Source organism: Streptomyces sp. NPDC006691 (assembly GCF_042869955.1).
Taxonomy (GTDB): Bacteria; Actinomycetota; Actinomycetes; order Streptomycetales; family Streptomycetaceae; genus Streptomyces.
The window spans coordinates 1-97,838 of the sequence record NZ_JBIAGW010000026.1; the positions used below are offsets into that span (position 1 = coordinate 1).

Annotated in this window: 88 protein-coding genes; 62 read left to right on the top strand and 26 right to left on the bottom strand. The window is 70.2% G+C overall.

Translation table 11 applies throughout. The features are described 5' to 3' along the window. The first annotated feature begins 304 nt into the window (after positions 1–304). Entirely contained in the window at positions 305–796 is a 492-nt protein-coding gene (locus ACFYNP_RS34465) for a MarR family winged helix-turn-helix transcriptional regulator (RefSeq protein ID WP_388791147.1), read from the top strand. A gap of 99 nt (positions 797–895) precedes the next feature. On the opposite strand, the gene ACFYNP_RS34470 is transcribed toward ACFYNP_RS34465, so the two are convergent. Both ACFYNP_RS34470 and ACFYNP_RS34475 read right to left on the bottom strand, forming a co-directional pair. Continuing rightward, positions 896–1,687, bottom strand: a complete 792-nt coding sequence (locus ACFYNP_RS34470) for a Mut7-C RNAse domain-containing protein (protein ID WP_388791149.1) — start codon at positions 1,685–1,687, stop codon at positions 896–898. A gap of 354 nt (positions 1,688–2,041) precedes the next feature. Next, positions 2,042–2,881 (bottom strand): NAD(P)H-binding protein, encoded by an 840-nt coding sequence (locus tag ACFYNP_RS34475; protein ID WP_388791151.1) that lies wholly within the window; start codon positions 2,879–2,881, stop codon positions 2,042–2,044. 312 nt (positions 2,882–3,193) lie between these two features. On the opposite strand from ACFYNP_RS34475, the gene ACFYNP_RS34480 reads away from it, so the two are divergent. Beyond that, positions 3,194–3,625 carry a GNAT family N-acetyltransferase gene (locus ACFYNP_RS34480; protein WP_388405263.1) on the top strand — a complete coding sequence of 144 codons (432 nt, stop codon included), beginning with the start codon at positions 3,194–3,196 and terminating at the stop codon, positions 3,623–3,625. Between the two features lie 65 nt (positions 3,626–3,690). Here the strand turns inward: ACFYNP_RS34480 and ACFYNP_RS34485 are convergent, their stop codons facing one another. The 7 genes from ACFYNP_RS34485 to ACFYNP_RS34515 form a co-directional block, all read right to left on the bottom strand. Beyond that, positions 3,691–4,224: a GNAT family N-acetyltransferase gene (locus ACFYNP_RS34485; protein ID WP_388405266.1), complete on the bottom strand. Its 534-nt coding sequence runs from the start codon at positions 4,222–4,224 to the stop codon at positions 3,691–3,693. Positions 4,225–4,325: 101 nt separating this feature from the next. Continuing rightward, complete coding sequence (gene mgtA, locus ACFYNP_RS34490; protein ID WP_388791153.1) at positions 4,326–6,914, bottom strand: magnesium-translocating P-type ATPase; 2,589 nt, start codon at positions 6,912–6,914, stop codon at positions 4,326–4,328. Next, positions 6,898–7,248, bottom strand: a complete 351-nt coding sequence (locus ACFYNP_RS34495; protein ID WP_388405271.1) for an ArsR/SmtB family transcription factor — start codon at positions 7,246–7,248, stop codon at positions 6,898–6,900. Before ACFYNP_RS34495 ends, mgtA begins: the two co-directional genes overlap by 17 nt. A 69-nt stretch (positions 7,249–7,317) precedes the next feature. Beyond that, positions 7,318–9,342, bottom strand: a complete 2,025-nt coding sequence (locus tag ACFYNP_RS34500; RefSeq protein ID WP_388791155.1) for an ABC transporter permease — start codon at positions 9,340–9,342, stop codon at positions 7,318–7,320. A 116-nt stretch (positions 9,343–9,458) separates the two neighbouring features. Further along, positions 9,459–10,277 (bottom strand): molybdate ABC transporter substrate-binding protein, encoded by an 819-nt coding sequence (gene modA / locus ACFYNP_RS34505; RefSeq protein WP_388406918.1) that lies wholly within the window; start codon positions 10,275–10,277, stop codon positions 9,459–9,461. Between the two features lie 157 nt (positions 10,278–10,434). After that, complete coding sequence (locus tag ACFYNP_RS34510; RefSeq protein ID WP_100578725.1) at positions 10,435–10,830, bottom strand: molybdopterin-binding protein; 396 nt, start codon at positions 10,828–10,830, stop codon at positions 10,435–10,437. Positions 10,831–11,083: 253 nt separating this feature from the next. Further along, the gene (locus ACFYNP_RS34515; protein ID WP_199846634.1) at positions 11,084–11,668 is read right to left on the bottom strand and encodes a hypothetical protein; all 585 of its coding nucleotides are present in this window, start codon (positions 11,666–11,668) and stop codon (positions 11,084–11,086) included. A 174-nt stretch (positions 11,669–11,842) separates the two neighbouring features. Here ACFYNP_RS34515 and hemL point away from each other — a divergent pair, with 174 nt between their 5' ends. The 7 genes from hemL (at position 11,843) to ccsB (ending at position 19,823) form a co-directional block, all read left to right on the top strand. Continuing rightward, complete coding sequence (gene hemL, locus ACFYNP_RS34520) at positions 11,843–13,165, top strand: glutamate-1-semialdehyde 2,1-aminomutase (RefSeq protein ID WP_388405277.1); 1,323 nt, start codon at positions 11,843–11,845, stop codon at positions 13,163–13,165. Next, positions 13,162–13,854, top strand: a complete 693-nt coding sequence (locus tag ACFYNP_RS34525; protein ID WP_388791157.1) for a histidine phosphatase family protein — start codon at positions 13,162–13,164, stop codon at positions 13,852–13,854. The genes hemL and ACFYNP_RS34525 overlap by 4 nt, the downstream gene beginning before the upstream one ends. 453 nt (positions 13,855–14,307) lie before the next feature. Beyond that, positions 14,308–15,573, top strand: a complete 1,266-nt coding sequence (locus ACFYNP_RS34530; RefSeq protein ID WP_388405281.1) for a hypothetical protein — start codon at positions 14,308–14,310, stop codon at positions 15,571–15,573. Between the two features lie 77 nt (positions 15,574–15,650). Further along, positions 15,651–16,259 (top strand): TlpA family protein disulfide reductase, encoded by a 609-nt coding sequence (locus ACFYNP_RS34535; protein ID WP_388405282.1) that lies wholly within the window; start codon positions 15,651–15,653, stop codon positions 16,257–16,259. A 7-nt stretch (positions 16,260–16,266) separates the two neighbouring features. Beyond that, complete coding sequence (locus ACFYNP_RS34540; RefSeq protein ID WP_100578729.1) at positions 16,267–17,028, top strand: cytochrome c biogenesis CcdA family protein; 762 nt, start codon at positions 16,267–16,269, stop codon at positions 17,026–17,028. A 3-nt stretch (positions 17,029–17,031) separates the two neighbouring features. Continuing rightward, the gene (locus ACFYNP_RS34545) at positions 17,032–18,735 is read left to right on the top strand and encodes a cytochrome c biogenesis protein ResB (protein WP_388405285.1); all 1,704 of its coding nucleotides are present in this window, start codon (positions 17,032–17,034) and stop codon (positions 18,733–18,735) included. Further along, positions 18,732–19,823, top strand: a complete 1,092-nt coding sequence (ccsB, locus tag ACFYNP_RS34550; RefSeq protein WP_388405287.1) for a c-type cytochrome biogenesis protein CcsB — start codon at positions 18,732–18,734, stop codon at positions 19,821–19,823. The genes ACFYNP_RS34545 and ccsB overlap by 4 nt, the downstream gene beginning before the upstream one ends. Before the next feature lie 209 nt (positions 19,824–20,032). On the opposite strand, the gene ACFYNP_RS34555 is transcribed toward ccsB, so the two are convergent. Next, a complete protein-coding gene (locus tag ACFYNP_RS34555) occupies positions 20,033–20,311 on the bottom strand; it encodes a PLD nuclease N-terminal domain-containing protein (protein ID WP_388405290.1) in 279 nt (92 codons plus the stop codon). Positions 20,312–20,399: 88 nt separating this feature from the next. Here ACFYNP_RS34555 and ACFYNP_RS34560 point away from each other — a divergent pair, with 88 nt between their 5' ends. From ACFYNP_RS34560 to ACFYNP_RS34570, 3 genes are all read left to right on the top strand, one after another. Continuing rightward, on the top strand, positions 20,400–21,857 hold the full coding sequence (locus ACFYNP_RS34560) for a menaquinone biosynthesis decarboxylase (protein WP_388405293.1): 1,458 nt from the start codon (positions 20,400–20,402) through the stop codon (positions 21,855–21,857). Then, complete coding sequence (gene mqnP, locus ACFYNP_RS34565; RefSeq protein WP_388405295.1) at positions 21,857–22,759, top strand: menaquinone biosynthesis prenyltransferase MqnP; 903 nt, start codon at positions 21,857–21,859, stop codon at positions 22,757–22,759. Before ACFYNP_RS34560 ends, mqnP begins: the two co-directional genes overlap by 1 nt. Positions 22,760–22,835: 76 nt before the next feature. Next, positions 22,836–23,552 carry a UbiX family flavin prenyltransferase gene (locus ACFYNP_RS34570; RefSeq protein ID WP_388791207.1) on the top strand — a complete coding sequence of 239 codons (717 nt, stop codon included), beginning with the start codon at positions 22,836–22,838 and terminating at the stop codon, positions 23,550–23,552. Here ACFYNP_RS34570 and ACFYNP_RS34575 read toward each other — a convergent pair. Continuing rightward, complete coding sequence (locus ACFYNP_RS34575) at positions 23,549–23,674, bottom strand: hypothetical protein (RefSeq protein WP_262985355.1); 126 nt, start codon at positions 23,672–23,674, stop codon at positions 23,549–23,551. The two genes, ACFYNP_RS34570 and ACFYNP_RS34575, sit on opposite strands and share 4 nt — an antisense overlap. 142 nt (positions 23,675–23,816) lie before the next feature. Between ACFYNP_RS34575 and ACFYNP_RS34580 the strand changes: the two genes are divergently transcribed. The 6 genes from ACFYNP_RS34580 (at position 23,817) to ACFYNP_RS34605 (ending at position 29,422) form a co-directional block, all read left to right on the top strand. Continuing rightward, positions 23,817–24,266, top strand: a complete 450-nt coding sequence (locus ACFYNP_RS34580; RefSeq protein ID WP_100578735.1) for an Lrp/AsnC family transcriptional regulator — start codon at positions 23,817–23,819, stop codon at positions 24,264–24,266. A gap of 55 nt (positions 24,267–24,321) precedes the next feature. After that, positions 24,322–25,485, top strand: coding sequence for an aminofutalosine synthase MqnE (gene mqnE / locus ACFYNP_RS34585; RefSeq protein ID WP_100578736.1), 1,164 nt, complete (start codon positions 24,322–24,324; stop codon positions 25,483–25,485). Between the two features lie 10 nt (positions 25,486–25,495). Beyond that, positions 25,496–26,020, top strand: a complete 525-nt coding sequence (locus ACFYNP_RS34590; RefSeq protein WP_388405300.1) for a GNAT family N-acetyltransferase — start codon at positions 25,496–25,498, stop codon at positions 26,018–26,020. A 114-nt stretch (positions 26,021–26,134) separates the two neighbouring features. Continuing rightward, positions 26,135–26,431: a DUF4229 domain-containing protein gene (locus ACFYNP_RS34595; RefSeq protein WP_388405303.1), complete on the top strand. Its 297-nt coding sequence runs from the start codon at positions 26,135–26,137 to the stop codon at positions 26,429–26,431. A gap of 464 nt (positions 26,432–26,895) precedes the next feature. Then, a complete protein-coding gene (locus tag ACFYNP_RS34600) occupies positions 26,896–28,257 on the top strand; it encodes a dicarboxylate/amino acid:cation symporter (protein ID WP_388405306.1) in 1,362 nt (453 codons plus the stop codon). A gap of 316 nt (positions 28,258–28,573) precedes the next feature. Further along, positions 28,574–29,422 (top strand): hypothetical protein, encoded by an 849-nt coding sequence (locus tag ACFYNP_RS34605; RefSeq protein ID WP_388791159.1) that lies wholly within the window; start codon positions 28,574–28,576, stop codon positions 29,420–29,422. Positions 29,423–29,593: 171 nt separating this feature from the next. Here ACFYNP_RS34605 and ACFYNP_RS34610 read toward each other — a convergent pair whose 3' ends face one another. Beyond that, positions 29,594–30,745 carry a lipase family protein gene (locus tag ACFYNP_RS34610; RefSeq protein WP_388791161.1) on the bottom strand — a complete coding sequence of 384 codons (1,152 nt, stop codon included), beginning with the start codon at positions 30,743–30,745 and terminating at the stop codon, positions 29,594–29,596. 185 nt (positions 30,746–30,930) lie between these two features. Continuing rightward, the gene (locus ACFYNP_RS34615) at positions 30,931–31,938 is read right to left on the bottom strand and encodes an AraC family transcriptional regulator (protein WP_388791163.1); all 1,008 of its coding nucleotides are present in this window, start codon (positions 31,936–31,938) and stop codon (positions 30,931–30,933) included. Positions 31,939–32,033: 95 nt separating this feature from the next. Here ACFYNP_RS34615 and ACFYNP_RS34620 point away from each other — a divergent pair, with 95 nt between their 5' ends. Then, on the top strand, positions 32,034–33,818 hold the full coding sequence (locus ACFYNP_RS34620) for an AMP-dependent synthetase/ligase (RefSeq protein ID WP_388791165.1): 1,785 nt from the start codon (positions 32,034–32,036) through the stop codon (positions 33,816–33,818). Positions 33,819–34,000: 182 nt separating this feature from the next. Here ACFYNP_RS34620 and ACFYNP_RS34625 read toward each other — a convergent pair whose 3' ends face one another. After that, a complete protein-coding gene (locus tag ACFYNP_RS34625) occupies positions 34,001–34,204 on the bottom strand; it encodes a cold-shock protein (RefSeq protein WP_003967102.1) in 204 nt (67 codons plus the stop codon). Between the two features lie 307 nt (positions 34,205–34,511). On the opposite strand from ACFYNP_RS34625, the gene ACFYNP_RS34630 reads away from it, so the two are divergent. Further along, entirely contained in the window at positions 34,512–35,378 is an 867-nt protein-coding gene (locus ACFYNP_RS34630; RefSeq protein ID WP_388791167.1) for a menaquinone biosynthetic enzyme MqnA/MqnD family protein, read from the top strand. A gap of 102 nt (positions 35,379–35,480) precedes the next feature. Here ACFYNP_RS34630 and ACFYNP_RS34635 read toward each other — a convergent pair whose 3' ends face one another. After that, a complete protein-coding gene (locus tag ACFYNP_RS34635; protein WP_388405320.1) occupies positions 35,481–36,545 on the bottom strand; it encodes an alpha/beta hydrolase in 1,065 nt (354 codons plus the stop codon). A gap of 368 nt (positions 36,546–36,913) precedes the next feature. On the opposite strand from ACFYNP_RS34635, the gene ACFYNP_RS34640 reads away from it, so the two are divergent. Both ACFYNP_RS34640 and ACFYNP_RS34645 read left to right on the top strand, forming a co-directional pair. Continuing rightward, entirely contained in the window at positions 36,914–38,626 is a 1,713-nt protein-coding gene (locus ACFYNP_RS34640; protein ID WP_388791209.1) for a serine/threonine-protein kinase, read from the top strand. A 121-nt stretch (positions 38,627–38,747) separates the two neighbouring features. Continuing rightward, complete coding sequence (locus ACFYNP_RS34645; RefSeq protein ID WP_388791169.1) at positions 38,748–43,208, top strand: FtsK/SpoIIIE domain-containing protein; 4,461 nt, start codon at positions 38,748–38,750, stop codon at positions 43,206–43,208. 142 nt (positions 43,209–43,350) lie between these two features. Here the strand turns inward: ACFYNP_RS34645 and ACFYNP_RS34650 are convergent, their stop codons facing one another. After that, the gene (locus ACFYNP_RS34650; protein WP_388405326.1) at positions 43,351–43,611 is read right to left on the bottom strand and encodes a WXG100 family type VII secretion target; all 261 of its coding nucleotides are present in this window, start codon (positions 43,609–43,611) and stop codon (positions 43,351–43,353) included. A 457-nt stretch (positions 43,612–44,068) separates the two neighbouring features. Between ACFYNP_RS34650 and ACFYNP_RS34655 the strand changes: the two genes are divergently transcribed. From ACFYNP_RS34655 to ACFYNP_RS34680, 6 genes are all read left to right on the top strand, one after another. Continuing rightward, positions 44,069–45,127, top strand: coding sequence for a hypothetical protein (locus ACFYNP_RS34655; protein ID WP_388405329.1), 1,059 nt, complete (start codon positions 44,069–44,071; stop codon positions 45,125–45,127). Between the two features lie 53 nt (positions 45,128–45,180). Then, entirely contained in the window at positions 45,181–46,020 is an 840-nt protein-coding gene (locus tag ACFYNP_RS34660; RefSeq protein ID WP_388405332.1) for a hypothetical protein, read from the top strand. A 24-nt stretch (positions 46,021–46,044) separates the two neighbouring features. Further along, on the top strand, positions 46,045–46,311 hold the full coding sequence (locus ACFYNP_RS34665; RefSeq protein WP_345253942.1) for a hypothetical protein: 267 nt from the start codon (positions 46,045–46,047) through the stop codon (positions 46,309–46,311). Between the two features lie 50 nt (positions 46,312–46,361). Continuing rightward, complete coding sequence (locus tag ACFYNP_RS34670) at positions 46,362–46,817, top strand: hypothetical protein (protein ID WP_388405335.1); 456 nt, start codon at positions 46,362–46,364, stop codon at positions 46,815–46,817. 211 nt (positions 46,818–47,028) lie between these two features. Further along, positions 47,029–47,184, top strand: coding sequence for a hypothetical protein (locus tag ACFYNP_RS34675; RefSeq protein ID WP_388791171.1), 156 nt, complete (start codon positions 47,029–47,031; stop codon positions 47,182–47,184). After that, the gene (locus ACFYNP_RS34680) at positions 47,184–47,831 is read left to right on the top strand and encodes a hypothetical protein (RefSeq protein ID WP_388791173.1); all 648 of its coding nucleotides are present in this window, start codon (positions 47,184–47,186) and stop codon (positions 47,829–47,831) included. The genes ACFYNP_RS34675 and ACFYNP_RS34680 overlap by 1 nt, the downstream gene beginning before the upstream one ends. Before the next feature lie 41 nt (positions 47,832–47,872). On the opposite strand, the gene ACFYNP_RS34685 is transcribed toward ACFYNP_RS34680, so the two are convergent. From ACFYNP_RS34685 to ACFYNP_RS34705, 5 genes are all read right to left on the bottom strand, one after another. Then, positions 47,873–48,913: a hypothetical protein gene (locus ACFYNP_RS34685; protein ID WP_388405342.1), complete on the bottom strand. Its 1,041-nt coding sequence runs from the start codon at positions 48,911–48,913 to the stop codon at positions 47,873–47,875. After that, a complete protein-coding gene (locus tag ACFYNP_RS34690; RefSeq protein ID WP_388405345.1) occupies positions 48,901–49,557 on the bottom strand; it encodes a hypothetical protein in 657 nt (218 codons plus the stop codon). The genes ACFYNP_RS34685 and ACFYNP_RS34690 overlap by 13 nt, the downstream gene beginning before the upstream one ends. A 188-nt stretch (positions 49,558–49,745) precedes the next feature. Continuing rightward, positions 49,746–50,030, bottom strand: coding sequence for a hypothetical protein (locus ACFYNP_RS34695; RefSeq protein WP_388405347.1), 285 nt, complete (start codon positions 50,028–50,030; stop codon positions 49,746–49,748). Between the two features lie 97 nt (positions 50,031–50,127). Beyond that, on the bottom strand, positions 50,128–51,003 hold the full coding sequence (locus tag ACFYNP_RS34700; RefSeq protein WP_388791175.1) for a hypothetical protein: 876 nt from the start codon (positions 51,001–51,003) through the stop codon (positions 50,128–50,130). A 145-nt stretch (positions 51,004–51,148) separates the two neighbouring features. Then, on the bottom strand, positions 51,149–53,206 hold the full coding sequence (locus tag ACFYNP_RS34705) for a hypothetical protein (protein ID WP_388791177.1): 2,058 nt from the start codon (positions 53,204–53,206) through the stop codon (positions 51,149–51,151). A gap of 1,261 nt (positions 53,207–54,467) precedes the next feature. On the opposite strand from ACFYNP_RS34705, the gene ACFYNP_RS34710 reads away from it, so the two are divergent. From ACFYNP_RS34710 to ACFYNP_RS34780, 15 genes are all read left to right on the top strand, one after another. Beyond that, positions 54,468–55,211 carry a hypothetical protein gene (locus ACFYNP_RS34710; RefSeq protein WP_388405356.1) on the top strand — a complete coding sequence of 248 codons (744 nt, stop codon included), beginning with the start codon at positions 54,468–54,470 and terminating at the stop codon, positions 55,209–55,211. A gap of 49 nt (positions 55,212–55,260) precedes the next feature. After that, complete coding sequence (locus ACFYNP_RS34715; RefSeq protein WP_388405357.1) at positions 55,261–56,079, top strand: hypothetical protein; 819 nt, start codon at positions 55,261–55,263, stop codon at positions 56,077–56,079. Then, positions 56,076–57,383, top strand: a complete 1,308-nt coding sequence (locus ACFYNP_RS34720; protein ID WP_388405360.1) for a CpaF family protein — start codon at positions 56,076–56,078, stop codon at positions 57,381–57,383. The genes ACFYNP_RS34715 and ACFYNP_RS34720 overlap by 4 nt, the downstream gene beginning before the upstream one ends. Before the next feature lie 10 nt (positions 57,384–57,393). After that, positions 57,394–58,377 (top strand): type II secretion system F family protein, encoded by a 984-nt coding sequence (locus ACFYNP_RS34725; protein WP_388791179.1) that lies wholly within the window; start codon positions 57,394–57,396, stop codon positions 58,375–58,377. Continuing rightward, the gene (locus tag ACFYNP_RS34730; RefSeq protein WP_388405364.1) at positions 58,374–59,300 is read left to right on the top strand and encodes a type II secretion system F family protein; all 927 of its coding nucleotides are present in this window, start codon (positions 58,374–58,376) and stop codon (positions 59,298–59,300) included. The genes ACFYNP_RS34725 and ACFYNP_RS34730 overlap by 4 nt, the downstream gene beginning before the upstream one ends. Positions 59,301–59,340: 40 nt before the next feature. Beyond that, complete coding sequence (locus tag ACFYNP_RS34735; RefSeq protein ID WP_345253914.1) at positions 59,341–59,595, top strand: hypothetical protein; 255 nt, start codon at positions 59,341–59,343, stop codon at positions 59,593–59,595. Positions 59,596–59,675: 80 nt separating this feature from the next. Further along, on the top strand, positions 59,676–60,056 hold the full coding sequence (locus ACFYNP_RS34740) for a TadE family protein (RefSeq protein WP_388406927.1): 381 nt from the start codon (positions 59,676–59,678) through the stop codon (positions 60,054–60,056). A 62-nt stretch (positions 60,057–60,118) separates the two neighbouring features. Further along, positions 60,119–60,559, top strand: a complete 441-nt coding sequence (locus ACFYNP_RS34745) for a TadE/TadG family type IV pilus assembly protein (RefSeq protein WP_388405367.1) — start codon at positions 60,119–60,121, stop codon at positions 60,557–60,559. After that, the gene (locus ACFYNP_RS34750; protein WP_388405370.1) at positions 60,556–61,041 is read left to right on the top strand and encodes a TadE/TadG family type IV pilus assembly protein; all 486 of its coding nucleotides are present in this window, start codon (positions 60,556–60,558) and stop codon (positions 61,039–61,041) included. The genes ACFYNP_RS34745 and ACFYNP_RS34750 overlap by 4 nt, the downstream gene beginning before the upstream one ends. 38 nt (positions 61,042–61,079) lie before the next feature. After that, positions 61,080–61,736, top strand: coding sequence for a hypothetical protein (locus ACFYNP_RS34755; RefSeq protein ID WP_388405373.1), 657 nt, complete (start codon positions 61,080–61,082; stop codon positions 61,734–61,736). A gap of 290 nt (positions 61,737–62,026) precedes the next feature. Beyond that, on the top strand, positions 62,027–62,767 hold the full coding sequence (locus ACFYNP_RS34760) for a hypothetical protein (protein ID WP_388791181.1): 741 nt from the start codon (positions 62,027–62,029) through the stop codon (positions 62,765–62,767). Between the two features lie 89 nt (positions 62,768–62,856). After that, positions 62,857–65,820: a BTAD domain-containing putative transcriptional regulator gene (locus tag ACFYNP_RS34765; protein WP_388791183.1), complete on the top strand. Its 2,964-nt coding sequence runs from the start codon at positions 62,857–62,859 to the stop codon at positions 65,818–65,820. 16 nt (positions 65,821–65,836) lie between these two features. After that, a complete protein-coding gene (locus ACFYNP_RS34770; protein WP_388405381.1) occupies positions 65,837–66,577 on the top strand; it encodes a prepilin peptidase in 741 nt (246 codons plus the stop codon). A 92-nt stretch (positions 66,578–66,669) separates the two neighbouring features. Beyond that, positions 66,670–67,869 (top strand): cyclic dehypoxanthinyl futalosine synthase, encoded by a 1,200-nt coding sequence (gene mqnC, locus ACFYNP_RS34775; RefSeq protein WP_100578778.1) that lies wholly within the window; start codon positions 66,670–66,672, stop codon positions 67,867–67,869. A 7-nt stretch (positions 67,870–67,876) separates the two neighbouring features. After that, complete coding sequence (locus ACFYNP_RS34780) at positions 67,877–68,512, top strand: hypothetical protein (RefSeq protein ID WP_388791185.1); 636 nt, start codon at positions 67,877–67,879, stop codon at positions 68,510–68,512. Between the two features lie 179 nt (positions 68,513–68,691). Here ACFYNP_RS34780 and ACFYNP_RS34785 read toward each other — a convergent pair whose 3' ends face one another. Beyond that, positions 68,692–69,714 (bottom strand): chitinase, encoded by a 1,023-nt coding sequence (locus ACFYNP_RS34785; protein ID WP_388791187.1) that lies wholly within the window; start codon positions 69,712–69,714, stop codon positions 68,692–68,694. A gap of 125 nt (positions 69,715–69,839) precedes the next feature. Here ACFYNP_RS34785 and ACFYNP_RS34790 point away from each other — a divergent pair, with 125 nt between their 5' ends. Continuing rightward, on the top strand, positions 69,840–70,535 hold the full coding sequence (locus ACFYNP_RS34790; protein WP_388791189.1) for a demethylmenaquinone methyltransferase: 696 nt from the start codon (positions 69,840–69,842) through the stop codon (positions 70,533–70,535). A gap of 50 nt (positions 70,536–70,585) precedes the next feature. Here ACFYNP_RS34790 and ACFYNP_RS34795 read toward each other — a convergent pair whose 3' ends face one another. Then, the gene (locus ACFYNP_RS34795; protein ID WP_388405393.1) at positions 70,586–71,131 is read right to left on the bottom strand and encodes a GNAT family N-acetyltransferase; all 546 of its coding nucleotides are present in this window, start codon (positions 71,129–71,131) and stop codon (positions 70,586–70,588) included. Between the two features lie 101 nt (positions 71,132–71,232). Here ACFYNP_RS34795 and ACFYNP_RS34800 point away from each other — a divergent pair, with 101 nt between their 5' ends. Further along, positions 71,233–72,516, top strand: a complete 1,284-nt coding sequence (locus ACFYNP_RS34800; protein ID WP_388405396.1) for a geranylgeranyl reductase family protein — start codon at positions 71,233–71,235, stop codon at positions 72,514–72,516. Between the two features lie 147 nt (positions 72,517–72,663). On the opposite strand, the gene ACFYNP_RS34805 is transcribed toward ACFYNP_RS34800, so the two are convergent. Both ACFYNP_RS34805 and ACFYNP_RS34810 read right to left on the bottom strand, forming a co-directional pair. After that, positions 72,664–73,206 carry a hypothetical protein gene (locus ACFYNP_RS34805; protein ID WP_388791191.1) on the bottom strand — a complete coding sequence of 181 codons (543 nt, stop codon included), beginning with the start codon at positions 73,204–73,206 and terminating at the stop codon, positions 72,664–72,666. A gap of 146 nt (positions 73,207–73,352) precedes the next feature. Further along, positions 73,353–74,189 (bottom strand): C40 family peptidase, encoded by an 837-nt coding sequence (locus tag ACFYNP_RS34810; protein WP_388405402.1) that lies wholly within the window; start codon positions 74,187–74,189, stop codon positions 73,353–73,355. 722 nt (positions 74,190–74,911) lie between these two features. On the opposite strand from ACFYNP_RS34810, the gene ACFYNP_RS34815 reads away from it, so the two are divergent. From ACFYNP_RS34815 to recQ, 15 genes are all read left to right on the top strand, one after another. Next, positions 74,912–75,271: an NADH-quinone oxidoreductase subunit A gene (locus tag ACFYNP_RS34815; RefSeq protein ID WP_030494815.1), complete on the top strand. Its 360-nt coding sequence runs from the start codon at positions 74,912–74,914 to the stop codon at positions 75,269–75,271. 17 nt (positions 75,272–75,288) lie between these two features. Next, on the top strand, positions 75,289–75,843 hold the full coding sequence (locus ACFYNP_RS34820; RefSeq protein ID WP_100578785.1) for an NADH-quinone oxidoreductase subunit B family protein: 555 nt from the start codon (positions 75,289–75,291) through the stop codon (positions 75,841–75,843). After that, complete coding sequence (locus ACFYNP_RS34825) at positions 75,840–76,565, top strand: NADH-quinone oxidoreductase subunit C (RefSeq protein ID WP_388405407.1); 726 nt, start codon at positions 75,840–75,842, stop codon at positions 76,563–76,565. The genes ACFYNP_RS34820 and ACFYNP_RS34825 overlap by 4 nt, the downstream gene beginning before the upstream one ends. After that, complete coding sequence (locus tag ACFYNP_RS34830; RefSeq protein ID WP_388405410.1) at positions 76,565–77,887, top strand: NADH-quinone oxidoreductase subunit D; 1,323 nt, start codon at positions 76,565–76,567, stop codon at positions 77,885–77,887. The genes ACFYNP_RS34825 and ACFYNP_RS34830 overlap by 1 nt, the downstream gene beginning before the upstream one ends. Positions 77,888–77,904: 17 nt before the next feature. Beyond that, entirely contained in the window at positions 77,905–78,732 is an 828-nt protein-coding gene (nuoE, locus tag ACFYNP_RS34835; protein WP_388791211.1) for an NADH-quinone oxidoreductase subunit NuoE, read from the top strand. Then, the gene (nuoF, locus tag ACFYNP_RS34840) at positions 78,732–80,093 is read left to right on the top strand and encodes an NADH-quinone oxidoreductase subunit NuoF (RefSeq protein ID WP_364132007.1); all 1,362 of its coding nucleotides are present in this window, start codon (positions 78,732–78,734) and stop codon (positions 80,091–80,093) included. The genes nuoE and nuoF overlap by 1 nt, the downstream gene beginning before the upstream one ends. Continuing rightward, entirely contained in the window at positions 80,090–82,591 is a 2,502-nt protein-coding gene (locus ACFYNP_RS34845) for an NADH-quinone oxidoreductase subunit G (protein WP_388791193.1), read from the top strand. The genes nuoF and ACFYNP_RS34845 overlap by 4 nt, the downstream gene beginning before the upstream one ends. Beyond that, entirely contained in the window at positions 82,588–83,937 is a 1,350-nt protein-coding gene (gene nuoH / locus ACFYNP_RS34850; protein ID WP_388791195.1) for an NADH-quinone oxidoreductase subunit NuoH, read from the top strand. Before ACFYNP_RS34845 ends, nuoH begins: the two co-directional genes overlap by 4 nt. Next, the gene (gene nuoI, locus ACFYNP_RS34855) at positions 83,930–84,613 is read left to right on the top strand and encodes an NADH-quinone oxidoreductase subunit NuoI (protein WP_388405418.1); all 684 of its coding nucleotides are present in this window, start codon (positions 83,930–83,932) and stop codon (positions 84,611–84,613) included. The genes nuoH and nuoI overlap by 8 nt, the downstream gene beginning before the upstream one ends. Then, positions 84,610–85,434 (top strand): NADH-quinone oxidoreductase subunit J, encoded by an 825-nt coding sequence (locus tag ACFYNP_RS34860; RefSeq protein ID WP_388791197.1) that lies wholly within the window; start codon positions 84,610–84,612, stop codon positions 85,432–85,434. The genes nuoI and ACFYNP_RS34860 overlap by 4 nt, the downstream gene beginning before the upstream one ends. Next, on the top strand, positions 85,431–85,730 hold the full coding sequence (nuoK, locus tag ACFYNP_RS34865; RefSeq protein ID WP_100578793.1) for an NADH-quinone oxidoreductase subunit NuoK: 300 nt from the start codon (positions 85,431–85,433) through the stop codon (positions 85,728–85,730). Before ACFYNP_RS34860 ends, nuoK begins: the two co-directional genes overlap by 4 nt. Before the next feature lie 14 nt (positions 85,731–85,744). Then, positions 85,745–87,691 (top strand): NADH-quinone oxidoreductase subunit L, encoded by a 1,947-nt coding sequence (gene nuoL, locus ACFYNP_RS34870; RefSeq protein WP_388791199.1) that lies wholly within the window; start codon positions 85,745–85,747, stop codon positions 87,689–87,691. Positions 87,692–87,695: 4 nt separating this feature from the next. Further along, complete coding sequence (locus ACFYNP_RS34875) at positions 87,696–89,267, top strand: NADH-quinone oxidoreductase subunit M (protein WP_388405427.1); 1,572 nt, start codon at positions 87,696–87,698, stop codon at positions 89,265–89,267. Continuing rightward, the gene (gene nuoN, locus ACFYNP_RS34880; RefSeq protein WP_189762086.1) at positions 89,264–90,916 is read left to right on the top strand and encodes an NADH-quinone oxidoreductase subunit NuoN; all 1,653 of its coding nucleotides are present in this window, start codon (positions 89,264–89,266) and stop codon (positions 90,914–90,916) included. Before ACFYNP_RS34875 ends, nuoN begins: the two co-directional genes overlap by 4 nt. A 287-nt stretch (positions 90,917–91,203) precedes the next feature. Then, complete coding sequence (gene recQ, locus ACFYNP_RS34885) at positions 91,204–93,057, top strand: DNA helicase RecQ (protein ID WP_388791201.1); 1,854 nt, start codon at positions 91,204–91,206, stop codon at positions 93,055–93,057. Positions 93,058–93,525: 468 nt separating this feature from the next. Here recQ and fahA read toward each other — a convergent pair whose 3' ends face one another. Next, a complete protein-coding gene (fahA, locus tag ACFYNP_RS34890; protein ID WP_388791203.1) occupies positions 93,526–94,755 on the bottom strand; it encodes a fumarylacetoacetase in 1,230 nt (409 codons plus the stop codon). Positions 94,756–94,975: 220 nt separating this feature from the next. On the opposite strand from fahA, the gene ACFYNP_RS34895 reads away from it, so the two are divergent. Both ACFYNP_RS34895 and ACFYNP_RS34900 read left to right on the top strand, forming a co-directional pair. Beyond that, positions 94,976–96,211 carry an ATP-grasp domain-containing protein gene (locus tag ACFYNP_RS34895; protein WP_388791213.1) on the top strand — a complete coding sequence of 412 codons (1,236 nt, stop codon included), beginning with the start codon at positions 94,976–94,978 and terminating at the stop codon, positions 96,209–96,211. A 44-nt stretch (positions 96,212–96,255) separates the two neighbouring features. After that, the gene (locus tag ACFYNP_RS34900) at positions 96,256–97,461 is read left to right on the top strand and encodes an NAD(P)-binding domain-containing protein (protein WP_388791205.1); all 1,206 of its coding nucleotides are present in this window, start codon (positions 96,256–96,258) and stop codon (positions 97,459–97,461) included. Positions 97,462–97,838 lie beyond the last annotated feature (377 nt).

The following is a 97,838-nucleotide window of genomic DNA, read 5'->3' on the forward strand; positions in this document are numbered from 1 at the left end:
TTCAGCCCGTCCGGCGATTGAGGACGAGCGCCCTTAAGGCGCGATACGGGGTCCGGGGCGGAGCCCCGAACCGGGGGTGCAGGGGGCGCAGCCCCTGCGGGGGTCTGGGGGCGGAGCCCCCAGGGCCCGGAACCTTCAGCCCGGCCGCACGGGCGGGTGGGTGGGCAAACCCCCCGGGGTCCGGGGCGGAGCCCCGGGGGCCGGAACCCACCAACCCCGAGCAACGGGCGGGAGGGCGGGCAACCCCGCCAAGGGGAGTTTGAGGGGGCCGAGCCCCTCAAACTCTGCTTCGTACACTTTCTGCATGGCACAGAAGACCCGCCCAACCCCGAACGGCCGAGCCGACCTGCTGCGCGACCTGGGCGCAGTATCCCGCCGCTACATGGCCTCGTACGCCCTGTTCAACCAGGCGCTCGCCGACCACCTGGGGCTGCACCCCACCGACGTCCAGTGCCTCAACCTCCTCGGCCTGGAGCCGGGCCCCGTCACCACGGGACGGATCGCCGAACTGACCGGCCTCACGACCGGCTCCGCGACCCGGCTCGTCGACCGCCTGGAGAAGGCCGGCTATGTCACCCGGCACCGCGACACCGAGGACCGCAGGAAGGTCCTGGTCGAGGTGGTGCCCGGACGGATGGCCGAGTTCGGCAAGGTGTGGGGCCGGCTCAACGGAGCCTGGTGGGAGATGTTCGACGGGTACGAGGACGACGAGATCGCGTTCATCGCCACACACATGCGCCGCACCGTGGACCTCAGCATCGCCCAGGTCGAACGCCTCCGTAGCGGCCAGATATAAGCCGCACGTCGGACAGCGACTCTGTCCCGCCCGCTTTGACCCCGCCGACCCCGCCCCGCCCGCGCCGACCCCACCCTGCCCACGCCGACCTCGTCCCTTCTACGCCGGTCCGGCACGCTCAGCCGAACGGCCCCCCGCCGGGCGGCCCTCCGCCGGGCGGCCCCCCGCCGAGCCGAACTCCCGTACCGCCGAGTCGACGATCGCCTCAAGCGCGGCGTGGTGCGCGCCACGCCAGTACACCCGCTCGCAGGAGCCGCACTCGGCGAAGACCTCGTACGTGCTGCGAGTGCCGTGTTCCAGCCGGTCGCCCACCGACTCCTTGTCGGCCTCCCGCAGCGGTGCGTTGCACGCCGTGCACCGCGTCCAGGGCGCGAGCGTGGGCGTGAACCGGCCGAGTACGTCCCGCAGTTGCTCCTCGGTACGGTGGCTGTAGATGTACGCCCCCGCCCACAGCTCCCTGCGGTGCAGCAGGCCTCGGTCCCGCGAGAGCATGACGCGCCGCTCCCGCGCGGAGAGCGCCGCGAGCGCCGGGTCCCCGATGTCCTCGCTCTCGTACGCCGCGTCGACGCCGAGCAGTCTCAACCGCCGTGCAAGCGTGCCGAGATGGACGTCGAGCAAGAAGCGCAGCGGGGCACCCGGCACCGCCTGGGGGCGGTCGACGGCTCGCACCTCGACGGTCTCGCCCGCCACCGGAACGTGGGAGACCGGCACCGCGCGGCCGTCCGCGAGCAGCCGTCCGACCTCGGTGAGCGGGACGCCCAGGGACTCGACGACATGGCCCAGCGTGGACACGCCGTCGGTCACGACGCTGCTCGCGCCCTCGCGCCGCTTCACCGGAACGAAGAGCCGCAGCTCGGGGGCGAAGTCGATGTGGATCTCCGGTCCGTTCACGCCGTCAGGATGGCACTGCGCCGGCACTGCGGGCCAGGGCTTTCGGGGGCGCGCCGGGGACACCCCGGGGGCGGACAGCCGGACCCCCGGGGCGGCGGCCAAGGATGACCGGGGTTGGCGGAGGCGGTGCGGACGGGACCGGGCAGACGCGGACGAAGAGGTGAACGCCAACGCCAACGCGGAGGCAGAAACGAACCCGGAACGGACCCGGAACAGACGCGTACCCGGAACGGACGCGTACCCGGAACGGACCCGGAACAGACGCGTACCCGGAACGGACACGGACCCGGACCCGGACGCGGACCCGGAACGGACGCAGACCCGGACGCGTACCCGGAACGGACGCGGCCGCACCTAGGGCCGGAAGGCGTCCGCGTTTTCGCGTGCCCAGGATTCGAAGGTGCGGGCCGGGTGGCCGGTCAACTCCTCCACGGTGTTGGTGACGGCGTCGGGCAGCCCGTTGTGCGAGGCGAAGTAGCCGAGCAGCGCCTCCGCGACCGCGGGTGGCATGAATTCCGCCGTCGACGCCTTCCACGCCTCGGCACTCACGGCGTTGACGGTGAGCGGGCGGCCGGCCGCCTCGGCGAGGATCGCCACCTGCTCGGTGACGCTGAGGGAGGCCGGCCCGGTGAGGTGGTAGGCGCGGCCACGCAGTTCGGGCCGGGTGAGGACGGCGACCGCGGCGTCCGCGATGTCCGCCTCGTGGATGACGGCGGACTGGGCTCCGGGGAACGGGTGGTCCACGGCGCCGGTCGCCTTGACCGCCCAGGCCCAGCCGAGGGCGTTGCCGGCGAAGCCGCCGGGCTGGAGGACGGTCGAGGGGATGCCGGAGTGCTCCAGGCCGCGCTCGACCGCGCTGTGCATCGCGGCGATGGCATTGGTGTCGGCGTCGGGCTCGATGACGGAACTGGACGAGAGCAGCACGATGTGTCGCACCCCCGCGGCCTCCGCCTCGGCGAGGAACGCCTCGATGTGCTTCGGGCTGGCGTACAGGAAGACCGACTCGACGCCGGCCAGCGCGGCCGGGAACGTCGCCGGGTCGTCGAGGTCGCAGACGACGCGCTGCACACCGTCCGGAAGCGACAGCTTGTCGGGACTCGCGGAAGCCGCACGCACGTCGAGCCCGCGCTCGCGCAGCAGCGGGATGAGGGACGTGGCTACCTTGCCGCGGCTGCCGGTGATCAGAATCGTCATGGTGGAAATACCCCTTGGACAAAGGAAGTTGGAACCATTGAGGCGGTGTCGGCGGGAGGTGATGCCGGTGACCGTCGCACCAGTCTCAAACTGCGCGGTCTCCGCCTGCACCCGGTCAATCTGCATCAAACATAATCTGCGCGACGCAGATAAATAAGAATCCTCGACGAGGTCACGGCCGTCAAGCGCATATCGGCAGGGCGTCCGGTGCGGGGCGCCTGGGACGCGCGCGGAGTCCGGCGCGCGTGAGGAGCCCGGGGTGCAGGCGGGGGCGTACGGGGCTCCGAGAGGCAGGCCCTCTACCCTTCCGGCATGAAGATCATCGACCTTGAGCCGGGCGACCCGCGTCTGACGGACGACCTGCTGCCGGTACTCAGTGAACTCCGACCGCACCTCACGGAGGAGCTCTTCGCCGAGATCTACGGGGAAGGGCACGCCCAGGGGCTGCGCTTCAGCGCCGCCTACGGCGACGACGGGGCCTGTGTCGGCGCCGCGGGGTGGCGGATCATCGCCAACACGGGTTTCGTCCGCAAGCTGTACGTCGACGACCTGGTCACCACCTCCACCGCCCGCTCCACCGGCGTGGGCCACGCCCTCCTCGCGCACTTGGAGGCCCACGCGAGGGCGGCGGGCTGCACCTCCCTCAACCTCGACTCCGCTACCCACCGGACCGACGCGCACCGCTTCTACTTCCGCGAGCGCATGGCGGTGACGGCGTTCAACTTCGACAAGCCACTGGACTGAGCCCACTGGACTGAGCCCGCGGGACTGAGCCCGCTGGGCCGAGCCCATTGGGCTCGGGGCCGGCCCTAAGCCTCCAGGCCGGTCCACCAGTCGTTGGAGCGGATCGTCGTGCCCGGCGGGTACTCGAACTCGACCTCGCCGGCGCACACGAAGCCGGCCTTGCGGCAGGTGGCGTTGGAGGCGGTGTGGTCCACGGACGGATAGGCGTGCAGGGTGCGCCGGCCGCCCGCGGCGCGGGCCTGCGCCACGACAGCCCGGAGCGCCGCGACGGCCAGACCGCGGCCCCGGAACTCGGGGAGGACGCCGTACCCGGTCTCGTACACCGGCTCGCCCTGCCATATTCGCGGCCAGTAACCGACCGATCCGACGGCCTCACCCGTCTCGTCGAGGACGACCTTGAACATGCGCCCCTCGGCCGCGGGGAGGGCGCTCATCGCCGTGTACTTGGCGTGCCGGGACAGCACCTTCTCCTCGGACTCCGGGCCGCCGAGGTGCTCGGTCATCTCCGGCTCGTTCTTCCTGCGGAGCAGGCCGAGATCGCCGTCCGACCAGGGCAGGAGCCGGATGCGCGGAGGAACCTCACGGGCTGTGTCGCTCATGTCCAGAACTGTAGGCGCCGGGTCTGACAACGGCCCCCGATCAGGGGCGGAGGATCAGGGCAGGGCCGGAAGGTCGGGGGCGGAAGGCCGGGGGCGGAAGGTCAGGACCGCACGGCTCGGGCCGGCCGGGTGAGCCAGTACAGGGCGGCCGCGTACAGGGTGAGGACCAGGGCGAGCAGCGGATAGTACGCCAGGGGCAGTGCGGCCATGCCGATCAGCGGACCCAGCGGCGAGAGCGGGAGCAGCAGGCCGGTCAGCGCGAGTACGCCCGCGGTGATCGGGATGCCGCCGCCGCGGCCGGTGCGCAGCAGCACCATCACCAGGGCCTGGGTCAGCAGGTTCTCGGTGAACCAGCCCGCGTGGAAGGCGGTTTCGCCCCGGGTGTCGCTGACCGCCCAGACCAGTACGGCGAAGGTCGCGAGGTCGGCGGCGGCGTTGATCACGCCGAACCCGGTGACGGAGGCCAGGACTTCGCGGGGGCGCAGCTTGAGCGGGCGGCGCAGCATCGCGGCCCGCGGCCGGTCGTAGGCGAAGGCCAGTTGGGCCGCGTCGAAGCACAGGTTCTGCACCAGGACCTGCGCGGGCAGCATCGGCAGGAACGGCAGCAGCAGACCGGCGGTCAGCATCGCGATGACGTTGCCGAGGTTCGAGGACAGCGTGATCCGCAGATAGCCGGCGATGGTGGCGCCGCCCCCGCGCCCGGCCACGATGGCGTGGTCGAGCGAGGTGAGGTCCTTCGCCGCGAGCACGACGTCCGCCGTCTCGCGGGCCACGTCCACCGCCTCGGGCGGGCAGATGCCGACGTCGGAGGCGCGCAGTGCGGGCAGGTCGTTGACGCCGTCGCCGAGGAATCCGGTGACGTGTCCGCGCTCGCGCAGTGCCCGCACGATCCGGGCCTTCTGCTCGGGGGAGCAGCGGGCGAAGACAGTACTACTGTCGGCGAGTTCGCCCACCTCGGTGTCGCTGAGGGCGTCGAGCGACGCGGCGGTGACGACCTCGCCCGGGTCCAGGCCGAGCTCGCGGCAGGCGCGGGCGGCCGTTCCGGGATGGTCGCCGGTCAGCACCTTCACGGCGACGCCCCGGTGGGCCAGCGCGGCAAGGGCGTCCGCCGCCGACTCGGCGGTCGCGTCGCGCAGTCCGACCAAGCCCTTGAGGGTGAGCCCGCGCTCGTCCGCGGTGGTGTACGGGCGTCCGGTGGCGGGCCGTTCGGCGAGCGCCACCGCGAGGACGCGCAGCCCGTCGGCGGCGAGGCGGCCGGCGAACGCGGCCGCCCGGCGCCGTTCCTCGTCGGAGAGCAGGCACCGTTCCAGTACGTCCTCCACGGCGCCCTTGACGACCAAGGTGTGCCGGCCCAGTCGGCGCGGGGTGGCGACCACGGCCGTGGAGAGCCGGCGCACCGGGTCGAAGGGGAGGGCTGCGACCGCGTCGTACTCCAGGGCGTCCTCGGGCAGCCGCTCATCGGCCGCGTCGAGCAGGGCTTCGTCCAAGGCGTCGGCGCCGGGCAGTTCGGCGAGTTGCAGGGTCCACAGACTGTTGACGGCGGCCCAGTGCAGAACCGAGTCGTCGGGGCGCCCGGCCGGGTCGAGCGCACAGTCCAGGACCGGCCGGTCCTGGGTCAGCGTGCCGGTCTTGTCCAGGCATACGACGTCGACGGCGCCGAGGTCGTGCAGCGCGGGCAGCCTTTTGACGATCACCTGGTGGGTGCGGGCGAGCGTGGAGGCGCCGCGCGCGAGCGTGGTCGTCACGATGACCGGCAGCATCTCGGGGGTGAGCCCGACCGCGACGGCCACCGCGAACGGCAACGTCTCCAGGCCCCGGCCGCGCAGCGCCGCGTTGGCCATCAGGACCAGTGGCGGGGTGAGCAGCATGAACCGGATCAGGATCCAGGAGATGCCGTACACCGAGCGGTCGAAGGCCGTCGTGCGCCGGTCGTCGTGGTGCGGCTTGTCGGCCCGTGCGAACCGCGTGTCCGCCCCGGTCGCGACGACCACGCCGGTGCCGCTGCCGGAGGCCACGCTGCTGCCCTGGAAGCAGACTTCGGGCCGGTCGAAGTCCTGATCGTCGAGCTCGTGCGCCCGGGCGGCTCCGGGCGGCGCCTGCGCCGCGGGCTCGTCCACCGGGTACTTGGGGACCGGCGCGGACTCCCCGGTCAGCGCCGCCTGATGCATCGTCAGGCCGGTCGCCCGCAGCAGTCGCAGATCCGCCGGTACGAGGTCGCCGGGCGCGAGCCGCACCACATCGCCCGGCACCACCTGGTCCACCGGAACCTCGCGCGGCACCGGAGCCGCGTCGTCGTCCGTCCGGCGCAGCACGGTCGCGGTGCTGGCCACCAGCTCCCGCAACCCGGCCGCCGACCGGTCGGCACGGTGCTCACCGGCCGCCCGCAGAGCGCAGCTCACCACCACGAGCACCGCGATGACCGAGGCCGTCGCCCAGGCCGCGACCAGCGCGGAGACCAGGGCCAGACAGGCGAGTACGGCGGTGAACGGGTCGCGCAGACTGCGCAGGAAAATAATCGGCAGGGACGGAACTCGGCGGGCGGGGAGGACGTTTTCCCCATATCGCACAAGTCGCGCCTCGGCTTCGGACTCCACGAGTCCCCGCGGACCGGAACCGAGCGAACGAAGCAGCTGAAGCGGAGTGCTCCTTGACAACTGCAGAGAAGAGCTCCGCTCAGGCGCCCAGGTCACGGACGAGTCCCGACGGTCCCGGAAGCTTCACGCCCCCGCCGAGACGGGCGACCAGCCAGCGCACCATCTGAGCCACATCGGGATCGTCGACGAGATAGACGACCCGCCGTCCCTCCCGGCGGGACCGGACGAGCCCCGCGAGCTTCAGCTTCGCCAAATGCTGACTGACGGCCGGCAGCGCACCGCCGACCCTCTCGGCCAGACCCGACACATCGGACTCGCCATGGCTCAGCGTCCACATGATGTGCAGCCGCGCGGGCGAGGCAAGGAGTCCGAAGACCCCCGCTGCCTCGCCGAGCACCTGGGCCGACGGATCGGTGCTGCTCGTCGTCACCGTTGCCTCCGTCTCCTCGGTGTGATGGCCCTGTCTGTCTTCTCCGGGGGCCAGTCTAGAGGCGTCGGCTCACAGGGCGACCAGAGTCACCTCGGTCGCCTTCACGCTGGACCACACGGTGGCTCCTTCGGCGAGGCGCAGTTCGGCGGCCGCGTGCGGGGTGATCTCGGCGATGAGGTCGGGGGTTCGGTCGGAGGCGATGAGGACGCGCAGGCGGCTGCCGCTGGAGGTGATCTCGCGGACGGTGCCGGGCCAGATGTTGCGGGGGCTGCCGTCGGGGCGGGTGCGGTGGAGGGACACCGATTCGGGGGCGATGATCGCCAAGGCGCGGGCGCCCGGGGCGAGTTGTTCGGCCGTGACGATCCGGGTGCCGTCCGCGAGGGCGAGGCCGGCGGTGGTGGCTTGTCCGGGCCAGGCGTTGCGGCCGAGCATGCGGGCGACCCAGGGGGAGCGGGGGTGGCGGGTGACCTCGGTGGGCGGGGCGTCTTGAAGGGTGCGTCCGTTGTGGAGTACGAGGACGCGGTCGGCGAGGGAGACGGCCTCGACGGGGTCGTGGGTGACGATGAGGCAGACGCCGGAGAAGTCGGTGAGGTGCGTGCGCAGGGTGTGACGGACGTGGGCGCGGGTGGTCTGGTCGAGGGCGGCGAGGGGTTCGTCGAGGAGGAGGAGTCGGGGCTGGGCTGCCAGGGCTCGGGCGAGGGCGACGCGTTGGGCTTGGCCGCCGGAGAGTTGGGCGGGTTTGCGGTGGGCGAGGTGGCCGACGCCGAGGCGGTCGAGCCAGGTTTGGGCGGTGGTGCGGGCTTCTGCGCGGGGGGTGCCCTGGGCGCGGAGTCCGTAGGCGGTGTTGGTGAGGGCGGTGAGGTGGGGGAAGAGTGCGCCGTCCTGGGGCACCCAGGCGACACCGCGTTTGTGCGGGGGGAGTGCGGTGACGTCGGTGTTGCCGAGGTGGAGGGTGGCGTGGGCGCGGTCGGTGAGGCCGAGCAGGGCCCGCAGCAGGGTGGTTTTGCCGGCGCCGTTCTCGCCGACGACGGCGATGGTGGTGCCGGGCTCGGCGTGCAGGGTCAGCTCGTTGAACCCGGTCACATCCGCGTCGAGCGACCAACTGGGCGTCTCGGCAGTCGACTTGAGGTCGTCGCCCTTCGGCGGGGCGGCGCCCTCCGGCCCGCCCGGCCCGCCCGGCCCGCCCGGCCCGCCCGGCCCGCCCGGCCCGCCCGGCCCGCCCGGCCCGCCCGGCTCGACGGGTGCGGGGTCGGTGTCCGCGACGCCGGGGGAGGGAGCGGCCCCGCGTACCGTGGCGCCGCCCGTCCAGCGGCCGCGCAGGGCGATGAGTACGGCCATGGCGATGGCGAGGAGCAGGAGGGAGACGGAGGTCGCGGCCTCGGGGGAGTCCTGGAGCAGGAGGTAGACCTGGAGGGGGAGGGTCTGGGTGGTGCCGGGGAGGTTGCCCGCGAAGGTGATCGTCGCGCCGAACTCGCCGAGCGCCCGGGCCCAGGTGAGCGCCGCGCCCGCGGCCAGGCCCGGAGCCACCATGGGCAGGGTCACGGTGAGGAAGACCCGGAACGGCGAGGCGCCGAGCGAGGCGGCGGTCTCCTCGTAACGGGGCCGTAGCCCCCCGAGCGCGCCCTCCAGGCTGATCACCAGGAAGGGCATGGCCACGAAGGTGGCGGCGACCACGGCGCCGGAGGTGTGGAAGGGCAGCGTGATGCCGAAGGTGTTCTCCAGCCACGGGCCGAGCAGTCCGCGCCGCCCGAACCCGAGCAGCAGGGCCACACCGCCGACCGTGGGCGGCAGCACCATCGGCAGCAGGACGAGCGAGCGCACCAGGGACTTGCCCGGGAAGTCGACCCGGGAGAGCAGCCAGGCCAGGGGCACACCGAGAAGAAGGGAGAGACCCAGTGCCCAGAACGAGACGACGAGCGAGAGCCGCAGGGCCTCGGTGACGTCGGGGCCGGTCAGGTGTGTGCCGAGTTCGCCCCAGGAGGTGCGGGCCAGGATGCCGAGGAGCGGCATCAGCAGGAACGCGATGGCGAGCAGCGCGGGCAGCGCCAGAGCCACGGGTGGACGCCGGCGGGAACGGAAGCGGCTGCGGATCATGAGGTTTCCCCCGGTGTCCTGATGGCGCGGGGCCCGCCCGGCGCGCACGGGCGACGCGAACGGGCAGGCCTCGCAAGGGAGTTGGAGCGGTGACGGTCCCCCGGGGGCCGGGTCGGTTACGGCTGCTGGAAGCCCGCGTCCGCCAGGATCTTCTGCGCCTCGGGAGTGGAGAGCCACTTCACGAACGCGGTGGCGGCGTCGGCGTTCTTCGACGCCTTGAGGGTGGCGGCCGGGTAGGAGGCGACGGCGTTCTGCGCGTCCGGGATGTCGACCGTGTCGACCTTGCCCTTGGCGGAGGCGGCGTCGGTCTTGTAGACGATGCCGGCGTCGGCCTCGCCGAGTTCGACCTTGGACAGCACGGCGCGGACGTTGGGCTCCTGCGAGACCGGCTTCACCGTGAGGTGCTGCTTGTCCAGGACCTGCTTGCTGTAGCGGCCGACCGGCACCTCGGGGGCCGCGAGCACGACCTTCAGGCTGGTGTTGGTCAGGCCCTTGAGGTCTTCGACCTTCTTCGGGTTGCCCTTGGCCGTCGTGATCACCAGGCGGTTCTTGGCGATGATCGACGAGTCGTTCACATCGGCCTTGAGGCCGTCCATCGTCTTGGTGTCGGCCGTGACCAGCGCGTCGGCGGGGGCGCCCTGCTTGACCTGGGCGGCCAGCTCCTGTGAGCCGGCGAAGGAGAACTTGATGTGGGTGCCCGGGTTCTCCTTCTCGTAGGCGGCCCCGGCCGCCTTGAAGACATCGGTCAGCGAGGAGGCGGCGAGCACGGTCAGCTGCGCGGCCTTGGGCGCGGAGTTGGAGCTGCCGGACGGGGAAGCGCTCTTGTCGCTGCTGCCGCTGTCCTTGCTGCTGCTGCATGCCGCGGCCAGCGGGATCAGCAGGGCGGCGGAGACGACGGCCGCGGCGGCGCGGCGGCGCTGGGTACTGAGAGCCATGACAGACATGGGTGGAGCTCCTTCGGATGCTTGACGAGCCGCGCCGGGAGGTGAGGGCTTCCCCCGCTGGGTTTCCTCGGGGCATCCGGGCCGGATGCCCGTCGGTCACCGGGGAAGGGCGACGCCGCGGGGACGTACGTGAATGGCCGGTGTCGACCTAGGTGCGGTCGATGTGCACGCTGGTGGACTTCACTCGCGCGGTGGCCTGCATGCCCACCTCAAGGCCCAGCTCTTCGACGGCCTCCCGGGTCAGGAGGGAGACCAGGCGGTGCGGACCGGCCTGGATCTCGACCTGGGCGGCGACGTCACCGAGCTTGACGGCGGTGACGATGCCGGGGAAGGCGTTGCGGACAGAGGTGTAGGGCACCTCTTCCTCGCTGTTGGAGGACTGGCCGACTTCGATGGAGAAGGCGGCCAGATCCCGCCCGTCGATGAGTCGGCGACCGCCTTCGTCACGATGGGTCGTGACGCGGCCGCCGTCGGCCCAGCGGCGCACGGTGTCGGGACTGACGCCGAGCAGACGCGCTGCCTGGCCGATGGTGTAGGACTGCATGTGCGACAAGATAGGCGGCTTCGCACCGCATATACAAAGGGTCCGTCGGAACCTACACCGCAGCTGCGGAGCCAAATGGACGAAGGTCCAAGGCCCCCGGCACCGTCCTCGGCCGCCCTCCACAGGCTCAGCGGCCACCCCCGCGGCCACCCTCCGCACAGCCCAGCGGGCGCCGCGCCGGCCACCCTCCGTGCTCACCGGCTCGGGGCGCTCATGAGGTTTCGGTCCAGTGCGGCCAGTACGGCGTGAGCACTCAGGGCCAGACCAGGCAGTACGGCTGGTGACCCGCCTCGTGCAGCCGGTGCGAGAAGTCCTGCCATTCGTGCAGGAGTTGATAGACGTTAAACGCGTCACGCGGGCCGCCGCGGTCCGGGACCGTGGACCATATGAAGGCCGCGGCGCCGACCGACTCCTCGCCGACGCCGCGCAGCGGGTCGACGACGGTCATGGGGAGCTTGACCACCGCGTAGTCGGGGTGCAGGACGACGAGTTCCAGCGGAGGGACCTTGTGCAGCGGTATGCCCTGAATGCCGGTGAGGACCATCGCGGCCATCGTCTCCGGCTTGATCTTGGTGAACATGCCGCCCATGCCCAGCTCGTCGCCGCCGAGCTCCTCCGGGCGCATGGTGACGGGCACCCGGGCCGCGGTCGCGCCGTCCGGGGCACCGAAGTACTTGTAGGTCACCCCCACCCGGCCACTTCCGTTCCCCGCCAGAGCGCCGTCCCCGACCCGCTCGATCCGGTCCTGGGCGTCGCGCCGCCGGTGCCGTCCCCGCCGGTGGGCGCGCTCGGGGCCCCGGTCATCGGTCCCCTCGCCCAGTCCGCCACCGCGATGCATATCCTTCACCCGACTGCTTGTAGCCCGACTGCTTTGTAGATGCCGCGGCCCCCACCGCGCAACCCGATCATCCGCCGATGCCACTCCATCATCTGCGGATCATCGTGTCATTGACCTCCCCAGCGCGGGTGCGGTGAAACACCGGTCCGCGAGAACGTCCGGGCCTCTGCCACCATGGCGGGTGTGAGCTATCCGTACGAATACGACGCCCCAGTTTCGCAGAACCTCTTCGACCGTGCGTCCGCCGTGACGCCCGGCGGTGTGAACTCCCCCGTCCGTGCCTTCCGGGCCGTGGGCGGTACGCCCCGGTTCATGGTGTCCGGTACGGGGCCCTACCTGACCGACGCCGACGGCCGCGAGTACGTCGACCTGGTGTGTTCGTGGGGCCCGATGATCCTCGGGCACGCACACCCCGAGGTCGTCGCCGCCGTGCAGGAGGCCGTCGCCCGTGGCACCTCCTTCGGTACGCCCGGCGAGGGTGAGGTCGCACTCGCCGAGGAGATCGTGGCCCGGATCCAGCCGGTCGAGCAGGTTCGCCTGGTGTCCTCGGGCACCGAGGCGACCATGTCGGCGATCCGCCTGGCGCGCGGCTTCACCGGCCGCGCCAAGGTGATCAAGTTCGCAGGCTGCTACCACGGACATGTGGACGCGCTGCTCGCCGCCGCCGGTTCCGGGGTCGCCACGTTCGGCCTGCCCGACACCCCCGGCGTCACCGGTGCGCAGGCCGGTGACACGATCGTGCTGCCGTACAACGATCTGGACGCGGTGCACGCGGCGTTCCACGCCAACCCGGGCGAGATCGCTTGTGTGATCACCGAGGCCTCGCCCGGCAACATGGGCGTCGTGCCGCCGGCGGACGGCTTCAACGCGGGCCTGAAGGCGGCCTGTGCGAAGAACGGCGCGCTGTACATCTCGGACGAGGTGATGACCGGGTTCCGTACCTCGAAGGCGGGCTGGTTCGGCGTCGACGGCGTCGTGCCCGACCTGATGACGTTCGGCAAGGTCATGGGCGGCGGCTTCCCGGCCGCGGCGTTCGGCGGCCGTGCCGACGTCATGGGCCACCTCGCCCCGGCGGGCCCGGTCTACCAGGCGGGCACCCTGTCCGGTAACCCGATCGCGACCGCCGCCGGCCTCGCCCAGCTGCGGCTGCTCGACGACGCCGCCTACGCCAAGGTCGACGCCGTCTCGCGGGAGATCCAGGCGCTGGTCACCGCCGCGCTCAGCAAGGAGGGCGTGGCCCACCGGGTGCAGACGGCGAGCAACATGTTCTCCGTCTTCTTCACGGCCGACGAGGTCCGCGACTACGACGACGCGAAGAAGCAGGAAGCTTTCCGCTTCAACGGGTTCTTCCACTCGATGCTGTCGCAGGGCGTCTACCTGCCGCCCTCGGCGTTCGAGTCCTGGTTCGTGTCGACCGCCCACGACGAGCGCGCGATCGAGCGCATCGCGGCCGCGCTGCCCGCCGCCGCCCGTGCCGCAGCGGAGGCCACCGCATGAGCGAGAACAACGCCGGAAACGAACTGACCGTCGTGCACCTGATGCGCCACGGCGAGGTGCACAACCCGGACGGCGTGCTCTACGGGCGGCGTCCCGGCTTCCACCTCTCCGAGCTCGGCCGGCAGATGGCCGACCGGGTCGCCGAGCACCTGGCGGGCCGTGACATCACGCATGTCGTGGCCTCCCCGCTGGAGCGCGCCCAGGAGACGGCGGACCCGATCGCCAAGGTGCACGGCCTGGATCTGGCGAGCGACCCGCGGCTCATCGAGGCGGGCAACGTCTTCGAGGGCAAGACCTTCGGCGTCGGCGACGGCGCGCTGCGCAAGCCCGCCAACTGGAAGCACCTCACGAACCCGTTCCGCCCGTCGTGGGGCGAGCCGTACGTCGAGCAGGTCGTGCGGATGATGGGCGCCCTGGACGCGGCGCGCGACGCGGCCCGCGGTCACGAGGCGGTGTGCGTCAGCCACCAGCTGCCGATCTGGATCGTGCGCAGCTTCGTGGAGAAGCGGCGCCTGTGGCACGACCCGCGCAAGCGGCAGTGCACGCTGGCCTCGCTGACCAGCTTCACCTATCAGGGCGACCGGATCGTGTCCGTGGGCTACAGCGAGCCCGCCCGCGATCTCGTGCCGGCACACCTGCTGGCCGGCGCCAAGCCGGTCAAGGGCAAGTCGAAGGCCTTCGGCGCCTGACGCCGACGGTCTTGCGAGCGTCCAGGACGCGTGTGCCTGACGCCGACGGTCTGACGCCGGCGCCTGACGTCGACGACCTGACGCCGGGCGCGTGACATCGACGACCTGACGTCTCCGGCCGGCCGGATCATCCCGGCCGGCCCGTAGGCCCGGCCGGCCGGATCACCCCCGCCGGCCCGTAGGCCCGGCCCGCAGGCCCGCGCCCAACCCGGCCTCCCCCCACTGACCAACCAGCCCCCCAAGCCAGCCCGCCGGCCGCACCGTTCGCACGACCTTCACCCCCCGCCCTCCGGACCCGCACCCGCATCTCGTACGGTTTACGAAGATTTGTGCGAGCTGTGTGGAACCGGCCAGGTTTCACCCGACATCTCACAGATTGCCCAACTGCGGTGACGCACGCGGGCTTCGAGGACGACGAGACGACGGTGCGAAGCGATGGGAACGGACGGGCTTATGCGGGAGATCGGCCGGAACGTCAGCCGACGGGGCATGCTGGGGCTTGGTCTGGGGGCCGCGGCGGCGGCCGGCCTGGCCGGCTGCGGCACTTCGGGCGGTAACGGTGGCGGTAGCGGATCCAGTGGCAAGGGCGGTGGCGAAAGCGGTGACGCGGCCGCCAAGAAGGCCGACGCGAAACTGATAGGCGACGGTTCCACGGCCGACACCGGCAAGCAGCCGCACCAGCCCGAGAAGCCCGTTCCGCTCCAGCCCGGCGAGACCCCGCCCCAGTTCGTCATCTTCTCCTGGGACGGCGCCGGCGAGGTCGGCAACGGCCTCTTCCCGCGCTTCCTCCAGCTCGCCAAGGACCACGGCGCGGGCATGACGTTCTTCCTGTCCGGCCTGTACCTGCTGCCCGAGGACAAGAAGCGCCTCTACCGGCCGCCGAACAACGCCGTCGGCGCCTCCGACATCGGGTACCTCTCCGACCCGCACATCAAGGAGACGCTGAAGTACGTCCGCCAGGCCTGGACCGACGGCCATGAGATAGGCACCCACTTCAACGGTCACTTCTGCACCGGACGCGGCACGGTCGAGCACTGGACGCCCGCCCAGTGGCAGAGCGAGATAGACCAGGCGATGGACTTCGTCACCAAGTGGAAGACCAACACCGGCTGGACGGACGAGGACCCGCTCCCGTTCGACTACAAGCGCGAGCTCGCCGGCGGCCGCACCCCCTGCCTGCTCGGCCAGGACAACCTGCTGCCCACCGCGCAGAAGCTGGGCTGGCGCTACGACGCCTCCTCGCCCGGCGGCACCCAGGTGTGGCCGGTAAAGCGGCACGGCCTGTGGGACCTGCCGCTCCAGCAAATACCTTTCCCCGGGCATTCCTTCCAGGTCCTCTCGATGGACTACAACATCCTGGCCAACCAGTCGAAGAATTCGACCAAGGCACCGCCGGCCAACTACCCGGGCTGGCGCAAGCAGGCCACCGAGGCCTATCTCGCCGGATTCAAGCGGGCCTACGAAACAAATCGCGCGCCCTTCTACATCGGAAACCACTTCGAGCAGTGGAACGGCGGCATCTACATGGACGCCGTCGAAGAGGCCTTCAAGGGCATCGTCGCGAAGCGGGACGAGAAGAAGGATGTGAGGCTCGTCTCCTTCAAGCAGTACTGCGACTGGCTCGACGTCCAGGACCCGAAGGTGCTCGCCAAGCTGCGCACGCTCGGTGTGGGACAGGCTCCCGCCGGTGGCTGGAACACGTTCCTCAAGGCCGTTTAGGCCTTCCTGACAAGGGGCTTTACGGGCAGTCAGGGGGGCGCGGAAGATCCCCGAAACAGACATGCGAAACTTTTCACATGTCCGTGAGTCCTGCCTTCCGACGCCGTCGCACCCTGACGCTGGCCGCGGCTGCCGCGGCCGCCGGTGCGCTGACCCTGACGGCCTGCGGTTCCGGTGGTACGTCCGGTGGTTCCGGTGACACCAAGTTCGTCACCGGTACCGGCGGCATCGCCACCGTCGCCCAGGGCAACCGCCAGAACGCCCCGGAACTGTCCGGCGAGACCGTCGACGGCAAGCAGCTCGACGTCGCCTCGCTCAAGGGCAAGGTCGTCGTGCTGAACGTGTGGGGCTCGTGGTGCGCGCCCTGCCGGGCCGAGGCGCCGTATCTGGCCAAGGTCTCCAAGGAGATGAAGGCCAAGGGCGTCGAGTTCGTCGGGATCAATACCCGCGACACCGACAAGGGTCCGGCCCAGAAGTTCGAGCAGGAATTCGGCGTCGACTATGCGAGTCTGTACGACCCCATCGGCAAGCTCATTCTGCGATTCCCCAAGGGCAGTCTGAATCCGCAGGCCATTCCGTCGACGATCGTTCTCGACCGGAACGGCAAAATCGCCGCACGCGCCCTGATGGCGCTCGACGACACCAAGCTGCACCAGATGATCGACCCGCTGATCGCGGAGAAGTGATCGCGTGATGGCACTGGCCGCCGTCGGCTCGATGAACGAAACGGTCTTCAGCGGGGCCCTGCTCGTGGCCCTGCCGGTCGCCGTACTCGGCGGCCTCGTCTCGTTCTTCTCGCCCTGCGTACTGCCCCTGGTCCCCGGTTATCTCTCGTACGTCACCGGAGTCACCGGCACCGACCTGGCCGAGGCCCGGCGCGGCCGGATGGTCGCGGGCGCCGGTCTGTTCGTCCTCGGCTTCACCGCCGTCTTCGTCTCCGGCGGCGCGCTGTTCGGCTACTTCGGCCAGAACCTCCAGGACCACAGCACCACGCTCTCCAAGATCCTCGGCGTGCTGATGATCCTCATGGGCGTCTTCTTCATGGGGCTCATGCCCTGGATGACCCAGCGCGAATTCCGCTTCCACAGACGGCCGGTGACCGGGCTCGCCGGGGCGCCGCTGCTCGGCGCGCTCTTCGGCATCGGCTGGACGCCGTGCCTGGGCCCCACGCTCACCTCGGTGAACGCGCTCGCGATGGACCAGGCGAGCGCCGGCCGCGGGGCCATACTGACGGTCGCGTACTGTCTCGGCCTCGGGCTGCCGTTCGTGCTCGCGGCGGTCGCCTTCCGCAAGGCGCTCGGCGCCTTCGGCTGGGTCAAGAAGCACTACGTATGGGTGATGCGGATCGGCGGCGGCATGATGATCGTGACCGGCGTGCTGCTGCTCACCGGCGCTTGGGCGGAGCTCGTCCAGCAGGTACAGGGCTGGTCCCAAGGCTTTCAGGTGGGTGTCTGACGCATGAGCAAGACCGAATCGACTCCGGAGCCCGACCTCGGCGAGGCCGGGGCACAGCTCTCCACCGCCCCCACCGAGGAACGGTCCAACGGCCCCGTCGGCATCGGCGTACTCGGCTGGCTGCGCTGGTTCTGGCGGCAGCTGACCTCGATGCGGGTCGCCCTGATCCTGCTCTTCCTGCTGTCGCTCGGCGCCATCCCCGGCTCGCTGATCCCGCAGACCAGCGTCGACGAGATGAAGGTCGCCGACTTCCAGAAGCGGCACGACACCCTCACGCCGATCTACGAGAAGCTCGGCCTGTTCCACGTCTACAGCTCGGTGTGGTTCTCCGCGATCTACATCCTGCTGTTCGTCTCGCTCATCGGCTGCATCGTGCCGCGCACCTGGCAGTTCGTCGGCCAGCTGCGCGGCCGGCCGCCGGCCGCGCCCGGCCGCCTCACCCGGCTGCCCGCGTACACGACCTGGCGCACCGAGGCGGACCCCGAGCAGGTCCGCGAGGCCGCGCTCGCCCTGCTCAGGAAGCGCCGCTTCCGCGCCCGGATCAGCTCGGACGCGGTCGCCGCCGAGAAGGGCTATCTGCGCGAGGCCGGCAACCTGATCTTCCACGTCTCGCTCATCGTGATCCTGGTGGCGTTCGCCACCGGCCAGCTCTTCAAGTCCGAGGGCGGGAAGCTGATCGTCCAGGGCGACGGGTTCTCCAACACCCTCACCCAGTACGACGACTTCCGCTCGGGCTCGCTCTTCAACACCGAGGACCTGGCACCGTTCAGCTTCACCCTGGACCGCTTCGACGCGTCGTACGAGCGCAGCGGTCCCGAACTGGGCACGGCCCGCGAGTTCAAGGCGCACCTGACGTACTCCGAGGGCGCCGAGGGCAAGTCGCAGCAGAAGGTCGTCGAGGTCAACAAGCCGCTCGTGGTCGACGGCTCGAAGGTCTACCTGCTCTCGCACGGCTACGCGCCGTCGGTCACCGTCAAGGACGGCAAGGGCAACGTCGTCTTCCATGGCGCGACGCCGCTGCTGCCGATGGACAACAACCTGACCTCCAGCGGCGCCATCAAGGTGCTCGACGGCTACCGCGACGCCAAGGGCAACAAGGACCAGCTCGGCTTCGCCGCGTTCTTCGTGCCGACGTTCGGCGGCAAGGGCACCGGCGCGACCCAGATGTTCTCGAAGTTCCCGGCGCCCGACTTCCCGGTCCTCAACATCGGTGCCTACCACGGCGACCTCGGCCTCAACTCGGGTCTGCCGCAGAACGTGTACCAGCTGGACACCAGCAGCCGCTCGATCAAGCCCTTCAAGGACGACCAGGGCAAGATCCTCAAGAAGCTGCTGCTGCCGGGCGAGACCCTTCAACTCCCCGACGGCGCCGGGTCGATCACCTTCGACAAGGGCCCCATCAAGCAGTGGGCGAGCTTCCAGATCTCCCACCAGCCCGGCAACGGTCTCGCCCTCACCGGCGCGATCGGTGCCATCGCGGGACTCGCCGGATCGCTGTTCATCCAGCGCCGCCGGATCTGGGTCCGGGCCGTCCGGGGCGACGACGGTGTGACCGTCGTCGAGATGGCCGGGCTCGGCCGCAGTGAGTCCGCGAAGCTTCCCGAGGAGCTGGCCGATCTCGCGGTCACGCTCATCCCGCAGGCGCCGACCGCGCCGGATCCAGAACCCGAACCCTCAGTTGTTCCTGCCGAAGGGGCTGAGAAGTGAATCTCGCCGCCACCACCAATGAGAGCCTGGCCCACACCAGCAACTACCTGATCTACTCGTCGATGGCCGTGTATCTGCTGGCCTTCTTCGCCAACATGGCCGAGTGGCTCTTCGGCAGCCGCAGCAAGGTCGCCCGTACGGCCGCCGCGCTGACGGGCGCCGGGCAGCAGGCCAAGGACGCGGGCACCGTGAAGGTCGAGGTGGCCACGAAGAACGGTGGCACCGCGGTCCTGGAGCGCCCCAAGGTCGTGACCCGCTCGGCCGCCGGAACGCGTGACGTGCCGGACGGGCCGGGTGCCTCGGGCGGTGACGCGAAGGGCGACCTCTACGGCCGCATCGCCGTCTCCCTGACGGTGCTCGCCTTCCTCATCGAGTTCTGCGGTGTGCTCACCCGCGCGCTGTCCGTGCAGCGGGCCCCGTGGGGCAACATGTACGAGTTCAACCTGACCTTCTCCACGGTCGCGGTCGGCGTGTACCTGGCGCTGCTCGCCCTGAAGAAGAACGTCGGCTGGCTCGGCCTCCCGCTGGTCACCACGGTCCTGCTCGACCTCGGTCTCGCCGTCACCGTGCTCTACACCGCGAGCGACCAGCTGGTGCCGGCGCTGCACTCGTACTGGCTGTGGATCCACGTCTCCACCGCGATCTTCTGCGGCGCGGTGTTCTACGTGGGCGCGGTCGCCACGATCCTCTACCTCTTCCGCGACCGGTACGAGTCGAAGCTCGCCGAGGGCGGTAAGCCGGGCACCTTCGCGACGTCGGTCATGGAGCGGCTTCCGGCCGCGTCCTCGCTCGACAAGTTCGCCTACCGCGTGAACGCGGCGGTCTTCCCGCTGTGGACGTTCACGATCATCGCGGGCGCGATCTGGGCGGGCGACGCGTGGGGCCGGTACTGGGGCTGGGACCCGAAGGAGACCTGGTCCTTCATCACCTGGGTCGCGTACGCCTGCTACCTGCACGCCCGTGCCACGGCCGGCTGGAAGGGCCGCAAGGCGGCGACGCTGGCGCTGATCGCGTTCGGGTGCTGGCTGTTCAACTACTACGGCGTGAACATCTTCGTCAACGGCAAGCACTCGTACGCGGGCGTCTGACCGGTTGCGGGCGTTCGGCACGGCTGGGGCGGGCCTCTTGGGGCTCCGCCCCAGTCCCCGTTGCCGGGCCACCTACAGGGGCGCGGGGAACCGCGCGACCGGCCGCGCACGATGTGCACCCGACGGACTCTCCCCCGGAGGGTTCGGGGAAGGGGCGGGGAGGGGCCATGAACCGGGGTCCGGGGCGGAGCCCCAGGAAGGACCCCGGGCTAAGCCTCTTCGCCGCGCTCGCGCCGCTTCCTGTCCTCCAGGGACGCCAGGAACTCCGGGTTGTCGTCCGGCGCGGTCCACCGCGTCGGCGCCCGGCGGACCTTGCCCGCGATGAGCCAGGCGACCGGCCCGACCAGGACCTCGCCGAAGAGCAGCACGATGATGATCCACACCACCTTGGGGAGGCCCTTGACCTCCGACTCGGGCGTGTTCAGGCAGTCGATGAACGCGTAGATCCACAGCGCCAGGACCAGCAGGAACGGCAGATACCTGAGCATGGTTGGGCGGTCCCCCCGGGAACGGTTGCGGGCCGTGCCTCGGCCCCGGTGACCGGCCCAGGGTATCCGGTGCCCGATACTTGACCCCATGGCTTACGACGATCTCCGATCCCTGCTCAGGGCACTGGAGCGCGAGGGCGACCTCAAGCGCATCAAGGCCGAGGTCGACCCGTACCTGGAAGTCGGCGAGATCGTCGACCGGGTCAACAAGGCCGGCGGCCCCGCCCTCCTCTTCGAGAACGTCAAGGGCGCCGCCATGCCCCTGGCCATGAATGTGTACGGCACCGACCGCCGGCTGCTCAAGGCGCTCGGCCTCACGTCGTACGACGAGATCAGCGAGAAGATCGGCGGGCTGCTCAAGCCGGAGCTGCCGCAGGGCTTCGTCGGCATCCGCGAGGCCTTCGGCAAGCTCGGCTCGATGGTGCACGTGCCGCCGAAGAAGGTGAAGCAGGAGGCCGCTCCCGTCCAGGAGGTCGTGCTCACCGGCGACGACGTGGACCTGGACCGGCTGCCCGCGCTGTTCACCTGGCCCGAGGACGGCGGCTCGTTCTTCAACCTCGGCCTCACGCACACCAAGCACCCCGAGACGGGCGTGCGCAACCTCGGTCTGTACCGCCTCCAGCGCCACGACAAGCGCACCATCGGCATGCACTGGCAGATCCACAAGGACAGCCGCAACCACTACGCGGTCGCCGCCAAGCGCGGCGAGCGGCTGCCGGTCGCGATCGCCTTCGGCTGCCCGCCGGCCGTCACGTACGCCTCGACCGCGCCGCTGCCGGGTGACATCGACGAGTACCTCTTCGCCGGGTTCGTCCAGGGCAAGCGGATCGAGATGGTCGACTGCAAGACCGTGCCGCTCCAGGTCCCGGCCAACGCCGAGGTCGTCATCGAGGGCTGGCTTGAGCCGGGCGAGATGCTGCCCGAGGGCCCGTTCGGCGACCACACCGGGTTCTACACCCCGCAGGAACCGTTCCCCGCGCTGACGATCGACTGCGTCACGATGCGCAGGCGCCCGCTGCTCCAGTCCATCGTGGTCGGCCGCCCGCCGACCGAGGACGGGCCGCTCGGCCGCGCCACCGAGCGGTTCTTCCTGCCGCTCCTCAAGATCATCGTGCCGGACATCGTGGACTACCACCTGCCGGAGTCGGGCGGCTTCCACAACTGCGCGATCGTCTCGATCGACAAGAAGTACCCCAAGCACGCGCAGAAGGTGATGCACGCCATCTGGGGCGCGCACATGATGTCGCTCACCAAGCTGATCGTGATCGTGGACGCCGACTGCGACGTCCACAATCTGCACGAGGTGTCCTGGCGGGCCTTCGGGAACACCGACTACGCCCGCGACCTCACCGTCGTCGAAGGCCCGGTCGACCACCTCGACCACGCCTCCTACCAGCAGTTCTGGGGCGGCAAGGCGGGCATCGACGCGACCGCGAAGTGGCCCGAGGAGGGCTACACGCGCGACGGCGGCTGGCCCGCCATGGTCGAGTCGGACGCGGAGACGGCGGCGAAGGTCGACCGCCGCTGGAAGGAGTACGGGCTCTAGTGAGTGCCTCAGCCGCAGCAGTGCCCCAGCCGGGGCGGACCAAGGCGTTCCTGCGCCTGGTCATGATCGAGCACTCGGTCTTCGCGCTGCCCTTCGCCTACATCGCCGCGCTGACCGCGATGTTCCAGCTCGACAGGAACATCCACTGGGGGCGGCTGCTCCTGGTGACCGTCGCGATGGTGGGCCTGCGCACCTTCGCGATGGCCTGCAACCGGATCATCGACCGCGAGATCGACGCCCGCAATCCGCGCACCGCGGGCCGCGAGCTGGTCACCGGCGCGGTGTCGGTGCGCTCGGCCTGGACGGGCGCGGCGATCGCGCTCGTGGTCTTCCTCGGCGCGGCCGCCGCCCTCAACCCGCTGTGCCTGGCGCTCGCGCCGGTCGCGGTGATCCCGATGGTGGTCTATCCGTACGGGAAGCGGTTCACCAACTTCCCGCAGGCCATCCTCGGCATCGCGCAGGCGATGGGCCCGGTCGGCGCCTGGATCGCGATCACCGGCTCGTGGTCGTGGGACGCGGTGATCCTGGGTCTCGCCATCGGCATCTGGATCGGCGGCTTCGACCTGATCTACGCCTGCCAGGACGTCGAGGCCGACCGCGGCCACGGCGTGAAGTCGGTGCCGGCCCGCTTCGGCATCCCGGCGGCGATCTACGGGGCGCGCGGCTGCCACTCCGTCACGATGGCCCTGCTCGTCTGGTACGCGCTCGCGACCGGCGCCGGGTTCTTCTTCTGGCTGGGTCTGCTCATCGTGCTCGCGGCCTTCCTCTACGAGCACACCCTGGTCAAGCCGCACGACCTCTCCCGCCTCAACCGGGCGTTCTTCCAGGTCAACGGGTTCATCGGAATCGCCCTGTTCGTGTGCGCGCTGCTGGACCTGCTGGTGCGCGGCCTGACGGCGTAGTGCCTGACCGGCCAGGTCCGCCACCTGACCCGGCCGGGGCCGGTGGCCGCCGGATAGGCTCGGACACGTGGAGCACGTGAACGTACACAGTCAGCAGCGCACCCCCTGGATCGTCGGGGTTTCGGGCGCGTCGGGGACGCCGTACGCGGCGGCGGTGCTGCGCGCGCTGCTCGCCGCGGGCGAGAGCGTCGACCTGGTGGTCTCGCGCGCCTCGCGCCTGACGCTGCTCGACGAGACGGGCATCGCGTTCCGCGACGCGCACTGGCAGGACGACCTGCGGACCTGGCTGGCGCGGGGCGCCGACGGCAAGCCGGACACCTTCGGCGCGCTCGACGTCTCGGACGTACGGCACTGGGCGGCGGGGGACCTGGCGGCGGGGCCCTCGTCGGGCTCGTATCCGGTGCAGGGGATGCTGATCGTGCCGGCGTCGACGGCCTGTGTGGCCGGGGTCGCGCTCGGGCTTTCGAAGGACCTGTTGCAGCGGGCCGCGAGCGTGACGCTCAAGGAGCGGCGGAAGCTGGTGGTCGCGGTGCGCGAGACGCCGTTGAACGGTCAGACGCTCGGGCACCTGGTGAAGCTGGACGAGGCGGGCGCCGTGGTGCTGCCCGCCTCTCCGGCGTTCTACGCGGGGGCGACGCACATCCAGGATCTGGTGGACTTCGTCGCGGGGCGCGTACTGGATGCGGCAGGGGTGCCGCACGGTCTGTACCGCCGTTGGGAGGGAGAGCTCGGAGGGGGACGTCCCGGAGCCGAGCGGAGCCGAGACCTCGGAGGAGGTCCCCGCGAGGACTAGCGCTTCTTGGCGGCGCGCTTGGGGGCGCGGGGCTTCGTCGCGGACGGCTGGTGGGCACGGGACCGGTTGGCCAGGTCCTGAAGCTCGCGCATCCGGGCGTAGGCCATCTCGATCGTGTACACGGTGACAACTCCTGAAAGATCGTCTTTGATCTGCTGGAAAATTATGCAAGCAGCTGAATGATTCGCAGGGTGTTGGCCCTGCATGCCTTAGATTCTACACTTAAACTCGCGGTATCGCTGAACAATGGAAGGCTTCAGGCATATGGACGCCGTCGATAGGCAGCTCATCCAGGCACTGCGCGAGAACGGCAGGGCCTCGTACGCGGAACTGGGCCGGCTCGTCGGGCTCTCCGGCCCCAGCGTCACCGACCGCATCAACCGTCTGGAGGCCGCCGGTGTCATCACCGGATACCGCGCCACGGTGGACTCCGCCTCGCTCGGTCTCGGCGTCACCGCGCTGATCGGCATCTCCCTCTCGGACGCCGCCGACCACGAGGACGTCGCGCGCCGCCTTCGCGACCTGGCCGAGATCGAGGACTGCTGGTTCATCGCGGGCGACGACTCGTACATGCTCAAGATCCGGGCCGGTGACGTGGACGGCCTGGAGAAGACGATCCGCCGGCTCGGCTCGACCAAGGGCGTCTCACGCACCCGCACCACGATCGTGCTCTCCACCAAGTGGGAGAACCGGGTCGGGGAACTTCCCGAGTAGGGCGGGGCGTACCTTTGGTGGAGCCTGGAAGACACACGTATGGGAGGCGGCCTAGATGGACGCGGGACTCAAGCGCGAGCTGGAGCAGAAGGTCCGCGCCGGTGAGCGGCTCAGCCGCGAGGACGGCGTCGCGCTCTACGCGTCGGACGATCTGGCCTGGCTCGGCGGGCTCGCCCACGAGGTGCGCACGCGGAAGAACGGCGACGTCGTCCACTTCAACGTGAACCGTCACCTCAACATGACCAACGTGTGCACGGCGTCGTGCGCGTACTGCTCGTTCCAGCGCAAGCCGGGCGAGAAGGACGCGTACACGATGCGCATCGAGGAGGCCGTCCGCCTCGCCAAGGCGATGGAGAACGACAACCTCACCGAGCTGCACATCGTCAACGGGCTCCACCCGACGCTCCCTTGGCGCTACTACCCGCGCTCGCTCAAGGCCCTCAAGGAGGCGCTGCCGAACGTCGGGCTCAAGGCGTTCACGGCGACCGAGATCCACCACTTCGAGACGATCTCCGGCCTGACCGCCTCCGAGATCCTCGACGAGCTGATCGACGCCGGCCTCGAATCGCTGACCGGCGGCGGCGCGGAGATCTTCGACTGGGAGGTCCGCCAGCACATCGTGGACCACCGCACGCACTGGGAAGACTGGTCGCGCATTCACCGCCTCGCCCACGAGAAGGGTCTCAAGACCCCGGCGACCATGCTGTACGGGCACATCGAGGAGCCGCGCCACCGCGTGGACCACGTGCTGCGCCTGCGCGAGCTCCAGGACGAGACCGGCGGCTTCCAGGTCTTCATCCCGCTGCGCTACCAGCACGACTTCGTGGACATGCAGGACGGCAAGGTACGCAACAAGCTCCAGGCGCGCACCACGATGGCGACCGGCGCCGAGTCCCTGAAGACCTTCGCCGTCTCGCGCCTGCTCTTCGACAACGTCCCGCACGTGAAGTGCTTCTGGGTCATGCACGGCCTCCAGACCACCCAGCTGGCGCTCCAGCACGGCGCCGACGACATGGACGGCTCGGTCGTCGAGTACAAGATCACGCACGACGCCGACAACTACGGCACTCCGAACAAGCTCACCCGCGACGACCTGCTCGACCTCATCCGCGAGGCCGGCTTCCGCCCCGTGGAGCGCAACACGCGGTACGAGATCATCCGCGAGTACCCGGGTCCGGAAGCGGGGCTGCGCGAAGCGCCCCAGGCCATGCGCTTCTGAGCGGGATCCCGTGGCACTGACGTTCCGGCTCGACCCGCCGGTCACCCCCGCCCTGCGTGACGGACTCCTCGCCCTGTGGGCCGAGGTGTCCAACGCGGGCGGGGCCGTGGGCTTCGTGCCGCCGGTCTCCGCCGAGGACGTACGTCCCGAACTGGTCAAGCACTTCGCGGCGATGGCCGAGGGCCGGATGCGGCTGCTCGTCGGGTTCGACGAGGACGGGCGGGTGGCCGCCACCGCGTTCATCGCGCTCAACACCCACCGCCTGATGACGCACTGGGTGTGGCTCTACACGGTCATGGTGCACCCCGGGCACCAGGGCAAGGGCTACGGCCGCGACCTCATGGCGGCGACCGCCGACGCGGTACGCGGCCTCGACGGCATCGAGGCGATCCGGCTCACCTGCCGGGGCGGCACCGGCGTCGACCGGTTCTACGGCTCGTGCGGCTACAAGGAGGTCGGGCGGGTGCCCGGCGCGATCCGGGTCGCCGAGGGCGACGACCGGGACGACATCATCATGCTGCTGCCCCTGACCTGAGGCCGGGCGGCTCCCGGCCGATCCGAGCCGGGCAGCTCACCGCCCGCCTAACTGATCCAATTGTGGGCGTGCTTCACTAGTCGGGCAGGGGCCACCGTAGAGAGAAGGTCTGTCGTGAACGCCGCAAAGCCGAGCGCCACCATCTGGTACACCATGCTGCGCGTGGGGATCTTCATCGGCAGTCTGGTGTTCGTCGGCCTGCTGGTCCAGTTCGGCATCGTGCCCAAGGGCAACGGCAACTCGAACATCGTCTGGATCATCCTGCTCGCGCTCGTCATCTCCGCGCCGCTGAGCTTCGTGCTGCTGCGCAAGCAGCGCGACGCGATGTCCGCGCAGATCGTCACCAAGGTGGAGAGCGCCAAGGCGAAGCTGGAAGCGAACCGCACCCAGGAGGACGGCCTCGCCCAGTAGGCCCGACCGCACCACGCCCACCAGGTGAGACGCCCCGCGTTAGTCACCTCACACATCCCGGCCGGCCCGGGTCCTGAGCACACCGCTCCGGACCCGGGCCGTCGCCATTCCCGGGCCCTGGTGCGGGCGTTGGCGGGGCTTGGGGGTGTCGTCCCCGGAGCGACCGGTCATCCCCGGGTAAAAGAACTGCTTTGAGGTCCCCAAAGTTCAAGTGTTAACGTGTTCGACATGAAGACAGCAGCTGTGCACCAGCACCCCACCGGCGGAGCCGTTCCGCTCGTGGCGCGTCTGCATGTCGACCTCTGCCGCTGCATGTCCGCGGTCTGTTGCCGCGACGTCTGACCTCCGGCCTTCATGCGGCGGCGCTTCCAGCCTTGCGCGACCGGTCCTTCGCGGACCGGTCCCCTGTGAACGGGCGCCACGCTCAGTCCCCTTGAACGTCTCCGTCCTCGCGCACCGGGAGTGTGTCCGTGTCCTCCGCGACCACCGAGGAGAAGCCCAAGTCCGGCTTCTCCATATCCTCGAAGTTCCCCTTCTGGGCCCAGATCATCGCCGGTCTCGTCCTCGGCGGCCTGCTCGGCTGGCTCGCCCGCAGCCAGGACATCGGCTGGCTGAAGGACACCCTGGGGCAGATCGGCGACATCTTCGTCCAGCTCCTGAAGCTGGCCGTCGCCCCGCTCGTCTTCTTCGCGATCCTGGTGTCGATCACCAACCTGCGCAAGGTCAACAACGCCGCCCGGCTCGCCACCCGCACGCTGCTCTGGTTCATGATCACGTCGCTGATCGCGGTGGCCATCGGCCTCGCCATCGGACTGCTCACCAACCCCGGCTCGGGCACCGGCCTGACCCCGAAGGACGGCAAGCTGCCCAAGCACACGGGCTCCTGGCTGGACTTCCTGACGGGCATCATCCCGACGGACGTGGTGACGCCGTTCACCGAACTCAACGTCCTCCAGATCGTGTTCATGGCCGCCGTCGCCGGCATCGCGCTGCTCCAGCTCGGTGAGAAGGCCAAGCCGATCCTCACGCTCAGCGAGGCCGTGCTCGAACTGCTCCAGAAGGCGCTGTGGTGGGTCATCCGGCTCGCCCCGCTCGGCACCCTCGGCCTCATCGGCTTCGCCATCGCCGACTACGGCTGGGACCTCATCGGCAAGTACGCCACCTTCACCGCGGACGTCTACATCGGCTGCGCCCTGGTGATGTTCGGCGTCTACCCGCTGCTGCTCGCCACCGTCGCCAAGGTCAACCCGCTCCAGTTCTTCAAGGGTGCCTGGCCCGCGATCCAGCTGGCCTTCGTCTCCCGCTCCTCGGTGGGCACGATGCCGCTGACCCAGAAGGTCACCGAGCGTCTCGGCGTCCCCAAGGAGTACGCCTCCTTCGCCGTGCCGTTCGGCTCCACCACCAAGATGGACGGCTGCGCCGCGATCTACCCGGCGCTCGCGGCGATCTTCATCGCCCAGATCTTCGACGTGCACCTCGGCATCGGCGACTACGTCCTGATCGCCTTCGTGTCGGTCATCGGCTCCGCCGCGACGGCCGGCCTCACCGGTGCCACCGTCATGCTGACCCTGACCCTCTCCACCCTGGGCCTGCCCCTGGAAGGCGTCGGCCTGCTCATGGCCATCGACCCGGTCCTGGACATGATGCGCACGGCCACCAACGTGGCGGGCCAGGCGCTGGTCCCGGTCATCGTCTCGGCCCGGGAGAACATCCTGAACCGCGACGCGTTCGACTCGGTGCACCTGTCGCCGGTGGACGACGCGTACGAGTCCCGTACGGCGCAGGAGCAGGCGGAGGACAAGACCCCGGTCCCGGCCGCCGTCTGACCACCCCGCACCGCCCGACGCCCGCGCCCCGCCTGCCGGGGGCGCGGGCGTCGGCGTGTGTCCGGTTCGCGCCGGGAGCGACTGCGCGGACGCGCGGAGCTTCTGGTCGGGCGACCGGTGCCATGGTGCGAGACCTCGGTGCCCTTCTCTCTCCCCCCCCCCCGACATCGACCTCAACAGCCCGGTTCCGTAAGGGGAGTACGGGCTCGGCAGCCCCTTCCGCTCTTGTTCTGGCACCCGGAATCGGTTCGCCGCGCCCGAACCCCGCCGGGTAGCCTCACCAAGGCTTTACAAAACGAACAAAGGTTTCACTGTGGTGGGGAATGCAGGAAAGTACGCCGTCCCGGTTCTCGGAGCGGTACTCGTACTGAGTCTGACGGCCTGTGGGGGCGGGGACGACAAGAAGAGCGCGGGGAGCGCGAAGGGGACCGGGAGCGCGAGCGGGGCGCCCCAGAGCGTGGACCGCAAGGACGCGAAGGCGGTGCTCGCCTCGTCCGCCAAGAAGACCTCCGAGGTGACGGCCTTCAAGATCGTCCTGACCACCAAGGACAACGAGGGCGACACGCGCGCCGAGCAGTCCTGGCGCAAGAAGCCGACGCCGCTCACCGCCGTCAAGTCCATCAGCAACGCCCCCGGCAAGCCGGGCAAGGAGACGTACAGCATCGTCACCGGCGGGTTCGTCTACACCAAGACCGACCAGGTCCCGGCGTCCGGCAAGAGCTGGATCAAGATCGAGACCAAGGCCGGTACCGATCCGAACCGGATCGAGGGCTTCGTCTCCGACCGTCTGGCCGCGCTCAACGCCACGCCCTCCACGCAGTGGGTCGGCGCCGAGACGGTCAACGGCCGCCCCGCCGACCACTACCGGGCGACGGTCGTGATGGCGGACCTCGCCAAGTACGAGGGGCCGGCCATGAGCAAGACGGTTCGCGACGATTACGTCGGCGACGCCAAGGAGGCGGGCCGCAAGCAGGTCGTCCTCGACATGTGGGTCGGCAAGGACGACCTCCCCCTCAAGTCCCAGGAGGCGGGCAAGGGCAAGAAGGGCGACGAGGTCGTGACCGAGGAGTACTCGGACTACGGAGTCGCGCCCAAGGACGAGGCCCCGCCGGCGTCGGCGGCGCTCACCTGGGACGAGTACCTGAAGGCCCTGGACAAGGGCTGATGGACCGCCATCCCCCCGTTCGGCTCGGCCGGCCGACGGGTGGGCAGGTGGGAGACCTGACTGTGCGTCAGCGCCCGACCTCGGTAGCCCGAGTAGCCCGAGTAGGGGGCCGCCCGTCGGTGTGGACTGTACGTCCAGGGTGACGGGCGGCCTGTAACTGCTGTTCCGGCACTAGCAGTTGGGGTGTGTGGACCTTCCCGCGAAGCGGTCCGCCAGCCAGTTCGCGGCCGGGATTCCGCCCACCGTCACTCCGCCGATGTGGCCGAGCAGCGGCAGCGCGTGCCATTCCACGTTCGTACCCTTGGCGCACCAGTCGGAGCGGAGCTGCTGGCCCACCGCGTACGGGATCAGCTCGTCGATCGTGCCGTGGTAGAGGTACACCGGCGCGTCCGGGCGGTGCGTGCCGAGCTTGGACTCGGCCAACCTGGCCTGCCAGTCGGGTTGTTGGAGCGGGTTCTTCACGGTCATGTCGGTGATGTGCTTGAACGAGCCCACCGTGGTGTCGACGGCCACGCAGTTGTTCTTGAAGTAGTCGACCAGCGCCTTGCCCGCCGGGTTCAGGTACGAGTTCAGGTTCAGCTCGGGGAAGGCCGCGTCCTGGCCGGCCGCCGCCATGAAGATGAGGCCGGAGCCGAGGCCGCCGTCGTTGGAGGATGCGACCTTCATCAGGTCGGCCGGAACGCCGCCGGTCGCGGTGCCCTTCACCTTCAGGTCCGGCGCGTAGGAGTCGTGCAGTTCGGCCGCCCAGCTGCTGGCCTGGCCACCTTGCGAGTAACCCATGATTCCCACGGGGGAGTTGGCGTCCACGCCGGGGATGCCGAGGCGCTCGGCGGCGCGGGCCGCGTCCAGGACGGCGGTGCCTTCGGCCCGGCCGACCGTGTAGGTGTGGTCGCCGGGTGTGCCGAGGCCCTCGTAGTCGGTGACCGCGACCGCCCAGCCGCGCTGGACGACCTGGTTGATCAGGGTGGCCTCGACGGCGGTGCCGTACGGGAAGTTGGCGCTCGGCGCGCACGAGTCACCGAGTCCGACCGTGCCGACGGCGTACGTCACGACCGGGCGCGGGCCGGTGCGGCCGTCGTTCGGCACGATGACCGTGCCGGAGACGGTGTTCGGGGCGCCCTTGGTGGTGGTGGAACGGTAAGTCACGTGCCAGGCGCGGGTGTTGGTCCACTGGCCGGGGAGCGGGTGGAACTCGGTGGGGGACTGGGTGACTATGTCGCCGGGCGACGCGGTCGCCGTGTCGTCGGCGAACGCGGTGGGGGTGGCTGCCGAGAGGAGGAGTGCGGCGGTGATGGCACCGGCCACTCTGGTACGGATGTGCATGCGGCTCTCCCAACGGTCCTGTGGGGGTGGGGCGCGGGCAGTTGAGGAGAAGGTAGTGACTGACCGGTAGGTACGGAGCTGACCGTACCGCTCACCTTCACTGGCCCCGCCGACGACACCGTTCGCCTTCGCCGGCCCCGCCGACGACACCGCTCGCCTTCGCCGGCCGCGCCGACCCGATGACGTCAGTGGTCGAGGCGGTACGCGCCCGGGGTCGTGCCCGTCCAGCGGCGGAAGGCGCGGTGGAAACTGGTGTCCTCCGAGAAGCCGAGCCGGGCCGCGATCTCCGCGATCGGCTCGCGGCCCTCCGCCAGGCCCGCGATCGCCGCGTCCCGCCGCACCGCGTCCTTGAGCTGCTGGAACGAGGTGCCCTCGCGGGCGAGGCGGCGGCGCAGGGTGGCCGGGGACATGGCGAGGCGGGCGGCCGTCTCCTCCAGGGTGGGCAGCCGGGGAGTGGCGCGCAGGGCGGCCGCGAGGGCCCGGCCCACCTGCTCGCCGACCGTCGTCCCGTACACCCGTCGGCTGAGCAGTTCGAAGGGGGAGCGGCGCAGCATCTGACCGAGCGCGGCCTCGTCGCGCACGAGCGGGGCGGTCAGCCAGTGCGCGTCGAACGTGACCTGGGTGCGGGCGCCCCCGAACCGGACCGGGCAGCCGAACAGCGACTCGTACTCCTCCTGGTGCGGGGGCGGCGGATAGCCGAAGGCGGCCCGGGTCAGCGGGATGCGGCGGCCCACCAACCAGCTGCACAGGCGGTGCCAGATGATGACGAGGCACTCGGTCAGGAACCGGTCCTCGTCCCGGCCCCCGAGGTCCCCGCGCACCGCGAACACCGCGTCCGCGCCGGTCACTTCGAGCGCGAGGTCGGGGCCGTTCGCGAACAGACCGTAGAAGGTGGTGCCGCGCCGCATCGCGCCGCCGAGGTCGGGGCAGCCGAGCACGGCATAACACATCATCGCGAAGGTGCCGGGGCGGCTGGGGGCCCCGCCGAGCCCGAGGAACTCGTCCCCGGTCGCCCGGTACAGGGCCCGGAAGAGCTGGGCGAACTGGGCCGGGGTGACCCGCGCCCGGTCGTCGCCGAGCAGCAGCGGGGGGATGCCGGACGCCTGGAGCAGCGGCACGGTGTCGATGCCGTGCCGCTCGGCGCCGCGCAGCACGGCCCGCACGTGGTGCACCGTGATCGTCGGCTTCGCCATGGTCAACGACGGTAGCCGGGTTGAGCGTTGAGGTCAGCCGGGGTGACGTTTCCCGTCATCCCCGAGGGCCACGGGCCGAACCTACCGTCGGGTACATGACCCTCCAGAGCCCGCACCAGGAGCCGTCCCCGCGTCCTTCGACGCTCGCCGTGTTCACCGAGTGGGCGGCCGGACGCCACCCGGACCAGCCGGCCCTGCGGTTCCGCGACGCGGACGGGGGGTGGGCGTCGGTCAGTTACGCCGAGCTGCGCGACACCGTGCGCCGCACCGCGCGCGGACTGCTCGCACTCGGCATCCGGGCCGGGGACCGGGTGGCGATCCTCGCCGAGACCCGCCCCGAGTGGACGTACGCGCACTTCGCCTGTCTCGCGGCGGGCGCGGTCGTGGTGCCGGTGTATCCGACGGCGGGCGACGAGGAGGCCGCCTGGGTGCTCGCGGACTCCGGCGCGAAGGCCGTCATCTGCCAGGGCCCGGCCGAGGCGGCCCGCGTGGAGGGGCTGCGCGGAAAGCTGCCCGCGCTCGACCACGTCCTCCTGATGACGGGGGCCGGGGCGGAGGCGCGGGCGGGTGCGGCTGCGGAGGCGCCGCAGGGACCGGCCGTGCCGCTCGCCGGCCTCGCGGCCCGGGCCGAGGCGGTGCCGCTCCCCGATCTCCTGGCCCGCGCCGAGGCCGTGGGGCCGGACGACGACGCCGAGCTCGTCTACACCTCCGGCACCACCGGGCTGCCCAAGGGCTGCCGGCTCACGCACGGGAACATGGGCGCCGTCCAGGACGCCACGCTGGACCTCATCGAGGGCGCCCCCGGCGACCGCACGTACCTCTACCTGCCCCTCGCCCACCTGCTCGCGCAGCTCATCCAGTTCTCCACGCTCCTGTACGGGGGCGAGCTGTGCTACTTCGGCGGCCGGATCGAGGACGTCGTCGGCGAGCTCGCCGAGGCACAGCCCACTCACCTGCCGTCGGTACCAAGGCTGTTCGAGAAGGTCTACTCGGTGGTGCGCTCGCTCGCCGAGGCCAAGGAGGGCGGCGGCGAACGGTTCGACGCGGCGGTCGCCGTGGGTGTCCTCGCGGCGGAAGGGCGGCTTCCGGCCGAGCGTCAGGCGGAGTACGAGGCCGCCGACGCCTCGCTGTTCGGACTGGTCCGGGCGGCCTTCGGGGGACGTCTTCGCTGGGCGCTCACCGGCGGTGCCCCGATCGACCCGACGGTCCTGGACTTCCTGCGGGCCTGCGGGATCCGGGTCTTCGAGGGCTACGGCATGACCGAGTCCGCCGGCGTGATCTCGCTGAACCACCCGGGGGCGGTGCGCTACGGCACGGTCGGGCGGCCGGTCCAGGGGTGCGAGGTGAGGATCGCGGACGACGAGGAGGTGCTCGCCCGGGGCCCGATGATCTTCCCCGGCTATCACGCGAACGCGCACGGCACGGCCGAGGCGCTCGACGCGGAGGGGTGGCTGCACACGGGCGACCTGGGGGCGCTCGACGCGGACGGTTACCTGACGATCACCGGCCGCAAGAAGGACCTGATCATCACGTCCGCCGGGAAGAACCTGACCCCCTCGCACGTGGAGCTGGCCATCGAGCGGTCCCGTTTCGTCTCGCACGCGGTGATGGTCGGCGACCGGCGCCCGTATCCCGTCGCGCTGATCACGGTGGACGGACAGGAGACGGCGGGGCGGGGGCCCGAGGAGGTCCGCGAGCTGGTCCGGGAGGCCGTCGACGCGGCCAACGCGCAGGTGTCCCGGCCGGCCAGGATCCGGGATTTCGCGGTCCTGCCGCAGGACTTCACCGTCGAGAGCGGAGAGCTGACCCCGACGCTCAAGGTGCGGCGCAGGGTCGTGATCGAGCGGTACGCGGCCGAGATCGACGGCCTGTACGGCTGAGGGGGCCGCGCTCCGGGAGGCCGGGGCGGGCTCCGGAAGGTCGGGGGCGCGCGCTCCGGGAGGCCGGGGGGGCTCCGGGAAGGCGGGGGCGGGCTCCCGTGGGGCAAAAAGGCAGGAGCCCCTGTCCTCGCGGACGGGGCTCCTTGGGTACTGCTAAGTCAGCGATCGCCAACCCGGAGAAGTTAGGCCGGGGTGACGTTCTCCGCCTGCGGGCCCTTCGGGCCCTGGGTGACGTCGAAGTTCACGACCTGGTTCTCCTCCAGGGAGCGGAAACCAGACGCGTTGATCGCGGAGTAGTGGACGAAGACATCCGGGCCGCCGCCGTCCTGGGCGATGAAGCCGAAGCCCTTTTCAGCGTTGAACCACTTCACGGTTCCGGTAGCCATAAGCCCTCCTTGGGCCAAAGGGTTGCCCTGCTCCAGAACCTGCAAACAAGTCTGAAAACTACAAAAGCCTGCGGGTTACATGCTCCGCAGGCTCTGTACTGCAAGGGAAACCAAACTGCAACTTGCGCTGAGCGTAGCACGCAGCTCAGGTGCGGCGGTAGAGGGAAAGATCACTCCGCTCGCACGTTTGACCGGCGGCTGAGCAGGTGATCAACCACCCTCCCCGGAGGCATCGCCCGGCGCTCCCGGGAGGGGCCGGGCGGGGCCCGGCGCGGTCCACGGAGTGGGACGGGTCTAGCCTCGCCATGTGGACAATTCAACCAGCCCCCAGCGCCAAGGCGGCCGGCCGCGCGTCGGTCACATTCAGTTCCTCAACTGCCTGCCCCTGTACTGGGGCCTGGCACGGACGGGCACGCTGCTCGACCTGGAGCTGACCAAGGACAGTCCGGAGAAGCTCAGCGAGCAGCTGGTGAACGGCGATCTCGACATCGCGCCGATCACCCTCGTGGAGTTCCTGCGCAACGCGGACGACCTCGTCGCCTTCCCCGACATCGCGGTGGGCTGCGACGGGCCCGTCATGTCCTGCGTGATCGTCTCGCAGCGGCCCCTGGAGGACCTGGACGGGGCGCGGGTGGCGCTCGGCTCCACCTCGCGGACCTCCGTACGCCTGGCGCAGCTCCTGCTCGCCGAGCGGTACGAGGTGACCCCCGACTACTACACGTGCCCGCCCGACCTCGGCCTGATGATGCGCGAGGCGGACGCGGCGGTGCTGATCGGGGACGCCGCGCTGCGGGCCTCGCTGCACGACGCCCCGCGGCTCGGGCTCCAGGTGCACGACCTGGGTGCGATGTGGAAGGAGTGGACGGGCCTGCCGTTCGTCTTCGCGGTGTGGGCGGCCCGCAAGGACTACCTGGCCCGCGAGCCCGAGCTGGTCCAGCAGGTGCACGAGGCGTTCCTGGCCTCGCGCGACCTCTCCCTCGAAGAGGTCACCAAGGTCGCCGAGCAGGCCGCCCGCTGGGAGGTCTTCGACGCGGAGCTCCTGGAGCGCTACTTCACGACCCTGGACTTCCGCTTCGGGGCCCAACAGCTCGAAGGCGTGCGGGAGTTCGCCCGGCGTACCGGGCCGACGACCGGATTCGCCGCGGACGTCGACGTGGAGCTGCTCGCCCCGTAACGGCATGCGGGCGGGCCTGGCCGCATGCCGTTCCGGGAGCCGCCGGCCTCAGGAGGACGGGACCGGAGCGGGCCTCAGGAGGAAACCGGAGCGGGGCGGGCCTCAGGAGGACGGGACCGGGGCGAGCATCTGCTTGCTGATCCACTCCATGGTCCCCTCGCCCATGCCCTTCACGTACGTGTGCGCGTTGTGGGTGCCGTCCGGGATCACCTGGAGACGGGTCTTCACCGGGCCCTTGCCGTACGTGGCGATGAACTGCTTCACCTTCGGCACGACGGTGCCCTCCTTGGTGCCCACCTGGAAGGCGAGCGCGACCTCGGGGCCCTTCTTGTCGATGAGGTCCTGGGCCAGCTTCTCCGGGTTGTTCGCCTGCTTCTCCGCCTCGTGCCCCGCCCACAGCGGCGAGTCCGGCACGATGTCCGGGCCCGAGGCGATCGCGGCCTTGAACAGGTCGGGCCGCTTGAGCACGGACTTCAGGCCGACGAAGCCGCCCGAGGACGAGCCCATAAAGGCCCAGCCGTCGCGGGACTTGAAGGTGCGGAAGTTGGCCCGCACCAGGTTCGGCACGTCCTCGGTCATCCAGGTGCCCATCTTCGGCCGGCCCGGGATGTCACTGCCGTCGTAGTAGTGCTTGGCGTCCGGGTTGAGGACCGGCATGACGACGATGAACGGCAGGCTCTTGCCGGTCTTGGACCACTCCGAGATGCTGCTCTGGAGCTTGAGGTCGGTGCCCATCCAGTAGTTCTTGGGGTAACCGTTTCCGCCGGGCAGCGCGATCAGCACCGGGAAGCCGCTGTTCCGGTACTTCTCGTCGAAGTACTGCTGGGGCGCCCACACCCACACCTTGCCGGTGAAGCCGGACTTCGCGCCCTTCAGCGTGGTCACACCGATCTTGGTGCCGTCGCCGAGGCTGCTCTGCGTGGTGAACTCGGCCTTCGGCCCGGTCGGCAGCATCGTCTGCGCCGCGGCTCCGTTCTTGCCGGAGGGGTCCTCGTTCGCGGCGGCGCCGCCGTTCTTCTGGCCGCCCTGCGCGGAGGCGCCGGCCGACGGGCTGCTCGGGCCCGAGTCGAAGCTGACCGGCTTGCCCTCGTCGGAGCAGCCGGTGACCAGCACGACCGCGCCGATGGCGGCGGCTGCTATCAGGGCGGCGGGACGACGACGGTTCATTCGGAGGCTCCGGGGATCTGAGTTCTGGGCACGGGTGTTCTTGCGGACGTTCTGCTGGACGGCGTTCTGCTGGTCGGCGTTGCTGGTCGGCGTCGTGCCGGCCGGCGTTCTGCCGGAGCCGGACGCTCCGAGCGGGGTGCGGGCGGTGTATCGGACGATTGCGACCGAACTACGCCATTCAAGAGGATGGAACAAGCCACCAGGTTCGCTCATCCGCGCACCGGATCCGTCCCGTCCGAGGGTGATCCCGCGCACGTACGCCCCTGCGCTGTCGTCCGATGCCCTCTCCGCCGCCGTCCGATGCCCTCTACGCTGCTGTCCGACCTGCTTGACCAGGGGGACCGTTGGGGGAGCACCGGATGCTGTCGTTGCAGCCGCTGGAAGCGGGCGAACCCCGCACGATCGGTGCCTACCGGCTGCTCGGCCGGCTCGGGGCGGGCGGCATGGGCCGGGTCTACCTGGGGCGCAGCGCGGGCGGGCGCACGGTCGCGGTCAAGGTGGTGCATCCGCACTTCGCGCTGGACGAGCAGTTCCGGGCGCGCTTCCGGCACGAGGTCCGGGCGGCCCGCCGGGTGGGCGGCCTGTGGACCGCCCCGGTCCTCGACGCGGACCCGGACGCGCCGGTTCCGTGGGTGGCCACGGGGTATGTCGCGGGCCCCTCGCTGACCCAGGCCGTCCAGGGCAGAGGCCCGCTTCCCGCCGAGTCCGTACGGGTCCTCGGCGCGGGCCTCGCCGAGGCGCTGGCCGCGGTGCACGCGCTCGGCCTGGTGCACCGGGACGTGAAGCCGTCCAACGTGCTGCTCACCCTCGACGGGCCCCGCCTGATCGACTTCGGCATCGCCCGCGCCACCGACGGCACCGCCTCGCTCACCGCGTCCGGCGTCTCGATCGGCTCGCCCGGCTACATGTCGCCGGAGCAGATCCTGGGCCGCGGGGTGACCGGCGCCGCCGATGTCTTCTCGCTCGGCGCGGTCCTCGCGTACGCGGCGACCGGTGAGCCGCCGTTCCCCGGCGACTCCTCGGCGGCCCTGCTCTACAAGGTGGTGCACGGGTCGCCCGAGCTGGGTGCGGGCCTCACCGGCGAGCTGCGCGAGGCGGTCGCCGCCTGCCTCGCCAAGGACCCGGCCGCCCGTCCCGCCCCCGCCGCACTCGCGGCCCGGCTCGCCCCGGCGGGCGCGGCCGCGCTGGTCCGGGACGGCTGGCTGCCGGGCCCGCTGGTCGAGGAGGTCAGCCGGTCCGCGGTGCGGCTGCTCGACCTGGAGCCCGAGGAGCCGACACGCGGCTCGGGCCCGATTCCCTTCACCAGCGCGGCAGTTGGGGGAGCGGCGGAGCCGGACACGGGCCCGCCGTCCGCCTCCGCCTCCGCGGGCGTCTTCGGCCCGCCGGATGCCTGCTACGCCTCCGGCGCCTCCGGCGCCTCCGACGACCGGGCGGCGGGCTCTGCGGCGAGCCCCCCGTCCGGCCTTCCGCCCGGCCCCCGCACACCCCCGCCGACGGCTCCGCCGCGCGTGGCCCTGACCGTGGGGGCCGCCGCCGAACCGGGCGAGCACGGGCGGGGCCGCCGGGTCAGCTGCACGGTCGCCCTCGCGGTCGCGGGCGCCCTCGCCGCGGTCACGGTCGGCTCGGCCTTCCTCTTCGACCTGCTGCCGGGCCGCGGCGGCGACGCTCCCAGCACGGGCGCGAGGCCGCCCGCCCCGACCGCGCCGCCCGGCTCCCAACAGGCAGGCGTACCAAGTGAGTTCATCGGTACGTGGCAGGGCGTACTCACCCAGGACAACGGCACCTCGGGGTACGAGTACACGGCGGTGATCACCAAGGGCGCGACCGGTGCGGACGTCGTGCACACGACGACCACGCTCGGCCCGCTCGAATGTCACGGCATCGGCGCACTCGACTCGGCCACCGCGACCGTGCTGCACATCACCGAACGCACCGACCCCACGAAGCCGGGAACCATCGGCTGCACCGGCGCCACGGCGACGATGACGTACACCCTCAAGCCGGACGGCAAACTCCACTTCGCCTCCCAGGAGGAGGCGGCGGGGCGGCCCACGGGGGTGCTGGCCAAGGCGGGGGGTTGATTCCAGAGGGACGCGACCCGGGTGGCGACACCCTCCGTACGCCCGTTCCCGAGGGAGCCACTAGCCTCGGGGCGAGTGGACGGCGATGGGCCGGGCGGGCCGACGGGGAGTGAAGACGACCATGCGAGTCCTGGTGACCGTGGTGGAAGAGGGGGCGCCCCCGAGCGATGTCGTGGTCGACGCCGACGACGACGCGACCGCACGGGACGTCGCGCTGGCACTGGCGGCGGCTTCGGGCGGCGCGCCCGGACAGGCGCACCCCACCGTGGTGGCGCTTCCCGGCACCGTTCTCGATCCCAGGCACGGCATCCGCAGCACCGAGCCGACCCTGTGGGCCGACGGGCACCGCTGCGAGCCGGAAGCCCCCGCCGGCCAGATCCTGCGGGACGGCATGCGGATATCGGTCGACGACTCGCTGGGCCCCCTGCTCCGCAACGGCGAGCCGGTGGGCTGGTTCGAGCTGCGCGTGGCCGGCGGTCCGGGAGCGGGGCGGGTCGTACGGCTTGCCGTCGGTGCCGCGACCTTCGGCTCGGCCGCGACGTGCACCCTGGTGGCGCCCGACTCCGCGCTGGCACCCGTCGCCGCCCTCGTCACCGTCGACGTCCAGGGCCGGGCCACCCTGACCCCGCAAGGCGGTGCCGCGGTGCTGCTCGACGACGAACCGGTGGAGCAGGCGCGGGACTGGCCGCTCGGCGCCTTCGCCAGAGCCGGGGACTCGGTGTTCGTGCTCGACCGGGTCGTGGAGCCGGACGCCCACCTGTCCGCGACCGGAGAGGGCGGCCTCGCCTACAACCGCCCGCCACGCCTCTCACCTGTGCGCCCCCGACCGCGGCTCCTTCTGCCGGTCCCGCCGTCCAAGTCCGAGCGAGCCCGGTTCCAGATGATCGCCGCGCTCACACCGATGGTCTTCGGCCTGGCGATGTACTTCATGACCAAGCAGGTCTACATGCTGCTGTTCTGCGCGATGACGCCGGTGATGATGATCGGCCAGTGGGTGAGCGACAACCGCGAAGGCAAGCAGCGGAACAAGAAGTCCCTCAAGCAGTACAAGAAGGATCTCGCCGAGTACGAGGCCGAGTTGGTCCGCCTGGGCAAGGAGGACCAGCGCAACCGCCGGGCGGACAACCCCGACCCGGCCGAGGTCCTGCTCTTCGCCACCGGACCCCGGCGGCGGCTGTGGGAGCGCCGGAACACCGACATCGACGTGCTGCGGCTGCGGGTGGGTGTCGGACATCTGCCCGCCGACATCGAACTCGCCCATGGCCAGGGCGCGTCCTACGGCGAGGAGCAGCCCGCTCCGCCCCTTCTCTCCGATGTGCCGGTCATTCTGTCGTTCCCCGAACTCGGCGTCGTCGGCGTCTCGGGAGACCGGGCGCGGGCGCTGGCCACCACCCGCTGGCTCACGGTCCAGGCCGCGGTGCTGCACAGTCCGCGCGACCTCTCGCTGGTCCTCCTCTCTGCCTCGCTCCCGGCGGCCGCCGACTGGAGCTGGGCGCACTGGCTGCCGCACGCCGCGCCGCAGCAGGGCCAGGACTGCGTCGCCCTGATCGGCTCCGACAGCGAAACCATCGCCCGCCGGGTGAACGAGCTCCTCAATGAGCTGACCCGGCGCAAGGCGGCCAGGGAGAGCTCGGGCAGCATGATGAGCGGCCTTCCCGGCAGCGAGCCGCACGTCCTGCTTGTCCTCGACGGGGCGCGCCTGCTGCGCCGCATGCCGGGCGTGCCCCAACTCCTGCAAGAGGGACCGCAGTACGGGATCTTCGCGCTGTGCCTCGACGAGGACGAACGGCTGCTCCCCGAGGAGTGCAAGGCCGTCGTGTGCTGGACACCGCAGTCGCCCGCCCACGTGAAACTGCGGGGCTCCGGGCTCGAAGCCGTGGGCGAGGTGCTCGCGGACCAAGTGGGCCCCGAGTGGTGCGAGTTGCTGGCCCGTTCCCTCGCACCGGTCCGGGACGTCAGCCGGGACGACGCCGGTGGCGCCCTGCCCACCGCAGCCCGGCTGCTCACTCTGCTGGGCATGCCAGACCCGGCCGGTACCGACATCGAGCGGATCTGGCGGTCGGGCGGCTCGACGACGGCGGCACCCATCGGGATCGCGGCCGACGGCACCTTCGTCCTGGACATTCGCAGGGACGGTCCGCACGCGCTGGTGGCGGGCACCACCGGCGCGGGCAAGTCCGAACTGCTCCAGACGATCATCGCCTCGCTGGCCGTGGCCAACCGGCCCGACGCGCTCAACTTCGTACTGATCGACTACAAGGGCGGCAGCGCCTTCATGGACTGTGCCCAACTCCCGCACACAGTCGGCATGGTGAGCGACCTCGACGCCCATCTCACTGAACGCGCGCTCGCCTCGCTCGCGGCGGAGCTGCACCGCCGCGAGACGATCCTCTTCGACACCGGCACCAAGGACATCGAGGACTACAACGACACCCGCCGGCTACGGCCCGATCTGGAGCCGATGCCCCGACTCGTCCTCGTCATCGACGAGTTCGCCTCGCTGGTCGCGGAGCTGCCCGACTTCATCGCGGGACTCGTCGACATCGCACGCCGGGGCCGCTCCCTCGGTGTGCACCTGGTCCTCGCGACCCAGCGGCCGGCCGGTGTGGTCAGCGCCGACATCCGGGCCAACACGAACCTGAGGATCGCCCTTCGGGTGACGGACGGCTCCGAATCCATGGACGTCATCGACGCCGCGGACGCGGGCGCCATCGCGAAGTCCACTCCCGGACGCGCCTATGTCCGTTCCGGGGCCCAGTCCCTGGTCGGCGTCCAGTCCGCACGCATCGGCGGCCGTCGCCCGGCCACGGGGAAGAGCGGCCCCAAGGCGACGCTCTCCCCGCTGCCCTGGACCGCCTTCAGCCGATCGCTGCCCCGGGCCGCGGAGTCCGAGGACGACGGCACGATGGTCACCGACCTCGCCGTACTCGTCGGAGCCATCAGGGACGGCGCCGACAAGATGGGCTTCCCGGCACCACGCAGCCCATGGCTGCCCCCGCTGCCCGAGCACGTCACCCTTGACTCGCTGACCGCCGCGGCGGGCCCCGCGCCCGGGCACGGAGATGTCCCGCCCATCGGATACGCCCTGACCGACCTGCCCGCCCAGCAGGCCCGGAAGCCGTTCGCGCTCGATCTCGTCGGAGGCGAACACACCATGCTGGCCGGCGGTGCCCGCTCCGGGCGGTCGACGGCGCTGCGCACCCTGGCCGGTTCGCTCGCCCGGACGGCCTCGCCGCGCGATGTGCACGTCTACGCGATCGACTGCGGCTCCAACGCGCTGCTGCCGCTGGTACGGCTGCCGCACGTGGGCGCGGTGGTCAACCGCGACGAGCCCGACCGGGTCCGCCGGTTGCTCGACCGGCTGCTCACCGAGATCAGCCGGCGCCAGCAACTCCTCGCCATGGAGGGCGCGTCCAGCGCCGCCGAGCAGCGGGCCTCGGCCGCCCCGGAGGACAGGCTTCCGTGGATGGTCCTGCTTCTCGACAGCTGGGAGGGCTACTTCTCGACGTTCGAGAACTACAACTACGGCCAGCTCATCGAGCAGGTCCAGCGGATCTTCCGGGAGGGCTCGGCGGTCGGCCTGAAGGTGGTCATGACCGCCGACCGCAGTGGCCTCGGCGGCCTGGTCGCCTCCGCCTTCCAGGACCGGCTGATCCTGCGGTTCGCCGACCCCAATGACTATTCGATGGCCGGTCTCCAGCCACGCGAGGTGCCCAAGAACATGCCCCCGGGCCGGGCCCTGAGGATCACCGACACCGGTACGGAGGAGACGCAGATCGCACTCCTGGACGAGGACCCGAGCGGCCAGGCCCAGGTAAGGATGCTCCGAGAGATCGCCGAGCAGGCCCGGGCGGTCCACGGCCGTACACCCGCTCGTTTCGCCCCGATGAGGGTGGACGCCCTCCCGGCCCGCATCACGGCCGGCGAGGCGATGGCCCTCGACCCCGACTTCGCGCCGCCGTCGAAGCTGTGGGCGCTGCTCGCGGTCGGCGGCGACGAACTGGCACCCGTAGGCGTCGACTTGGAGGAGGCGGGCCCCGGCTTCGTCATCGGCGGGCCACCGAAGTCCGGCCGCTCCACGGCACTGATGTGCGCGGCGGAGTCGCTCCTGGCCCAGGGAACGCCGGTGGTCCTGGTCACTCCGCGCCGCTCTCCCTTGCGCGACCTCGAAGGTCGCGAAGGCGTCCTCGGCGTCCTGGACGCGGAGGCCCGGGAGGACGATCTGGAGGAGCTGCTTGAGAAGGCGGAGGGCCGTCCGTACGTACTGCTGGCCGACGACGCCGAACTGCTCCACGACACCCGGCTCGACGAGGCCCTGGAAGCCCTGCTGCGCAAGGGCGCCGACGGCGGGCTCGGCCTCATCGCGGCCGGCACGACGGACAGCCTCTCGTCCCAGTACCGCGGCTTCGCGACCGCGGCCCGCAAGTCCCGCAACGGCCTGTTGCTCAACCCTCAGAACTCGCAGGAGGGCGAACTGTTCAACATCCGCCTCCCCTCGAACATCGGCAGCGGCCAGCCGGGCAGCGGACTCCTGGTGTCTGGCGGGACGTTCCGCCCGGTTCAGGGGGTCATGCAGGGCTGAGGCCGCCGACTACCGGCCCGGGAGGCCGGAGCCGTGCCGTCGGCGGCCCGCACGGCGTTTGACGGCAAGCACGACCGCGGGGCGCCCCCGAACGAATCGGGGCGCCCCGCGGTCGTGCTTCAGCCAACCGATCCCGTACGGATCAGGTGGCGCGCTCGATGTTGTCGGCGCTGGTCGACGCGGACTTCTGGGCGTCGTGCAGCGTGTCGACCCACTTGGAGAACGTGGCCCGCGCGTCATCCCAGTCGTGGCGGAACTGGTCGGCCTTGGGGCCCTTCCAGTAGCCGGTGCTGCCGGACGTCGACGAGTTCAGGTTGCTGATGATCGTCTGCAGGTCGTGCGCGCTCCGACCGAACAGCTTCGCCAGGTCCCTGAGTTCCTTGAGACTTGCTCCGCGTTCCATTGCATTCCTCCCCGTGTCACTGTGTTACCGATAAAACCCTCGGCACCAACTGACGCTACCGCACCACTGATGGTTCCCGTAAAGGGGCTGCGTAGCGTGGTTCCAAGAGGTCGGAGAAGGAGATCAATGTCCCGTTCTGACCTATAAGTCGGCTAGGCGATAGGTCGGTTGGCGGGCAGGGGCCTGCGGATCGGTTCGCGCTGGCGAAACCACGGGCACCACGGTTAACGTCGATATCCTTGGCAACACCCCTGCCGCTTCGGGGATGTGCTTGCGCCGGCGGGTCGGGCCGTTTGCTGTGGTCCCCCGCGCAACCGTGCGGGGGCCTCGAACGGCGGGGGCGGGGTTGTGTCAGGGAGGCCGCGCCGACGCGGGTCGGCGGCGCAGGGAGCGACGAACTCTGCTCCCATGGCTATTCGGACATCGTCGACGGGGGTTGTGCATGACGTTCAGAGGAATGACCAAGGAGAAGGCCATGCGGCTGGCCGCCGCACTGGACGTCGCCGATGGCGCACTCTCCATCCAGGGCCCCTTGGTTTCCGGGCTCCTTGCCAAATGGGAAGGCGACCAGGGGAATCTGAAGCGCATTCCCCAGGACGCGTCGTGGTCCCGTGACCAGGCCAAGGACGTGCGCGACCGACTCGGAATCCTCGAAACGGATCCGAGCGTCGAGTTGATGTTCATGGGCATGAGTGGGGTCCTGAAGACCTGGCAGGAATACCAGGAGCACAAGGGTGAAGTCGGGGCGTACGCAGATGAGTTCAAGGAACTGAAGAAGAACGTCACGACCCCGCTGCGACTTACGAAGATCGCTTCGGGTATCGAGGCATCCCTGCAGCTCTACCAGCGCTGGTCGCAGGGGCAGAACGTCGCCGGGGCCAAGGCGGTCCTCGAACTGAACAAGTACTTCGGCATCACCGGCGACCGACTGAAGCTGAAGAACATCGATTACATGCGGGAGCTGTTGAAGCTCCAGAAGATCGAAGATCTCTATCAGCAGCCTTGGAAGTGGCAGCAAGGTCTGCGCACTTTCCTCACCACGAAACTGAAGATCCCTCTTCCGGCGAAGCTCCTGGCGCAGTCGCCCGGCCTCAGCATCCTCGACCGCGTCGGACTGCCGTTGGCCATCGTCCACGGTGTCAAGGAGATGGTCATTCCCGACCACAAAGGCGTGCTCGGGGGCTTCGACCGGGGAATGGGTGTCGTGGAGGCGGGCGGAGCCGCGGCCGTGCTGGGCGGCGGAGCCGCAGCCGGAGCACTCGGTGCGAGCGCCGCAGTGGCGGCCGCGGTCCCCGTGGTCGGCTGGGCGGCCCTCGGTGTGGCGGGCGCCTACTTCATCGGGACCTGGGCCTGGGACAACAGAGAAGCGATCAAGGACGGCGCCAAGAAGGCCTGGAACGCCACGTCCAAATGGGCCGGGAGTGTCGCCGACAAGGGCAAGGAAATTGCCAACGGTGCGAAGAGTGCGGTCACGAACCTGGTGCCCAACGCAGTGAAGAAGTTCAAATTCTGGTAGTTGCTCACCTCTGCGATGGATTCGTCCGGCAACAAACAACTCTAGGAATCGGCATGGCAAACCCTGAACTCGACATCGAACTGGGCAAGTTCCGCGAACTCGTCGGCAAGGCCCTGGCAGAAGGAGGCAGCCAGCCTCTCATCAAGCTCACCGATGAGGAGCTCGCCGTACTGGACCCCGACGCGCTCACGGAGGTCGTGGCTCCGGCGCCTCATTTGGCGACGCTCTCGGACGAACAGCGTGAGTGGGTGCTCGGGACTGCGCTGCGCTCCCTCGTCTCGCGGGGAGCGGTGGAGGTGGCGAACATCGCCGAGCTGGATGCTGTCCTGAAGTCGGAAGGCACCGAGCCGGGGCTCACCGCGGACGTCGACATGCGGGTCACGCCCGAGGTAAGCATGGCGCTGACTCTGCGCCGCACGGCGTCCCGCGCACTCGCCGTCGAGCAGCAGACGAGTGGTGGCACCGTGACGGCCTTCGTCTTCGTGCACTCGCCCGAGCTCATGTTGATCGAGCAGGTCACCGGCGGCGGGATGCATATCTTCACGCTGGCCAGCGAGGCGAGGGACGCCGCCCGCATGGTGCAGGCGCTGGTGGACCCATTCGGCGTGGCCGACCGCGACGGCAGGACGGTCCAGCTGGACGCCTCGGCGCTGACGACCGGAGCGGTGGACAAGTCGCTGGCGCGCGTCATCGACAATGCCCTGGTGGTCAGTCAGTTGATGGTGCTCGACGACGAGCCCGGTCCGCTGCTCACGGCCTACGCGAGTGATCGGGAAGTGTGGACCGTGCACGTCGACTCGCCGCAGGCTCCCACGGGAATCACGGCACAGGAGGTCAGTGAACGCGTCCTTGAAGAACAGATCGTCAAGCTGATCAGGCAGCCGATCGCCTGACGGCGCATCTACGGGGAGGGAATCATGAGCGATCGCGTCGAGGAGTGCAGGAAAGACCTCAACAACCTGAAAAGGTTCGCGGACGAGATCGACAAGACACTGGACGCGGTGGATGCGACATCGGGAACGGACGCCTGGCAGGGCCCGGCAGCCGATCGGTTCCGCAAGGAGTGGAACGGCCGGCGCAAAGCCATCCACGATGCCCTGGACGCGGCTCGCGGCCAGTACAACAAGATTCTTCAGCGAGTGCAGGACGAAGAGAGCAAGAAGAAGTCCGGGGCAGCGAAGTAGATACTCCGCCGGAGATGTCCCGCACCGCCCGGCCGCCCATGAGGATTCCGATGACTGACGCGAACCCACCCGTGTACGAGGCCCATTTCCGTCGTACGCCCTTCCAACTCCTTGGCGGCATGAAGTGGCAAAGACTGGTTGCCTTCCGGGTCGATGAGGCCGGGGTGCTGCTGGGGGGAGCGCCCGCCCGGTACGAGAGCCAACTGGCTTTCGTACCGTGGGGGGACATCACCTCCGTCGTGCTGTGGTCCCAGATCACCGCCGCCAACCCGATCCACTACGTCGGATTGCAGCGCCGCCCGGGTGCACCGCACCTGCCTGGCATGAACACCCACCTCAGCCGCGCCAAGACTTCGAAGCTGGCGCCGCACGTTGATCACGAGCTGTTCCTGGCCAGTCGTCCCATCAACTTCTGGCGACTCGACCCGGAACGTCTTCAGGCCGCGGTGGACGCTTTCGCTCCTCATATTCCCGTGCTGGTGTACTCGCAGCCCCATCTGCGGTGACGGCAGCACCGTCCCGCCGGTGAAGGGGCGTTACGCCTGTGGCAAAGCCTCGTGGGGGCGCGGCCCTGCCGGACCAATGGCCGTTTGGTCATAGTCAGGGGTTCTGATGGAACGTGACGATGACCACGCCCCGGTTGTTTGGCATTGTGGCGAGAGCGGCACCATCGCTACGACCCGGGGCCGGCGCGTCCCCGTGAACTCAGGGTGCCGGATGGTGAAGGTCGAAGGGGACGCGGACGCAACGGACCTGGCGATCGCGCTCGTGCTGGAGGAGGTGGACAGGTCCGCCCTGTCGCTCAGCGGCGCCCTCTTCGCCGTGCCCAGGAATGTCCTCTTCGGACGCTCGCGAGACGAGGGGCTGGCGTAATGGGAACAGGAATTACTAAGACGGCGGACCTCGGCGGGACCGCACCAGGGGCGCCCATAGCGACCGGGCGGCCTGCCGGCGGCGGTCGGAGGCTGATCGTCACCGTGCTGACGGTCGTCCTCACCCCGCTGCTCCTGGCCGGGTGCGGATGGCTCGGGCAGCACCCGGGGTCACTGGCCCTGACCCTGTCCATCGTGCCGCTGCTGATCGTGCTGTGCGTGGCCTGGGCCCTGTGCGGGGCGGGGCCGGGAGCCGGGGTGGCCGCGTTCGGCTTCGCCCTCGCCCTGTTCGTCGGGCCCGCCATGAACGACTACGTGATGGAGCAGCGGGGTGAGCGGCACCCCGCGAAGATCGCGGACGTCGAGGCGTACCACCTCAAGCACAGCGAAGGCCATACGTGCTCGGTGGTCCGCACCGACCTCGCCCATTCACCGACGTACACGGTGGAGGACACCGAGGGCTGCGAGAAGGACATGCGGCCGGGCCAGTCGGTCACCCTGGTCGCGGACCCGGAGGGCTGGCTCGGCTCCCGGTTGAGCACCGATGTCCACGGTGTCTCCGCGGCCATGCTGTGGACCTGCGGCGGCCTGCTCGGCGGGATGGAAGCGCTCGTTCTGTACGGCAGGCTGAGAAGGCGGCGGACCTGAGGGGCGGACCTGAGGCAGGCCGAGGGGTCGGCCTGGGCGGCTCAGCGGTTGACCGCCTGGATCTCCTGGACGGTGACCTGCTGGTCCTGGCCGAATGTGCCGTCCGGCAGGTCGCCGCCGGGGGTGCCGGTGCCGGTCCAGTGGATCTTCCAGGTGACCGTGGCTTTCAGGGTGTAGGGGGTGGCGCCGGTGGCGCGCAGGTAGGTCACGCCGCAGGGTGGGGTCTTGTCGGAGTTGCCCGCCTCGTACGGGGTGCCGATGGAGCCGTCGGCGTTGATCGGGCACTCCCCGGAGGCGGGGAAGACAGTGGCGTCGCCGGTACCCGGTTCGAGCTTGAGGGAGACCGGGCTGGCGGTCGTGGTCGCCGAGATGTTGAGGGCCGGGACGGACGCGGTGACCGAGACGGGGTGGAAGTCTGTCTTGTCCAGCCACGCCCACGTCGGCAGGTTCACCTTCGTGGCGCCGTCGGGCTTCAGGGTGACCTTGGTGGACGGCACGCGGATCTCTGCGTACGCCAGCTTGGCCAGCATTTCGGATGTGATCGCTTCGGGTACGTCGGCGGGAGGCGGAGCACCCTTGTCGACCCAGAAGTAGGGCTTGTTGCAGGCGTCCCAGCCGGGCGGGTAGCTCGTGTTGACGTAGGAGTCCCACCAGTAGCCCTTGTCGGCCTTGTCCAGGTTGAAGTCGGTGTAGGGGTGGCCGTTGACGTATTTGTCCCGTTGCTGGGCGTCCCACTGGTAACCGGTGGACTCGGCGTTCCAGATCGGCTCCACGTATGCCTTGAACTGTGCGGGGGAATACTTGGGGGCGTACCAGCAGGCGGGAGGCGTCCAGTTGCCGACCGCGGTGACGGGGCCGGTGGAGTTGCCGGTGCCATTCTTGGAGCGGTCGTAGACCACGCCACCTGCGGTGGCGGAGAGAGTACCGTCGGGCTTGGAGTTGCCCGTCGGCGGCGGGGTGTCGGTTTCCCGGCTTCCGTCCGGAGGCGTAACACCGGCCCAAGCGTTGGGCGCACTCAGGACGATGAGGATTGCAGTCGCCGTTATGCCCGCGCTGATCCTGCCTCTGTTCATTTCACGCATTGAGCCGCCCCCGCGGTCGAAACGATCCGAGTCGTCTGCCATACGCCGTCGGCGTTCTTCTCCAGCCTGGTGTTGTACAGGATGAAGTCGTTCTTCGACGGAGTAGTGATCTTGGCCCGGCCGGTCTTGAGGTCCTTCGTGTAGCCCTTGCTCTCATCCGCGCAGAACACGAGTGACGCGGATTTGTCCTTGTTCAGAGTGACTTGACGGTTGAAGTAACTCAGCGAACCGGTCATCGACTGTCCGGCCTTCTTGAACTTCTCCACCCACGTCGAGGCGGCCTCCAACGCCTTGCCGGCGTTGTAGTAGTTCAGCGCGGCGTACTTCGGGTCCACACCGGCGATGGCGCCATTGACCGCGCGCATACGCTCCGCACCGTCGGCCAGCACCGCGTCCTTGACCGGATCGCCGGTGTTCGAGGCCTCGAACGTCATCTTGAGGTCCGCCGGCAGCTCGATCTTCGGCCGGTCCCCGCCGCTCGCCGAGGCCGACGCGCTCGGCGTCGGGGAAGCCTTGGAGCCCTGGTCCGCCCCGGCGATCTTGTCCGGGCTCTTGGGCTTGTCGTCATTGCTGCTGCACGCGGTCAGCAGAAGAGCGACCGTCGCCGTGAGTGCGGCGGCGGCCGGCAGGGTGCGGCGGTTCACTGGAGCTCCCCGTGAGGCGGTTGTGGTCTGAGGGACCGACGTTAGCGAGGGAACGCCGGGTTCACCAGAGCGAACTCCCCGGGGAAAATGGGCAACTGGGGCGCATCGCCATGGATGGGTGAGGTGACCTTTTCCCTGGGGCGCCAGACATTTCAGGCACGCCAGACGGCCCGCCCGCGCCCCGGAGGTCAGGCTCCCCCGTGCATCTTCCTGTCCATCGCCGACTGGTCCTTCTGGGCCTTCTCCACGAGCCTGTTCTCCTCGGCGGGGAACGTGTCAAAAAGGGTCTTCAGCCGCGTCATCCGCCCATCGTGATCGGCGCGCCAGTTGTCGGCCTTCTTGCCTATCCAGGCCTTCGGCATCGTGGACTCGACGTTCCTGATGGCCGTGCGGATCTCACTGACGGCGGTCTCTATGGCGTTCATGTCCTGGCGGCAGTTGTAGTCCAGGCGGTCTTCCTGGGGTATGGCCATCGTCATCTCCTCGGGTGGAGGTCGGCATGGTGGGCAATCGCCGGAATCGGGACGCGATTCGGCTCTTGGGTTCCGGACGCGCCAAAGGGCTGTTCCCTCATGTGCGAAGAGCGGGGATCGCCAAGGCGGGCGACGGCGTGTGCTCCGGGTCGTACAGGTCGCCCAGGACCAGTAGCTGCTCGCCGCTCCGTGCGATGAACCACGGCATGACGCAGGAGTTGTCCAGCGCGGGGTACTGCTGTCCGGCCGCGCAGGACTTGCCTTGTTCGGATGCTCGCGCCATGGCTGTGAGGATGCCCGTAGGGCCGATATGCACGATGTATACGAAGCCGCCGCTGTCCTTCTGGGGATCGCGCTGGACCTTCGCATACACCCCCCCGTCCTCGGCCGGGGCCATCTGCATGATCGCCATCTCGGAGAGCGGCTTGCCGGCCCCTGGCAGGCTGCCCTGAACCGCCACGGTCTTGGGTGCGCTGCCGGGAGCGAGTACCCGGAGATTGTCGAGGCGGCTGTTGGAGACGTAGGTCCTTCCGTCCGTGGCGACGACTCCGCGGACATCGGTCCGGTTCGCCAGGAAGGTGAAGGTCTCGGCAGCTTTGCCGTCCTTCAGGGACCACACGCTGTCGCCGTCGATGACCATGACCGTGCCGTCCGGCCGGATACCGATCGGCTCAGGATGGTTGAATCGGTGCGTGGACTCCAGTTGGGTAACGGTTCCCTCGGGGCTGATCCGCCACAGACCGTCGCTTCCGCCGCTCACCAGTGAACCGTCCGGGGTGGCGGTGAAACCGGAGTCGGCGTGGGTCTCCTTGACCTTCGTGAACTGACTGACCTTGCCCTCAGGAGTCATTCGCAGTACGGGCATCAGAGGGCTGTTGGAATCGCTGGCCAGATATATGTTCCCTGCCCGGTCGGAGGTGACGTGTCCGCTCTCCGTTACGGCAGTGCTGTCGAGGTCGTATTCCGTGCTCATCTTGCTGAGGGTGAAAGCTGCAACCTTCCCGGCCTCTGCGACAGGAATTCGCGAGCTGTCCTCTGACTTTCCCTCCGAGCATGATGCGAGGGACATCATGAGCGCGCCGGCGACGGCGGCAACGGCAATGCTCCGAGGTCGATTCCTACTTGCCACTGGGTGCCACCTCGGCATTGTCGAAGCCGTCCTTGAAGGCCTTCTGATAATTGTCGCCCTGGGCCGTGTCCCACCAACTCTGAAAAGTGTGATCGTGGCCGGCGTCAGCGGATACGGTGCCCGTCTGGGGGTTGTACCAGGACTTTCCCGTGGGCGGCGGTATCGTGCCCGATCTGATCAGGCCCTGTGCGATCGACGGAATGAAGGACCTGTACTGCTCTTTCGCTGCGGTCACGTTCAGCGCTTCCTGCTTCCCGGCATTGTCCGTCGAGAAGGGGTCCGTTTGCGGAGCGACGATCGTCCTGCCGATGACCGCGACGTTCTGCGGGTATTTGAGGCTCTTTTCCGCGATCTTCTCGGCGAGTTTCGAGGCCCCTTCGCCGAGTTTCGGAACGGGTACGAACCCGAAGAGGGTCCCGGCGGTGTCGAGAATGAGCTTGTTGGTTTTGTGCTCCTCGTCGATCTGCTGCGCCTCTGTGTATTTCTCCTTGACTTTGGCGCTCGTGAACATTCCCGCTGTATTGCCCATGTCGGTCAGGGCCTTTTCCGGGTCCTTGAACCCTGCGGCTGCCGAGACCTTCTCGTGCAATACCACGTCGAACATGGCCGCAGCGCCCGGATTGTCCTTGACGAACAACTGCATGGCCTTCACGGTGTCGGTGTTGTTGCCGACCAGAATGTGGGTCGAGGGGTCGTAACCCGCCACTCCGTCGGGCGACGACATCCCGGTGCCTCCCAGGTTGTCGGCCCAGGTGCCGGTGATCCCGGCCAGCGCGACAGCGGTGCCGTTGGGGAAGGCCGGGTAGATCTGCTTGTCGGTGCCGTTGCGTCCGTCGAAGAGATCCTTCTGCTTCGCGGCGGCGGCAAGGATGTTGGCGGCAGCCATGCCGGACTCGTCGATGTGGCCCGGGGTCTGGTCGGTGGCCGCCAGTGTGAGGACTCTGCGCGGGCCGTCCGAATCGTCGACCGTTATCGGACCAGGCGTCTGCCAGTGGTAGTCGACCAGTTCCTCGGCGTAGCGCTTTCCGGAGTCGTTGTTGCCGAGCAGTTGACGTGAGGCGTCCGCGTTCTCCCCGAGGCGGTTGATGACGGCGAGGGACGGGTCGTTGGCTTCAATGGCCGCCACCCGGTCCTGGGCGTCGAAGATGTTTTCTTCGTTGGGGTTGTGCGCCAGCCCGAGCGAGTCGTACCACGAGTTGTGGGGGTCCGCGTACCCGCCACTCGCGTAGCCGGCCGCGGTGACCTGTCCCTTGACGTAGATCGGTCGCATCTGGTGGGCCTTGCGCCAGTCGAGCATCGCGCCGCCGACCGCGGCCAGTGCCTTCGTGTCCCACTTGTCGCCGCTCGGCCCGTACTTGAAGAGTGCGCCGACGGACCACATGTCGTCATTGGGCGGGTTGGTGAGTGCCTTCACATAGTCCGGGTTCGGCGGGATCTTGCCCGCCGACTGGAGAGTGAGGATGCGGTTGACCGCCGTGGCGTACTGGCTGACGATCCCCTGCGAGTCCTTGCTGAGGACTTCGTCCTTGTGGGTGCCGTCCTCCTCGTGCAGGGCGCGGGGGACGCGGGCCGCGTCGACGATGCCGCCCGCGTTGGCGAAGGCGGCCAGGTAGGTGGGGTCGTCCTGGTGGTCGGCGAGGGAACGGGAGATGGCCTCGATGTCTTCGCGGGAGCCCGCGCCCTTGGGATCGTCCAGTGCCTTCTTGAGCGTGGCGGCCTCCAGCGCGGCCTCCTTGGCGCTCTGCGCGTTGACGTCCGCCATGTCCCACGGGATGTTGATGATGTTCCCGTCCGGGGTGCACATTCCGGTGGCGTCGCCGGCCTTCTCCAGCTCGCGGGCCAGATCGGCGCGCTTGGACATGCTGCGGGCGTCGTCGCCCACCGCCTGCGTCTGCTGGGCCAGCAGGGACAGGTCGAGGGTCCCGTGCCAGGACGTGAAGTTCTTCCGGATCAATGCCCCGTGCTTCGCCAGGGCACCCTCCAAGTCCGCCAGGCGGTCCGCGAGTTTGCGCACCCGTACGGGATCGACGCCGACGTAGTCCCCCATGAAGACAATGCCTTTCACTTGCACACGTCCCGGCAGTGCGGCGGTCCGGAGACTGGCAGTCGGGACGATTTCCAGAGTTTTGGCGAGCCACGGTGACTGCCGTGCGCGAGATGTCCCCGCCTTGCGATCCGTCGGGCCGCCGGTGCGACGTCACCGCACACATGGTGACCCGGTGTCCCTGCGCGCAGGCAACAGCGTTTGATCCTACGGCGTGAGCACTTTCGTTCCAATTTCTTGGGAAAACGAGGACCGACCTTTGACCATGCCGCAGTTACACCGCCCGCAAAGTCCGGAAATCCCGTCGCGTGTCGGCGAATGACGGCTTGGACCTCCTGGACCGTGGCGTCCTGGGAGTGCCGGGGGCGGCATCCGGTGGGGCGGCTGGGCTGACGGAGGCAGGTGTTGCGTACCTCCTTCCTCGGCCCCGGCGATCTTGTCTCTTCCGGTGACCAGGTTCGCCGGATGAGTACGGGTACTCAAGACGCGTCTCCTGACCCGAGGTGAGGATGGTGTTGCCCGGCTGGGCCGGCCCTGGTGCGGAGGAGGGAGTTGCGCCATGAGTTGGATGGGCCAAGCAGGGTCGAAGCCGGCCCGTCGCATGCTCCGGAATGGATATGCGGGCGTGGGTCGAACGCGTCCCGCGGTAGGCCTTCACAGAACGCGCACATCCCGCAGATGCCTCCTGCCCGGAGAATGCCCGGCTTCGCCCTGCGATTACGCCCGCTACGGTCTCGGCAGCCCGGGACTTGGTATGCGGTCCCGGGCGGTCTCCTGTTTGTGCCGGTACTCCTGTCCTCCTGGAGGTTGGCCCGCGGGCTTCTTCACGTGTCCTCCTGGAGGTAGGCCCGCGGGCCGCTTCGCAAGGGTGCGAAACACGTCGTCTGCGAGACGACTGCCGACTGCGTCAAGACGCCGTATCCAGGCGGGTACCGGAGCCCTGACTGGCCGTGGGGGAGGGGACCGTAGCTGGTCATACGGCCGGTATCCGGGACTTCCCGTCCGCTTCGCGGTGGTGATGGAGAGGCGAGTGATGTTCGCGATCTTTAACTCGCCTTGAGGTGCTTATGTGCTGCTGCTACGGTGCGATCACGTGATCTGACAGTGTGCAGGTGGCTCAGGGGCGAGGCTCCGAGCAGGCCCGAACGATCATTGCGGGTCAATACGTTTCGGCTTGAGGCGACTTCGCGCGGGTCGATACACATTGATGCGGCTCTGTCCAACTCGACGCTGTCGCAAAAGAATTACCACGGGGAGAAGCGACGTGAAGGTCCAGGAGCGCGGCGGGGCCGGGACCCACCGGGGCTCGGTGCCCGGGCAGCCACTTGGTGAGCGGCTTCCGGCGCCGCCTCGGGAGCGCAAGCCGGCCCTCGCGGCCCTTGCCGTACTGCTCATCCTGATCGGCGCCCTCGGAGCGACCGTGCTCGTGCTGCGAGCGGGTAACCGGGTCGAGGTGTACAAGCTCAAGGGCGATGTGGCCGCGGGGCACGCCGTGCAGGACAGCGACCTCACCACGGTGATGGTGGCCGCGGACGACAAGACCCACTACATCCACCCCGACGAGCGGGAAGCGCTGCGCAAGCTGCGGGCCAAGTCCAATCTGTACGCCGGCTCCGTCCTCGTCGGCGAGATGTTCGCCGAGGACGCCGGCATCCAGGCAGGCAAGGCATCCGTCGGCGTCTCGCTCAAGGAAGGCCAGTACCCCAGCAGCCTCAAGGCCGGCGAGACGGTCGCCGTCTACCGGGTCGGTTCCAGTGCCGGGGGCAGCAGCAGCGGCACCGGCAAGGGGAGCGGGTCCAGCGGGAGCGGCAGCTCCGGTTCGACAGGCGGCGGTGCGCCGCTGGTTCAGCGTGCCGTCGTGAGTGACACCGGAACCCAGGACAAGTCCTTCGGCAGCGGCAACCTCGCCGTCACCCTCACCGTCAGCACCGCCGACGCGGCCGCCCTCACCCAGGCCGCGTCCGCCGGCGAAGTCGCCGTCGTGCGGGTCGCCCCGGGCAACGGCTGAGTCGCACGGCGACCCGGCGACGTAGAAGAGACAGAAGACCCAAGAAGACATGGCGCTCATCGCACTCGCCTCCGACAAGGGGTCCCCCGGTGTCACCACCGCGGCCCTGGCCCTGGCCGCCGTATGGCCGCGCCGCGCGCTGCTCGCCGAGACGGACCCGGCCGGCGGGGACCTGGTGTACCGCTGCACGGCCACCAACGGCGGCCCCCTCAACCCGAACACGGGGCTCCTCTCGCTGGCCGCGGCCGCCCGCCGCGGCCTCGCAGCCGACCAGCTCTGGGACCACGCCCAGCCGATGGCGGGCGGCCTCGATCTGCTCGTGGGGCTCGGCGCCGCCGAACAGGCCGCCGGCCTCGCCGGCAGCTGGCCGACGCTCGGCCGGGCCTTCGCCTCGCTCGGCGAGTCCCCGCACGCCCCCGCCGACGTCATCGCCGACATCGGCCGGATCAGCGGCGGTTCACCCGCCCTCGACCTGCTGCCGCACGCGGCCCTCGCGCTGCTCGTCTCACGCACCGAACCGGAGCACCTGGCGCGGGTACGGGACCGAGCCGCGACGCTCACCGCACAGCTCCACGGCGCCCCGCGCGGCAACGCGCTCGCCACCCCCTTCATCGGCGTGATCCTGGTCGCCGAGGCCGGTGCCTCCGTCAAGCTCGCCCACCAGGTCAACGACATGCTGGTGGCCGCGCAGACCGGGGCCCGTGTAGTAGGCACCCTCGCGCACGATCCCTCGGGCGCGGCCCTGCTCTCCGGGCGCGGCCGCGGCCGACTCGACAAGTCGCTGCTCATCCGCAGCGCCCGCAAGGTGTCGGGGGACCTGTACCAGCAGTTCGGCGCCGCATGGGCCGGAGCCGGGGTCGGCCGATGAGCGCGGTGGACCACGCTCTGGTCAAGCGGTTCCGCCAGGAGGCCGGTGACGGGATCGCCGAGCAGCGGCGCCTCGACCAGGCGCGCGGTGTGGCGGCGATGTCGAGCGAGGACGAGCGCCAGTACGCGCGCGCCGTCATCGCCCAGATACTGGAGGAGTACGCCCGTACGGAGATCAACTCCGGGCGTACTCCGCTCGACGCGGAGACCGAGGAGCAGTACGCGGCCGCCGTGCACGCGGCGCTCTTCGGGGTCGGCCGGCTCCAGCCGCTCCTCGACGACCCCGAGGTCGAGAACATCGACATCAACGGCTGCGACCAGGTCTTCGTCGGGTACGCGGACGGCCGCGAGGTGCGGGCCGATCCCGTCGCCGAGACGGACGAGGAACTCATCGAGCTCATCCAGGTGCTCGGCGCCTACTCCGGCCTCTCCTCGCGTCCCTTCGACTCCGCCAATCCGCAGCTCGACCTGCGGCTGCCCGACGGCTCGCGTCTGTCCGCCGTCATGGAGGTCGCGCGGCGGCCCGCGCTGTCCATCCGCCGGGCCCGCATGGGCAAGGTCTTCATGGCGGACCTGGTCGGAAACGGCACCGTCACACCGGAGTTGGCGCACTTTCTGGCCTGCGCGGTCCGGGCCCGCAAGAACATCATGATCGCGGGTGCGACCAACGCCGGAAAGACCACGCTGCTGCGGGCGCTCGCCAACGAGATCCCGATCCAGGAGCGCCTGATCACGGTCGAGCGGGCCCTGGAGCTCGGCCTCGACCAGTTTCCCGAACTCCACCCCAATGTCGTGGCGTTCGAGGAGCGGCTGCCCAACTCCGAGGGTCTCGGCATGATCCCGATGGCGGACCTGGTGCGCCGGTCGCTGCGTATGAACCCCTCGCGGGTCATCGTCGGCGAGGTGCTCGGCGACGAGATCGTCACCATGCTCAACGCGATGTCGCAGGGCAACGACGGCTCGCTTTCCACGATCCACGCCAACAGCTCGGCCGAGGTTTTCAACCGCATCTCGACGTACGCCCTCCAGGCGACCGAGCGGCTGCCCATCGAGGCCAGCCAGATGCTGATCGCGGGAGCCGTCAACTTCGTCGTCTTCGTGGAGCGGCGCAACAACTACGAGAGCGGCGGCCGGTTGCAGCGCATGGTCACTTCGGTGCGCGAGGTGAACGGCTGCGACGGGCGCGTCCTGTCCAGCGAGGTCTTCGCCGAGACGCCGGACGGGCGGGTCGTTCCGCACGCCCCCGTCAGTTGCATAGAGGAACTCGCCGTGCACGGCTACCGGCCCTCCGGGGCCTGGGGGTGAGCGGGGCCGCATGAACAGCATTCCCTCCATGGGAGGTCTCTTCGAGGCCGAGACCCTGTACGCGCTCGCGGCGGGTCTGGCGGTCGGCGGTGGGCTCGCCCTGCTCGTCGTAGCGATCCGCGGTGTCGAGCCGAAACCGGCCGACCGCGGCAGCCGGAGCCAACGTGCCGGTGACTTGCTCCAGTTCGTGGGCAAGCGGGGCTCGATCGCGGTCGGCGTCGGCCTGCTCGTGCTGCTGCTCACCCGGTGGACGGTGGCCGGTATCGCCACCGGCCTGCTCGTCTTCTTCTGGGACAAGCTCTTCGGCGGCGCCGCACAGGAGAAGGCCGCGATGAAGCGGGTCGAGGCGCTTGCCGCGTGGACGGAGTCGCTGCGTGACACCATCGCGGGTGCGGTCGGTCTCGAACAGGCCATCCCCGCCTCGGCGCGCGCCGCGGCTCCCGCGCTGCGGCCCCATCTCGACGCCCTGGTCGACCGGTTGCGGGCGCGGACGCCGCTGCCCGAGGCGCTTCAGGTGCTCGCCGACGAGATCGACGACGCCTCCGCCGACATCATCGTCGCGGCGCTGATCCTCAACGCCCGGCTGCGCGGCCCGGGGCTGCGCCAGGTGCTCGGGGCGCTCGCCAAGTCGGCCCGCGAGGAGATCGACATGCGCCACCGTGTGATGGCCCAGCGCTCCTCGACCCGGCGCAGCGTGCAGATCGTGGTCGGCGTCTCGATCGCGTTCGTGCTCGGCCTCGCCGTCTTCAATCGCGACTTCGTGAAGCCGTACAACTCCACGGTCGGCCAGCTCGTACTGGCGGGCGTGTGCGGTCTGTTCGCGCTCGGCTTCTGGTGGCTGCGCAAGCTCTCCGTGATCGAGACCCCGGACCGCTTCCTGGTCCGGCACGAGCCGGACACCCGTTTCGTACGCCCGGACGCGGCCGGGGGAGCGCCCGGGAACCGGGAGGCGGGCGGACAGCGTCCTGCTACCGCTGGGGAGGGAGTTCGGTGACCGACACCATTACCGGACCGGTGCTGATCGGCGCGGTCCTCGGCCTCGGCATCTACGTCCTGATCAGGGCGCTGACCCGGACCAAGCGTTCGGCGGTGTCGCAGGTCGCGCGGATCGACGCGATGCGCTCGGCCGGCAGCGTCTACACCCCGCAGCCCGACGGGGCGGGCTCCGGCCGGTTCTCGGGGCTGCGCTCCGGGATCGGCGCGCGGGTCGCCGAGCTGTACCTCAAGCAGGGCTGGGAGCAGCGCTCGATCCGCGCCGACCTCGCTGTCCTGGAGCGGGGCTGGGAACGATTCCTGGCGACCAAGGTGCTGCTCGGCGTCGCGGGGCTCGTCTTCGGCCCGCTGCTCTTCCTGATCGTCGCGACGCTCGGCTTCGCTCGCAGCCCGATCGTCCCGGTCTGGCTGGCGCTGCTCTGCGGGGCGGTCTTCTTCTTCCTGCCCGACCTCGAAATCCGCCGGGACGCCGCGGACAAGCGCCGCGACCTGCGTCGGGTCATCGGGGCCTACCTCGACCTGGTGGCCATGAACCTGGCCGGCGGCCGAGGACTGCCCGAGGCGCTGATGGCGGCGGCCGAGGTCAGCGACGGCTGGGCGCTGCGCCGACTGCGCAACACCCTCGCGGACGCCCGGATCACCGGCACCAGCCAGTGGCTGGCGCTCGGCCGGCTCGGCGAGGAACTCGGTGTCGAGGAACTGAAGGACCTGTCCTCCTCGCTCGCCCTGGTGGCGGACGACGGAGCGAAGGTACGGGAGTCCCTCGCGTCCCGAGCCGAAACGATGCGACACCGTGAGATGGCCGAGATCGAGGGCGCGGCGGGTGAGAAGTCCCAGTCGATGCTCGTCGCCCAGCTCCTGCTCTGCGCGGGCTTCCTGGTCTTCCTGATCTTCCCCGCCGCGATGCGCGTCTTCCAGGTCTGAGCGCGCGCCCCCACTTCTGTCGAGAGGAAACGAACACACCATGAACCGCCCGCAGTTCCCCAAGGTCAGCCACCCGGCCGTCGACTTCCTGGTCACCTTCCTGAAGGGCCGCGTCCAGCGCGCCCGCTCCGGGGAGCTCGATCGCGGCGCGTCCGCGGTCGAGTGGGTCATCATCTCCGCGGTCGTCGTGGCGATCGTCGGTGTGGTCGCCGCGGTCATCAACCAGGCCCTCAAGGGCGGTGCCGACAAGGTGGGCAAGTGCATCGAGGGCGCGAGCGCCGACAAGACCTGCTGAGCGCCGTTCCCTTGCGCGACAGACTCCGGGCGCTGGTACGCCGTCGGGTGGAGGCCGCCTCCGCCCGCGGCGACTCCGGCATGACCGCGATCGAGTTCGTGCTGCTCACCCCGGTGCTCTTCTTCATGATCTTCGCGACCGTGCAGTTCGGCCTGTACTTCTTCGCCGACCACGTGGCGCAGGCCGCCGCCCAGGCGGGCGCACGCAAGGCGCGGGCCATGGCCGACGAGCAGCCAGGCACCTGGCGCGGCGAGGCCCGCGACCAGGCGTCCAGCTACATCGCGCAGCTCGGCCCGAAGCTCGTCCTCGCCCCCGACGTCCAGGCGGTCCAGCCCGAGCAGCACACGGTGGGCGTGGAGATCAAGGCCAAGGTGCCGACGGTCTTCCCCGGTCTGCACCTCACCGTGCACGCGCGCTCGCAGGGTCCGGTCGAACGATTCGTACGCGAGGGGGTGAACTGATGGGCGGCACGCGGCGGATACGTACCCCGGCTTCGGTACGCACTCCGGATTCGATACGCACCGTGGCGTCCGGGCTCGCCCGTGCCCTGCGGCGCCGGGCCGCGGCCGCCTCCGACCGGGGTCTGTCCACCATCGAGGTGGTCATCCTGGCGCCCGTGATGATCCTGTTCATCCTGGTCCTGGTGGCGTTCGGACAACTCGTCGACGGACGTGGCGCGGTGGACGGTGCTGCGCGGGACGCGGCCCGGGCCGGCTCGATCCAGAAAGACCTGGGTACCGCCCTGTCCGAGGCGAAGGCCGCCGCGCAAGCCGACCTGGCGGACGTCTGCTCGGGGCCGGTGACCGTACGCCAGACCAGCGCCGGCTGGGCCGACGCGGAGTTCTTCACGGTGGAGGTCAGCTGCCGCATCCGGGGCCTCGCGATGCTCGGCCTGGACGTTCCCACGACGCTGACCGGCACCTCGACCTCGCCGCTCGACCCGTTCAAGAGGAAGACCGCATGAGCGCGCCGCGGCACTGGGCCGTGCCCCGCCCCGCATACGCCTGGCTCCGGGCACGACGCACCCGCCTCGACGACCGGGGTTCCGGCGCGGCGGCGGTCATCGTCTTCGCGTTGCTCTTCCTCGGCCTCGCGGCGTTCGTCATCGACGGCGGCCTGTCCATCTCCAAGCGTGAACGCGCGGCGGACATCGCCGAACAGGCCGCGCGCTACGCGGCGCAGGACATCGACAAGGAAGCCCTGTACGACGGCTCCGGCGCGGGGGCGCCCATCCGCTACGAGAACTGCGGCACCCGTGTGAAGGCCTTCGCCCGGGCGTCCGGCCTCTCCGGCCCGGACATCGCGGCGTCCCACTGCGTGGCGGGCGACGCCCAACAGGTCGAGGTCGAGATCCAGTTGACGTACAAGCCGGTGTTCACCGGGTTCTTCTACGGCGGGGAGGTCGTGGTACACGGCCGGTCCGTGGCGAAGAACGAGGTGGGCTGAGGTGACTTTTGTTTTCTCTCATGGAGGTAGGACCCCCGATGCGTAACCACAAGGCCACGACGGCCGCGGCTGCCCTGGCGGCCGCGGGCGCGCTTCTGCTGACCGGGTGTGGCGGGGGTTCCCAGGGGGCTGGGGCGAAGACGGTCCCGGGGGCGGACACCACCGGTTCGGCGAAGCCGTCCGCGTCGGCCTCGGCGACTCCCGACCAGGCGAACCGGCCGAAGGTGACGCTGCCGGCGGGTGATGTGTTGACCTTCGACCCCGAGAAGACCGGCGATGCGGTGAAGGACACGATCCTCGCTGACAACGCGGGGTATTTGCGGGCCATTGATGAAGCGATCGACAAGCAGGACCTGAGGTCCAAGAACCTGGCGTTCTATTCGGCGGACCAGGCCCAGATCGGCAACGCGGAGTGGATCGGCGGCTTCGTCAAGGACGGGACAACCGTCACCGGCACCGTCCGCTACTTCAATCGCCAGGTCACTGTCGACAAGGACGGGTCCGCAGGGCTCACCTACTGCGGTGACGAGACCAAGGGCTTCACTAAGGACCGTAAGACAGGCAAAGTCAATGTCACTCCGCCCGACAAGGACTCGTACGTCTCGTACGTGACCCGGCTGCGCAAGAACACCCAGGGCGTGTGGCAGACCACCATGGTGAGTTCGGTGCGAGGAGACCAGAAGTGCCAGCCGTGATGCGGGGAAGCAAAGTTGTCGCAGCGGCACTGCTCGCCGCTACCTTCGTGTCCCTTCAGGCCGCTCCGGCCTGGGCGAGGAGGGACAACTCGTCGAAGCCCAGCCTGAACACCGCCACCGCCCAGAACTCGGGCGGCAACGTGACCGTCGGTGTCTCCAAGGCGCAGACATCTGGCGACACCAAGAAAGGGGGGTCGAAGCCCACGGGGGAACTGACGTCGAGCGACAGTAGTTGGACGCCGCCTGCCTGTTGGTACGAGCCCACCTACTCGCCGAAGGAGATGGAGGCCATGATCGGGAAATGGCGCACCATCAAGTTCTTCGGGATCGGCGATTTCATCGGGGATGCCTTCGACTCGCAGTACAAGGACGGTGACCCCGCCAAGGGTGGCTACAAGGACTACAACCTCGATCAAGAGGGCAAGGGGATGTTCTGGGCCGCGGTGGTGAACCCCAACCGCAAGGACGACCCCGCGGCCGCGAAATGCGACCGCTTCCCGTTCTGGGTCGAGAACGGGAAGACGCCCGACGTTCCGTTGGCCGTCAACGCCAAGGTCCTCGGGGAATACGCCTCGGACTCCATCGAGCTGCCCTCGACGTCGGTGTCGATGGCGCCGAGCGGCACCTCCACGGTGAACCTGCCTACCTGGATCTGGGCGTCGGGCAGCAAGTTCACCGAGAAGAAGGTGACCGCATCGCTGGGCGGAATCTCCTCAACGGCCGTCGCCAAGCCCGTCGCGCTCCACATCGTTCCCGGTTCCCCCGACGCCACGGTCTTCCCGGCGTCCGGTGACTGTCCCATCAACGCGGACGGCAGCATCGGCGAGCCGTACGCGACCGGCAAGGCCGGGCAGACTCCGGCGTGCGGGGTCACTTACGAGCGTGCTGGTTCGTATGCGTTCAAGGCGAGCATCACGTGGAAGGTCAGCTGGTCCGCTACGAACGGCGAGAGCGGACCGCTGCCCGACAGCATCTACACCACCCCGCCCCAGAACGTCGCCGTCCAGGAAATCCAGTCCATCAACCGATAGCCGAAGCAGGGGAGTTGGGGGTCAAGGCCCCCGCCCCCGGCTCCCGGCGCGGCCCGACGGGTCGCTTACCTCACCCCAGGAAAACCCCCATGGCTCGCACACCCACCCGCGCGACGGGTCCGGCAAACCGGACGCCGCAGCCGTTGCCGCGGCGTCGTACGCCCGGCGATTTCGCCAAGGCGTTCCTCGCGTTCGTCGCGCTGCTCGGGCTCGTGGTGGGGGTGCCCGCGGCGCTCGCCTCGTTCGCGGGCTGGCCGCTGCCGCACCGGATGCCGTCGCTGGAGATGGTGCAGCAGCAGATCTCCGTGAACGTGTTCGTGAGGATCCTCACGCTGGTCGTCTGGCTGGCCTGGGCACAGTTCACCGCCTGTGTACTCGTGGAGGTCAAGGCCGCCGTGTCGGGCGTCGGGCTGCCCTCGCGGGTGCCCGGCGCCGGGCCGAGCCAGCTGCTCGCGCGCCAGCTGATCGCGGCCGTGCTGCTCATCACCGCCACCGCCGCCAGTTTCGCGCCGGGGCTCGGGCAGCACGGCCCGGCCGTCGAGAACACCCACCGGCCGACCGTCGCGACGGCCCAGCAACTGCCGGGCCAGCAGCAGGCGGCCACGGTGGCAGAGGCGATGCAGCGGCAGGCGGCGGCACAGGCGCACCACGCGCTGGAGGCGCAGGGCGGCTCGGAAGCGGGGTCGGGAGCCACCAAGTTCTACCGGATCCAGCCGCCCGAGGGCCGGCACCACGACTCGCTGTGGGAGGTCGCCGAACGGCACCTGGGGGATGGGCGGCGCTACCACGAGATCTATCAGCTCAACAAGGACCGGGTGCAGCCGGACGGCTCCAAGCTGTCCGAGGCGAGCCTGATCCGGCCCGGCTGGATCATGGAGATGCCGGCCGACGCCCACGGCGGGGACCTGGTCGAGATCGCACAGCAGGCGCCCGAGGCCTCGCCCAAGGTGCAGCAGCAGATCGCCGAGTACGCCAAGTCCGGCGATCACGCCCAGCCGGCTCAGCAGGGCGCCGGGGCCCGGCCGGGGGCGGCGGACACCGGCTCCGCACCGGAGCAGCGGACCCCGGCCGCGCCCGCGCAGCAGCGGGAGCAGCAGAACCCGGCGACCGCCACACCGGCCTCCTCCGAGAGCGGGTTCGGGCTGTCCGAGGCGCTCATCGGGGCACCGCTGCTCGCCGCGGGCATCCTCGGCGCGCTCGGCCGGCGCCGCCGGATGGCGCTGTGGCAGTCCGCGATGACGGCGGTCGCGGGGCGTCGTGGCATGGAACCGCCGGTGCCCACCGGCGCCGACGCAGACGTCCACGACGCCCTCCTGATCGGTGCCGACCCGCAGGCCGTACGGTTCCTCGACCAGGCGCTGCGGGGCCTGTCCGCCGCGCTCGGTGAGGCGAACCGGCCGCTGCCCGTCGTCTACGCCGCCTGGTTCACGGACACCGATCTGCACCTTCAGCTGGCCCAGCCGGCCGGCCCGCCGCCCACCCCCTGGCAGCAGGGCTCGGAGGCGAATCTGTGGCGCCTGGAGCGCGCGGCCGCGCCCGTGGGCGCGCGGCCCGACCTCGCCGAGGTGGCGGCCCCCTACCCGGGTCTTGTCAGCCTCGGCACACTGGACGGCGCGCGGCTCCTGCTGAACCTCGAAGCCGCGCCCGGCCTGGTCTCGCTCAGCGGCCCCGACGGGGCCCGTGCCGCCGTGCTCTCCTCGGTCGCCGCCGAACTCGCCACCAACGGCTGGTCCGACCGGATGACCATCACCGTTGTGGGCTTCGGCCGGGAACTGGGTGCCCTCGCGCCGACCCGGCTGCGCCACCTCGACTCCGTCCAAGTGCTCCTGGAAGACCTCGGCGCGGAGATCCAGCGGCGGCGGGCCGCCCTGGGCGCGGCAGGCCATGACTCCGTCCTCACCGGGCGCGCCGGGCCCGCGGAGCACACCCGCTGGGCCCCGCACCTCGTGATGATCGCCGGCACCCCGACCGACGCCGAGGCGGCGGCACTCGCCGAACTGAGCTCAGGCGCCGCCAAGTTGGGTATCGGCTGCCTGATCGGGACCGGTGATGGCGCCCAACACCTGCGCGCCTCATGGGACTTGGAGGTCACCGAGGCGGGCCGCCTCACCGCCCCGCTGCTCGGCCTGGAGCTCACCGCCCAACTGCTGCCCGCCGCGGTGCACGACGCGGTCGTACGGCTCTTCGCCTCGGCCGACGCGATGCCGGGCCCGGACGGCGACGACCCGGCGCCCGCCCCGCACGCCTTCCTGGTGGACATCACCGAACAGGGCCGCCCCGCGGTCTACGCCCGGCTGGTCGGAACGTACGAGATCATCGGACTCCCGGCACCCGACGACGACCGCAGCGCGCTCCTCCACGAGGCGCTCGCCCTGCTGCTCCTGCACCGCGAAGGCGTCCACCCGCTGGTTCTGGCGTCCGCGATGTGGCCGCGCGGGGTCACCGACGAGGTGCGCGAGGCGCTGCTGGCCCGGCTCAGGGAGTGGCTCGGCACCGACGAGGACGGCTCGCCCCGGCTGCGTACGGACGCCGCCGGACGCCTCACCCTCGCCCGGTCGGTCGTGTCCGACCTCGATGTGCTGCGCTCGCTGCACTACGAGGCGACCGAGGGCTCCGGCACCCGCCGCGCCCCGGTGCGCGAGCGGCTGCTCACCGACGCCCTCGGCCTGGTGCGCGGCCCGCTTCTCGCCGACCGCCCCGAGGGACGCTACGGCTGGCTCGGGCACGAGATCATCGACACCCAACTCCCGCTGCTCGTCGCGGACGTGGCCCTCGCGCTCTGCGCCCACCACCGGGAGCGGGAGCGTCCGCAGAAGGCCATCGAGGCGCTCCGCACGGCGATGGCCAGCTCGCCCTCGGACGAGCGGCTGTGGAACGAACTGCTGCGGGCCACCCATGACACCGGTGACCGGGAGGGCCTGCTCGCGCTGATCGGCGAGCTCGGCACCCGTAGCGGACCGCGCGGCCTGCCTCCGCGCACCGTCGCCCTGCTCGACGAACTCCTGCCGTCCTGGCGCGGTGAGGCGGGCCCCGCCGCCGCGCCGGCGGGCTGACGGGCATTCTGGTCCGGTGAACACGGCTTCGGTGCACACGACGCTGACCCTCGCGGCCGCCGCGTGGGGCGCGGGCGCGGGGTTCCTGCTGGCCCGTCCGCGCTACCGGCTCTGCGTCGAACCAGGCGAGCCCTGGCGGGATGCCTGTCCGGCCGGGCATCCGATCGGCGGGTGGGTGGGACCGGGCCGGTGCCGGGACTGTGACGGGGGCGGGGTCCACGGACGAGCCGGCGGCATCGCCCTGGTCACCGCGATCGTCTGTGCCGCGCTGGCCGCCGCCACCGGGGCCCGCCCGGAGCTCGCGGTCTGGCTGCTGCTCGCCCCCTTCGCGGTGCTGCTCTGCCTCGTCGACCTGGCCGTCCGCCGACTGCCCGACCCGCTCACCCTCCCGTTGGCAGGGGCGGCCGCCGTGCTGCTCGGGCTTGCCGCGCTGCTGCCCGGGCACGCGGGATCCTGGCCCACCGCACTGCTCGGCGGGCTCGCGCTCGGCGGTGGCTACCTGGTTCTCTTCCTGATCAATCCGGCCGGCCTGGGCTTCGGCGACGTGAAGCTCGCGCTCGGGCTCGGCGTCGCCCTCGGCTGGTACGGCTGGCCCGTCCTCCTGGCCGGGGCGCTGCTCGGCCTGCTGCTCGGCGCCGTGTACGCGACGGGGCTCGTCGTGTTCCGCCGGGCGAGCCGCAAGACCGCGTTCCCGCTCGGCCCGTTCCTGGTCGCCGGGGCCTTCGGGGGGCTGCTGCTCGGCGGGGCCGTTGGCTGAGGCCGGGGCGGCACGGCCCCCGAGCAGCGGGGCAGGGCCGCTGGCGTACGCTGGATCGGTCCGCCCGCAACCCCTTGGAAAGGGATCCCCCGGTGACTGAGAAGGCCGATCTCCAGTCCGTTCTCGACCGTGCCGCCGAGGGTGGGCGGATCACCCCGGAGGAAGCGCTCGACCTGTACCGGTCCGCGCCGCTGCACGCGCTCGGCGCCGCCGCCGACGCGGTGCGCCGCCGCCGGTACGCCGGTACCGAGCACATCGCGACGTACATCATCGAGCGGAACATCAACTACACGAACGTCTGCGTGACGGCGTGCAAGTTCTGCGCGTTCTACGCCGCCCCCAAGGACACCGCCAAGGGCTGGACCCGTGACCTCGACGACATCCTGCGCCGCTGCGCGGAGACGATCGAGCTCGGCGGCACCCAGATCATGTTCCAGGGCGGCCACCACCCGGACTTCGGCGTCGAGTACTACGAAGAGCACTTCTCGGCGATCAAGAAGGCCTATCCGCAGCTGGTCATCCACTCCCTCGGCGCCTCCGAGGTCGAGCACATGGCCCGCATCTCCAAGGTCTCCGTCGAGGAGGCCATCTCGCGCATCCACGCGGCCGGGCTCGACTCGTTCGCCGGGGCCGGTGCCGAGCTGCTGCCCGAGCGGCCGCGCAAGGCGATCGCGCCGCTCAAGGAGTCCGGCGAGCGCTGGCTGGAGATCATGGAGACCGCGCACGGCCTGGGCGTCGAGTCGACCTCCACCATGCTCATGGGCACCGGCGAGACCAACGCCGAGCGCATCGAGCACCTGCGCATGATCCGAGACGTGCAGGACCGTACGGGCGGCTTCCGCGCCTTCATCCCGTACACCTACCAGCCCGAGAACAACCACCTCAAGGGCCGCACGCAGGCGACCCTGTTCGAGTACCTGCGCATGATCGCCATCGCGCGGCTCTTCTTCGACAACGTCGCCCACATCCAGGGCTCCTGGCTCACCACCGGCAAGGAGGTCGGCCAGCTGTCGCTGCACTACGGCGCCGACGACCTCGGCTCGGTGATGCTGGAGGAGAACGTCGTCTCGTCGGCCGGTGCCAAGCACCGCTCCAACCTCATCGAGATGATCGACATGATCCGCAAGGCGGACCGGGTGCCCGCGCAGCGCGCCACCACCTACGAGCACCTCGTCGTGCACGAGGACCCGGCGAACGACCCGGTCGACACCCGCGTCCAGTCGCACATCTCCTCCACCGCGATCGAGGGCGGCACCGCCCACCCGGAGCTCAAGCTCCTCGCCTCCAACTGAGGCCGCGTTGCTGACGATCCACGCCGCCGAGCTGCTGCTGCCCGGGGACCGCGCGCCGGTCCCGGGCGGTGCGGTCCTAGTCGACGGCGACCGGATCGCGGCCCTCGGACCGTACGAGGACGTGGCGGCCGGCCACCCCGCCGCCCGGGTCCGCCGCTGGTCCGGCGTGCTCACGCCCGGCCTGCTCAACCGGCACGGCACTGCGCTCCTTGAGCGCACCTACTTCCCGGACGACCCCTTCGAGCTCGACGAGCTCGGCGGCGCACCGATCACCGGGGCAGCCCTCGCCGAGCTCGCGCCGAACGAGTCCCGCCGGGGCAACAGCGCACGCCGCTGCACCCAGAAGCTCCTTGCGCACGGCGTGGTGGCGGTGGCGGCGCGGCTCACCACCCCTGCGGTGCGAACCGCCGTGCACCGCGCGGGACTTGAGGTCGTCCCGATGCCCGACGCCGAGGGTCCGGCCACCCTGGATCCGCTCGCCGGCACCGAGCCCGCCGACGCCTTCCGGGCCCCGCTCGCGGTGGGGGCCCCGGCCCGGTTCGCGGTCTTCGCGGTACCGGACGAGGCCGCGCTCGCCGTGCGGGGGGCCGATGCCTGTATCGCCACCGTCATCGGTGGCCGGATGGTGCACCGCCGCGCCTAGCTCCGCCCGGGGGCCGTGTCCGCGTGCCGGGACCGCTGCTCTCCTCTCGCGCGGTTCCCCGCGCCCCTGACCCGTTTTCGTCCGCAGGCCGCGGGGGCCTTTCGCGCGGTGCCCCGTGCCCCTGTAGGTGGCCCCGAACCCCGCCCGTGCGTCGTGGCCCAGGGCCGAAAGCGGTGTCCTCAGGGCCGGGACAGCGCCTTCGCGAAGGCGCCCGGCTCCTGGTCGATGCCGCTGCAACTGGCCTGCGCTACAGCCGAGTTGACCCCGCCGCCGCACTTCTGGTCGCGGTACGTCACCCACATCGAGAGCCGCCCCACACCCTTGTCCCGGGCGAACTTCCGTACCTTCGCCGCGTCCGCGAGCGTGAACGTCTCGCCCTTCACGTCGTTGACGCCGATCATCGAGGTCACCCCGAGGCCCTGCCAGGCCGCGCGGTCCGAGAGCCCCAGGACCTCCTTGAGCTGACCGTGCGCGGCGGTGGCCGCCCGTACCGCGTAGTCGCCCATGTCGCCGCCGAACGACGTGCCGTAGTTCATCGTCATGACGTTGACGGTCGAGATCCGTACGCCGTGTTCCTCGGCCGATTCGAGCAGCGCCGCCCCCTGGGGCGTGAGCCCCGTCGGCATCGCCGCGAGCGTGAAGGTCACCTTCAGCCCGGCGCGCTGCTTCTGGAGCAGGGCCACCGCCTCGGCGCGCCGGGTGAGCGCGGCCCGGTCGGTGAGGGCCGCGCCCTCGATGTCGAAGTCCGCCTCGGTGGCACCGGCCGCGTCGAGGGCCGAGCCGTAGGCGGCGGCCAGCTGGGCCGGGGTGCGGCAGGTGAGCGCGAGTTCCTTGCCGGCCTGGCCGCCGAACGACACCCGCACCGCGGCGCCCGACCTCTTCAGCGCGGCCGCCCGGTCCTTGACGTCGCTGTCCACGATCGCGGTGTCGTCGTCCCACACCGCCCGGCAGGTGCTGCCGTGCGCGACGGCGAAGGCCAGGTTGTAGACGGCGGGGTTGCCTACGGTGTCGGTCGGGGCGGCGGTGGTGGCGCTCACGTAGGGGGAGTACGTGTCCGTCAGCGCGCCCGAGGCGGCCGCCGGAGCCGTCGCGGCGGGCTCGTCCGCTGCGTCCGCCGCGCCCGGCGCCGAGGAGCACCCCGCGCACACCAGCGCGGCCAGGGCGCAGGCCCCGGCGACCGGCACCCTCAGGAAACTCCGCATGTCATGTGCTCCCGCCCTCGTGGTTCCGGGCCCCCGCGGCACGGCAAGCAGAATGTACGCGGCCCGGCTGTGCCGGTGAGGCCCGGGCGCCGGGCGGGGGCCGGGGTACTGCTTGAATGGGCGGCGTGACCCGCGCATCCCTGGACAAGCAGCCGCACGAAGTCGCCTCGATGTTCGACGACGTCGCGGCACACTACGACCTCACCAACGACGTGCTCTCCCTCGGCCAGGCCCGGCTCTGGCGCAAGGAGGTCGCGAAGGCGGTCGACGCGCGGCCCGCGCAGAAGGTGCTCGACCTCGCGGCCGGCACGGCCACGTCCTCGCGGCCCTTCGCCGCGGCCGGGGCGTACACGGTGCCGTGCGACTTCTCGATCGGGATGCTGAAGGTCGGCAAGGAACGCCAGCCCCACATGCCGTTCACGGCGGGCGACGCGACGAAGCTGCCGTTCCGCGACGGCACGTTCGACGCGGTGACGATCTCGTTCGGGCTGCGCAACGTACAGGACACGGACGCCGCGCTGCGCGAGATGTACCGGGTCACCAAGCCCGGTGGGCGGGTCGTGATCTGCGAGTTCTCGCAGCCGACGTGGAAGCCGTTCCGGACGGTGTACACCGAGTACCTGATGCGGGCGCTGCCGCCGGTCGCGACGGCCGTGTCCTCCAACCCGGAGGCGTACGTGTACCTCGCGGAGTCCATCCGCGCCTGGCCCGCCCAGGCCCCTCTGGCGGAGAAGCTGCGCCAGGCCGGCTGGTCCAAGGTGGCCTGGCGCAACCTGACGGGCGGGGTCGTCGCCCTGCACCGGGGCTTCAAGACGGCCTAGCCGGGTGGGCGGGGGCGCTGCCCCCACGCCCCCGCTCCGCGCCCGGAGCCTCAGTCACCCAGCCCCAGGCGGAAGCACAGCGCGTCCACCCCCAGCCTTGGGGACGGGTACGTTCTGGACAGCGTCATCCCCAGGCGCTCCGTCACCGCCACCGAACGGGCGTTCCCCGGGTGGACCATCGCCACGACCTGCGGGACGCCGGCGGCGCGGACGCGGTTCAGGGTCGCGCGCGCCGCCGCCGTCGCATAGCCGCGGCCCCAGTGGGAGCGGGCCAGGCGCCAGCCGATCTCGATCTCACCGACCGGGCCCCAGTCGTCCAGGGGCCAGGGCTGGGCGCCGGTGAAGCCGATGACCTCGTCGTCCTCGTCGAGCATCGTCCAGAGGCAGAAGCCGTGTTCGGCGTCGTGCTTGCGCTGGCGCGCGGTCAGTTCCTCGTAGACGGAGACCTCCGCGGCGCGGCCCCCGTGGAACTCCATCACCTCCGGATTGTCGAACACCCGGTGCCAGGCGTACGCGTCCTCCTCCGTGGGCACGCGCAGCCGTACTGCGGGCAGGGACTTCTCCGGTACCGAGGACCCGGGGGGCACAGAGCTCATGGCGTGGGCAACCCTTCGCGATGTCGATCAACAGCCACCCATAGACTGCATGTGTCCTGTGCTTCTCGGCACGCAAATTCGAGTCTTCGGGAGATCCCGCTGTGACCGAGCCGCTCTCCGAACACACCGCGGACGTGATCGTCGTAGGGGCCGGTCCGGCCGGTTCGACGACCGCGTACTACCTGGCCAAGGCCGGGCTCGACGTGCTGCTCCTGGAGAAGACCGCCTTCCCGCGCGAGAAGGTGTGCGGTGACGGTCTGACCCCGCGCGCCACCAAGCAGCTGGTCTCGATGGGGATCGACATCTCCGAAGAGGCCGGCTGGCTGCGCAACAAGGGCCTGCGGATCATCGGCGGCGGCGTCCGCCTCCAGCTCGACTGGCCGGACCTCGCCTCGTACCCGGACTACGGACTCGTGCGCAAGCGCGACGACTTCGACGAGCAGCTCGCCCGGCAGGCCCAGAAGGCCGGCGCCCGGCTGTACGAGCGCTGCAACGTCGGCGCCCCGGTCATCGACGAGCGCACCGGCCGCATCACCGGCGTCAACGCCAAGCTCGGCGAGGAGAAGACCCCGGTCACCTTCCACGCCCCGCTCGTGGTGGCGGCCGACGGCAACTCGACCCGGCTCTCGCTCGCCATGGGCCTGCACCGGCGCGAGGACCGCCCGATGGGCGTGGCCGTGCGGACGTACTTCACCTCGCCGCGGCACGACGACGACTACCTGGAGTCCTGGCTCGAACTGTGGGACCGGCGCGGCCCGCAGGAGCGGCTGCTCCCGGGCTACGGCTGGATCTTCGGCATGGGCGACGGCACGTCCAACGTCGGCCTCGGCATCCTCAACTCGTCGTCCGCCTTCAAGGAGCTGGACTGGCGCGAGATCCTCAAGGCGTGGTGCGCGTCCATGCCCGAGGACTGGGGCTACACCCCCGAGAACATGACGGGCCCGATCCGCGGCGCCGCCCTGCCGATGGCCTTCAACCGTCAGCCGCACTACACCAAGGGCCTGTTGCTGGTCGGTGACGCGGGCGGTCTGGTGAACCCGTTCAACGGCGAAGGCATCGCGTATGCGATGGAATCGGGGCAGATCGCCGCGGACGTCATCGTCCAGGCGCACGCCCGCGCGACCCCGTCGCAGCGCGAACTCGCCCTGCACGCCTACCCGAAGATCCTCAAGGACACCTACGGCGGTTACTACACCCTTGGCCGCGCCTTCGTGAAGCTGATCGGCAACCCGAAGGTCATGAAGATCGCCACCCAGCGCGGGCTCACGCACCCCCTGCTGATGAAGTTCACGCTGAAGATGCTGGCCAACCTGACCGACCCCACGGGCGGCGACGCGATGGACCGCATCATCAACGGCCTGTCGAAGGTGGCCCCGAAGGCCTGACCCGAAGGCCCGACCCGGGGCCCGGCCCGACGGCCCGACGCGCAGGCCTGTCCCGGAGCGCCGCCGGCAGCACCGCCAACAGCGGAGCTAGCAGCGGCGCTCCACCTCGTCCGTCCACCGCCGCCGGCAGCACCGCCAACAGCGGAGCTAGCAGCGGCGCTCCACCTCGTCCGTCCACCGCACCGGGATCTCTCCGGCGAACCGGGACAGACCGGTGCGCAGTTCGTCCGGGGAGAGGCCCCCGTCCTGGCGGCGGGCGATGTATTCGTGCCGCTTGCCGCTGTGCAGCGTCACCCACACCGCGCGGTGGTGTTCGTAGCCGCCCTCGGTGCCCTGGTCCCCGAGCTCCCAGATCGCCACGGTGCCGACCTCGATCTCGCGCACCTGCGACCAGGGCGCGTCGAAACGGGTGGCCAGGTGTATGCCGGCCGCGTCCGCGCGGATGACCGGGCGCACCGTCCCGTACACACAGGCCAGGACGAGGAACGCGCCGGCGCCGATGACGAACAGCGCGAAGCCCCAGCCGAAGGCGAGTTTGGCCCAGTCGACCGGGCCGTGCCACGGCCGGATGCCGGTGAGCATCCACAGGCCGAGCGCGATGAACACGGTCCCGATGGCGGCGAACATGCCGAGCCCGTCGGCGTAGACCTCGTACGGCTGCGGCTGCGCGTCCCGCACCTGCTCGTCCATGCGCCCACCCCCTGATAGGTGAACTCTGCCCGGGAACGGGCAGAGTTCAACACATTCCGGGCATGCCGAAGGGCCGTTCCTCCCGAGCGGGGGAGCAACGGCCCTTGCAGGCGGTGCGGGTACGGCTCAGAAGGCCGCTGTGCGCCTCAGAGAACGCGGACGGCGCCCGAGGGCGAGTCGTAGTCCAGGCTGCGCTCGACGACACCGGTGGAGGGGTTCTGCGCGCCGACGAAGTTGCCGCCGCCCACGTAGATCGCCACGTGGTACGCGGAGCCCTTGCCGCCCCAGTAAAGGATGTCGCCCGGCTGGAGGTTGGACAGCGACACATCGGTGCCGGCCGTCGACTGGTCCTGCGAGACGCGCGGCAGGTCGATGCCGGCCTGGCGGTAGGCGGCCTGCACGAGACCCGAGCAGTCGTACGCGCTGGAGCCGGTGGCGCCCGAGACATAGGCCTTGCCGACCTGGGCGAGCGCGAAGTTGACGATGGCGGCGGCGGAGCCCGTGGCGTTGGACGCCTTGAACGAGGTCGTGCCGGTGGACGTGCCGCCGGAGGAGGACGACGACGCCTTGAGCGTGGTGCGCTCGGCGGAGCGGGAGGCGCGCTCGGCGGCGGCGGCCTTGGCCTTCGCTTCCGCGTCGGCCTTCGCCTTGGCCTCGGCGACCTTCTTCTCGGCGTCGTCCTTGGCCTTCTTGGCGTCCTTGGCGGCGCTGGACGCGGCGGCGTCCTGTGCGGCCTGGAGCTGGAGGTCGGCGGCAACTGCCTTGGTGGCCTGCGCGGTCGCGGCGGCGGTGGTCGCGAGGTCGCCCGTCAGCGTGGGCATCTCGATGGTCTCGTTGACCGGCTGAGCGGCGATGGCCGGGGCGGCCGCACCTGCCAGCGCGATGGTGCTGAGTACGCCACCGGCAACTCCGGCCCGGAGCGAGACCTTCGAGGCGCTGCGGCGGGGCTTCCGGTGGCTGGGTATGTGAGCGGTGTGGGACATGGGACAACCGCTATCAGGGGTTCGGGGTTCCCTTCAAGAAACGTGTGCTGCGCCACAGTTGATGCCGGAAGGGCTGAATCCGCTTCTTGCCAGCACTTATTGACGCCGTAACGGACAAACCTGGCACTCCTCATCAGGGCTGTGATCATGGGTTTTCTGTGAAACGTCCGAATTGCCCGGCGCTTACCATCCCCTCACGTCGATGGCCAAGCCCCGTTGATTTCACGACCGTTGACGGGTGACGCAGGTCACAGTGTGGAGAGATCGGCTCGGAGGTAAGGCCGGTGCGGCTCTCGTGAACGCGTGCACGCGTCCACCCGGAGCCCCCGGAGTCCCTCCCGCGAGTGACCGCGGGCCGCTTATCACTGGATGCGCTTTCCTCGCCAATTTGCCTGTAGCGCACATGTCTTGATAACGCCAGATGGCCGCCGACCAGCGGTAACACCGGAAGATGTCACGTCTCGTGATCACTCAGGCGCTTCGCGTGTGAAGATCACCGCTCATCCGACTTCATGATCCTTCGTCAGGTGGTGGAGATCACAAAGACGTTGGCGCACCCCGTGTCGCAGATCACAGACCGGCGGGCATAGGATGCGGGGCAGTCGGGCTTGTGAACTGCCTCACATGTACGCGATCTTCGCGCGGAAATGGGAGACGGCGAGGCGTTTCGCGAGACCCGTGTGCGGTCCAACGGTCAAGGACGACTGGAAGGAGCGAGGAGCGTGAATGCCTACGCGCCCATCCTCGTGCTCGGCGCCCTCGGGGCAGGGTTTGCGATCTTTTCCGTGGTCATGGCCACGCTAATCGGCCCAAAAAGGTACAACCGGGCGAAACTTGAGGCGTACGAGTGCGGCATCGAACCCACTCCCACGCCGGCCGGCGGCGGCCGCTTCCCCATCAAGTACTACCTGACGGCGATGCTCTTCATCGTCTTCGACATCGAGATCGTCTTCCTCTACCCCTGGGCGGTCACCTTCGACGCCCTGGGGCTTTTCGGGCTCGTGGAGATGCTGCTCTTCGTGCTCACCGTCTTCGTCGCCTACGCGTATGTGTGGCGGCGCGGCGGCCTGGAATGGGACTGAGGGGCTGAGGGGCACCTATGGGACTCGAAGAGAAACTGCCTAGCGGCTTCGTACTGACCACTGTTGAGCAGGCCGCGGGCTGGGTGCGCAAGGCGTCCGTCTTCCCCGCCACCTTCGGCCTCGCCTGCTGTGCCATCGAGATGATGACGACGGGTGCGGGCCGCTACGACCTGGCCCGGTTCGGCATGGAGGTCTTCCGCGGCTCCCCGCGCCAGGCCGACCTGATGATCGTGGCCGGCCGGGTCAGCCAGAAGATGGCGCCGGTGCTGCGGCAGGTCTATGACCAGATGCCCAACCCCAAGTGGGTCATTTCCATGGGGGTTTGCGCCTCGTCGGGCGGAATGTTCAATAACTACGCAATTGTTCAGGGTGTTGACCACATTGTCCCGGTAGACATCTATCTGCCCGGTTGCCCACCCCGGCCCGAGATGCTGCTCGACGCCATTCTCAAGCTCCACCAGAAGATCCAGGGCTCCAAGCTCGGGGTCAACCAGGAGGAGGCGGCCCGCGAGGCGGAGGAGGCGGCCCTCAAGGCGCTCCCCACCATTGAGATGAAGGGGCTGCTGCGGTGAGCTCTCCCGATACTCCGGACACCCCCGAACAGAGCGGAGTCCCCGCCCCGCGCGAGGACACCGGCGAGGTCATCGGCGTACGCAAGGGCATGTTCGGTGCCGGCAACGGCGGTGACACCAGCGGCTACGGCGGCCTGGTGCGGACGGTCATGCTGCCCGGCGCCACCTCGCGGCCGTACGGCGGATGGTTCGACGAGGTGGCCGACGAACTCGAAGGCGCCCTGGAGGAGCAGGACCTGCTCCCCGAGAACGCCATCGAGAAGACGGTCGTCGACCGCGGCGAACTCACCTTCCACATCGCGCGCGAGCACCTGCTGCGCGTCGCCCGCACCCTGCGCGACGACCCCGCCCTGCGCTTCGAGCTCTGTACGGGCGTGAGCGGCGTCCACTTCCTCGGCGACAAGGGGCGTGAGCTGCACGCCGTCTACCACCTGCGGTCCCTGACCCACGGCCGGCTCATCCGGCTCGAAGTGAGCGCCCCGGACAGCGATCCGCACATCCCCTCGCTCGTCGAGGTCTACCCGACCAACGACTGGCACGAGCGCGAGGCGTACGACTTCTTCGGCATCGTCTTCGACGGCCACCCCGCCCTCACCCGGATCATGATGCCGGACGACTGGCAGGGCTTCCCGCAGCGCAAGGACTACCCCCTCGGCGGCATCGCGGTCGAGTACAAGGGCGCCCAGATCCCGGCTCCGGACCAGCGGAGGTCGTACAGCTGATGAGCACTTCTCACGCGTCCGCTCGGGAAACGACCGAGGGGACTGTATATACAGTCACCGGCGGCGACTGGGACGACGTCGTCCAGTCCGCGGCCAAGGCCGACGACGAGCGCATCGTCGTCAACATGGGCCCCCAGCACCCCTCCACGCACGGTGTGCTCCGGCTGATCCTGGAGATCGAGGGCGAGACCGTCACCGAGGCCCGCTGCGGAATCGGTTATCTGCACACCGGCATCGAGAAGAACCTCGAATTCCGCACCTGGACGCAGGGCACCACCTTCGTCACGCGCATGGACTACCTGACGCCGTTCTTCAACGAGACGGCGTACTGCCTCGGCGTCGAGAAGCTCCTCGGCATCACCGAGCAGATCCCGGACCGGGCCTCGGTCATCCGCGTCCTGCTGATGGAGCTCAACCGGCTCTCCTCGCACCTGGTGTGCATCGCCACCGGCGGCATGGAGCTCGGCGCCACCACGATCATGATCTACGGCTTCCGGGATCGTGAACTCATTCTCGACCTCTACGAGTTGATCACCGGCCTGCGCATGAACCACGCGTTCATCCGCCCCGGCGGACTCGCCCAGGACCTGCCCGCGGGCGCGGTCGACCAGCTCCGCGAGTTCGTGAAGACCATGAAGAAGAACCTGCCGGAGTACGACAAGCTCGCCACCGGCAACCCCATCTTCAAGGCCCGTATGCAGGACGTCGGCTACCTCGACCTGACCGGCTGCATGGCGCTCGGAGCCACCGGCCCGATCCTGCGCTCGGCCGGGCTGCCGCACGACCTGCGCAAGACCGACCCGTACTGCGGCTACGAGAACTACGACTTCGACATCCCGACCGCCGACACCTGCGACTCCTACGGCCGCTTCCTGGTCCGCCTGGAGGAGATGCGCCAGTCGCTCAGGATCGTCGAGCAGTGCCTGGACCGGCTTGAGCCGGGTCCGGTCATGGTCGAGGACAAGAAGATCGCCTGGCCCGCGCAGCTCGCGCTCGGCCCGGACGGGCTCGGCAACTCCCTCGACCACATCAAGAAGATCATGGGCACCTCCATGGAGTCCCTCATCCACCACTTCAAGCTGGTGACCGAGGGCTTCCGGGTCCCCGCCGGGCAGGCCTACACGGCCGTCGAGTCGCCCAAGGGCGAACTCGGCGTGCACGTCGTCTCCGACGGCGGCACCCGCCCCTACCGGGTCCACTTCCGCGACCCGTCGTTCACCAATCTCCAGGCCATGGCGGCCATGTGCGAAGGCGGCCAGGTCGCCGACGTCATCGTCGCCGTCGCGTCCATCGACCCCGTGATGGGAGGCGTCGACCGGTGACAGACATCCAATTGGGCATGCCTCAACTGCCCGCGCCCGACTACCCGGCCGATGTGCGCGCCCGGCTGGAGGCGGACGGCAAGGAGATCGTCGCCCGCTATCCCGACAGCCGCTCCGCGCTGCTGCCCCTGCTCCACCTCGTCCAGGCCGAGGAGGGTTACGTCACGCGCACCGGCATGGCCTTCTGCGCGGACCTCCTGGAGCTGACGACGGCCGAGGTGACGGCCGTGGCCACCTTCTACTCCATGTACCGCCGCAAGCCCTCGGGCGAGTACCAGGTCGGCGTGTGCACCAACACGCTGTGCGCGGTGATGGGCGGCGACGCCATCTTCGAGGAGCTGAAGGAACACCTGGCCGTCGGCAACAACGAGACCACCGACGACGGCAAGGTGACGCTCGAACACATCGAGTGCAACGCGGCCTGCGACTTCGCGCCGGTGGTGATGGTGAACTGGGAGTTCTTCGACAACCAGACCCCCGCCACCGCCAAGCGCCTCGTCGACGACCTGCGCGCCGGCCGCCCGGTGGAACCCACCCGGGGCGCGCCGCTGTGCACCTACCAGGAGACCGCGCGCATCCTGGCCGGCTTCCCCGACGAGCGCCCCGGTGCGGTCGCCGCGACCGGCGGCGCCGGACCCGCCTCGCTCGCCGGACTCCGGCTCGCCAAGGGCGAGACCCCGGGTGCGCGCGTGGTGCACCCGCGCGGCGAGGGCCGCGGCGGCGAAGGCCCGCGGGACGAACCCCAGCCGGGCGCCCGGCACTTGAGCTCGCACGACGCACCGCAGCAGACCTCAGCGTCCGATCCGGCCCACCCCGCCGGACCCGCCGCCGAGGAGGGGGAGTGATGACCTTGGCCACCGAGATCGACGGAAACGGCAACGGCAGCAGCCCGGAGAAGCTGCTCGCACCGGTCCTCTCCGCCTTCTGGGACCAGCCCGAATCCTGGACCCTGGAGACCTACCGGCGCCACGACGGCTACGAGGGCCTGCGCAAGGCGCTCGCGATGACCCCGGACGACCTCATCGCGTACGTCAAGGACTCCGGTCTCCGCGGCCGCGGCGGTGCGGGCTTCCCGACCGGGATGAAGTGGCAGTTCATCCCGCAGGGCGACGGCAAGCCGCACTACCTAGTCGTCAACGCCGACGAGTCGGAGCCCGGGACCTGCAAGGACATCCCGCTCCTGTTCGCCAACCCGCACTCCCTCATCGAGGGCATCGTGATCGCCTGTTACGCGATCCGCTCCTCGCACGCCTTCATCTATCTGCGCGGCGAGGTCGTCCCCGTACTGCGGCGGCTGCACGAGGCCGTGCGCGAGGCGTACGAAGCCGGCTTCCTCGGCAAGGACATCCTGGGCAGCGGTCTGGACCTCGAACTCACCGTGCACGCGGGCGCGGGCGCGTACATCTGTGGCGAGGAGACCGCACTCCTGGACTCCCTCGAAGGCCGTCGCGGCCAGCCCCGGCTGCGACCCCCCTTCCCTGCGGTCGCCGGTCTGTACGCGTGCCCCACTGTGGTGAACAACGTCGAATCCATCGCCTCGGTTCCCGCGATCCTGAACCGGGGCAAGGACTGGTTCAAGTCGATGGGCAGCGAGAAGTCCCCCGGTTTCACGCTGTATTCGCTCAGCGGGCACGTCACCAGCCCCGGCCAGTACGAGGCGCCGCTCGGCATCACCCTGCGCCAGCTGCTCGACATGAGCGGTGGGATGCGCAAGGGCCACCGGCTCAAGTTCTGGACGCCGGGCGGCTCCTCGACCCCGATGTTCACCGACGAGCACCTCGATGTGCCGCTGGACTACGAAGGCGTGGGCGCGGCCGGGTCGATGCTCGGCACCAAGGCGCTCCAGTGCTTCGACGAGACCACCTGCGTGGTGCGGGCGGTCACCCGCTGGACCGAGTTCTACGCCCACGAGTCCTGCGGCAAGTGCACGCCATGCCGTGAAGGGACGTACTGGCTGGTCCAGTTGCTCCGCGACATCGAGGCCGGCAAGGGCTCGATGGGCGACCTCGACAAGCTGAACGACATCGCCGACAACATCAACGGCAAGTCGTTCTGCGCGCTCGGCGACGGCGCCGCCTCGCCGATCTTCTCCTCGCTCAAGTACTTCCGTGACGAGTACGAGCAGCACATCACGGGCAACGGCTGCCCCTTCGACCCCGCCAGGTCCACCGCCTGGGCGGACGACAGCACGGAGGTGAACGCATGACTGTGACGACGAGTAGCGCTTCCTCCGGGGGCGGCGAGGCGGCCGTGCCGCCGGAGGACCTCGTCTCGCTGACCATCGACGGCATCGACATCAGCGTCCCCAAGGGCACCCTGGTGATCCGCGCCGCCGAACAGCTCGGCATCGAGATCCCGCGGTTCTGCGACCACCCCCTGCTCGACCCGGCCGGCGCCTGCCGCCAGTGCATCGTCGAGGTCGAGGGCCAGCGCAAGCCGATGGCGTCCTGCACCATCACCTGCACCGACGGCATGGTGGTCAAGTCCCAGCTCTCCTCGCCGGTCGCCGAGAAGGCCCAGCGCGGAGTCATGGAACTCCTGCTCATCAACCACCCGTTGGACTGCCCGGTCTGCGACAAGGGCGGCGAATGCCCGCTCCAGAACCAGGCCATGCAGGTCGGCGACACGGACTCGCGCTTCGAGGGCAGGAAGCGCACCTACGAGAAGCCGGTCCCGATCTCCACCCAGGTGCTCCTGGACCGCGAACGCTGTGTGCTGTGCGCGCGCTGCACCCGCTTCTCCAACCAGATCGCCGGCGACCCCATGATCGAGCTGATCGAGCGCGGCGCCCTCCAGCAGGTCGGCACCGGACAGGGCGACCCGTTCGAGTCGTACTTCTCCGGGAACACCATCCAGATCTGCCCGGTCGGCGCGCTGACCTCGGCCGCCTACCGCTTCCGCTCCCGGCCCTTCGACCTCGTGTCGTCGCCGTCGGTGTGCGAGCACTGCGCGGGCGGCTGCGCGACCCGCACCGACCACCGGCGCGGCAAGGTCATGCGGCGCCTGGCGGCCGACGACCCCGAGGTCAACGAGGAGTGGCTCTGCGACAAGGGCCGGTTCGGCTTCCGCTACGCGCAGCAGCCCGACCGCCTCACCACTCCGCTGGTCCGCAACGCGGACGGCGTCCTCGAACCGGCGAGCTGGCCCGAGGCACTTGAGGCCGCGGCCGCCGGACTGGCCGCCGCGCGCGGCCGGGCCGGAGTGCTGGCCGGCGGTCGCCTGACCGTCGAAGACGCCTACGCCTACGCCAAGTTCGCCCGGATCGCCCTCGACACCAACGACGTCGACTTCCGGGCCCGGGTGCACTCCGCCGAGGAGGCCGACTTCCTGGCGGCCCGGGTCGCCGGACACGGCCGGGACCTCGACGGACGGGGCACCACCTACACCTCCCTGGAGAACGCGCCCGCCGTCCTCCTCGTCGGCTTCGAGTCCGAGGAGGAGGCCCCCGGCGTCTTCCTGCGGTTGCGCAAGGCCTGGCGCAAGCACGGCCAGCGCACCTTCTCGCTCGCCACCCACATGACCCGCGGCCTGCACAAGGCGGGCGGCACCCTGCTGCCCGCAGCTCCCGGCACCGAGACCGAGTGGCTGGACGCGCTCGCGGGCGGCGTCGGCCTGGACGCGGACGGCGCGAAGGCGGCCGAGGCGCTGCGCTCCCCGGGCGCGGTCCTCGTCGTCGGCGAGCGGCTCGCGGGCGTGCCCGGCGCGCTGACCGCCGCGGTCCGCGCGGCCTCGGCGACCGGCGCCGCACTGGTGTGGATCCCGCGCCGGGCCGGCGAACGCGGCGCGGTGGAGGCGGGCGCGATCCCGTCGCTGCTGCCCGGTGGCCGCCCCGCCACCGACCCGCGGGCCCGCGAAGAGGTCGCATCCGCCTGGGGCGTGCGCGAACTCCCGCACCGCTACGGGCGCGACACCGGCCAGATCGTCGAGGCCGCGGTCACCGGCGAACTGGGCGCGCTGCTCGTCGCGGGCGTCGACCCGGCGGACCTGCCGGACCCGGCGCGGGCCCGCCAGGCCCTCGCCGAGGCCTTCGTGGTCAGCCTGGAACTGCGGCCGACCGAGGTCACCGCCCATGCGGACGTGGTCTTCCCGGTGGCGGCCGTCGCCGAGAAGCCCGGCACCTTCCTCAACTGGGAGGGCAGGGCGCGCCTGTTCGAGGCCGCGCTCAAGCCGGAGCAGATGACCCGCAGCCTGGCGCCCACCGACGCCCGGGTGCTGCACATGCTGGCCGACGTCCTCGACGTCTCCTTCGCGCTGCCCGACGTCCGTTCCGTACGCGCGGAGATGACGCGGCTCGGCACCTGGGACGGGCCGCGCGCGAGCGAGCCCCTGGAATCGGCGCAGCAACTGCCCCGGCCCGCCGAGGGGGAGGCGGTCCTCGCCGGCCACCGGATGCTGCTCGACCAAGGCAGCCTCCAGGCGGGCGACGAGGCGCTGGCCGGCACCCGGCACGCGGCCGTGGCCCGGCTCTCCGCGGCCACCGCGGCCGAGGCGGGGATCAAGGACGGCGACCTCCTTCAGGTCACCGGACCGGCCGGCGGCGTCCAACTCCCGCTCCAGGTGAGCGAGATGCCCGACCGGGTGGTGTGGCTGCCGCTGAACTCCGTCGGTGACGGGGTCGCCGCGGACACCGGCGCGGTCCCCGGACAGGTCGTCCGCATCGGCCCGGCCGTTACGGAAGCTCCCACGGAGGTGGTGGAGGCGTGATCACGCTCGCTGCGGAGGACCTCTCCCTGTTCGGCCGCGACCCCTGGTGGCTCGTCGTCGTCAAGGCCGTCTTCTGCTTCGCGTTCCTGATGGTGACCGTGCTGTTCTCCATCGTGTGGGAGCGCAAGGTCGTCGCCTGGATGCAGCTGCGCATCGGCCCCAACCGGCACGGCCCGTGGGGCATGCTCCAGTCGCTCGCCGACGGCATCAAGCTGATGCTGAAGGAAGACGTCATCGTCAAGCGGGCCGACAAGGTCGTCTACGTCCTGGCCCCGATCATCGCCGCGATCCCGGCGTTCATGGCGATCGCCGTGATCCCGTTCGGGCCCTCGGGCAACGAGGTGTCGATCTTCGGTCACCGCACCACGATGCAGCTCACCGACCTGCCGATCGCCATGCTGTACGTCCTGGCCATCGCCTCGGTCGGCATCTACGGCATCGTGCTCGCGGGCTGGTCGTCCGGCTCGACGTATCCGCTGCTCGGCGGCCTGCGCTCGTGCGCGCAGATGATCTCGTACGAGATCGCGATGGGCGCGGCGTTCGCCTCGGTGTTCCTCTACTCCGGGTCGATGTCGACCTCGAAGATCGTGGAGGCGCAGGGCGACCGCTGGTACATCGTGCTGCTGCCGGTCTCCTTCATCATCTACATCATCACGATGGTCGGCGAGACCAACCGGGCGCCGTTCGACATGCCGGAGTCCGAGGGCGACCTGGTCGGCGGCTTCAACACCGAGTACTCGTCCATCAAGTTCGCGATGTTCATGCTCGCCGAGTACGTCAACATGGTCACCGTCTCGGCCGTCGCGACCACGCTCTTCCTGGGCGGATGGCGCGCCCCCTGGCCCATCAGCGGCTTCTGGGCGGGCGCGAACCACGGCTGGTGGCCGATGCTCTGGTTCGTCATCAAGGTCCAGCTGCTCCTCTTCTTCTTCATCTGGCTGCGCGGCACGCTGCCCCGGGTCCGCTACGACCAGCTGATGAAGCTGGGGTGGAAGGTCCTCATCCCGGTGTCGGTGGTCTGGCTGATGCTGGTCGCCACCGTGCGGGCGCTGCGCAACGACGGCTACGACTTCTCGAAGATCGTGCTGTACGTCGCCGGCGCGGTCGTCGCGGTGCTGCTGCTGTCCTTCGTCGCGGACATCTTCCGGAGCAAGAAGGACGAGGCAGAGGACAAGGCGCCGCCCGCCTTCGACCCGATGGCCGGTGGGTTCCCGGTGCCGCCGCTGCCCGGCCAGACCCTTCCGCCCGTACCGCGCCGACGGCCGCGCCACCAGCGCGAGTTGATTGTCAGTGGTGGGGCGGATACTCACAGTGACGGAGAAGGAAGGGAGGACGACGGTGTCTGACAAGTCATCGGCCGGGAAGTCGGGCCAGGCGGGAAAGCCGGACCAGGCGGGGGAGCCGGAGGACAAGTTCCTCAATCCCGTGGCCGGCTTCGGCGTGACCTTCAAGGCCATGTTCAAGAAGCGCCTGACCGAGCAGTACCCGGAACAGCAGAAGGTCACCGCGCCGCGCTTCCACGGCCGGCATCAGCTCAACCGCCATCCGGACGGCCTGGAGAAGTGCGTCGGCTGCGAGCTGTGCGCCTGGGCCTGTCCCGCCGACGCCATCTATGTGGAGGGCGCCGACAACACGGACGAGGAGCGCTACTCGCCGGGCGAGCGCTACGGCCGCGTCTACCAGATCAACTACGCCCGCTGCATCCTGTGCGGCCTGTGCATCGAGGCCTGCCCCACCCGGGCGCTGACGATGACCAACGAGTTCGAACTGGCCGACTCCTCCCGCGAGAACCTGATCTACACCAAGGAGCAGCTGCTCGCCGGGCTCGACGACACCATGGTCGACAGCCCGCACGCGATCTATCCGGGCATGGACGAGCAGGACTACTACCGCGGCCTGGTCACCGAGGCCGCGCCCGGCACCGTCCGCCAAGTGGCGCTCAGCAAGGGGGAGCGGCCCCAGGAGGCGGCCTCCACCTTCGGTGAGGACGAGCCGGCCTCCGGAAAGGCGGTGGGGGCATGAGCGCGCCCACCGAGCTGCTCGCCGCGGCCGCCTCGCACACCTCCACCGGTGAGGCCTTCCAGTTCTGGGTGCTCGGCACGGTCGCCGTGATCGGCGCCCTGTGCACGATCCTCATGAAGAAGGCCGTGCACAGCGCGCTCTGCCTCGCCGGGACCATGATCATTCTGGCGATCTTCTACCTCTCCAACGGGGCGTACTTCCTGGGCATCGTCCAGGTCGTCGTCTACACCGGCGCGATCATGATGCTGTTCCTCTTCGTCGTCATGCTGGTCGGCGTCACGGCCGCGGACTCGCTGAAGGAGACCATCAAGGGCCAGCGCTGGTGGGCCGCGGCCTGCGGGCTCGGCTTCGGGGTGCTCCTCATCGCGGGCATCGGCAACGCCTCGCTCACGACCTTCACGGGTCTCGGCGCGGCCAACGCCAACGGCAACGTGGAAGGGCTCGCCGCCCTCATCTTCACCAAGTACGTGTTCGCCTTCGAGATCACCGGCGCCCTGCTGATCACCTCGGCGGTCGGCGCGATGGTGCTCACCCACCGGGAGCGCACCGAGCGCGCCAAGACCCAGCGGGAGATGTCCGAGGAGCGCGTACGCGGCAAGCACCTGCCCCCGCTGCCCGCCCCCGGCGTCTACGCCCGGCACAACGCGGTGGACATCGCGGGCCTGCTCCCCGACGGCACCCCGTCCGAGCTCACCGTCAACCAGACGCTGCGCGGCCGCGGCCAGATCCGGGACGTGTCCAGCGAGGCGCTCGCCGATCTCAAGGCCCTGGAGCAGCGCTCCGAGGAACGGCTCGGCCGGGACGAGGAGGCGGTCAAGTGAATCCGGTCAACTACCTCTATCTCGCAGCCCTGTTGTTCACCATCGGCGCAGCCGGAGTGCTCATCAGGCGGAACGCGATCGTGGTCTTCATGTGCGTCGAGCTGATGCTCAACGCCTGCAACCTCGCGTTCGTCTGCTTCTCCCGGCTGCACGGCAACCTCGACGGCCAGATCATCGCGTTCTTCACGATGGTCGTCGCCGCCGCGGAGGTCGTCGTCGGGCTCGCGATCATCGTGTCGCTCTTCCGTTCCCGCCACTCGGCCTCGGTCGACGACGCCAGCCTGATGAAGCTGTAAGGGGTCGCTGAATCGTGGAGAACCTCATCGCGCTGCTCATCGCGGCGCCTCTGCTCGGAGCGGCCGTACTGCTGTGCGGCGGACGGAGACTGGACAAGGCCGGCCACTGGCTGGGCACGCTGCTCGCGGGCGCGTCCTTCGTGATCGGCGCGGTGCTCTTCGTCGACATGCTGGGCCGCTCGGCCGACCACCGGACGGTGACCAAGCACCTGTTCAGCTGGATCCCGGTCGAAGGCTTCCAGGCCAACGTCGGCTTCCAGCTCGACCAGCTGTCGATGACCTTCGTCCTGCTGATCACCGGTGTGGGCACCCTGATCCACATCTACTCCATCGGCTACATGGAGCACGACGAGAACCGCCGGCGCTTCTTCGGCTACCTCAACCTGTTCCTCGCGGCGATGCTGCTCCTGGTCCTCGCCGACAACTACCTTCTGCTGTACGTCGGTTGGGAAGGCGTGGGCCTCGCGTCCTACCTGCTCATCGGCTTCTGGCAGCACAAGCCCAGCGCGGCGACCGCCGCCAAGAAGGCCTTCCTGGTCAACCGGGTCGGCGACATGGGCCTCTCGATCGCCATCATGGTGATGTTCACGACGTTCGGCTCGTTCGCCTTCTCCACCGTCCTCGGTGAGACGGGCGGGGCGAGTTCGGGGCGCAACACCGCCATCGGCCTGATGCTGCTGCTCGCCGCCTGCGGCAAGTCGGCCCAGGTCCCGCTCCAGTCCTGGCTCGGCGACGCGATGGAGGGCCCGACCCCGGTCTCCGCCCTCATCCACGCGGCGACCATGGTGACCGCGGGCGTCTATCTGATCACCCGCTCCGGCGCGATCTTCAACGCGGTGCCCGACGTGCAGACGGTCGTCGTGATCGTCGGCGCGGTCACGCTCCTGTTCGGTGCGATCGTCGGTTGCGCCAAGGACGACATCAAGAAGGCCCTCGCGGGCTCGACGATGTCGCAGATCGGCTACATGGTCCTGGCCACCGGCCTCGGCCCGATCGGCTACGTCTTCGCGATCATGCACCTGGTGACGCACGGCTTCTTCAAGGCCGGGCTCTTCCTCGGCGCCGGCTCGGTGATGCACGGCATGAACGACGAGGTCGACATGCGCAAGTACGGCGGCCTGCGCAAGTACATGCCGGTCACCTTCGTCACCTTCGGCCTCGGCTACCTGGCGATCATCGGGTTCCCGGGCCTGTCCGGGTTCTTCTCCAAGGACAAGATCATCGAGGCGGCGTTCGCCAAGGGCGGCACCGAGGGCTGGATCCTCGGCGCGGTCACCCTGCTCGGCGCCGCGATCACCGCGTACTACATGACGCGCGTGATGGTGATGACGTTCTTCGGCGAGGAGCGCTGGAAGCACGCGAAGACCCCCGCTCCGGACCAGCCGGGCGTGGAGCCCGCCGCCCAGACGCACGGCGCCCACGACGAACCGCACCCGCACGAGTCCCCGAAGTCCATGACCATCCCCATGATCGTCCTGGCCTTCGGCTCGGTCTTCGCGGGCGGCATCTTCGGCATCGGCGACCGGTTCGTGAAGTGGCTGGAGCCCGTCACGTCCTTCGACCACGGCAACTCGCCGGTGGCGGAGTGGACGGTCACCGCCGCCACCATCGTCTGCCTGCTCATCGGCGTGGGCCTCGCGGTCGCCCAGTACGGCCGCAAGCCCGTGCCCGCCGTCGCCCCGCGCGGCTCGCTGCTCACCCGGGCCGCCCGCCGCGACCTGCTCCAGGACGACTTCAACCACGTCGTCCTGGTCCGCGGCGGCGAACATCTCACCCGCTCGCTCGTCTACCTCGACCACAGCCTGGTCGACGGAGTCGTCAATGGAACCGCCGCCTCGGTCGGCGGGCTCTCCGGCCGGCTGCGCAAGCTGCAGAACGGCTTCGCCCGCAGTTACGCGGTCTCGATGTTCGGAGGTGCTGTGGTGATCATTGCCGCGACTCTGCTGATGAGGGCGGTGTAACGCAATGTCCTTTCCCCTCCTCACCGCGACGGCCGCCCTCCCGGCGCTCGGCGCGATCGCCACCGCGGCCGTCCCGGCCGCACGGCGGACCGCCGCCAAGTGGCTGGCCCTGCTGGTCTCGGTGGGCACCCTGGCGCTCGCCGCGATCCAGCTCGTACGGTTCGAACCGGGCGGCGCGCGCTACCAGTTGACCGAGTCGCACGCCTGGATCAAGGACTTCGGCGTCCGGTACGAACTGGGCGTGGACGGCATCGGCGTGGCCCTCATCGGCCTCACCGCGCTGCTCATCCCGTTCATCATCGCGGCCGGCTGGCACGACGCCGACCCCCTGGAGACCAACAGCAGCCGTTGGCGGCCCACCCAGGGCTTCTTCGCCCTGATCCTCGCCGTCGAGGCGATGGTGGTGCTCTCCTTCGAGGCCACCGACGTCTTCCTCTTCTACATCCTGTTCGAAGCCATGCTCATCCCGATGTACTTCCTCATCGGCGGCTTCGGCGACCGGGCACACGCCCAGGGCGACGAGGCCGCGGCGACGCAACGCTCGTACGCGGCCGTCAAGTTCCTGCTCTACAACCTGGTCGGCGGGCTCATCATGCTGGCCGCCGTCATCGGCCTGTACGTGGTGGCGGGCTCCTTCTCGCTGAACGAGATCGCCGCGGCCCGCGCGAGCGGCTCGCTCCACATGGCGACCAACACCGAGCGCCTGCTGTTCCTCGGCTTCTTCTTCGCCTTCGCGGTGAAGGCCCCGCTGTGGCCGCTGCACACCTGGCTGCCCAACGCGATGGGCGAGGCCACCGCGCCGGTCGCCGTGCTGATCACCGCGGTCGTCGACAAGGTCGGCACCTTCGCGATGCTGCGCTTCTGCCTCCAGCTCTTCCCGGAGGCCAGCAAGTGGGCGACGCCGGTGATCGTGGTGCTCGCCGTGATCAGCATCATCTACGGGGCACTGCTCGCCGTCGGCCAGCGCGACATCAAGCGCCTGGTGGCGTACGCGTCGATCTCGCACTTCGGCTTCATCATCATGGGCATCTTCGCGATGACGAGCCAGGGCCAGTCCGGCGCCACGCTGTACATGGTCAACCACGGGATCTCGACGGCCGCCCTGATGCTGGTGGCCGGCTTCCTGATCTCGCGCCGCGGCTCCCGGCTCATCGCGGACTACGGCGGCGTCCAGAAGGTCGCACCGGTGCTCGCCGGCACGTTCCTGATCGGCGGCCTCGCCACCCTGTCCCTGCCGGGCCTGGCTCCCTTCGTCAGTGAATTCCTGGTCCTGGTCGGCACGTTCAGCCGCTACCCGGCGGCGGGCGTGGTCGCCACTCTCGGCATCGTCCTGGCCGCGCTCTACGTCCTCGTCCTCTACCAGCGGACGATGACGGGACCGGTCAAGGCCGAGATCCAGGGCATGCCCGACCTCAAGGTCCGCGAGCTGCTCGTGGTCGCCCCGCTGATCGGCCTGCTGATCTTCCTCGGGGTCTACCCGAAGCCGCTGACCGACATCGTGAACCCGTCGGTCCGCCAGACCATGTCGGACGTACAGAAGAAGGACCCCAACCCGGTGGTGGAGGCGGCCAAGTGAGCTCATCAGCTGTCCACAGCCTGTGGACCACGGCGGCCGAGGGGAAGCTGGACAAGATCCCCGCGCCGCACATCGAGTACGCCCAGCTCGCCCCCACGCTGATCGTCCTCGGCGCGGCGCTGATCGGCGTCCTCGTCGAGGCCTTCGTCCCGCGCCGCAGCCGCTACTACGTCCAGGTCTTCCTGTCCGTGGTCGCGCTCGCCGCCGCCTTCGCGGCGGTGGTCGGCCTCGCGGCCGGCGGCTACGGGACCACCAAGGCGCACATCGCGGCGATGGGCGCGATCGCCGTCGACGGCCCCGCGCTCTTCCTCCAGGGCACCATTCTGCTGGCCTCCGTGGTGGCGGTCTTCACCTTCGCCGAGCGCCGCCTCGACCCCGAGGCGCACGGCAACAGGGTGGACTCCTTCGCCGCGCAGGCGGCCTCGGTGCCGGGCAGCGACAGCGAGCAGGCCGCGGTCAAGGCCGGGTTCACCACCACCGAGGTCTTCCCGCTCGCCCTCTTCGCGGTCTCCGGGATGCTGGTCTTCCCGGCGGCGAACGACCTCCTGACCCTGTTCGTGGCTCTGGAAGTCTTCTCCCTCCCGCTCTACCTGCTCTGCGCCCTCGCCCGCCGCAAGCGGCTCATGTCGCAGGAGGCGGCGGTCAAGTACTTCCTGCTCGGCGCGTTCTCCTCGGCCTTCCTGCTCTTCGGCATCGCGCTCCTCTACGGCTACGCGGGCTCCGTCTCGTACGCCACGATCGCGGACGTCGTCAGCGGCTCGGTCCAGAACGTGGACCCGGCGCTCGCCGGCACCATGGGCAACGACGCGCTGCTGCTCATCGGTGGCGCGATGATCCTGATGGGCCTGCTGTTCAAGGTCGGCGCGGTGCCGTTCCACATGTGGACGCCCGACGTCTACCAGGGCGCGCCCACCCCGGTCACGGGCTTCATGGCGGCGGCCACCAAGGTCGCGGCCTTCGGCGCGCTGCTCCGCCTCCTGTACGTGGTGCTGCCCGGCATGAGCTGGGACTGGCGTCCGGTCATGTGGGGCGTCGCGATCATCACGATGCTGGGCGGAGCGGTCGTCGCGATCACCCAGACCGACATCAAGCGGCTGCTCGCGTACTCCTCGATCGCGCACGCCGGATTCATCCTGGCCGGTGTCATCGCCACCAACGCGGACGGCATCTCATCGGTGCTGTTCTACCTCGGGGCGTACTCCTTCGTGACGATCGGCGCGTTCGCGGTCGTCACGCTGGTACGGGACGCGGGCGGTGAGGCGACGCACCTCTCCAAGTGGGCGGGCCTGGGCCGTCGTTCGCCCCTGGTGGCGGCGGTCTTCGCGGTGTTCCTGCTCGCCTTCGCCGGCATCCCGCTGACCTCCGGCTTCTCCGGGAAGTTCGCGGTGTTCAAGGCGGCGGCGGAGGGGGGTGCGGGCGCGCTCGTCGTGGTCGGTGTGATCTCCTCCGCGGTCGCGGCGTTCTTCTACATCCGGGTGATCGTGCTGATGTTCTTCAGCGAGCCCAAGGCGGACGGGCCGACGGTCGCGGTGCCGTCGGCGCTGACGACGGCGGCGATCGGGGTGGGGGTGGCGGTGACGCTCGTACTGGGCGTGGCCCCGCAGTACTTCCTGGATCTGGCGCACAACGCGAGCGTGTTCGTCCGGTAACGGATGGTGTGGGTGGGGCCTCGGCGCGAGTGGGTGGCGCCGGGGCCCCTTTTCCTTTCCCCACCCCGCCCCTTCCCGAGACCCTCCGGGGGTGTGGGTGGCCGACGGTTGACCGCTGGGGCTCCGGTCCACCTACAGGGGCGCGGGGAACTGCGCGACCAGCCCCGTACGATCCGCACCCGCACGACCCGGGGTTGTGGATAACTTCGCGGGGTGCCGGCGGGGGCGGCTACCGTTGCTTGCGTGAATGGTGAGGCAGCCGACGGACCAGTACGGGGGACAGAGCGATGAGCGCGACCGGCACGCAGGCGGTGGACACGGAGTCCGAGGCCCTGGCGACACTGCACCGAGTCTTCGGATACGAGAGCTTCCGCGGCGCCCAGGGCGAGGTCATCGACCACGTCGTGGCGGGCGGCGACGCCGTCGTGCTCATGCCCACCGGCGGCGGAAAGTCCCTCTGCTACCAGATCCCCGCCCTGGTCAGGCCCGGCACCGGCGTCGTCGTCTCCCCCCTCATCGCCCTGATGCAGGACCAGGTGGACGCGCTGCGCGCGCTCGGCGTGCGGGCCGGGTTCATCAACTCCACGCAGGACTTCGACGAGCGCCGCACGGTCGAGGCCGAGCTCCTCGCGGGCGAGCTCGACCTGCTCTACCTCGCCCCCGAGCGGCTGCGCGTAGAGGCCACCCTCGATCTGCTCTCCCGAGCCAAGATCTCCGTCTTCGCGATCGACGAGGCGCACTGCGTCGCCCAGTGGGGCCACGACTTCCGCCCCGACTACCTCGCCCTGTCCCTGCTCGGCGAGCGCTGGCCGGACGTGCCCCGCATCGCGCTCACCGCCACCGCCACGGACGCCACGCACCGCGAGATCACCCAGCGCCTCGGCATGCCGGACGCCCGGCACTTCGTGGCGAGCTTCGACCGGCCCAACATCCAGTACCGGATTGTGCCCAAGAACGACCCGAAGAAGCAGCTCCTCGGCTTCCTCAAGGACGAGCACGACGGGGACGCGGGCATCGTCTACTGCCTCTCGCGGGCCTCAGTGGAGAAGACCGCGCAGTACCTGAGCGACAACGGCGTGCGGGCCGTCCCGTACCACGCGGGTCTCGACGCGGGGACGCGCGCGGTCAACCAGTCCCGCTTCCTGCGGGAGGACGGGCTCGTGGTGGTGGCGACGATCGCGTTCGGCATGGGCATCGACAAGCCGGACGTGCGGTTCGTGGCCCACCTCGACCTGCCCAAGTCGGTCGAGGGCTACTACCAGGAGACCGGCCGCGCCGGGCGGGACGGTCTCGCCTCGACGGCGTGGATGGCGTACGGGCTCCAAGACGTCGTCCAGCAGCGGAAGTTGATCCAGGGCAGCGAGGGTGACGAGGCGTTCCGGCGCCGGGCAGCCGCGCATCTGGACGCGATGCTGGCGCTCTGCGAGACCGCCTCGTGCCGGCGGGCCCAGCTGCTCGGCTACTTCGGCCAGGAGGCCGGGGCCGAGAACTGCGGCAACTGCGACACGTGTCTGACGCCGCCGCAGACGTGGGACGGCACGGTGGCCGCACAGAAGGTGCTGTCCACCGTCGTACGGCTCCAGCGCGAACGGGGCCAGAAGTTCGGGGCGGGCCAGATCATCGACATCCTGCTCGGGCGCAGGACCGCGAAGATCATCCAGTTCGACCACGACCAGCTGTCCGTCTTCGGCATCGGCGAAGACCTGTCCGAGCCCCAATGGCGTGGCGTGGCGCGGCAGTTGCTCGCGCAGGGTCTGCTCGCGGTGGAGGGGGAGTACGGGACGCTGGTCCTGACCGAGGCGAGCGGGGAGGTGCTCGGCGGCCGCCGGGAGGTCCGGATGCGGACGGAGCCCGAGAAGCCGGTGCGGGCAGCGCGCGGCCCCGCGAAGAAGTCCACCGTGGCGGCCGACCTGCCGCCGGAGGTGGTTCCGGTCTTCGAGGCGCTGCGGGCGTGGCGCGGGGCGCAGGCGAAGGAGGCGGGGGTTCCGGCGTACGTCATCTTCCATGACGCGACGCTTCGGGAGATCGCGGCGGTTCGGCCGGGGTCTTTGGAGGAGCTCGGCACGATTGGGGGGGTGGGGGAGAAGAAGCTCGCCACGTGGGGCGAGGGGGTGTTGGGGGTCCTCAACTCCCTTGAGTAGGGAGGGTGCTGCTGTCCGCGGCGGGCCGGCTCGGGGGGTGCGCTGGGGCTTCGCCGCGGACCCCGGGGTTTTGCCCCGCCCCGCCCCTTCCCGCAACCCTCCGGGGGTGGAGTGGGGGTAGGTCGGCTTCCCGGGGCTGCGCCCCGGGCCCCGCTCGTGCGGGTGCGGGTGCGGATCGTGCGTGGCTGGTCGCGCAGTTCCCCGCGCCCCTCAACCCCGTTTCCGTCTGCGGGCCGTGGTCGCTTGCTCGCGCAGTTCCTCGCGCCCCTAAGGGCCTCGGTGCTGGCCCGCATGGGCATCTTCAGCCCGTCCGGCGATTGAGGACGAGCGCCGTTCAGGCGCGAACGGGGTCTGGGGCGGAGCCCCAGGGGCCGGAACCCGCCAACCCCGAGTCACGGGCGGGCGGGTGGGCAAACCCCCCGGGGTCTGGGGCGGAGCCCCAGGGGGCCCGGGCGCAGCCCAGGGGGGTCAGCCGGCCGCCGGGGTGATGCGGCCACGGACCTCGCCGAGGCCGACCGGAATGCCGTGGGGGCCAGGGGCCCAGGCCGTGAGGGCCACCTCGTCCCCGTCCTCCAGGAACGCCCGCTTCCCGGCGGGAAGTTCCAGCGGCTCGGAGCCGTTCCAGGTGAGTTCGAGGAGCGAACCGCGCTCGCCGCGCGAGGGCCCGCTCACGGTGCCGGAACCGTACACGTCCCCCGTACGCAGCGACGCCCCGTTCACCGTCATGTGGGCCAGCTGCTGCGCCGCCGTCCAGTACATCGAGGCGAACGGCGGCTCGGCGACCACCGTGTCGTTGATCGACACCGAGATGCGCAGGTCGAAGCCGCCCGGCACCTCCTCGGCGGAGTCGTCCAGGTAGGGGAGGAGGGGGAAGTCCCGGGCGGGCGGGGCGACTCGGGCCGCGGTCAGGGCCTCAAGGGGGGTGACCCATGCCGAGACCGAGGTCGCGAAGGACTTGCCGAGGAAGGGGCCGAGCGGCACGTACTCCCAGGCCTGGATGTCCCGCGCCGACCAGTCGTTGAGCAGGAACAGACCGAAGACGTGGTCCTCGAAGGAGGCGAGGTCCACCGGCTCGCCGAGGGCGGACGGCGTGCCCACCACGAAGCCGACCTCGGCCTCGATGTCCAGCTTCACGGACGGGCCGAAGACCGGCGCCGGGTCCGAGGGCGCCTTGCGCTGGCCCCGCGGGCGGACGACCTCGGTGCCCGACACCACGATCGTGCCGGAGCGGCCGTGGTAACCGATCGGCAGGTGCTTCCAGTTGGGGGTCAGGGCGTCCCCGTCGGGACGGAAGATCCGGCCCACGTTGGTGGCGTGGTGCTCGCTGGCGTAGAAGTCGACGTAGTCGGCGACCTCGTACGGCAGGTGCAGCTCGACGTCGGAGAGCGGGTGGAGCAGCGGCTCTATCACCGGGCGGTGCGCGGGCACGGTCACCCAGGCGGTGAGCGCCCGGCGCACATCGCGCCAGGCCGTGCGCCCCGCGGCGAGCAGCGGGTTGAGGCTCGGCTTGGCGAGGAGCGCCGCGTACGGGGAGCCCAGCGCGTGCGCCGCCGCCCCCGCGTCCAGGACGTGGTCGCCGATGCGGACGCCGACCCGGCGGTCCTCGGGATGGCCCGGCGTGGAGAAGACGCCGTAGGGGAGATTGTGCGGGCCGAAGGGGTCGCCTTCGGCCAGTTCGAGCGGGCTCTGCTCGGACATCGGTGCCTGCCTCGCTTTCCACGGGTGTACGTCACACGTTACGTCGGTGGTGCTCGGGGCGGCAGTGCCTAAAGAGTTCGTAATGTCCGGAAATTCCGTCTGCGGGAGCGGGCGTTGCCCTTTAGCGTCTCTGCCGGGGCGCGTCCGGCGAGGGGGCCGCGTGTCCTGCGGGGCTGTGGGGGCTCTCTGTCCCGAGGGGGGACTGGTGGCGGGCAGTAGCGTGCTGTTCAGGGCGGACCGGGACGTACCGGGACTGATCGTGAAGTTCGGGAACTATCCGTTGCACCACGGAGGGGTCGGCGCGATCCGCAGCCTCGGCAGACTCGGGGTGCCGATGTACGCGATCACCGAGGACCGCTGGACGCCCGCGGCCCACTCCCGTTTCCTCACGGGCGCGTTCCCCTGGCCGACGACCGGCACCGAGGAGCCGGACGTGCTCGTGGACGGGCTGCTCCGGATCGGCCGCCGGATCGGGCGGCCCGCCGTCCTCATACCCACGGACGAGGAAGCCGCGGTACTGATCGCCGAGCACCAGAAAGAACTCGGTGAGAGTTTCCTTTTTCCGCCCGTGGCACCGGAGTTGCCCCGCCGCCTCGCCAGCAAGCAGGGGCTGCACGAACTGTGTGTGGAGCACGGGGTGCCGTCCCCGGCCGCCGCCTTCCCCGACACGTACGCCGATGTCGAGGACTTCGCGCGGCACGCCCGCTTCCCTGTCGTGGCCAAGAACCGGGAGGCGTTCGTACGGCGGCACAGTCCGGCCGTGCCCGGCACCACCCGGATCGAGGACCGGGCGCATCTGCTGGCGCTGGCCCGCGGCTGGGGCGAGCGGCCCGGGGTGGTCCTCCAGGAGTATCTGCCGCGCGAGCAGGCCGAGGACTGGATCGTGCACGCCTACTTCGACGAGAACTCCACCCCGCTGGCTCTGTTCACCGGGGTCAAGGTCCGCTCCTGGCCGCCGCACGCGGGGATGACGGCGAACGCCTATGTCGTCGACAACCCCGAACTCGCCGCTCTGGCAGAGCAGTTCGTGAAGCGGATCGGCTTCAGTGGCATCGTCGACCTGGATCTGCGCTTCGACCGGCGGGACGGGCGCTACAAACTCCTCGACTTCAACCCCCGGATGGGCGCGCAGTTCCGTCTGTTCGAGAACGAGGCGGGCGTCGACGTCGTCCGTGCCCAGCACCTCCATCTCACCGGCCGCAGGGTGCCGGAGGGCGAACAGCGCGCCGGGCGCCGCTATGTGGTGGAGAACATCGACCTGCCCGCGCTGCTCGCCTACCGGCGCAGCGGCTACACCACCCCGCACGCGCCGGCCCGGCCGTCCGGAACCGAGTTCGCCTGGGCCGCGGGGGACGACCCCGGCCCCTTCTTCACGATGATGGCCCGATTCGTACGGCCCGGGGCACGGCATCTGTACCGGCTCTGGCGGAGCTCCCGCCGCGCGGTGACGAAGTGATCCGGCGCCGAGCCGTATTCCGAGAATCCGAGAAGGGGATGCGAGTGAGTACTGCGACACGTCCGGTGGCGGTCATCGGCGCGGGGCCGTTCGGCCTGTCCGCCGCCGCCCATCTGCGCGCCCGCGGCATACCGGTCCGCGTCTTCGGCTCGCTGATGGCGAGCTGGCGCGAGCACATGCCGGTGGGCATGCTCCTCAAGTCGACGCCGGCCGCGTCCAGCATCGACGCGCCGCAGCGGGGGCTCTCACTGCTCGACTTCTGTGCGGACACGGGTGTGCGGCGCCTGGAGTCGGACTGGGACCTGATCCCGGTGGAGGCGTTCTCGGCGTACGGGCAGTGGTTCGCGGGGAAGCTCTTCCCCGACCTTGAGCAGGTCCGGGTGGTCTCGGTGGACCGGGTGCCGGGCGGCGCGTTCGCGCTGAAGCTGGACTCCGGGGAGGCCTTCGAGGCGCGGGCGGTCGTGGTCGCCACCGGGCTCTCGGGCCTGGCCCGGATGCCGCGCGAGCTGGCCGCGGCCGTGCCGGACGGCCCCTCGGCGGCGGGTCCCGTCTCGCACGCGGCCCAGCACCACGACCTCTCCGGCTTCGCCGGGCGTGAGGTCCTGGTGATCGGGGCGGGCCAATCGGCCCTGGAGAACGCGGTGTTGATGGCCGAGGCGGGGGCGAGCGTACGGGTCGTCGCGCGCGACGCGGGGGCGGTCCGCTTCGGTACGGCGCCCGACCTCCAGCCCCGCTTCAGCCCCGACTCGCCCTTCGGCAGGGCCTGGTCGCTGTACGCCTTCTCCTACCACGCGACCCACTTCCGGCGGCTGCCCGCGCCGGCCCGCCACTATCTGGTCCGCAAGGTGCTGGGTCCGCTCGGGGCATGGTGGTTGCGCGAGCGGTTCATCGGGCGGGTGGCGGTGACCGAGGGGCGCCGGGTGGTGCGGGCCCGGGTGGTCGGGGGGCGGCCCGTGCTCACCCTCAGCGGGGGTGCGGGGGCCCAGCGTGAGCTGTCGGCGGACCACGTCATGGCGGCGACGGGGTACCGGATGGACGTGGCGGCGCTCGACTTCCTCGGGCACGGGTTGCGTACGCAGCTGTTGGCGTCTCGGGGGGCGCCGGTGCTGGACGCGGGTTACCAGTCCTCGGTGCGGGGTCTCTACTTCACCGGGTTGCCGGCGGCGGCGTCGTTCGGGCCGGTCATGCGGTTCGTCTGCGGCACGACATACGCCTCCCCCAGGCTGGCCGCCTCGCTCGCGGCGACCTGACCCCCGACCCCCTAGGGCTCCGCCTCGACCCCCTGGGGCTCCGCCCCAGACCCCGGGAGGACGCCCCTCCCCGCCCCTTCCCGCAACCCTCCGGGGGTGGAACGCCGGTGCGGGTGACCTCACCGGGGCTGCGCCCCGGGCCCCCTTGGTTCGACCTTGGTTCGGCTGCGGACCGTGCGTGGTTGCTCGCGCAGTTCCCCGCGCCCCTAAGGGTCTCGGTGCTGGCCCGCATGAGCATCTTCAGCCCGGCTGGCTGATCGATGCTGGCCGGCATCGGGCACCTTCAGCCCGTCATGGGGGTCCCCCCTGGCCCTTAAGGCCTTGGGGGAGTTTGAGGACGAGCGCCCTTAAGGCGCGATACGGGGTCCGGGGCGGAG

Bases quoted from the DNA above. Each gene is read 5' to 3' on its own strand.
- ACFYNP_RS34465 (WP_388791147.1), top strand. From the start codon at position 305: ATGGCACAGAAGACCCGCCCAACCCCGAACGGCCGAGCCGACCTGCTG.
- ACFYNP_RS34475 (WP_388791151.1), bottom strand. From the start codon at position 2,881: ATGACGATTCTGATCACCGGCAGCCGCGGCAAGGTAGCCACGTCCCTC.
- ACFYNP_RS34480 (WP_388405263.1), top strand. From the start codon at position 3,194: ATGAAGATCATCGACCTTGAGCCGGGCGACCCGCGTCTGACGGACGAC.
- ACFYNP_RS34485 (WP_388405266.1), bottom strand. From the start codon at position 4,224: ATGAGCGACACAGCCCGTGAGGTTCCTCCGCGCATCCGGCTCCTGCCC.
- ACFYNP_RS34500 (WP_388791155.1), bottom strand. From the start codon at position 9,342: ATGATCCGCAGCCGCTTCCGTTCCCGCCGGCGTCCACCCGTGGCTCTG.
- modA (WP_388406918.1), bottom strand. From the start codon at position 10,277: ATGGCTCTCAGTACCCAGCGCCGCCGCGCCGCCGCGGCCGTCGTCTCC.
- ACFYNP_RS34510 (WP_100578725.1), bottom strand. From the start codon at position 10,830: ATGCAGTCCTACACCATCGGCCAGGCAGCGCGTCTGCTCGGCGTCAGT.
- ACFYNP_RS34515 (WP_199846634.1), bottom strand. From the start codon at position 11,668: ATGCATCGCGGTGGCGGACTGGGCGAGGGGACCGATGACCGGGGCCCC.
- hemL (WP_388405277.1), top strand. From the start codon at position 11,843: ATGGCGGGTGTGAGCTATCCGTACGAATACGACGCCCCAGTTTCGCAG.
- ACFYNP_RS34525 (WP_388791157.1), top strand. From the start codon at position 13,162: ATGAGCGAGAACAACGCCGGAAACGAACTGACCGTCGTGCACCTGATG.
- ACFYNP_RS34530 (WP_388405281.1), top strand. From the start codon at position 14,308: ATGCGGGAGATCGGCCGGAACGTCAGCCGACGGGGCATGCTGGGGCTT.
- ACFYNP_RS34535 (WP_388405282.1), top strand. From the start codon at position 15,651: ATGTCCGTGAGTCCTGCCTTCCGACGCCGTCGCACCCTGACGCTGGCC.
- ACFYNP_RS34540 (WP_100578729.1), top strand. From the start codon at position 16,267: ATGGCACTGGCCGCCGTCGGCTCGATGAACGAAACGGTCTTCAGCGGG.
- ACFYNP_RS34545 (WP_388405285.1), top strand. From the start codon at position 17,032: ATGAGCAAGACCGAATCGACTCCGGAGCCCGACCTCGGCGAGGCCGGG.
- ACFYNP_RS34555 (WP_388405290.1), bottom strand. From the start codon at position 20,311: ATGCTCAGGTATCTGCCGTTCCTGCTGGTCCTGGCGCTGTGGATCTAC.
- ACFYNP_RS34560 (WP_388405293.1), top strand. From the start codon at position 20,400: ATGGCTTACGACGATCTCCGATCCCTGCTCAGGGCACTGGAGCGCGAG.
- ACFYNP_RS34580 (WP_100578735.1), top strand. From the start codon at position 23,817: ATGGACGCCGTCGATAGGCAGCTCATCCAGGCACTGCGCGAGAACGGC.
- mqnE (WP_100578736.1), top strand. From the start codon at position 24,322: ATGGACGCGGGACTCAAGCGCGAGCTGGAGCAGAAGGTCCGCGCCGGT.
- ACFYNP_RS34610 (WP_388791161.1), bottom strand. From the start codon at position 30,745: ATGCACATCCGTACCAGAGTGGCCGGTGCCATCACCGCCGCACTCCTC.
- ACFYNP_RS34615 (WP_388791163.1), bottom strand. From the start codon at position 31,938: ATGGCGAAGCCGACGATCACGGTGCACCACGTGCGGGCCGTGCTGCGC.
- ACFYNP_RS34620 (WP_388791165.1), top strand. From the start codon at position 32,034: ATGACCCTCCAGAGCCCGCACCAGGAGCCGTCCCCGCGTCCTTCGACG.
- ACFYNP_RS34625 (WP_003967102.1), bottom strand. From the start codon at position 34,204: ATGGCTACCGGAACCGTGAAGTGGTTCAACGCTGAAAAGGGCTTCGGC.
- ACFYNP_RS34635 (WP_388405320.1), bottom strand. From the start codon at position 36,545: ATGAACCGTCGTCGTCCCGCCGCCCTGATAGCAGCCGCCGCCATCGGC.
- ACFYNP_RS34645 (WP_388791169.1), top strand. From the start codon at position 38,748: ATGCGAGTCCTGGTGACCGTGGTGGAAGAGGGGGCGCCCCCGAGCGAT.
- ACFYNP_RS34650 (WP_388405326.1), bottom strand. From the start codon at position 43,611: ATGGAACGCGGAGCAAGTCTCAAGGAACTCAGGGACCTGGCGAAGCTG.
- ACFYNP_RS34655 (WP_388405329.1), top strand. From the start codon at position 44,069: ATGACCAAGGAGAAGGCCATGCGGCTGGCCGCCGCACTGGACGTCGCC.
- ACFYNP_RS34660 (WP_388405332.1), top strand. From the start codon at position 45,181: ATGGCAAACCCTGAACTCGACATCGAACTGGGCAAGTTCCGCGAACTC.
- ACFYNP_RS34665 (WP_345253942.1), top strand. From the start codon at position 46,045: ATGAGCGATCGCGTCGAGGAGTGCAGGAAAGACCTCAACAACCTGAAA.
- ACFYNP_RS34670 (WP_388405335.1), top strand. From the start codon at position 46,362: ATGACTGACGCGAACCCACCCGTGTACGAGGCCCATTTCCGTCGTACG.
- ACFYNP_RS34675 (WP_388791171.1), top strand. From the start codon at position 47,029: ATGGTGAAGGTCGAAGGGGACGCGGACGCAACGGACCTGGCGATCGCG.
- ACFYNP_RS34680 (WP_388791173.1), top strand. From the start codon at position 47,184: ATGGGAACAGGAATTACTAAGACGGCGGACCTCGGCGGGACCGCACCA.
- ACFYNP_RS34685 (WP_388405342.1), bottom strand. From the start codon at position 48,913: ATGCGTGAAATGAACAGAGGCAGGATCAGCGCGGGCATAACGGCGACT.
- ACFYNP_RS34695 (WP_388405347.1), bottom strand. From the start codon at position 50,030: ATGGCCATACCCCAGGAAGACCGCCTGGACTACAACTGCCGCCAGGAC.
- ACFYNP_RS34700 (WP_388791175.1), bottom strand. From the start codon at position 51,003: ATGAGCACGGAATACGACCTCGACAGCACTGCCGTAACGGAGAGCGGA.
- ACFYNP_RS34705 (WP_388791177.1), bottom strand. From the start codon at position 53,206: ATGGGGGACTACGTCGGCGTCGATCCCGTACGGGTGCGCAAACTCGCG.
- ACFYNP_RS34715 (WP_388405357.1), top strand. From the start codon at position 55,261: ATGGCGCTCATCGCACTCGCCTCCGACAAGGGGTCCCCCGGTGTCACC.
- ACFYNP_RS34720 (WP_388405360.1), top strand. From the start codon at position 56,076: ATGAGCGCGGTGGACCACGCTCTGGTCAAGCGGTTCCGCCAGGAGGCC.
- ACFYNP_RS34725 (WP_388791179.1), top strand. From the start codon at position 57,394: ATGAACAGCATTCCCTCCATGGGAGGTCTCTTCGAGGCCGAGACCCTG.
- ACFYNP_RS34735 (WP_345253914.1), top strand. From the start codon at position 59,341: ATGAACCGCCCGCAGTTCCCCAAGGTCAGCCACCCGGCCGTCGACTTC.
- ACFYNP_RS34740 (WP_388406927.1), top strand. From the start codon at position 59,676: ATGACCGCGATCGAGTTCGTGCTGCTCACCCCGGTGCTCTTCTTCATG.
- ACFYNP_RS34750 (WP_388405370.1), top strand. From the start codon at position 60,556: ATGAGCGCGCCGCGGCACTGGGCCGTGCCCCGCCCCGCATACGCCTGG.
- ACFYNP_RS34755 (WP_388405373.1), top strand. From the start codon at position 61,080: ATGCGTAACCACAAGGCCACGACGGCCGCGGCTGCCCTGGCGGCCGCG.
- ACFYNP_RS34760 (WP_388791181.1), top strand. From the start codon at position 62,027: ATGATCGGGAAATGGCGCACCATCAAGTTCTTCGGGATCGGCGATTTC.
- ACFYNP_RS34765 (WP_388791183.1), top strand. From the start codon at position 62,857: ATGGCTCGCACACCCACCCGCGCGACGGGTCCGGCAAACCGGACGCCG.
- ACFYNP_RS34785 (WP_388791187.1), bottom strand. From the start codon at position 69,714: ATGCGGAGTTTCCTGAGGGTGCCGGTCGCCGGGGCCTGCGCCCTGGCC.
- ACFYNP_RS34795 (WP_388405393.1), bottom strand. From the start codon at position 71,131: ATGAGCTCTGTGCCCCCCGGGTCCTCGGTACCGGAGAAGTCCCTGCCC.
- ACFYNP_RS34805 (WP_388791191.1), bottom strand. From the start codon at position 73,206: ATGGACGAGCAGGTGCGGGACGCGCAGCCGCAGCCGTACGAGGTCTAC.
- ACFYNP_RS34810 (WP_388405402.1), bottom strand. From the start codon at position 74,189: ATGTCCCACACCGCTCACATACCCAGCCACCGGAAGCCCCGCCGCAGC.
- ACFYNP_RS34820 (WP_100578785.1), top strand. From the start codon at position 75,289: ATGGGACTCGAAGAGAAACTGCCTAGCGGCTTCGTACTGACCACTGTT.
- ACFYNP_RS34830 (WP_388405410.1), top strand. From the start codon at position 76,565: ATGAGCACTTCTCACGCGTCCGCTCGGGAAACGACCGAGGGGACTGTA.
- nuoE (WP_388791211.1), top strand. From the start codon at position 77,905: ATGCCTCAACTGCCCGCGCCCGACTACCCGGCCGATGTGCGCGCCCGG.
- nuoF (WP_364132007.1), top strand. From the start codon at position 78,732: ATGACCTTGGCCACCGAGATCGACGGAAACGGCAACGGCAGCAGCCCG.
- ACFYNP_RS34845 (WP_388791193.1), top strand. From the start codon at position 80,090: ATGACTGTGACGACGAGTAGCGCTTCCTCCGGGGGCGGCGAGGCGGCC.
- ACFYNP_RS34860 (WP_388791197.1), top strand. From the start codon at position 84,610: ATGAGCGCGCCCACCGAGCTGCTCGCCGCGGCCGCCTCGCACACCTCC.
- ACFYNP_RS34875 (WP_388405427.1), top strand. From the start codon at position 87,696: ATGTCCTTTCCCCTCCTCACCGCGACGGCCGCCCTCCCGGCGCTCGGC.
- recQ (WP_388791201.1), top strand. From the start codon at position 91,204: ATGAGCGCGACCGGCACGCAGGCGGTGGACACGGAGTCCGAGGCCCTG.
- fahA (WP_388791203.1), bottom strand. From the start codon at position 94,755: ATGTCCGAGCAGAGCCCGCTCGAACTGGCCGAAGGCGACCCCTTCGGC.